This window comes from Verrucomicrobiia bacterium, from assembly GCA_019634625.1.
Taxonomy (GTDB): domain Bacteria; phylum Verrucomicrobiota; class Verrucomicrobiia; order Limisphaerales; family CAIMTB01; genus CAIMTB01.
Genome location: JAHCBA010000006.1, coordinates 1 through 115,343, shown reverse-complemented (window position 1 = coordinate 115,343; position 115,343 = coordinate 1). Strand labels below are relative to the sequence as shown.

The window sequence follows — 115,343 nt, the reverse complement described above, 5'->3', positions numbered from 1 at the left end:
CACCGCGACCGGTGCGATGGGGATGTTCGAGGGCGAGGGTGCGAAAAAGAGTGCGGCCCGGCAGGGTTGCACCCGACGCCACCGCTCCAGCCAGCGTTCGGTCGAAAGACCCACTGCGTCCGCCTGCCCCAGAACGCCGCGCCACATCCAGCGGTGGGCCAGCGCGTACACGATGCGATGCGGCCAGGGCGACCAACCCGCCGCCACTTCGTGGGCCAGCACCACCTGCCGCCGGCCGCGTCGCCGGAGCGTCTTCATTACCCGTGGCAGTCCCAGGTTCACCCCGCCGCGCCCGTACATGTGCGGCACGTATTGCCAGAGGATCGGCCCCACAGGCCTCCATCGCTCGACAGCCTCCGACACGCGCGCCGCACTCTGCCAGTCACCGATCTCCCCTCGCACCGTGTACGGCCGTCGCGCCTCCGCACCCGGCGAGGTCAGGACGGTCACCGCAAACCGGTCCTGCAGAACCGTCGCCAGCCGATCGGTGTGGTCCGCCAGGCCGCCCCGGGCGGGCGGAGCGTCCGGTGAAAGGATCAGCAGAGGTTCCACGGTCGGGCGGACATCCTGTGGCTCCGATAGGAACTCCTGGCGCACGGCAGATCCCACTCAGCGGCGTGGAGTTGAAGGCGCTCCTGGCGGAATTCCGAAGCTCTACCGCCCATCCGCAGGCCGCGCGGGGAAGGACTTGTCGGGATAGGGTGGCGCGGGAGGAACAGGGCGGGGATCCGATTCGATCCGTTCCTGGAGGTGACGGATGGCGGCGTCGAGTTGGGCGTCCTGACCGAGGAAGGTGGCGTGGGGCGGGTTGTCCACCACGATGTCGGGATCGACGCCGTGGCCCTCGATGAGCCATTCGCCCTCGGGACCATAGACACCGATCTCGGCGGCGGTGGCCATGCCGCGATCGACGAGCCAGCGCTGGGCGGACAGCCAGATCTCGCCACCCCAGGTGCGGGTGCCGATGACCTTGCCGAGGCCGAGGCGGCGGAAGCCCTCGGCGAAGGCCTCACCGTCGCTCGCCGTTCGCGCGTTGCAGAGGACGACGAGATGTCCACGGAAGGCGTATTGCATGTTCCAGAAGGGATCGCCGACACGCGGCTGCCAATAGAACCACGCCTTGCGAAGGAGTTTGCCCAGGATCCAGGAATCGATGTTTCCGCCGCGGTTGTTGCGGACATCGATGATGAGGCCCTGGCGTTGATAGACCGGATAGAAGTCACGGGCCCACTCGGCAATGTTGGAGGCCGTCATGGCGCGGAGGTGGACGTACCCAATGGCGCCCCTGCCCAGTTCCTCGACACGTTCGCGGCGGGTGAGTTCCCATTCCCGATACCGGAGATTGGCCTCCCGATCCATCGGAATGGGGTTCACGATGTACGGCCGGATCTCGCCGGATTCGGCGTCCTTGACTTCAATGAGGACCTGCTTGCCCGCCTGGTTGCGAAGCAGGGCGGAGGGATGGGGGACACTCAGGGTGGGGCGACCATTGATGGCGACGAGCACGTCGTTGGTGCGGATGGAGAGGTCCGGACGGACCAGGGGCGACCATTGATCCGGGTAGTCCGGGTCGGCGCGGTGGATGTGCTGGATTCTCCAGCCGCCGGCGGCCTCGTCGCGGCCGAGCCGGGCCCCGAGCGAGGCGGGGCGGATGTTGTCGGGCCCGTCCCGTTCGTCCCCGCCTCCGACATTGATATGAAGCGTGGAGAGTTCGCCGACCATGGCGGCGATGACATCGCTCAATTCGGCCCGGTCGCTGACCCGATCGATCAGCGGGCGGTACTTGTCGAGCATGCTCGCCCAGTCCAACCGATGCATGCCGCGGTCGTAGAAGTAGTCGCGCATCATGCGCCATGATTCCGTAAAGATCTGGCGCCATTCCTCGCGCGGCTGGACAGGGAACGTCCATCCCGCGAGGTTCAGCTTCTCGTCGAGTTTCGCCGGGGCGGCGGCATCGGTGGCGACGATGTGGAAGTCGTCGCCCTTCCGCACCAGCAGCTTCCGGCCGTCGGCCGTCACTTCGTGACTTCGAATGTCTTCGACCAGGGTCTTCGGCTTGGGATCCTTGGCGGTGACTTCGAGCTGCATGAGACTTGTCTTCGCGTCGAAGCCGGTCGGACGCGACGTCCAGAGAAGGTGCTTCGCGGTGACGGAGAGGCTGGCATAATTGCCGGGCGGAACCGGCACCTCGGAGAGCCGGCCACCCAGTCCCTCCACGTCAACCTGCACCCGGACCGTGACCTGGTTGGTGGCTGCGGTCGTGTCGTTCGGGACATCGGACCCGGGCTTTTCCGCGTCCGGGGTCCGGGTCTCCCCGGCACTCCGGGATGCGGCCGCGTGAAGTTCATCCGCGGGTGCGAACGGCGAGCGGAGTCCGTGGGTCAGGGCGACCTGATAGATCTTCGTTCCCTCCGTGAAGTGAGGATCCGGTTGCCGCGAACCCCACGGGCTGCCCACCAGGGAACGGAGATGGCGATCGCTGAGGAAGTACAACCATTTTCCGTCCGGCGACCATGCAGGACTGGAGCTGTCCGTGCGATCGCCGGTCACGGTGACATGGGCGGCGTCGGACAGGCGGTAGAGTTTGATGTGGGAGTAGGTGTTGGTTGCGACGTCGGTGTACGCGAGCCACTGACTGTCCGGGGACCAACTGAAATCGGTCAGAGTCGTCATCCGCGACTCGGCCACCAGGATGGACTCCCTGCGTTCGAGATGGCGGATCCAAAGCCGCAGATCCTTGTCGCCCCATGCGATCCACCGGCCATCCGGAGACGGCACACAGCCGAAACGGAACACCGTGCCATCGTCCGTGAGCTGGCCCGATCCGCCCGTGCCGTTGGCCCGAAACCGCCAGAACTCGAGTTCGCCGGTCGCATCCGAGAGGGCGACAACGTTGGTGCCGTCGGGAAGGAACCGGGCATTGCGATAGCGCACATTCGGAAGGCGCGGGACCTCGACAAACCGCCCCTGGCCGACGGGCGCGATGAAGACCTGGCCCCTTGCCGTGAGCACGACCCGATCGCCATCGGGGGACGGATGGGCGGAGGTGAGAAACGTGACGGGATCCTTCACCCAGCGTTCCCGTTGCTGATCGAAATCCGAGGCGAGCTGGATGGGAATCCGGGCGTCCGTGTCGCGGACGAGATCATGGAGTCGCAGATCCGCACCGTGCTGATAGGCGATGCGACCGGCGTGCAGGGACGCCTCGGCGACGTCGAAGTCGCGATGATGGGTATGCTGTCGCATGTCTGAACCGTCGGGCAACGAGGACCACAGGTTCATGATCCCGTCCCGATCGCTGATGAAGTAGAGGCGCCCCTGCCACCCCATCGGGTTCCGGCTGGTGGCCGTCTCCTCGGGATGAATGAGGACGGCCTCACGATCCACGCCGGCACCGGCCGCGTCGCCCTTCGATGGAAACCGCCAGAGATTCTGGATCCAGCCGCCCCGATAGCGCTTGGTGCTGCTGCCCTGCTTGGGGAGCCGCGTGAAGTAGAGATCCCCGCTCGCCGGATCGAACGCCGCCTCGCTCGCCTCGTAGAGAGGGAGCCATTCCGGGTCGCTTCGATCGAGTCGCAGGATGGCCAACTGTTCCGCCGGGAGCGTCGATCGAATGGCGGTCCGGATCAGGATGCGGCCATCGGGCGTCCAGCCGGCCACGCGGGTGGTGACGCCATCGAAGGTGCGTCGGACGGGAAGGCCGCCATGCACCGGCATCGTGTACACCTCGGTCGGGCCTTCGTACTGGGCGGAAAACGCGATCGTGGAACCGTCGGGCGAAATCGCGGCGAACGACTCCATCCCGGGGTGCGCGGTCAGCCTTCGGGCGAGCCCCCCCGAAGCCGCAACCCGCCACAAGTCGCCTTCGCTGGTGAATACGACGGTGTCGTCGTGGATCGCGGGGTAGCGATAGTACCCCTCGGGAGACGCTGCATGGGCGGAAAGGCAGAGGAGCAGAACGGCCGCCAGGAGCGCACGGTGCATCTGGCAGTCATCTCAAAGTGGAGCGTTCGCCGCGATGGGAAAAACCTGGCAATCGCCACGATCGGTGGCTCCACAAGTCTTCGTTGGGTGTACACGCTTCAGCGTGTCGGGATGGTTGGGAAGGCTCACGCTGAAGCGTGTACACCCAACCGTCCTTGCGGGGCGGGGACGTGGGGACACAGAGTTTGGCCGCCCTTCGTTGGGTGTGCACGCTTTCGCGTGTCGGGGTGGTTGGGAAGGCTCACGCTGAAGCGTGTACACCCGACCGTTCGTGCTTTGGCCATTGCCACGAGCGCGTCTTCCGACTTATCCAGAGGGCGATGTCGCGGTCGGCAGCCCCCTCCTTCAGCGTCCGGTCCTGCATGGGCCGGACCGGGTTGCCACGTCTCGCGGTGTGGCTCTGCCTGCTGGCGCACCTCCTCGGCAATACCGCTTTGCCAGGTTGGATACGTGCCGGTTGGGCGGTTCTTGACGGACACCACGATGTCCGATTCGCAGCCGGGGCCGCAGGGCTCCGGATCGTCCTGGCGCATCGCGACGAACCCGGGCCCGCCCCGGGCGCGGTTCACTGCCCCGCCTGCCTTGTGTGCGCGGTGCTGTTGGAGGCGACGCCCACCCTGGACGCCGCCGAACCGGATCACGTGCTTGGATTCGCCGTTGCCGACACTTCGGCCCGGCTTTGCCATCGGCTCTCCGCGTCGCTGGGTTCGGATCCGGCACCGCCAGCCCTGCCAAGTCATCCGATGCCCCCGCCGGTGAGCGTCGTCAGGAACCTCCCCGGCGGCTGCGTTTCCGGTTCCGGTCTGGCGCCGCCGACGGCGCTTCAGGTCGCCCGTTCGATCGTCCTCCTCGTCTGATTCCTCCCGCCCGCCTGCCTGGCAGATCCCGTGGTCTGCCCATCGGGCGCCTTCCCTGTCGGTGCCGCCGTGGTCCAACCATCGCGGCCAAGGAATGTCTGCATGCGTGAAGGTTCGGAGAGGAGTCATCGATGATTGTCGGAACAGATGCGGTGCGTTCAGTGAAGTCGGCGGATTCGGCAGGGTGGTCGAACCCGGTCAGGGATCGGACCCGATGGGGAGTCTGGCGCCGGGGGAAAACGGCGATCCTGTCGCTGCTGGCCATCGCGGCCAGCCTGGAAGCCACGGCCCAGCCGTTCACCCTCGAGACAGCGGTGGCCCGTGCCCTCGCCCGCAATGCCGGGATCGCCGCAATGCAATCGGGCATCGAGGAGGCCCAGGGGCGGCGGCGTCAGGCCGGACTCCTGCCCAATCCGGAGATCGAAACGGAGTTCGCCCCAAACTCCCGCGGTCGCGAGTTCCTGCTGGGGATCGGCGTCAACCAGCCCGTTCCCCTGGGACCACGCCGCCGCCTGGAACGTGCCGTCGCCGACACCACCGTCGCGGTCGCCCACGCCGAGGTGCGCGCCGCGGAACGCCACCTTGCCCTCGCCGTGCGATCCGCAGCCATCCGGTTGCTCGCCGTCGATGCCCAACGCGACCTGGTCGAGCGCCAGTTCGAAGCCGCACGCCAACGCCTGAAGGTGTCCGATGAGGCTGCCGCCCGGGGCGAAGCGTCCACCATCGAGGCCATGCAACTCCGGCTTGAACTCGGCCAACTGGACCTGTCCCTCGACCACCTTCGGTCCGAGCGATCCGCCATCGTGGGAACCCTGGCTCCAATGCTGGGTCTCTCTCCCTCGGACCCCCTGGAGATCCGCGACACCCTCGATCCGCCCGCCCCCCCCGGCGCCTTGCCGCCCACGACCGCTGCCGCGATACCGACGGCACCGGATGCGACCGTCGCCACCCGCCGGATCGATCTTGCCGAGCGCGAAGCGGATCTGGCCCGGGCCCGTCGATGGGAGCAGCCCACCTTTGGAATCTTCGGGGAGTTACAGCGGATGGAGGACGTCCCGGTCGGACTGGAGAACGACGTCTGGGTCGGCCTGCGGCTCAAGATCCCGCTGCCCCTCTGGGATCGCCAGCGGGGACGCATCGACGAGGCCGCCGCCGCCATCCGGCGCCGCGGATGGGAAGCCGAGTCCGTGCACCGCCACCTCGCCGCCGAAGCCGCCACCGCTCACCGCGAAATGATCGTGGCCGCCGAACGCCACGCCCGCCTCACCGAATCCCTCCTCCCGCAGTCCGAAGCGGTCGAAAACCAACTGGCTTCAGGACACCGCAACGGACAGTTCCCCCTTGGCGAACTGCTCCGGGCGCGCGAAGCGCGACTTGCCCTGGAAGCAGCCCGCATCGAGGCCCTGCGCGACTTCCACCTCGCCCGGGTCCGCCACGAATCCGTCACCGGCCTCACCCAACCCTGATTCTCCCACGCCCGTCTCCGCCATGTCCCTCCACCCTTTCCTTCCCCAATGCATGCCCCGGATCTCCGTGCCGCGGCTCACCCTCGTCGCCCTGGCCCTGGCCCTTTCCGCCTCGCCCGACGCCCCGCCCGACCGGGCCGCGCGCACCGTCGTCCTGGATGCAGACCGCGTCGCCCTCCTCGACCTTCGCATCGCGCCCGTCGAAGAACGGACCTTCGAGGAAACCGTCTTCGCTCTCGGACGACTCCGCGTGGCCCCGGGCCATCGCGCCGTGGTCAGCAGCCGCATTGCCGGGCGGGTCCGCGAGGTGGAGGTCCACGTGGACACCCCGATCGAATCCGGCGCCCGGGCGTTGACCGTCGAAAGCCGCCAGCCGGGTGATCCTCCCCCCGTCATTCCCCTGACCGCCCCCATGGGCGGCATAGTCTCCGCCGTCCACGTGGTCCCAGGCCAACCCGTCAGCCCGGACGATGTCCTCGTCGAAATCGTGGACCTCGCCGACATCCACGCCGTCGCCATGGTCCCCGAGCATGCCGTGGGCCGGCTGCGTGTCGGCCAATCCGCCCGGATCCGCGTGCATGCCCATCCCGACCGCGAATACCTCGCCGAACTGGCCCACCTCGGCGCGATGGCCGACGGCGACGCCGGCGCCCTCGAAGCCGCCTTTCATGTGGCCAACCCGGACCTCGCGCTCCGTCCGGGAATGCGCGCCGAATTCTCCATCGTGGTCGCCTCCCGTCCGAACGTCCTCGCCGTGCCGCGCGAAGCCCTCCTCGGCGACGCCACCGGACGCCTCGTGTTTCTGGCGGATCCCGATGCCCCCCACGCGTTCCTGCGCACACCCGTCACCCCGGGTGCCCGCAACGATCAGTGGGTTGAAATCGTCCGCGGCCTCACTCCCGGGGACCGGGTGGTGACCCGTGGCGCCTACCCGCTTCTCTTTGCCGGCCAGGGCGCCGCCAGCCTGCGCGCCGCTCTCGATGCGGCCCACGGTCATTCCCACGGTCCCGACGACGATGACCATGACCATGAGGACGACCACGACGACGGCGCGGACGACCACGGCCACAGTCACGGCCACAGCCATCGCCGCGTCAGCCAGGCGGGCCCCTTCCCCTTTCCCCTCGATGCCCGGATGACCGGAATCCTCGCCGTCGTGCTGGGTGCCACCGCACTGTCGGCCTGGGCCCTGATCGCCCGCTCCCGGCGCCGTCGCCGCGGCACGGAAGCGCCCGGCGGCGCAGATGGCTCCTCCAGCAACACCCCCCGATGAGGTCCCCATGCTGGAAGCCCTGATCCGCCTCTCGCTCCGACACCGGGCCCTGGTGCTGGCCGCCGCGCTGGCCTGCCTGGCACTGGGCTGGCAAACCGCCCGCCACCTGGCCATCGATGTCCTGCCCGATCTCAACAAACCCACGGTCACCCTCCTGACCGAGGCGCCCGGCCTGGCCCCGGAGGAGGTCGAAACCTGGATTTCGCGCCCCCTCGAGTCCGCCATCCTCGGACTCGCCGGACTCGAACGGGTCCGGTCCACCTCGGATGTCGGATTGTCCCTGGTGGTGGCGGAGTTCTCCTGGGGCACCGACATCTACCGGGCCCGCCAGTGGGTCCAGGAACGCTGGCAGTCCGTCGCGCGCGATCTGCCCCCGCAGGCCCGCACCGACATGACGCCGGTCTCGTCGCTGCTCGGCGAGATCCTGCTGGTGGGACTGAGCAGTCCCGATGGCAGCGTCTCGCCCGAAGCGCTCCGTACGCTGGCCGACTGGTCCATTCGCCGGCGCCTGCAGGGCATCCGCGGCGTGGCCGACGTCCTCAACCTCGGCGGCGGCGTCGAGGAACTCCAGGTCCAGCCGGATCCTCACCGGCTCGCCGCCCACGGACTCTCCCTCGCCGATCTCGAACGCGCCCTCTCCCAATCCACGCTCGCCGCCACCAGCGGCTATCTCCAGGCCGGCCCCCGCGAGGTGATGATCCGGCACCGGACCGCCACGCTCGATCCGGAGGCGCTGGGTGCGACGTGGATTCGCACCATCGAGGACCGGCCCGTTCTCGTCCGGGACGTGGCCACCGTTGCCTGGGGCACCCAACCCCGCCGCGGAGACGCCAGCGTCAACGGCTTCCCGGGCGTCATTCTCAGCATCGACAAGGCGCCCGGCTTCGACACCCGCAGCCTGACCGCCACCGTCGAGCGTGCCCTCGAAGACCTGCGACTCTCGCTCCCGCCGGGCGTACTGGTGGACGTGCTGTTCCGCCAGGCGGACTTCATCGACGCCGCCCTTGGCAATGTCCGCGAGGCCCTGCGCGACGGGGCCTTCATGGTGGCGGTGGTGCTCTTTCTGTTCCTGTTCCGCATCCGCACCACCGTCATCGCCCTCGTGGCCATCCCGTTGTCCTTCGCCACCACGCTGCTCGTGTTCCGCGCCTTCGACGTCGGGGTCAATGCCATGACCCTGGGCGGCCTGGCCGTGGCGGCGGGCATGGTGGTGGACGACGCCATCGTGGATGTGGAGAACGTGTTCCGAAGGCTCCGCGAAAACGCCGCCCGCCCCTCCCCACGCCCCTCGATTGAGATCATCGCCCGCGCCTCGAACGAGGTCCGCCAGGGACTCCTCTACGCCACCCTCCTCATCATCCTGGTCTTCCTGCCGTTCCTTGGCCTCGAAGGCATCGAGGGGCGGCTCTTCGCCCCGATGGCCCTCGCCACCATCGTCAGCATGGCCGCCTCCTTCGTGGTCTCCCTCACCGTGATCCCCGTGCTGTGTTCCTTCCTCCCCGAGGCGCTCCATCCCCGCCCAATCCCCGAAGCCCCGCTGATCCGCGGCCTCAAGTTCCTCTTCCTTCACGCCTGCCTCCAACCCGCGCTCCGTCGGCCCGCGTGGATTCTCGCTTTCTCGGCCCTCGCCGTTGCCGGCGCCTGGTCACTCTACCCGAGACTCGGCCGCGAATTCCTTCCCGCCTTCCACGAAGGCAGCGCCACCGTCACCCTCGCCTGCGCCCCCGGCACCTCCCTCGTCGAAGCCAGCGCCCTGGGTGAAATCGGCACCCGCCTCCTGCAAGGCATCCCCGAGATCCGCAGCATCGCCCGCCGCACCGGCCGCGCCGAACGCGATGACCATGTCATGCCGGTGTCCGTCACCGAGTTCGACATCGAGTTCCACCCCGAAGGCCGGCCCCGCGCCGCCGTCTTCGCGGCAATCCGCCGGGAACTCGGCAGGATCCCCGGCACCGTGGTCGCCCTCGGGCAACCCATCGGACATCGCCTCAGCCACATGCTCAGCGGTGTCTCCGCCCGGCTGGTCGTGAAGATCTTCGGACCCGACCTCGACACCCTCCACGCCCTCGGACGGCAGGTCGAGGAACACGCCCGCCGCCTTCCCGGCCTGACCGACGTGGCCCTCGAACCCCAGGTGCCCATTCCCGAGGTCCGCCTCGAAGTGGACCCGAACCGTGCGGCCGCCTATGGCCTGACCCCGGGAGACCTTCACCAGCGTGTCGCCAGCCTCGTCGGCGGACTGTCCCTCGGCGAACTCCGTCAGGCCGACCGTCCCGTCCCCCTCACCCTCCGCCTCCCTTCCGAACTTCGCGACTCGACCGAACGCCTCTCGGAACTGCCCGTTGAAACGTCCACGGCCGGCTGGGTGCCCCTGCACCGCCTCGCCGACGTCCGTGAAGCCCTCGGACCGAACATCGTCCAGCGCGAGAACGGCGAACGGCGCATCGTCCTCTCCGCCAACCCTCGTGGACGTGACCTGGCCCAGGCCGCGGAACGCCTCGAGGCCTTCCTCACCGACGCCATGGCCTGGCCCCCCGGCTACCACGCCCGCATCGAAGGCGAATACGCCGCACGCCAGGCGGCGGTGCTGCGGATCGTCTGGCTGTCCGCCCTCGTCGCCGGAGTCATGCTCCTCCTTCTCGCCGGCTACTTCCGGAGCGTACCCCTCGCGGTCCAGGTCCTCGCCGGACTTCCCCTTGCGGTGACCGGCGGGCTTGTCTTCACCTGGCTGGGCCCCGGCCAGCTCAGCATCGCCTCCTGGGTCGGCATGATTGCCGTGGCGGGCGTGGCAGCCCGCAACGGCATTCTCCTCCTCTCCCACTACCTCCGGCTCATGCGCCAGGAAGGCGTCCCGTTCGGTCCCGCACTCGTTGTGCGCGGCACCCTGGAACGTCTCGCTCCCGTCCTCATGACCGCCCTCAGCGCCGGCATCGCCCTCGTCCCCCTCGTCCTTGCCGCGGATCAACCCGGCAAGGAGATCCTTCACCCCGTCGCCGTCGCCCTCTGCGGCGGACTCGTCACCTCCACCCTGTTGGGCCTGGTCGCCACCCCCGCCGCCTTCCTCCTCTGGGGCCGCCGCCCCGCCGAAATCTCCGTCCAGCGCGAAGCCCCCGCCACCGACTGAACACGTCCATCGCGGCCTCGTGGAACCCGGCCCTCCGAGGCGACGCTTCGCGAAGTTCGCACCGCTCCCCGCACATCCGGGAGGCACGGGGCGGCGGGCAGGGTAAAAAAACGCCTCGCATTCAGCATGGAGAGGTCCGAAACCTTGTCTCCACACGCTGATGAGGCGATCCCACCCCAAATCCACCGACTCCATCGTCAAAAACGGGCTGGACGCCTACTTACCTGTGGATCTCCGGGACGTTCCAATCGATCAGCGGGCGATTCCCAAGCTGGCCAGGGATGCAAAGCTGCTTCGAGAGATCAGGTATGCCGTCCAGAGCATCCCGACTCGACACGACCTTCACCTCGCCGATTCCACGGCCTTCAAACTCCTTCCGCCGGAGAGCGTCCACCTCGTTCTCACTTCGCCTCCCTACTGGACTCTCAAGCGCTACAGGGATCACAAAGGTCAACTTGGACACGTCAAGGACTACGGGGCTTTCCTCGACCAACTCGACACGATATGGCGGACATGTTTTGATGCGTTGGTACCCGGCGGGCGATTGATCATTGTTGTCGGTGACGTTTGCCTATCCCGTCGGGAGAATGGCGGCAGACACACGGTTGTTCCGCTCCACGCCTCCTTGCAGGAACGTTGCCGGCTGATCGGCTTTGACAACCTCGCGCCCATCATCTGGCACAAGATTGCCAACGCTGCCTACGAGGCTGAAGGGAATGGTGGCGGCTTCCTCGGAAAGCCATTCGAGCCAAATGCGGTCATCAAGAACGACATCGAGTACATCCTGATGCAGCGCAAGCCGGGTGGGTACAGGCAGCCATCGAATGCCGAACGAATCTTGAGTGTTATTCCCGCCACCGATCACGGTGCCTGGTTCCAGCAGGTTTGGGCCGGAGTGACGGGTGCATCCACACGCCAGCATCCCGCACCCTATCCTGTGGAATTGGCGGAGCGGCTGGTTCGCATGTTCAGCTTCGTGGGAGACACGGTTTTTGACCCATTCCTCGGCACAGGCACCACTGCCCTCGCCGCCGCGCAGTGGGGAAGGAACTCCATCGGTGTGGAAGTGGATCCCGAGTATTTCCGCCTCGCCTGGAACCGGCTCTCAGACAAGGCCGGCGACATGATCTCACCAGCCAAGGTTACCATTCATGAGGCGAACAAGGATCGGGAAAGCACCCATGCGGGATCAGATCGCCACGGCCGTTCAGCACTTTTGGACCGTCCGCGATAGACAGGCTGCCAACCAGGGGCTGAAATCTGGAGAGCGGGACCGTGGCACCCGGTCGGCGGTCACCGGCGGCGCACAACTGGATGGCTTCGCAGATCTCATTGCCGCGGTCCTGAAGATCTACAACGTGCCGGAAGACTGCATCTACACGAAACGCCAGCCGCTCCAACTTCCAGGTTACTTTCGATCCGAAAAGAAGTGGGATGTACTGGTCATCCACGAAGGTCGCCTGCTCCTGTGCATCGAGTTTAAATCCCAGGTCGGCTCCTTCGGGAACAATCAGAACAACCGGGCAGAGGAGGTTGTAGGTCTGGCGCACGACCTCTGGACCGCCTATGGAAAGGGTGCGTTCGCTCCCAGCGCCCGGCCGTGGCTTGGCTTCCTCATGCTCCTCGAAGATCACCCAACGGTCCGCCGCCCCGTTGGCGTGGAAGAGCCCCACTTCAAGGTCTTCCCGGAGTTTCGCGGTGCATCCTACATAGGACGTTATCGAATTCTGCTGGAGAATTTGGTTCGTGAACGCCTGCTGGATGCGGCATGCCTCATCCTGAGCCCTCAAAGTCGGGGTGCCAAAGTAGAGTACGCCGAACCATCACCTGAACTGGCATTTGCGACCTTCGCGAGGTCGATGGCCGCGCACGCCCTCGCCCACTTTGGAGACCGGCTGAACAGGCTCCACGAATGAGAGTCGATGCCTTTCCCCTCCACATCCTCGCTCCCCATCACGACCGTCCGTTGCACGGACTCGCCGCGACCCGATCAGTCCTCCTCGATCAGGAGCGACCAGAAACCACCGGGGACGGAAGGGGACACGGGCACCAGGCGGCTCATGGATGAACCGGTTCCAACCACGGCGGAACCCACCGGCGTCCAGGATGGCGGACTCAGCGACTCGCTGTGTCGCAACAGATAGGTGTACGCGGGGTCGCCGTGCCAGGTGAGATGGATCCCATCCTCCCGGCGCTCAATCCCGATGGAGGTGTCGGGACCGGCGCCAGCAAAGTCGCTGGAGGCCACGGTGAGTCTTAGGATCAGCCCGTTGCGGCCGACGCCGTAAAAGGCCCGATCCGACTCATGGAACGCCAGGTCGGCCACGCCTCCATGCTCGAAGAACGCCGCCGGAAGAATCCCGCCGGGAGCGGTCTCCCAGCGAACCCCGTCCAGGGATGCCCACAGGCGGGCGCCCTCGTCGCGATCTCCGCCGGACGCCACGAACACACCGGCGCCATAGGCAACGGCATTCAGCAACTGGTTCGGTGGAGACGGGGACTGGAAGGGGCGCCGGTTCCAGTTGCGTCCGTCCCAGGAGATGGAAGCGGAGGCGTCCGAACCGCCGAAGGTGCTGCCCAGGTCCACAAGGAGCGGTTCGTCGCCGAGTCTCCCCAGCGCACCGATCTGGGGACGCGGGCCGACACCGTTGACATGGGCCTGGCTCCACATGCCGCCATCCTCCGAGTAGAACTCGCCCGCACCGCCCACCCAACGGGAGGCATGGCGCAGGCGGTCGGCGGAGAAGGCGGGAGGCAGATCCGGAACCGGATTCCAGGTGAGGCCGCCGTCCTCCGACCGAAGCAGACCCGCTTCCAGATCGCCGCCGGCCAGCAGGACCCCGTCATGCATGGCGACCGAGCGGACCGCGTTGAGATGGAGAAATCCCGGAAGGACATGTCGCGTGGCGAAACCGGTTCCATCGGTCGAGGTCAGAATCGCCGCGTTGTCCCCGGCCAGCAGGAACCGGCCTTCGAGGTGCACGAGCTCGTGGAAGGCCGGTGTCTCCGCCACGCCTTCCACGGAGACCGGATGTTCCGTCCACCCGTTTCCGTCGGCGGCGTTGCGAAGGATGACCGGCGTACGGACCCCGTTGATGTTCTCGTTCATCCCATAGGCGACCTGTCGCCCTCCCCCGATGGCGATCAGGGACAAATGGGTCGCCGGAGTCCTGGCTTTCTGCACCTCGGTCCAATCCACACCGTTGGGGCTGGTGACAATGAGGCCGCGCTGCCCCGCCGCGACGAACCGGTCGTGGGCATACGTGACCGCCTGCAGCCCGGCCGACTGGTCACGCCCCGCGAGATAATTCCGGCCGTCTGTCGAGTAGCCGGTTCTGCCGTTGCGACTGACGGCCACGAAGCGTCCCCCGCCATGGGCGACCGCATCGAGATACAGGAATCCGCCGCCCCGGAACTCGCCCCACGTGGCTGCATCGGCACTGGTGGATGTATGGCCGTTGGGACCCACCACGGAATACACGCCGTTCCCGAAGGCCCCGGCGGTGCGGGTCCAGAAGAAGGGCAGTGTCTCGTCCGGCGGCGTGCCCGCCCGCGTCTCCGTCCATGCCAGGCCGTCGGCGCTGGTCAGGAACCGCCCGGAATCCTCCATGGCCACCAGGACGTCGCCGGCGAACAGATCGACGAACCCCCCGATCGCCGGGCTGACCAACGGGCTCCAAACCAGCCCGTCGAGGCTGCTCAACAACGCGCCGTTGACACCGGCGGCGTACCACTGAACGAGAAACGCAACCCCGCTCAAGGACTCCGTCGCGGGGCTGGCCGCAGCAGTCCAGTTCAGACCGTCGATGGAGGTGATGAGGGTCCCGGCGTTGCCGACCGCCACGAACCGTCCTTCCGCGAAATCGATGGCGTTCAAGGTCTCCTCCGTGGGCGTGATCCCATCCGTCCAGGTCAGCCCATCCGTGGATCGGGTCGCCAGTCCGCCGTTCCCGACCGCGACGGTGATCCCGTTGCCGTGGGCAATCCCGGTGTAGTTCACGGTGTTCAGCGTGGCGGGTCCCCAGACGATCGTTCTCGATTCGGCCGGGGTGGTGGCGGTGACCGTCGGGGAACGCCGTCCGAACACCCGGCTCTCCGCCTCGATCTCGTAGTGATAGGTCTCGGAGGGATCGAGGCCGCTGTCGAGGTAGCGGACTTCGTCCGGGGGCAGGCGCGCGATCTGATTGAGGAACATCTCCTCCCCGCTGGCGCGGAAGATCAGATACCCGAGTTCGCCACGGACGTCGCTCCAGGTGAGTTCGATCTGACTGGCGTTGCGGGCCGTCGCCGCGAAGCCTCCCGGAATCTCCGGCGGCGCCGAAACCTGGAGCACGCTCGACCATTCCGAACGAATGGCGCCCGAGACGGAGCGAATCCGGTATTCGTAATCCTGCCCCAGGGTGACATCGGAGTCGGTGACCGTGCGGGGGCCGTCGTTGGCCACCGAAAAAACCAGTGTGAAGGCCTCCTCGGGAACGTTGCGGCGTTCGATCTCGAAACGCTGGGCCGCGAAGACACCGGCCCAGCTCAACTGAATGGCGTTCACCGAGTCCTCGAACGATCCGTTCAGGAACCCAGGTGGAAGCAGCGCCACGCCCGCCTGTTCCATGACCAGGGTGTCCGTCCCGATGGAGATGGTGCCGGTGCGCGCCTCCGCAGTGAGGTTCTGCTGGACGAAACCCGAGATCTGGCCGTTGCCCGTCCCGGAGCGTGGATTGCTCAAGGTGATCCATCCGGCGCCCGTCGTGGCGTTCCACGATACGGACGGGCCGGCCGTGATCGGCGCCGTGAACGCTCCGCCCATGCCTGGAAACGTCAGCCTGTCATCGACGAAGGCCGCCGGCGTGGGACCGTCCACCTCCGGTCCGTCCGAGCTGAGGATCCGGCCGTTCGTCCCCACCGCCACAAACCGAAGGAAGGTGGACCCCGCCGGCACGCCCGCGGCGGCCCCGTATAGGAAATCCCCGGTGACCGCCGGCAGCACCGTGGTCCAGTCCTGGGCGTTGTTCGAAACGAGAATCCGACCGTTGCTTCCCGTGGCGACCCAGATTTGCGGGGAGGACAGCGTGGCAATGCCGTACAACAGATCGCCCGACCCGGAATTCACCAGGACCCAGGTGATCCCATCGGTGGAGGTCATGATCTGCCCCCCGACGCCAATCACCAGGAACCGGCCCGCATTGAATGCGACATCCTCCCAATCGACATTGGGCGTCGCCGCAACCCTCCTCCACTCGCCTCCGTTCAGGGAGTAGAGAATCACCCCGGTCGTGCCCACTGCCACGCGGGTCGTCCCGCCCTGGACAACCCCCTTCAGGGTGCTCGCCACTCCCACCGCACCGCCGGTCCACGATGCGCCGTCAGGCGAGGTCGCAATGACGGCGTTGCCGCCGGTGCCACCCACGGCGATGAATCCATCGCCGGTCCAGGCCACCCCGCGGAACTCGAGGCCGATGCCGACCGGTCCGCCGGCCCAGGTCCGCCCGCCATCCGTGGAAACCGCGCTGGTGGACGACGCGGAATTGGACCCCACCGCGACGAAACGGTTGTTGCCATGGGCCACCGAATAAAAGATCCCGCCCACCGCGCTGACATGGTGGGTCCAGACGATGCCGTCCGGCGACGTGACGGAACTGCCGGACGCGGTGGTCGTGCCAACGGCGACGAAGGTGTCGCCGCCGAAGGTGACATCGTAGAGGAGATCGCCGGAGTTCGAGTTTCTCAGGGTCCAGGTGGTCTGCGCGAAACACGCGCCCGAAATCGCGAACCATGCCAGGACAGAGGTCAGGTAACGGATCATGGGGATCATGGGGACAGGCGGTTGGCATCGAGGTGCACTGCGACTCGAGTCGGGTGCTCCGGAGCGGTTCATCGAGGCGAGGGGACCGAAGAGATGGCGTCGGGCCGGCGGAAGACAGGGATGCGATGTGCCCATCGAGGGCATCCATGCCACGCGTTCCGACGGGGCCGGGCAAGTCCATTTTCGAGACAAGGCAGGGTTGACGCCCTGATCCCGATTGAAAACCCTGCGGCCCGGTCCGGTCGGTTCCAGGCCGAACCCAGGCCGAACCCAGCTCGAATCGCATCACGCCCGATCCTTCCCGCCCGCCCCGCCCTCCCTCCCCGCCCGTGCGCATCGCCCTCCTCAATGCCCAAGGCGGTTGTGTCGGAGGACTGGAGATCCACCTGGCGCGACTCCTGCCCGCCCTCCAGGCGGCGCAGCATGAGGTCCGGCTCTTTCACGAATGGCCACCCCCTCCGTCCCGCGCACCCATCGCGCCGGACCACGGCCAGTCCCTCGCCGGACGCGACGACCGCGAAGCTCTCGAATGCCTCGCCTCCTGGCGTCCGGACGTCCTCTATGTTCACAGCCCCATGCGCCCATCGCTTGCCATGGAGGCGGTGCGGCGCTGGCCGGCCGCGGCCTTTCAGCACGGTTACTTCGGCACCTGCGCCACGGGATGGAAGCGCATCCACACGCCCCGCGCCCAACCCTGTTCCCGCACGTTCGGATGGTCCTGCCTGGCCTGCCACTACCCCCTGCGCTGCGGCGGGTGGAACCCCTTCGCTCTCTGGCGTGGGTTCGTCGCGCAACGTGGATGGCAGCGTGTCATGCGCCGGTTCGATCTCATCGCCTGCCACTCCGACGCCATGGCCCGCGAACTCCACCGGCACGGGTTCCCCCCGGGGCAGGTCCGCACCCTCCCCTTTCTCGTGCCCCCTCCCAAAACGGGTGGCTCGGCATCGCAACCGCGGTCCTTGCCGCCCGACGGACCCGTCCGCCTCGTGTTCCTCGGCCGGCTCGAACCCGTGAAGGGCGCCCTGCTTCTCCTCGACTCCCTGCCCATCGTCCGGCGCGCCCTGGGACGGCCCCTCGTTCTGCATCTCGCCGGTGAAGGTCCCCATCGGCCTGCCCTCGAAGCCCGGGCCCGGGCAATCGTGGCGACCGATGACATCGAAGTGAGGTTCACCGGTTGGATCGGGGAGGACGCCCGGCATCGCCTGTTCCAATCCAGCGATCTGATCGCGGTGCCGAGCGTCTGGCCGGAACCGTTCGGTCAGGTCGGCGTCGAGGCCGGTCATTGGGGCATCCCGGCCGCGAGCTTCGATGTCGGAGGGGTTCGCTCCTGGCTCCATCCCGGGATCAACGGGCACCTCGCTCCGGGCGATCCCCCCACCATCGCCGGTCTCGCCCACGCCATCGTCGCCTGCCTCTCGGACCCCGGGCATTACCGGCACCTGAGCCGGGGCGCCCTGGACGCCACCCAGGCCTTCCTGGAGGAACCCCACCTCCGCGCCGTTGAACAACTCCTCACCGACGCCATTCGACATCGATCCCGTTCGGGCCCGTAAACGCTCCGCTCCCGACCCGCGCCGTGCTCCCGCGCCGCCGTTGAGTCCGGCAACCACGTCCCAATCGTGGCTCACCCGCCTCCCATGCCGCCCCTTGCCAGCGGACCCAGGGAGTCGAACTATCCCGGCCCGGCATGCATGCCTTGCACGGTCGCTCCGCGACGTTTGCCGCACCTCCCCGGGGCACCCCCGCCCCCGTGGTGTGGCGGCTGGGGCTTCTCCTCCTCACGGCCCTTCGGATCCCGGCGCAACCGGCGTCGGAGGACCCCCTGCCCCCGCTGCCCCCGCTGGACCCCGGCCGCCCCCCGGCAACCGGCTGGACGGCCTGGCAGTCGGTCCCCCGCCTGCTCGGCGTGTCGCAGGCGGACATCGTCAGTGGCACCTCGTTCCAGGGCGACACCACCCGGCGGCGGGCTTCGGGTCAGAACCATACCACCGTGTTCATGGAGTTCCGGCGCCTGTCGGCGCAGGAAATCGGGACCCTGCGTGGGGTGGGCTGGAGGGTAGCCTCCGCCCACGGTGCGGCTTCGCTCCATTCCTGGTCCGAGGTCTACACCTCGCTCGGCGAGGGCAGCGAGGCCTCCAACGCGGGGTCGTATTCCGGTCCCTTCAGTCTGCAGAGGGACGCCAACCTCTACATCAGCCTCGACGATGGCGGAGGCGGCTTCATGACGCTTGGCACCCCCGCCCAGCCGTGGAGCGAGCGGAGCTGGGGATCGGCCACAAGGTTCAGTTCCGACACCTTCTCCCTGGAGACACGGAACTTCGACGACCTCCTTCCCCGTCCGGCCCATGAGACGGCATTCGAGAACTCGTGGGTTCCCTTCAACGCCCCCAAGGAGGCGATGCCCTTCTCGGCACGGATGGCAGTGTCGCAGATCACGGACCAGGGGCATGGCTGGTTCCGCCGCGAGGCGTGGGTGCAGTTCTGGCCGGACTGGAGCGACGTGGAACTCCAGGTGGAACTCCACGTGGAGACGGATCGCGAGATGCCGTTCGAAACCTGGCGGCCCGAGGGGAATGACACGCACCCCGATCGGGCTGGCCCGAAGCCGTTGCGGATCGAAGCCCTGCTGCGGCCCAGGGCCGAGGCGCCGACGCCCGAACAGTGGCGGGCATTGCCGGAGGTGCGGCGCTTCCGGTTCGAGTTGAACGGGACATCCCGCGAGCCCGGGGTGTGCATGAACTGGCCCTCGCCGTCCGGCCCCCCGTTCCTGGGCGAGGATCCCCAGTTCGACCTGCGCTTCAGCGCGGCCATTCCCGAAGTCACGGTGCTGTCCCCCATGGGCCAGAAGGCGGGCGTACCCCAGCTCGCCGGTGGCGACCTCGAACCGCGTCGGGGTTGGGTCCGCCTGAACAGCTACGATTTCGGCGCCTTCGCGGAATTGCAGGTCTACGCCGAACTCGCCGACGGCCGTGAGATCGTGGGTCACCGCAGGGTCGGCGGGGAACGGCATTACAGAATCCCCATCCCGGAGCGTCCCCTGGGCAGCCGGATCGCCCAGGTCTGGCGGAACCAGAATCCATTCACGGGAACGGACGACGCCGACGACGACGATCAGCCGACGGGGGACGGACAGAAGGGGGACGGTTTCAGTGCCTACGAGGAATACCGGGGTTTCCGGGTGAACCGCCGCCATGTCTCCACGGACCCGGCGGTGAAGGACCTGTTCATCCGCAACCTGAACAAGGGCCCCGTGGGCGCCGCGTGCCGCCTTCTCGAAGTCCAAACCGCCGTGGACGCCCGCAAGGGCTTGAAGATCTGGGACGCCCTTGCCGACGAGGAATGGCAGGATTCCCGGGTGATGAATCCCAACCGCGGCGCCAACTCGCCACGGTCTTCGGAGGAGTTTCAGCACGGCATCCTGGTCGAACCCAACCTCGCCACCAATGGCGCCGTGATCATCTCCTACGCCGACGTCATCGCCACGCCGTGGCGCCCCAAAAACGTGCGACGGGTGGTGGTCCACCCTTACGACAACACCGTCGAGACCATTGCCCACGAAATCGCGCACGCGATCGGGGTCCATCACCATGGGGACGCCGATTTCCACGCCCGATGGACCGTTCGCGAGGCGGTCCAGCCCGATGGCACGGTGACGCGGTGGTTCGAGGAGCAGGCTCATCGGTCCGATTCCGCAACAGGCACGCTGGTTCCCGTCGGACCAGGGTATCGCATCCGCGTCTTCCGGGAGGGCCAGTCTCTCGAAGTCCTTCCCGAGAACGGCACCAACGTGACCATCGCCCCCATGCCGATCTATGTGGCGCGGCGCGGCGGACAACACTCCGGCGACCGGTACTGCATCATGCGCTACGACCTGGCCGGGGCGTACATTCCACGGAACGGACTGATCATCGACCGCGTCCTGACGCCCAAAAACGTGCTGGTGGTGCTCCCGGGCATGAACCCGTACGTCCTGTGCCGCAATTGCCAGGGAACCTCCTTCAACCCGGCCCGCTTCGGCCACGCAACCCGGGGCGATTGCGTGAGCCAGCTCTGTGTGCGCGACAGCGCCCCAGCCCGTCCCCCGCCCACGGGCAAATGTCCCGACACGCCCTGATCCCGTCTTCCCCATGAACCTCCGCGCCCTTTGTCTCGGACTGGGTTGCCTCCTTGCCGGCGCCCTGTCCGCTCCTTCCCAGGAACCCGACGCCGGTGTGCTGTATCTCGACCTCGCGGGCGACCCGGTGCAGGGCCCGCGCGGCTGGCCATGGCCGTTCGTCTGGTATGTGCTGAACCCGGGAACGGTGCCCGACACCCTCGTGGTTGAGGGCTCCGATGGCACCGGGATCCAGGTCTCGGCCGTCACGCCCGGACGCTGGTGGCTGTCACCCGCGCAGACCCTGGACCTTCCCACCGGCCCCGCCGTGGCCAGGTTGGGTCAGGCGGTACTGCCGTTCGATGTGGTCGATCGGCCCACGCCCCTGACGCCCCACCAGGAGGAGGCCCGTCACCTGGTGCGGATTCGACATCTGCTGGCGCTGGGACCGGCCGCCGAGGCCCAGCGGTTGGCCGGGGCGTGGCTGGCAGAGCAACCCGACTCGGTGCTGGCCCGCACGCTGCTGGCGGATGCCCTCGCCGCCCAGGGTCGGGCGCGCGATGCACTGGCGTCGTACCAGACCGTCCTCGATGTCCAGGACTGGAACCTCCGCCCGCCGCACAGCCTCCTTCTCGCCGTCAACGCGGCCTGGGAGGACGTGGTCGCCACGCTGCCCCTGGCCCCGCCCTACGAACCCGAACCGGTCACACTCGAAGAACAGGACAGGGCCTTCGGCGAAGACCCGAACGGGCAGTGGGCCGCCACGGTCACAGCCAGCAGCGAGTACCAGTCGCAGGGCGATTACTCCGCCTCGCGCGCCGCAGGGCCGCCCGACGTCACGCGTTACGGGGACAGCCGGTTCGCATGGGCCAGCCGGACCGCCGATGGCCAGGAGGAATGGCTCGATGCCACATTCGCCCGGGCCGTTCATGCCACCGCGGTACGCGTCAGGCAGGTGTTCAACGTCGGCGCCATCTCCCGCATCGAGGTGTTCGACCCCGCCGGCGTCGGCACAACGGTGTTTTCAGGATCCGACACCAACGCCTACACCCCAAGGCAGATCGCCTGGTTCATCATCCGGTTTCCAACAACTGGCCGCCCGGTGCAACGGGTCCGCATCACCCTCGATTCCCCCCGTGTCCGCGGTTGGAACGAAATCGACGCCATCCAGCTCGTCGGCACGCCCCCCACCGTGGAACGTCCGACCCTTTCCTACACCTGGCAGTCCGAATCCCGCACCCTCCACTTCGCCCCATGGCCGGAAGGCTTCGTGCTGGAACGGGCCACCCGCCTCGCGCCTCCCGACTGGCAACCCCTTCCCGAGCCGGCGCCCGTGCGCATCCCCCTCACCGGCGAACCCGCCTTCTTCCGGCTCGTCCGCGCTCAATGACCCGTGCATCCCGAAGGGGTGGGTGATAAGGCAGCGAATCGGAGGGACGAACTGGGCGGCGCGAACCTTGGCACCCTCCCCGACGCCGACGATCCCGACCAGGACGATCCGCGGCGCTTCGGACCATGGGCTTCGTTGATGGCCGGCGGTGCGGGGGTGGAATGGTATTTCGGCTGGCAGAACAACAGCCCGTTCAGCGACCTCTCCTGCGAGGACTGGCGAACCCGTGAATCCATGTACCGCCAGACGAGGATCGCGCTCGATTTCTTCCACGAACACCTCCCGTTCTGGTGGCTGGCTCCGGCCGACGAGGCGGTCGTCGGTCACGGCGCACAAGGCCTGTTCGCTCCCGGCGAACTGTACGCCATCCACCTGCCCCACGGCGGCGGAACACGCTTCGACCTCGGCGATCATCCCGGCCTCTACGAAATCCTGTGGTTCAACCCGCGCACCGGCGAGGGGCTGCGCCCGGGCAACATCCGCCAAGGGCCCGGCCCGGGCCTCACCTGGACCGGCTTCCCGCCCGGCACGGATTACGCCAGTGGCCTGAACCACAACCTCTGCATCATCATTCCCGAATGGGAGATGGTCATCGTCCGCATGGGCGTCGACGGCAACGCGCCGCCCGGCACTCTCGACGCCTTCCTCCGCCGCCTCACCCTCGCGGTATCGCCCCTGCCCGCCGACCCATGACCCTCCAACGGCCACAGTAGATACGCGACGGCCTCCTGCTCGCGCCATGCCTTCCAGATCGACCTATTTATTGAGAGCATCCTCCTAGCCCGTGGCGGAACGACCGCTAGGGTGCGCCGCATGACCTTTCCATGGTTTCGCCCTCGCGGGATCTGCCCGGACCCGGGACCGAACCGGGGCGCGAACCGGCTGGCCTGGGCGTGTCTGCTGGCCGGGCTTGGACTCCTTCTGGCCGGACGCTCGGCGGCCGAAGTGCCCGGGCATCGGGTGGATGGAAACGGCGTCCACCTCGTCGGCGTCGGCCCGGACAATCCGATCCTTTACGACAACGACTGGTGGTTCGATGTCTTCGACAACAACTACCTCTGGGCACTGGCCAGCCTCGGAAAGGCAAACCTCCGGGGCAACATCGTCTCGCGTGACATGTGGGATTGGGACAAGGGCTATCACTACTCCTTCGAGCAATCGTGGCAGGACGCCGAAAAGGCGCTGAAGCTCGCACGCGACTCCGGCCTGAAAAACATCCCCGGGCTCACGCGCGGCGCCGACCGTGTGCTCGTGCGGCCGGACAGCGGGCGCATCGAGGACACCCTGGCTCGTCCCACCGACGGCAGCCGCTTGATCGCGGTCGAGGCGAGGAAGGCGTCGCCGGAGAAGCCCCTGCTGATCATCGCCGGCGGGCCGCAGACCACCGTGGCCAACGCATTGCTGACGAACCCGGAGATCGCGGCGAACCTCGTCGTGTTCAACCTGACCGTCAGCAACTATGGCTACAACGGCAAGGACGGCTGGGCCGCCTACATCGTGGCGAAACGGACTCGATACGTGGACTGGGGCGGCGGCGCGTTCTGGGACCGCGACTCGGTCTTCCGCGCAGAGCACTTCGACAGGCTGCCGGACAACCCGTTCACAGAGGATATGAAACGCTTCATCCGGACCGATCTCGGCCGGGCCAACCAGCTCGGCGACGGAGCGCCGCTGGTCTGGCTCTTCCAGCCGATGTGCTGGACCGGTGCCGAAATCCGCCGGGCGGAATTCGAGGGCCGCGCGCTTGTCTTCCGGCCCGTACCGCCCGGTGAGGCCGGCGACGTGCTGGTCATCCCCAAGGCCGCCACCGATCTGCCGGCGAGCCGGGAGGAGTTCTTCCGCGTGATGACCCATCCGCGGCTGTTCGCACGATGACGAGTCCATCGGACAGCGCTTGAGTTTCCACCCGCCAATCCGGTACCCCATCAGCGTTCCGCCATGAACTGCCACCGCCGCCTGCGCACCGCGCTTCGAACGGCCATCGGATTGTGCGCCCTCGCCCGCGTGCTCGCCGCCGACGAGGCCGTGCTCTTCCGCGCGATCAACCTCAACGGCCCGGGTGCCACCCTCCTCGGCCAGTCGTGGGAGGGCATGGACACCCCCCACCTCGTCGTCCGTCAGGGAAACCGGTTTGAGAACCAGGCCGTTCTCCTCCGCCCGCCGACCGACCCGGTCAAGGCGCAGATGATCCGCAGCAGCATCATCGGCAGCCGGGTGGACCTCGAACTGATCGACGTCCCGCCGGGTAACTACCAGGTGTTCGTGTACCTCTGGGAGGACAACCACAGCGAACAGATCGACCTGCTGATCAACGACCGGCCCTTCCTGGAAAAGGCCCACACCGGCAAGGCCGGGCTGTGGCGGCGTCATGGACCGTGGCCGGCGGAAAGTCAGGACGGGAAGATCAGGATCTCCGGTCGCGCCCCGGGCCACGGCGCCGTCAACCTGTCCGGCCTCGAGGTCTGGTCCGGCACAGGCCCCGTGCCGGTGCCGGAGGGGCCGCAGTTCGTCCTCGATCCCTCGGCAGAACAAATCGAGTTCTTCGAGCGCCGGGTGCGGCCGGTGCTGGTGGACAATTGCTACGAATGTCACCGGGCCGGCGCGCGCCAGTTTGGCGGCAACCTCCTGCTCGATTCCCGCGCGGGCATCCTGCGCGGCGGCGACACCGGTCCGGTCATCACCCCCGGCGATCCCGAGGCGAGCCTGTTGATCCACGCCATCCGCCATACGGACCCGCAACTCACCATGCCGCCCCGCGAACGACTGTCGCCGCTGGCCGTCGCCGACATCGAGGCCTGGGTCCGCATGGGCGCTCCCGATCCGCGCACCAACGACACTGTCGCCGTGCAGCTCGCCCGCGAATCCATCGACTGGGACCTCGCCCGCCAATGGTGGTCGTTCCAGCCGGTGTCCGATCCCGCCCCGCCCGACATCCAGGATGAGGACTGGCCCGCCAACCCCCTGGACCGCTTCATCCTCGCCCGGCTGGAACAGGCGGGCATCGGGCCCGCTGCCGACGCGGACCGCCGCGCATGGATCCGCCGGACGACATTCACTCTCACCGGGCTGCCGCCCACACCGGAGGAGGTGGCGGATTTCCTCGCCGACGATTCCCCGGAGGCCTTCGCGCAGGTGGTGGACCGCCTGCTGGCTTCACCGCACTACGGCGAACGCTGGGGCCGCCACTGGCTGGACGTGGTGCGCTACGCGGACACCGCGGGGGACAACTCGGACTTCCCCATCCCGCAGATCTACCGGTACCGGGACTGGGTCATCGCCGCGTTCAACCGCGATCTGCCCTTCGACCAGTTCGTGCGCGAACAACTGGCCGGCGATCTGATGCCGGCGGAAACCCTCGATGACACCCTCGACCGCATCGTTGCCACCGGCTATCTCGCCAACGCCCGCCGCTTCGGGTCGCGCGTCGAGGATTACCCGCAGCACCTCACCATCGAGGACACCCTCGACAATCTCGGACGTGCCTTCCTCGGGCTGACGGTCAGTTGCGCCCGCTGCCACGACCACAAGTTCGATCCGATCACCGCAGCGGATTACTACGCGCTCTACGGCATCTTCCACAGCACCCGCTACCCGTGGCCCGGCATCGAGCTGGACAAGACGCAGCGCGACCTCGTGCCGCTCGTCCCCCCGGAACAACGGGCGGACGCCGAATCCCTCCCCGGGATCCGCGCCGGGGAACAGCGTCGTCTCGAACGGGAAGTCCGGCGCCTGAAGGATCGGGTGAAGGATACGCCGGAAGAAGAGAAGGCCGCGTTGGAGGAAGAGATCAAGGCGGCGGAGAAAGCCCTGAACGATCACAAGAACCAGCCGCTGCCCTTCGAGCTCGCCTACGCCGTGGCCGAAGGGGCCCGCATCGGCGACGTGGCGCTCCAGCGTCGGGGCGACCCCGCCCTTCCCGGCGAGGTGGTGCCACGGCGCTTCCTCACCGTGCTCGGCGGAACCGCCCTCCCGCCCGGCCACCCGTCCAGCGGCCGCCGCGAACTGGCCGAATGGATTGTGGACCCCGCCAACCCGCTCACCGCGCGCGTGATGGTCAACCGCATCTGGCTGCATCACTTCGGCCGCGGCCTGGTGACGACGCCCAACGACTTCGGCAAACAGGGCCAGGCGCCCACGCATCCCGCCCTGCTCGACTGGCTGGCAGCCCGCTTCGTGGAGTCCGGCTGGTCCGTCAAGGCGATGCACCGCCTTATCCTGCTCTCGCGCACCTACCGGCAATCCGCCACCCGCGACGAGTTGGCCCTGGCGAAGGACCCCACCCTCGAACTCTACAGCGGCTTCCCCCGCCGCCGGCTCGATGCCGAGTCGCTCCGCGACGCCACCCTCGCCATCAGCGGCAACCTCGACCTCACCCCGCACGGCCCGCATCCCTTCCCCCCCCAGACAGCCTGGAACTTCACGCAGCACAACCCCTTCCGGGCGGTGTACGACCATCCGCGGCGCAGCGTTTATCTGATGACCCAGCGGATCCAGCGCCATCCCTACCTCGCCATCTTCGACGGCGCCGACCCCTCCGCCAGCACCGCCGTCCGCGCCGTGAGCACGACGCCCCTGCAGGCGTTGTACCTGCTCAACGACGCCTTCGTGCATGAACAGGCCCGGCACTTCGCCGAACGCATCACCACCGGAACGGACGGGGACGAGGCGCGCCTCCGTCGGGCCTACGAACTCGCGCTGGCCCGACCGCCGGACCCGGAGGAGCTGAACCACGCCCGCGAATTCCTCGAGGCCGCCCGCACCCTCCTCGCGCGGGAATCCGCGGCAACGGCGGAGCCTGAAACCGCCGCGTGGCAGGCCTTCGCCCGCGTGCTCTACCGACTCAATGAATTCGCCTACGTGGACTGATCGGACATCACCTCGTCAGGGGCCCCCCATGGGTACCCATCAGGGGAGGGCGCGTCGTTTCAAACCCTTGTTGGTTTCTTCGCTCCCAACCATCCTGCACGCATGACAACCACGGTCCACGAGGGCAATCAGGTCAGCATTCCTCCGGAAATTGCGCGGGAGTTTGGCATCCGTCCGGGGATGCGCCTGGACTGGTCCGCGGGGGGCGAAGGGACGATTCTCTTGAAACCTCGGCCACGCCGGGCGGAACTCGCTCGCCGTCTGATGGGAGCGGGCCGACACTGGCTCCAGCCCGGCGCCGATCCCATCAGAGATCTGCTTCGCGAACGTGCCCAGGATGAGCCGCCGCAATACGGTGTCGCAAGGCCATGACGCATCTGTTCGACACCACCGCCCTCCTGGCGCATTACCTCGCGGAGAATGGCGCCGAGCGCGTGCAGGCGTTGTTGGAGGATGAGAGGGTGGTCGTCGGTGTTTCGATCCTCTCGCTCTATGAGTTTGAACTGCGCCTGCATCACCTGGGGCTTGATGAGCCGACCCGGGCCGGAGAACTGGACCGCTATCGCGAACTGCTCGACCGGGTCGTGGACGTGCATGAAGCGGTCCGCGGCGAGGCCATTCGCCTGCGCACCCGTGCCATCGCGCATATCTCGGCCATGGATGCGTTGATCGGGGCCACCGCGTCGTTGCATGGGGCGACACTGGTCCATCGTGATCCCCACTTTTCCGCCATTCCGACGGCGTTGTTGTGCCAGGAACTGCTGCCCGCCAAGAGAACCAGTCCACCCCCCGACTGTTCATGAACCACCCCCTCCTTTACCGCCGTGCCTTCATCCGTTCGCTGGTCGGCAGCTCGATGCTGCTGCCCGGCATCGTGTCCAACCTCCTCGCCGAGTCCGGTTCCGCCGCCCCCGCCGCGGCCGATCCCCTTGCGCCCAAGCCGCCGCATTTCCCGGCCAGGGCCAAACGCGTCATCTTCATCTTCTCCAACGGCGGGGTGTCCCATATGGACACCTTCGACCACAAGCCCGCGCTCTTCGCCGCCGACGGCAAGACGATGGGCGTGGGGGGCGGCCTCTCAAACCAGCTCCGCCGCCTGCTCCGGCCCGGCTGGGAGTTTCACCCGGGCGGACGCTGCGGCACGCTCGTCAGCGACCTCTTCCCCCACCTGCGCGAGCGCATGGACGACGTCTGCCTCATCCGCTCGATGAAGTCCGATGACAACGAACACTACCAGGCCACGCTCGCCATCCACACGGGCTCGTTCTTCTTCTCCCGCCCGAGCATCGGCTCCTGGATCAGCTACGGCCTCGGCACCTTCAACCGCAACCTGCCCTCGTTCATGGTGCTCTCCGCCGGGTCGCCCTACGCCGGCACGCAGATCTTCAACAACGATTTCCTGCCCGCCTACCACCAGGGCGTGCGCGTCGTGCCCGGCAGGGAACCCATCGCCAACCTCGATCCCCGCACCCCGCGCCGCGAATTGCAGGAACTGGAACTGGGCCTGGCCGGCGCGTTCAACCAGCGCCACCTCCAATCCCGCGGCCACGACAGCGAACTGGCCGCGCGCCTCCGCGCCTTCGAAACCGCCTTCCACATGCAGACCGAGGCGCGCGAAGTGTTCGACCTGTCGCAGGAAAGTGACGCCACCCATGAACTCTACGGCATGCAGCGCGGACAAACCGACGGCTTCGGCTGGCCCTGCCTCGTCGCCCGCCGGCTCGCCGAGAGCGGCGTGCGCTTCATCGAGATCGTGGACGGCACCTCCAGCCACAACTGGGACCAGCACGGCGACATGGCCGAGCACGCCAAGCATGCCAGGAACATCGACCAGCCCATCGCCGGACTCCTGACCGATCTCAAGCAACGCGGCCTTCTCGACGACACGCTCGTCGTGTGGACCACCGAGTTCGGCCGCACGCCGGGCGTGGACGGCGAAAAGGGCCGGGGTCACCACAGTTCGTGCTTCTCCTCCTGGATGGCCGGCGGCGGGGTGAAGGGCGGCATGGTGCATGGCACCACCGACGACATTGGCGCGACCGTCACCGGGGACCTGGTCCACGTCCACGACTTCCATGCCACCATCCTGCATCTGCTCGGCATCGACCATGAGCGTCTGACCTTCCGCCACGGCGGACGTGACTACCGGCTCACGGATGTCCATGGCCACGTCGTGCACGAACTGCTGATGTGAGTCGCGGTGCGAGGTTCCGCGAAGGATCGGCATCCCGAAGGGGTGGGTGAGAAGGCAGCGAATCGGAGGGACGAGCTCCGCGATTCCTCAACCCCACGCACCACTCCCTTGCGGCCTCGTGGAACTCGGCCCTCCGATCTCACCCCTTTGCTTCACTCCGGAGAGACGAGCTCCGCGAGTCCTCATCCCATCGCTCCCCTCCTCCTGGTCCCCCCGCGATGCGGCAAGTCAGCCCGGACCTTCACTTCGCCCTTCATCCCGCGGTCTCTCCTCCCCCATGCTCCCCGCGTGCCAGGAGTCCTCGCCATTGTCGGCCGGCCGAACGTCGGCAAGTCGGCCCTCTTCAACCGCATCGCCGGTCGCCGGATCGCCATCGTCCACGACCTCCCCGGGGTCACGCGCGACCGCGTGACCGCCGAGGTCGAGTGGAACGGCCGTCCTTTCACCCTGATCGACACCGGCGGCCTCGGACTGCGGCGCGGCGAAAAGGCCCAGGACGCCATCACCCAGGCGGCCATGGAACAGGCCTCCGTCGCCATCGAATCCGCCGACGCCATCATCCTGGTGGTCAACGTCCAGGAAGGACTCGTCCCGCTCGATGCCGAGGTCGCCGCCCGCCTCCGCGAAGCCGGCAAACCCGTGCTCCTCGCCGCCAACAAGTCCGACAACGAACGCGTCGCCGCGGGTGCCGTGGACTTCGCATCGCTCGGCTTCGACCGCCTCTTCCCCGTCAGCGCCATCCACGGGCGCGGCGTCGAGGCGCTCATGCGGGCCGCCCTCGATCACCTGCCCGAACCCGGACCAGACACCGCATCGATTCGCCCCGCGCCTGCGGAATCCGACCCGTCCGCGGACCCGGAGACGGCCGCGGATCGTCCCCGCGATCCGGACGCCCCGCTGAAGCTCGCCATCGTGGGCCGGCCCAACGTCGGCAAGTCCTCCCTCATCAACGCCCTCACCCAATCGAACCGGGTGGTGGTCAGCGCCGTTCCCGGCACCACCCGCGACGCCGTCGATGTCCCGTTCGAGATCGAGACCGAGGGACGCCGCGAACGCTACGTCCTGGTCGATACCGCCGGGGTGCGGAAGCGGCGCAGCATCGACAACTCCATCGAGTTCTTCAGCGTCAAGCGCACCGAGGAGGCCATCGGCCGTTGCGACATCGCCATCCTGGTGCTCGACGCCGCCGACGGAATCCGCGAGCAGGACAAGAAGATCGGCGCCCTCATCACCGAGGCCCGTCGCGCCTGCATCGTGGTGGTGAACAAATGGGACATGGTGGAAGAGAACGTCCGCGAGGCCCGTGAACGGGAAATGCAGCGCCGCGAGTCCGGCGTCCGCAAGGGCCGCAACACCGAAATGCCCATGACCACCCTCGGCGAGTTCGGCCGCTGGGTGCAGGAGAAGCTCTTCTTCCTCGACTACGCCCCGGTGATCTTCACCTCGGCCGCCTCGGGCTTCCATCTCGATCGCCTCCTCGAAGCGGTGCGCTACGTCGCCGCCCAGCTCCACCAGCACGTCCCCACCGCCGTCCTCAACCGGACCCTTCACGACGCCGTCACCCGCCGCCAGCCGATCACCCCGCGGGGCGACCGCCTCAAATTCTATTACGCCACCCAGATCGGCCAGGCGCCGCCGCGCTTCGTCCTCTTCGTCAATCGCAACGACATCCTCGACCGCCCTTACGAGAAATATCTCTCCGGCTCGCTGCGCACCGCCTTCGGCTACGAGGGTTGTCCCCTCGTCCTCATCCTTCGCGCCCGACCCAAGACCATCGAATCCGTCCGCAAGGACCGCCCCGCCCCAAAGGGACGCAAGGTCTCCAGCCGACCGCCCGCCCGCGCCCGATCCGACCGATCCGCCCGCCCCGCCAAACCCACCCGGCGCGGCAAGATCCGGGGCCGCCGGTAGTTCCGTTCCGCCCGGGTCCGGTCACGGATACGTATCCGCGATCTCGAGCTGGAACTGCTGGGACCGGAGGCTGTTGGGGTGGTTGCGGCCGAACCCGGCGTTCTCGTAGTCCCACTTGAAGTGGTAGAAGACAATCCGCCGGTCCTCGGGAATCGGCACCATGCTCTCCCAGCGGTTGGTCATCCGCGACACCCGTTCCATCGCATAGAAGTTCCCGTCGTACACCACGTAGCCCCGGATGCGGTCCTGCCGCAGTTCGCGCGTCCGTTCGGTGCTGGTCCACTCCGCCTCGAACGCGTACAGCCCGCTCTCCTCACGGGGCAGGGTGGACGGTGTGAGATTGGTGATGCGCGTCGCGCACCCCGTCACCGCCAACAGCGCGCCCAGCATCCCGGGCACCAGCCACTGCATGCGTCGCATGGGCAAAAGCGTGGATTCCCCCGCCCTGGGAAGTAAAGATGGAAGCCGCTCCAGACTTTCCCCCGTCCCCGGATCCCGGCACCCTCTCGTCCCCCATGATCGAACTGGCACGCTTCTCGTTCGGGGTCGGAGACCGGTTTGCCCAGCAGGCGAAAGCCCAATTGACCGCCTTCCGCCGCCTGGCCGAGGACGGCGTCGAGGTGGTCCCCGTCTGGAACAAATCCAACCGCGAACACTCCTTCATCGGCTCCGAACCCCGCAGCGTCCTCGATGCCGCCCAGGAAGCCGTGGAGGCCATGGGCTGGAAGGGCGACTGGCACGTGGACGCCGATCACATCCGCCTGGACACCGTGGACCGGTTCCTCGACTGCTCCGACTTCTTCACCCTCGACGTGGCGGACAGCATCGGGAAGGAAGCCCCGGCCGCCGACGTGGCCGCTTTCGTCGAACGCCACCCCGAACTCGTCGGCATCCTCGACCTGCCCGGCCGTACCGATCCCTTCACCACCTCCCGGGAGGCCATCGAAGCCATGGCCCGCAAGTACCTCCTCGCCGCCATCGAGGCCGGCCGGCTCTACCGGCACATCGCCGAACACGTGGGCGATTTTATCGCCGAGGTCTCGATGGACGAAACCGACGCACCCCAGACACCCCCGGAACTCCTCACCATCCTCGCCGCCCTCGCCGACCAGGGGGTCCGGGTCCAGACCATCGCCCCCAAGTTCACCGGCCGCTTCAACAAGGGCGTGGACTACGTCGGCGACCTCGACCAGTTCGAGCGGGAGTTCCACGACGACCTCGCCGTCCTCCAGCTCGCGATCCATCGCTACGGCCTGCCCGCCAACCTCAAACTCAGCATCCACTCCGGCAGCGACAAGTTCTCCCTCTACCCCATCGTCCGCCGCGCCCTCCAGCGCACCGGGGCCGGCGTCCACCTCAAGACCGCCGGCACCACCTGGCTCGAGGAACTCATCGGCCTCGCCGAAGCCGGCGGCGGCGGCCTCGTGCTGGTGAAGGAGATCTACGCCTCGGCCCTCGATCACGCCGCGGAACTGTGCGCGCCCTACGCCTCGGTCATCGACGTCGATCTCAAGAAGCTCCCCAAGGCCTCGACCGTCTCCGGCTGGAACGGCACCCAGTTCGCCAACGCCCTCCGCCACGTCCCCGCGCATCCCGAGTTCAATCCCAGCTTCCGCCAGTTGCTCCATGTCGCCTTCAAACTCGCCGCCCGACAGGGCCAGACCTACCTCACCCTCGTCCGCGGCAACGAGGAGGTCGTCGGCCGCAACGTCACCGCCAACCTCTACGAACGCCATCTCCGCCCCCTCTTCGTCGGTTAATCCCCCCAATCCCCACCTCGCCGTCCCGCCCTCCCCATGATCACCCGTCCCCTCGGCCGCACCGGCCTCCACCTGCCGATCCTCGGCTTCGGCGCCTCCTCCCTCGGCCAGGAGTTCCGCCGGATCACCGTCGAAGACGCCCTCCGCAGCGTCCGCGTCGCGCTCGAATGCGGCCTCACCTTCATCGACACCTCCCCCTTCTACGGTCGCGGCATGAGCGAAGTCCTCCTCGGCCTCGCCCTCCGCGATGTCTCCCGCGATCAGTACGTCCTCTGCACCAAACTCGGCCGCTACGACCTCGCCCACTTCGACTTCAGCGCCCGTCGCGTCGCCGAAAGCATCGACGTCAGCCTCCACCGCCTCGGCACCGATCACCTCGATATCGTCCTCTGCCACGACATCGAATTCGTCCCCATGCAGCAGATCGTGGACGAAACCCTCCCCGCCCTCGAACGCGCCCGCGCCCAGGGCAAGGTCCGTTTCCTCGGCATCAGCGGCTATCCGCAGAAGATCTTCCGCTTCATCGCCGACCAGGCGCCCCTCGACTGCGTCCTCAGCTACAACCAGTACACCCTCCAGAACACCCGGTTCGCCGACGAAACCCTTCCCTACCTCCGCGACAAGGGCATCGGCGCCCTCAACGCCGGACCCTTCAGCGCCCGGCTCCTCACTCACGCTCCACTGCCCCCCTGGCTCAAGGAACCCGAGGAGGTCAAGGCCGCCGCCCGCCAGGCCGCCGATCACTGCGCCCGCCGCGGTGTCGATATCGCCAGGCTCGCCCTCCAGTTCAGCCTCGCCCACCCCGACATCGCCTCCACCATCGCCGGCAGCGCCAACCCCGAAAACATCCGCCAATGGGCCCGCTGGGCCGCCGAACCCCTCGACACCGCCCTCCTCGACGAAGTCCGCGAAATCTTCCGCCCCGTCCGCAACATCGGCCACCTCGAGGGCCTCCCCGAAAACAACTGACCCCCCGACGCAACGCCCTGACCGGGCGCCCCAACCGCAACTTCCCTCCCGCCCCGTCTCCCCCCCATTCCCCCAACGCGCTCCGCACCGCGCCCGCCATGAAGGCCCTTCAACTCACCGAACCCCGTTCCTTCCACCTCATCGACCTCCCCGAACCGCCCCCGCCCGGACCCGGAGAAGCCCTGCTCCGCGTCCATCAGGTCGGCATCTGCGGGACCGATTACAGCGGCTACCTCGGGAAAATGCCGTTCTTCTCGTACCCCCGCATCCCCGGCCACGAACTCGGTGTCGAAGTCACCGCCGTCGGCGAAGACGTCACCCACCTCAAACCCGGCGACCGGGCCTCCGTCGAGCCCTACATCAGTTGTTACCGCTGCCACGCCTGCCAGCGCGGACACACCAACTGCTGCGAGCACAACCAGACCCTCGGCGTCCACTGCGATGGCGGTCTCCGCCCGTACTTCACCGTCCCCGCCCGCAAGGTCCATCCCTCCACCCGCCTGACCTTCGAACAGCTCGCCCTGGTCGAAACCCTCGCCATCGGCTGTCATGCCGTGAACCGCGCCGCCCCCCAGCCCAGCGAAACCGTCCTCGTCGTCGGCGCCGGTCCCATCGGACTCTCGGCCATCGAATTCGCCCGCCTCAGCGGCGCCCGCACCGTGGTCATGGACATGAACGAGGATCGGCTCGCCTTCGTCCGCGACCGCCTCGGCGTCTCCGACACCCTCCTCTCCCGCGGCGACGGACAGGAACTCACCGCCCTCCGCGACCTCACGGGCGGCGCCCTGGCGGACGTGACCATCGACGCCACCGGCTCCCACCACTCGATGAGCACCTCCCTCGAATACTGCGCCTTCGCCGGACGCTGGGTGTACGTCGGCATCACCCAGGAGAAGGTCTCCTTCCTTCACGCCCCGATCTTTCACCGCCGCGAAATCACCCTCCTCGCCAGCCGCAACGCCCTCCCCGACGACTTCACCCGCATCATCCGGGCCATCGAAGACGGTCACCTCCGCACCGATCCCTGGATCACCCACCGCACCACCCTCGAAGCCGTCCCGGAAATCTTCCCCACCTACCTCCTCCCCGAGACCCGCGTCATCAAAGCCCTGGTCGAAGTCACAGCCTGACCCCGCCCGCACAGAAACCCGTAAGAAACCCGGAGGGGCGGGTTCCACAAGCCCGCCCCGCGAGTAACTCCAGTCGCTTGGACACGCGCAATTCGTCCCCTCCGAAACGCCGCTCCCCAGACTCACCGCTCCGGCAGAATCACAATCCCCGGATGCACCATCAACTCCCGGCCATTCCGGTTCCCGATCACATTGTAAAACGCCTCGTCGCCCCAGAACACAAACCCCGCCAGCTCCGGAAACGCGCCCTCCAGCTTGCGCCACACATCGAGGGAATCACGCGGCGGCTCGTTCCGACCTCGAATCCCCAGTTCCGCCCACCAGATCACCTTGCCGTCGTTCCGCTTCTTCCCCACCGCCCACTCATACTCATCGAACACCAGACCCATCCCGTACGCCGACTTCCCGATCACATCCACATAAGCGTCGCCCGGATAATACGCCTGCAACGCCCCCTGCCGCTGTGTCGTGTGATACGCCCACACCACATTGTCCAACCCCTTCACCCGCGTGAAGTAATCGTGAACCACCCGGTACAGCGCAATGATATTCTCCGCACCCTGCTTCGCGTGCCACTTGTATCCATCGTCGCTCTCCACGAACGGCGTGTACACCACCGCGATCCCCTGCTCCCTCAACCCCTGAAGATTCGCCGCCATGCGGTCGAGCTGTCGGTGGAAGTGCGTCTTCACCGGGTTGTCCTCCGGCGACCGGATCGCCTCGCTGGCGCAGGGCTCGTTCCAGGCGCCCCCGCAGGGATTGGCCCAGAACGTGTACACCCCCACGATCATCCCCCGGTCGTGCATCCGCTTCACCCCGGCGTTCCACGCCTCGTCCGGAAACGGGTCGTCCTCGAAATCGTAAGTGATGCACCCGTACTTCGCCTCCCGCCCCGTATGATCCCGGAGCTTCCTCAACCAGTTGCTCCCATGGTCCGGATCCGGATTCTCGTTGTGCACCCACGTCCCCATCTGCCCGAACAGATACTTTCCATTCCCGAACCCGCGCAATGTCTCGATCAGCTCCTGCGCCGCAGTTGCCCCCGCAGTTGCCCCCGCAGTTGGCCCCGGAGTCGCCCCGAACGCCGGCCCCGCCCCCAGCAACGGCCCCATCATCAACCACCCCGCCAGCCGCCCCCACCCTCGCCACCCTCCCCTGCCCCCTCCGACATCCCTCCGCTTCTCACACCCGGCCCCTGCTCCATCCAAAACAACTTCCGTGGTCGCCTGCATCACGCCCCACCCTGCCCCCACCCCCCCACCCCACGCAATCGCTTCCCGCAGATCCAAACGAGTCAATCCTGCGCCGCAGACTTTCGGGCAGGACGAGGAGTGAGCGAGGCGCGTATCGGAACCGGGATAGGGAGCGAGCGAACGACGAAGCTCCTGCCCTACGCCAACGCTCATCATGGACTCTCGAAAACCGCACCAAGCTCATCCGGAAGCAGCGGTCGTCCCCTGGCCTCCTCCAAGGCCCTTATTGCCATGCTGTTCTTCAAACCCCGCTCCCTACCGGCCAATTCCGTTCCGAAATAATGCCGCACAAGCTGCACCATTTCAGGATTCCACGCGGCGTCCCCTGCAACTCCATCAATACGCTGTATTGCGTCGACAAGTTCAGCAATACCCCGTCTATACCTCATTAATGAAGCCTCGTGATCCCCAACAAATACCGTTGGGGTCTGCATATACGGCGAGGTGGGCTCCATCCCCAAAAACGTGCCGCCAATCTGTAACAGATCCTCTAAAGCCCGCTCATCGCCAGCCTGCAGATGCACGCCACTGTCTCCAGCGAACGCAACAACACGACCTATCTCTTGATGAATGGCCCTGCCTGCCTCGAATTCCCTGTAGTGGCCATAGGCATCCTCACCCAACCGCTCCTTGATGCGCCTGTCATACTCGACCTGGGCTATTCCCAGCTCCAGTAGAGCACCCGTGGCATTCAGGTGTGCTCTCTTGATCTTGCCCATATGTCTGATCAGAATCTCGGCGTCGCCCGCAGCCAATCCAAGCTCTGCAAAAACTGGAGAGTAAGTATCGGTGAGGACTGCCAGCTCGTGTTCGATGATATTGGTGATCGACGCTCCAACCGAAGCGGAGTAGCCAGGATGTTCTGAGCTTAGAAAGAATTCACCATTCACCAATCCTTCGTCAATTATTCTTTGAATACCGGCTTCTATCTCCTCTCCCGACGAGGTGGCTTCGCTTGGCACTCCCGTGCGGTCGGGGAATCCGCCCGACGTCCACGGCTGCGCACTGGAACCTGATGGCTTTGAAGCAGCAGGGCCTGGCTGTTCAACCCGATGGAAGCGATTCGCAGATAGCTTCGACGCTGTGACGCCGATGATGATACCTGCTACAAAGATCAGGAAGTGCGTTCTCATCCAGTCCTGGGCTTGCGGCTGGCGCTCAGCAATCCATGTGCCATGCAACTCCTGGTAGTCTGGATCTGGTATGCCATGTGTCGATCGCCTCTGGCTTCATCGAAGAACGCGCACTGTATACCGTACGTTGCCACGCACTCTGGGCACCCAACACTCCCAAGCTCGGAACTAGGACAGAGCCTGTTTCATGGCGTGCTGCTGGATCAATATTGGAACCGCTCATATTGGTTGCGGTGGTATATGTCAAACCTTTTTCCGGGAATCCGAACACCGCGGGCCGCATCTCCTTGGTGTCGGAGATTCGATCGATCGAGGGATACGACGAGGGGACTCGGGGTCGGGGTCGGTATCGGAATCGACAGGAGTCATAAAGCTTCAAGCATCCCAGGACACTGGTCCCAGTGCATCCCGGAGTTGTCGGTAGAGGTGCGAACTCCGCCAAGCGGCGCTTCGGAGGGCCGAGTTCCACGAGGCCGCAACGGTGTGGAGCATTGGGTTGAGGACTCGCGGAGCTCGTCCCTCCGGTTCGCTGGCTCGGTACCGACAACTTGGGGATGCACCGCACTGTTCCGGTTCGCTACCGATAGCAACCTCGACCCAGGCAGTCCCCTCCTCGCATCCCGCGACCGATGGCATCTCCGACAACATGGAGATGCGACCTGCCAACGCCCCCAGGTCAATCCACCGTTGACAATTCCACCCTCGCTCTACCAGCCTTCGCACAAGATAGCCAACCCTAGGCACAGATCCGATCATGGAATACCCGCCCGATAAGCCTATTCTCCTCAAGCAGCTCGCTGATGATCTTGGATTCCACCCGTCATCTGTCCGGAAGGCAATTGTCAGACGCGGCCTAGTTCCATTTAGACTCTCAGACGAACCAAACAAGCCGCTTTATCTCAAGGGTTCGGATGCTGAGGCCTTCAAGAAGCAAATAGAATCAGAGAGAGACAATACATTTCACCCGCACCCTGGCAGATTGGCTGGCAGAGTGTCGGGAGTCTATTTTATAGAGGTGCCTTCTTACGACGGGGCAGTTCGCATCAAGATCGGCTGGAGCGAAAACTTCACGGAGCGCTATGCTACGTACAGAACAATAGTCCCTGACTTGCGCATAAAGGGCTTTTGGCCCACTAGCGATGCTTGGTCTGAGAGAGCAGCACTCAAATGCGCTGAGCACATTGGCAGGAGACTTCACCATGAATTGTTTGAATTCGCGGATAGTCAGAAGGCGCTAGAATCCATAAGCGAGTTGTTTGCCAAATTGGGCATGCAAAACAAGGTGTTTGACATCGTCATTCGCAACGATACAGAGCAGACTGCGGAGACCTGAATGTCATGACATGGTCACTTCCTGATTATGGCTACTTTTGCCAGGTCTTCCGCCGCCGATACAGCAGGGGCGGACCCCGGGGCCCGGATCACTCCAAAGACCGCGACCAGGGCCATCGGAAGAGTAACGAATCCGTCCTGCCACAGGACTCCAGAACGCCGTTCCATAATCGCCCCCTCATAGGTGTCATTGCCAGGACTTGAGCTCTTGCAGGATCAGGTTCTGCGGGAATAACCTCCACCCGCCATCCACACGTCAGATGACTCCACGAAGATTTCCAGATCGAAAGATTTCCGAGACGCTGCTCGACTTCGCAGAGCCCATCGTCGCCTTGCTTGGACCACAGCCGTCCCAGGGCAGGCTGACGGAAGCCCTGCAGGTCGCCATCACCATCTGGAACGCCATCGTTCTGGATGCTGTCGAGCAGGGTTCAGAGCACATGGACAGGGTTCGGAAGGCTTTGGGCAGTCATTGGGAGGTGAATCCGGCCATCCGGATTCCGGTTGAGAGAAGGCACCAGTTCTTCGCTGACGATATGCGTGTGATCTCCACGATGGCTTCGCCCCGTTGGGGCTGCTGAGGGATGGGCGGGGTGTCGTACTCACGGCGCCGCCCCTCGCCGACTCGGGGCCTGTCCCGGGCAGGTATGGGACGCCCCATTGAGGCTGAGAGAACCGACGTTCCACCGAACGGCAGGATCGGTGCATCCCCAAGTTGTCGGTACCGAGCCAGCGAATCGGAGGGACGAGCTCCGCGAGTCCTCAACCCAACGCTCCACACCGTTGCGGCCTCGTGGAACTCGGCCCTCCGAAGCGCCATTTGGCGGAGTTCGCACCTCGACCCACCACTCCGGGATGCACTGCGGCAGGATGAACGCAGGCTTTCAATCTTGAGTCAGGGGCCCGCCCCGGTGACCCTTGCGTTCGGTATCGCCGCGCACTCCGTCGGTCAACGGGTGCCGGAATGTGACAAACCATGGAGACCGTAAGCATAGGCGCCATCGTCGGTTGTGGCCTGGGCGTTCTTGGAGGGGTTGTCGGCACTCTTTACAGCATCCGAAACACCAACAGCCCCCGTGAGCGGAGCTTCGTGATTCACGCTGCCATTCTTGCATGGTTCACGTTGGGACTGACGGCGCTCGCGGTCTTCTATCTGCCGACATGGCGGGCGTGGGCATGGCTTCCGCTCTGCATCCTGGTCGTCGTGGGCGGGCCTCTCTGGAACCGGCGACAATGATATCAACCCAAGTCCAGGACATGTCCCGTGCACCTTCAGTCGCCTTCGATCGCGAACATGCGGCCGCCTACGATCAGCGCTTTGCCAGGCTGGCGGCCATGCGCGATGCGTTGCACCTGCTGATCAGCGCCGTGTTCGCCGACCTGCCCGGCGATGCACGTGTTCTGCTGGTCGGCGTGGGAACCGGGCATGAATTGATGTACCTCGCGCGGAAGTTCCCTCAGTGGCGCTTCGTGGCGGTGGAACCTTCCGCACCAATGCTGGACCTCTGCCGCCAGAAGGCCGTCGAGGACGGGATTGCTCCCCGCTGCGAGTTTCACCAGGGCTACCTGGACTCGCTTCCTGCCTCCCCGGCATTTCATGCGGCGACCTCTCTGCTGGTATCTCAGTTCATTCTCGCACCATCGGACCGGGTTGGATTCTTCCGGGCGATTGCCAGCCGGTTGCGGCCGGGGGGACTCCTGGTCAGCGCCGACCTGGCGTCGGATACGACATCCGGGACCTATCAGAGGCTTCTGGAGGTCTGGCTCCGCCTGATGCGGGAGACCGGAAGTCCGCCCGAGCAGATCGAAAAGCTTCGAGTCACCTATGGACGCGACGTGGCGGTTCTACCAACGCAGGAAGTAGGGTCCATCATCGCCGCAGGCGGCTTCGAAGAGCCGGTCATCTTTCTCCAGACCGTCCTCATCCATGCGTGGCAGGCACGGACTCCGGGGCCCGCCAGTTCCTCGGTGACGACATGCGTGTGATCTCGGACTTTCAGGTCGTTCTGAAGAATGGTGGACTGGTGGTGCGGGCAGAGGCCCGTGATCCCTACTCATCGAGCGGAGACCGTGAAGACTGAGGCATTTCAGGCCAGTCCCTTGCTGCACGCCAATCCCCCTGTACCGCCATGTGCCTGCCCGCCTGCCAAGACTATCTCGCCCGCTGGGTCACCCGTCACAGCCTCTGTCCCGGAAGCCTCGGTGTGGTCCCCACATCCCATGGAGGCGGTTCCCCGGCAGCCGGGGCGGCCCTGTCCGTTCCGATCATATCGGCCCGGCGGGTCGCAGACTTGACGCACACCCTTGACCCGGATTTCCCGACTTTCGGGGGCGACGCCCAGGTGACGGTCCGCACGGTGTCCACGCTGGCGGCCGACGGATGGAACATGCGCGAGTGGCAGTTCAACGAGCACACGGGGACGCACCTGGATGCGCCGCTGCACCGCACCGCGGGCGGGATGTCCGTCGATGCAGTGCCGGTCGAGGCGCTGATCGGGCCACTGGCGGTGATCGATCTGCGGGCCAGGGCGGAACGGGACCCGGACACCCCCTTGACCCCGGACGATGTGCGGGGGTGGGAGGCGCGGCACGGACGGCTTCCTGACGGGGCGATCGTGGCGTTGTGCAGCGGTTGGGGGGCGCATGCGCGTTCGGCGAGGTTCCGGGGCGCCGATGCGGCGGGCCGGTTGCACTTTCCCGGGTTCCATGAATTTCGGGCAGGACACGGAGTGATCGAGGCGCGTATCGGAACCGAGATGGGTAACGAGCAAATGGCGAAGCTCTTGCCCGAAAAGATCGGCTCAGAGTTCCGGAAAGAGCGGGTTGTGCCAGCGGACCTCCGGGAACCGGGCAAAATCGCTGTCCGCAGTATGAACGACCGCCCGATGGCGAAGGGCCAATGAAGCCAACTGCGCATCGGTCGTGAGATTTCCTCCCGCCCCGGCGCCGCGAAGCATGCCAAGTGCGCTGCGGATGTCTTCAATCTCGACGTCGAGAAGCTGGGTCACAGGCTGATCGAGCCATTTTTCGACATGCGCGGCGGCTTCCTGGACGGTCATCGGATCCACAAAAGCCCGCCCGCTGGTCCCAATCCGAACGAAGGCGAAGAGGACCGCCGGACACAGGCCGACCGGTTCGCTGCCGGAAAGACAGTCAGACCACCATGCCGCCGCCGCCGGGTGAAACGGGCTGGCGGCGTCGTAGGCATACAGAAGAAGGTTCGCATCGGGGACGATCATGGTGACTTCCGGGCGTTCAAGCGACCCGAGGTCCGGAGAAACGCCTCGATCTCAAGTTCGTCGGCCACCTCGCCGAGGCGGGCGGGATCGATCCCCGCCCGAAGCCGGAGGGGCCGGGCCTCGACGACAAACCTCGTCTTTGTCCGGGAGCCTCGCTTGTCCTGAAGCCCTTCGCGCACCGCGTTGTTGAGCACCTGTTTGAAGCTGGATCGGGTAGCGCGGACCCGATCCCGGAGCATCCGCTCGACGTCGGGGTCCAACGTGACCGTCGTTCGCATGCAGGCATCGTGACAGCATGCATTTATGCTGTCAATGTGACATGCCGGGGTCACATCTCTGAATTTGACATTTGGCCACCCCTTTCGGGCGCTGCCACTCCATTTGTCAAATTCACAGATCTGACCCCGGGGCCGGTGTCACCAGCTCCGTTCGATGTCCTCGAGGGTGCGTCCGCGGGTTTCGGGCAGGCGGCGCCAGACGAACAGCAGGGCGGCCAGGCTGCATCCGGCGTAGATCCAGAACGTCCGGGCCGGTCCGACAGCGGGATGGTCGTTGAGCATGGGGAAGGTCTGGGCCACGGCGAAACAGGCGGTCCAGATGGTGAAGGTGGCCACCGCCATGGCCCGTCCGCGGATGCGGGTGGGAAACACTTCCGAGCAGACAATCCAGGGGATGGGCCCGAGGGCCATGGCGAACGCGGCGATGAACGCCAGGATGGCGGGCAGCAAGAGGACCGTCCCGGACCCGGAGGCGAACAGCACTCCGACCGTGGTCAGGGCGATGACCTGCACGGCGAGGCCGATGAGCAGCAGCGGACGCCGCCCGGCCCGGTCCACCAGGGCGATGGCCACGAAGGTGAACAGGAGATTGATGGTGCCGACCAGGACCGAGGCCTGAAAGGCGTCCCGGACGCCGATGCCCGCGGCGGTGAAGATCCGCGTCGAGTAGTACATGATGGCGTTGATGCCGCTGAACTGGGAGAAGGCCATCAGCGCCACCGCGAGGATCAGGGGGACGCGGAAGCGTGGGCTGAACAATTCGCCGAAGCGCCCCTCCCCGGTGGCCAGCACCTCCCGCACGGCGACGATCTCGCGTTCGGCGTGTTCCCGTCCGCCCACCGCCTGGAGGACCCCTCGGGCCTCCTCGTCGCGTCCGGCCTGCAGAAGCCATCTCGGACTTTCCGGCGCCCGCAGGATCAGTCCGAGCAGCAGCAACGCCGGGAACAGTTCCGCCCCGAACATCCACCGCCACCCCGCGGTGCGGTTCCATGAGTCGTCTCCCCAGCCCTGGATCCAGGCATTGATGAACAGGGTGAGGAAGATCCCGGTGACGATCCCCAACTGGAAGAGGGCACCCAGCGCGCCCCGCTTCCGGGCCGGGGCGAGTTCCGAGACATAGACCGGGCACACCATCGAGCACGCGCCCAGACCCAGGCCGCCGAGAAACCGGGCGGCGAGGAACTCGGCGAAGGTCCGGGGCACCGCCGAAAGCAGCGCCGAGAGGGCGAAGAGGATGGCGCACAGGAACACCACCTTGCGCCGTCCGAAACGGTCGCTCAGGAACCCCGCCGCCATCGCCCCTGGAATGCAGCCGATGATCGCGCTGGCCCCCGCGAATCCCTCCTGGGCCGGGGACAGATCGAAATGCGCCCGCAGGTACTGGTTGGCCCCGTTGATGACGGCGGTGTCGTAGCCGAAGAGAAACCCGCCGGTGGCCGCCACCAGCGTGACCCACACCAGCACCCCTGTGCCCCCGGTCGTTCGGCCGGCTTCAGTCATGGGCGCTCTCCCGTCCGGACCCCGTCCCCGCCGAGGCGGACAGCCGATCGCTTCCGGGTGGGCGTTCGGCTCGCAGGGTCACCAGCCCCCAGGCGGGAACGGTGACCGGTCCCGTGACCTCGCGCCCGGCCGTCTCGCCGGTGTCGCTCCACCCCACCCGCACGGGCGCCGGGTCCCGCCAGTCGAGCCGCACGGCGGTGTCCCGTCCGCCCGCGCCCCAGAGGCGGACGATCCAGGCGCGGCCGTCGTCGGAGGGCTTGAGGCCGGTGACGAGGACCTCCTCGCTGGACAGGCGTAGGAGGGGGCTGGCATCGGGCGCGGGTCCGCGGGCGCGGACGGGCAGGATGGGTTGGGACTGGGCGATGGCGAGGCGGGAGGCTGCGGCGGGATCGTAGCCGCCGTGGGGGCGCAGGACGTACCGGAAGGTCACGGGCCCCTCCTGATAGGCGCGGTAGTTGGTGCCCCAATGATTGTTCATCGCCCACGAATAGAGCCGCTGGGTCGGCCCGACCTCGCGCTGCCACACCTTGGGATCGGTCTGCGAGTTCAGCAGCGTGGCGGTCAGTCCTCCGACCTGCACCAGCGGCGCGTCCAGGGTGATCCAGGTGACCCCGAACCGGTCATTCGAGACATCGGCCCAGCGGCCCGCCGTAAACCAGTTCTTGCAGGCGCTCGGGATCTGGTCGAGATCGGGTCGGACCACGCCGAACGGGACTTCGATCCGGACCTGGCCGTTGGGAACGGCGAAGGGGAAGGCAAAGTTGACGCTCTCCTTGCCTTCGCGGGCGTGGTAGCTCGCCGCCACCAGGCGCTGCTTGTCCACCAGGTTCACCAGCGTCGCGTGATCCTGTCCGGCAACCAGCCGGATCTCACGTTCGAGCCGGTGCGTGCCGGGTGCCTCTGAGGTGACCCGCAACGACGCGATCAGCGGACCGCGTTCGTGCATCCGGATCCGAACCGGACCATTGCGCCGGGCGGCGGCCGGATCGTCGCCGGTGAAGTAGAGATAATCGTTCAGGGCGTGTCCGGACGAGGCATCGACCAGGTTGCCGTCGTGACCCCGCCGACGGAGTTCGGCGATGGCGCCGGTGACCGGATCGAGGGCGACACGCAGCGACTCGTTCTGCAGCCAGGTCTCGCCCCAGGACAATCCTTCCGCCGGGTGCGGCGCGCCGCGTTCGACCCGGTAACGACGTGCGGCCAGCGGCGGGAGGTCACGGGCGAGGAGGGCCAGTTCGCCGTTGGCCAGGCGTTGCGAGGGCACCGGGCGACCGCGTTCGTCCAGGACCCGGTCCCGGCCTTCGCAGAAGTCGCGGGGCAGAATGACCAGCTCGGTGCGCGGCCAGGAGGTGGTGTTGAACAGATCGACGGCCTGGATCTCCCCGCCGCCGGGCCCGAGGGCCAGGGCGCGCTGGAGCAGGTCACGGGACTGCGCATCGGCGGCGGCGGCGTAGCCGTGCTTGATGGACCACTGTTCGAGGGTCTCGCGACGGTTCGGTTCGCTGATGCTGCACCAGGCGCCCCAGGTGTGTTCCGAGTAGAGCAGGACCTGTCTCCAGGCGTCCTCGAACGCCTCCGCCGGATACCGTTGCGGCGCCAGCATCGACCACAGGGCCTCCGCCTGGATCACCCGGTCGGAACTGGCCCGGTTCATCGCGGTCTCCAGCGACGACGATCCCGCCCCGTCCTCCCAGTATGGCGTCCAGTCGCCCGCCACCTCCGGCAGCCGGTCGCCATACCGTTCCTCGAAGGCGACGAAGGCGTCCCGGGCCGAGGAAATGATGAATCGCGGCCAGGCGTAGCGTTCGGACCAGTCGCGGACGAAGTCGCAGATGGCGGGGTCGGGCACGGCATTGTCGCCATGACCCGCCCAGCGGACGTAGGCGATCTCGTAGGGATAGTCGCGGCGTGCCAGGCCCTCCTGGAAATCCTCGACCAGGGGCAGCGACATGCTCCCGTAGCGATGGGACATGGCGTAGCCCCAGAACGGAATCCAGACCAGCACCCGCGAATGGCCGTCGGGCCCGCGCCACCAGAAGGGCCGGTTCTCCCACTCGACGAGGATGTTGCCGATGCGATCGAAGTAGTTCGGCGCGGTGGACAGGTACCTGAGCCCGGCGCCGGCCATGGCGGTGACGGTGCCCCAGGTGAGCCCGGGAACGTCGCTGATCATCACCGTGTCCAGAGGAACCCCGGTCTGCTCCCGAAGCCGGGTGGCCTGACGAAACAGCCGGACCAGTTCCTCGGGGCGGCAGAGGCCGGTGAGTTCGTTGAGATACATGCCGCACAGGGCCACCTCGCCGCGCCGCACCGCCTCGAAGAAGGCCTCGCGTTGAGGCGCGTCCAGACGGCGGAGATAGAGATCCGCGGCCCACAGCACCTCGACGTTCCACACGAAGCGTGCGCCTTCCGGGTAGTCCGCCGTCCGCCGCGCCGCCGCCATCGCCGCCACCAGGTTGTTCACCTGCTTCTCCTCGATGTCCGTCTGGATCTCCGTGTACCCGATGTCCGTGTGGGAATGCGGCAGGATGTACACGGTCAGACGCGGCAGGGGCGGCACGACGATCTCCTTCGCCACCAGCACCCGGCCGCCGGCCCCGGTCACCGTGATCGGGATGACGCGTTCGCGCTCGCCGGCCGGGATGGGAAGATCCAGCGACTGAAGCCCGGCCTTGAGGGACCACGGCCTCGCGTCGAGTTCCCCCACGCGGAGGGTGACGTCGATGGGTTCGACATAGGGCGATTCGAGACGCACGCGCAACGGCTGGCGCAGCCCGTCGGGGGTCTTCTCGGCCCGGGGCAGGGCGCGGGCCTCGAGGGCCAGGGCGTCGGGCCACGGCACCGTGTCGCCCGCCGCGAAGAAGGCCACCTCCGCGCCCCCGACCGTGCCGTACCGGTGCGGTCCCAGTTCCCGCACCTGCCATCGCACCCGGCGCGCTTCGACGGGCCGTTCCAGGGCATGGAAGGTGACGCCACCGCGCTGGTTGACATGGGTGACGGACGCCCGGCCCACGGATCTCCCGGCGGCATCGAGAAACACCAGTTCGGAGGCCGCCACCGTCGCCGGATCGTTACGGTCCTGGTGCCGGAATCCGGCCAGCCGCACCGTCACGCCGAAGTCGAACACGACGAAGGTGTTGGTGCCCGAGGAGCTGGACGAGTATTCGGTGCGGGGATCGCCATCGAGCAGGTGGGCGACCCGGTGGTTGCCGCCGGGATAGTCCTCGGCCGCCTCGATAATGGCCGGGGGCGGCAGCGGCACCCATCGCGTGTACGGCGCTCCGAAGGCCATGACGGGTCCGAGGGACAACAGAGCGGCGAGGCAGCGGATGCGGTTCATGAGCGTTCTCGGTTGGGCGAACGCTGCCCAAGGGAACCCCCACCGGCACCGTTTTTGGGGCGACCTGCTGCGGACCGGCCAGGGACACGGCGGGACGCCCGACAACCCGCCAGGCGACCTCTTGACAGCGCGTGTGCCTGTGGGACTGTGCGCCGCTTCTTATCCATTTTATGTCGTCCGCTTATTCGGTGTGCTGGATTGCAGGTTCGATCGTCCTTCATCTTCCGCTTTCCCTGGCCCAGGAGCCGTTTGCAGACCCCGGCAACGGAGCCTGGGACTCCCGATTCTCCCGCGGCCTCGGGGAGGTCCATGTCCTGCGCGAACTGCCGGATGGAAGTGTCCTTGCCGGCGGTCGCCTGCTGGTCGCGCCGGGTCCCGACCGGGCCCAGCACACGATCCTCCGATGGCGACCCGAAACGGGTTGGGCACCAGTGGCCCATGGACTGTCGTTCCCGTCCCTGCCGGCGACCGTCTTTCGAGACGTCCTGGAGTACCGCGAGTCGGTGTATTTGGCAGGGACCATGACCTGGCAGGGGGATGGGATTCCCGTCCGCAACCTCCTCCGCTGGAGCAACGGGGTGTGGTCCGGTCTTGGGGACGGCATCGAGGGCACGCCGGCCTGCCTCATCGAGCACAAGGGGCGGCTGTACGTGGGCGGGACGTTGCAGCGGGCAGGGGGTCACGCCGTGCGGAATATCGCCTCCTGGGATGGCGAAGCGTGGTCCCCGGTCGGCACGGGTGTCCCCTTTCCGATCCTGGCGCTGGCGACCTATGGCGGCGACCTCATTGCCGCGGGCGACGCCTCGGACCCGGCGGGCCCCGGAGGCCTCCTGCGATGGGATGGGCACGACTGGCAACCGTTCGAGGGCGGGGGCCTGGGCCCTGCCGAACCCGCGCACTTTGTCAGCGTCCTCCGCGCCCTTGGGACCGAACTGTTCGTTGCGGGACGCTTCACGCTCGCCGGGGACACTCCGGTGCAGAACATCGCGCGGTGGGACGGCGTGCGATGGCACGCTCTGGGCGACGGGATCGGACCGGGCGTGGCGACCGCAACGGCGCTCCATGCCTTCGAGGGCGAACTTGTGGCTGCGGGCACCTTCCGGGTCGCGGGTGACCTTGCCGCCTCCGGTCTGGCTTCATGGAACGGCACCCGCTGGCGGCCCTGGACCGGACACTCCTACGCCCAGTTCACGTCGATGGTCCGGGCCGGGGATGATCTAATGGGGCTCGGTTTCAGCACCAACGCCTTTTGCGGCGGACGTCGCACCGTGGCGCTGGTGCGCGAAACCGGGAGCGTGTTCCAAGGGCTGGGCTACAGCGGTCCGGAGGCCCCCGGCATTCCCGCCGTGGTGGCGACCCCGGAGTCGCTTCTCGTGGGCGGACGGTTCTACCCGGATGGTGCTTCCCTGTGGAACTGCGTCGCCGCCTGGAACGGCACCACCTGGGGCGAACTCGGGTCGGGTCTCGGCATCCCTCGCTCCGGGGTCACGGCGGAGATCCTGGCCGTCGCCAACGCCGGTCCTCACCACGCCATCGGCGGCCGTTTCAGCCGGATCCGGGACCTGACCGCCAATCATGTCGCGCATTGGGACGGGGCATCCTGGCAACCCCTCGGCGAAGGATTGCCCGGGCCGGTGTCCGCTCTTGCCTGGCAGGGCGATCGCCTGATCGCCGCCGGCGCTCCGTTTGGGGTCGCCGTGTGGAATGGCCGGAGCTGGAGTTCGCCCGGCCTCGCCCCCGACCTGACCGTCCAATCCCTGGCCGTCGATGGACACCAACTCTTTGCGGCGGGCTTCCGTCCCGACACCCCGCCAACCAACCGCCTTGGCGCCGTCTTCCGCTGGAACGGTTTCGAGTGGACCGTCCTCGCCGACGGCATCCGATCCGGCGTCCTGACACTGCACCACGACGGGGAGCGACTGTTCCTCGGAGGCCGGTTCACCCGGATCGGCGATATCGAGGCTTCGGGAGTGGCCATGTGGAACGGTCACGCCTGGTCCGCCGTCGGTTCACGCCTGATCGAGATGCCATTCAGCGTGGTCAACGCCATTGCGACGGACGGTCGCGGACGGGTGTTCCTGGCGGGTGATTTCATCGCCCAACCTTCCGAGGCCACCCGTGTCGCGTATCTGGAAGCCGGCCAATGGCAACGCATGGGGTCCGGGGTCTGGCCGACCATTCCCACCGCCCTGGCATGGTGGCGCGGCGCCGCGTACATCGGAGGCAGCTTCATCCAGGCTGGCGACTCCTCTTCCTTCGGGATCGCGCGTTGGGCCGATCCGCACGGGGACTTCGAGCTGGCCCCGATGGTCCCGCAGTCCGTCGCGCCCGGCGCCGAGTTCGAAGTCGAACTGCTGGCACATCGCGTCGCCGGCCTCGGCCCCGCCGCTGCCGAGATTCTGCTTCCTCTGCCCGACGGGGTTTCATTCGTCGCGGCGGATGGCGGCGGATCGATTCAGGATCGAACGGTGCGTTGGACGCTTGCACTGCCCGCCGCCGAGTCCCTTCGGGTCTCCTGTCGCCTGACCGCGCCGACCGAACCCACGCTGCTCGCATTCCGCGGGGTCCGCATCGTTGCCGGCAATGCGACGCCGTTCGTGTCCCGGGTTGAAACGACCCGGGTGGCTCCGGACGTTGCACCTCCCGAAGTCCGCATCGTCGCGCCTGAAGGCGGCACGCAATGGATCGGTGATCCCCTGGTCATCCAGGCGGTCTGCAACCCCGGCGCCAGCGGGATCGTCAGCGTCTCGTTCCACCTCGGCGACCGGACGCTGGCCACGCGGGCGTCGGAACCCTGGAGCATCGAGTGGACCCCAACGGAAACGGGCACGGCCCTGCTGCGTGCCGCCTGCACCGACGCCTCCGGGACGACCCTCCATTCCCTCCCGGTGCGGGTCGCCATCCGCGCACGACCGGCCAACGACACATTCGCCTCCCGCCTTCCCATAACGGGCTACCAGGGGTCCTTCGAGGTCGATCCCCGCGATGCCTCCGCCGAGGAGGGCGAACCCGATCATGGACTCGGCATGCCCCACCGCTCCGTTTGGTGGGCCTTCCACCCGACCCTGGCGGGCCGCCTGTTTATCGAGCGCGGACACCCCGACACCCCGGTCGGCATCTATCGGGGCGGGTCGGTGGACACCCTGGTCCGGGTTGCACCGTCGCCCCATGGCGACCACCACGACCTGGAATCCGACACCGGGTATTCGATCGCCTTCGATGCACCCGACCACGTTCAGTCGTTCGTTTGGAGTTTCCGCTGGATTCCGGCGGGCGGCCGGCTGGTCAGCGCATCCCTGGACACCGAAGGTCACATGGCGATGCGGTTCGAGGGATTTCGCGATACCCCGTATCGACTGGAAGCCTCGCCCGACCTCGTGCGCTGGGATGTCGTGGACACATTCGTGGGAGAGGACCTTCCAAACCTTCTCACGGTGCCCCTGGACTGCTCGGCCCCCGCACGATTCTTCCGCGTGCAGTGACGCGCCGCGCCACCGGTCGGGATGGGTCTGAAGGAAGGCAGGGCACCGCGCCATGGGATGCCCTTCATCGTGACCCTCCACGGGTCTAAAGCCCCGTTCGCACGCTCGCTAGGAGTGTGGCGAGGTCCCGGGACGGGTTGGGTGCAAAGGGACGAATCCGGTACGGTCCGACCGCGGCGGGGACGATGAAGGTTTCGGCGAACCGGACGAGAAACGGCTCGAATGCGTGGTCCTGACTCTCCACCCAGGCGGCCTCGCCCTGGACCAGATTGAGCACGTGGACTCCGCCGCGGGTGTGGTGCGGCACCGGCACGGTGAACCAGTGACGCCGGGTCTCGATGAACTCCCGCTCGTGCAGGCCGGTGCGCTCCTCGCGCCAGCCCGGCCCGGCGCGTACTGGGGTGACCGCGTTCACCAGATGCCGCCCCACCCACCCGGCGGTCCGCGTCCAGTCGATGTTGGCGAGAGCGTGGTCGAGGTGGATCGGCCGCGGCCGTCCGTCGAGCCCGAGCCGCTCCCAGTCCCACATCTTGAAGGTGAAGAGATAGGGCGTGGCGCTGATTTCGAGGACGACCGCGTGGGCCCCGCTGGCATGCACCGTGCCCGCCGGAATGAGGAAATGATCGTGGCGCCGCGCCGGCCAGAACTGGACATGTCGATGAGCCGGGAACGGTGCCCGACCTTCCCGCGCCACCCTCAGATCCCTCACCATCGCCGCAGCGTCCACATCCTCCCGCAACCCGAGATACACCCCCGCCTCCGGCCCGGCCTCGAGCAGGTAGTAGCTCTCGTCCTGCGTGTAGTGCATCCCGAAATGACGCTGGATGTACTCGGTCAGCGGATGGACCTGAAGCGACAGAGGTCCACCCCCCAGGGTGTCGAGGAAATCGAAGCGGATGGGAAACTCATCCCCGAAACGCGCATGCACCGCCTCCCCCAGCAACGCACGCGGCTGGTGGAAAACCAGGTCCAGTGCCGGGATCTCGATGCGCGTTCCGCCAAGGTCCAGGTACAGGCTGTTCTCCTCCGGCACCCCGTCGAAACCCCAGCCGTAGTTCGGCGCCGCCGGATCGAGACCGAACCGTTCCCGCATCCATTGCCCCCCCCAGGGCGCCGCATCGAAGTAGGGCACCACCCGGAACGGTCGTGTCACCGCCCAACGCAGCCCCGCCCGGACCGCCTCCCCGTCCGCCAGCTTCGGCACCGCGGGATCATGGGTGTCCAGGACGTAGTCCCAGCCCGCCAGCAGCGGCCGCTTCCAACGGTCGGCGACGCGCCAGTCCACGAAGAAGGCCCGCTTGTACTGGAGCGAGGCCGGCGCCGTGCGGTTCTCCACCCCGAGATTGCTGGCGGCGTCCCGACGGAACCGCCGCTGCGCCTCCCACCGCGACAGATCCGCGTACACCAGCAGATCCCCCGCCCCGCCCGCGAGCCACGACGCCCCGACCCCGATCGCAAGGATGATACCGCTCCCAGCCCGGCGCATCGCGTCCCGGCTGAGGGCGAGCCGTTCCGGATCGAAGAAGTCCGGCAGTTGGAGGCCGTTCATGAACCCGAACACCGGATCGTCACCGCCCAGGAACGGCGCCACCAGGGCATCGATCCGGTCCGGAGGCCACATTGCCTCCGCCGCCCGCAGCACCCGCGCCGGACGCAACCGCCCGACCAGCGCCCGCTCGACGGCCTCGACCTCGATCCCGGGGTAGGTTTCGACCACCAGCACCCGCGGCCCTCCCGCAGCGCGTCTCCTCCCGGCCAACGCCACGGCCAGCCGGTCCGCAATGGCATCCCAGCCCGTCACGCACGATCCTTCCGAGCCCGGCACCGCCAGGCTTGGTTGAAGGTCATACGCGAATGGGTTCACGGGACGCCTTGACGAATCCGTTCCCGCACGAGTGGCTCCGCAGCCAGGAGGGCTGCCCGGTCTCCAAGCTGCCCCTGCATCACCTGGACCTGACCCCAGGGCGTGTGGGCATGGCGCCGCACGAAGTCCGACACCGCCGGTAGCACAACGTCCGCGGACGCCATGATGCCCCCTCCCAGGATCAGCCGTTCGGGGTCGTAGGCATGGATGAGACTGACTGCCATGGCACCCCAGACCCAAAGGCTGTGGTCGCGCAGGGCGACAGCGCACGGGTCCCCGGCCGCGGCGAGCTTGAACACGATCGCATAGTTCAAGGTCGCCGCCTTCCGCAGCGGACTGAAGTCAAACGACGGCAAACGCGCGGCCAGACCCGACAAGGCGACGGTCGAAGCCTCGGCTTCGGCGCATCCCAGGTTGCCGCACACGCACCGCTCCCCGTAATGCCGCACCGTCATGTGCCCGCCAAGAATGCCCCCCTGTCCATGGCACCCTTGAATCAGGCGCCCTTCCAACACGGCGGCGGTTCCAATGCCCGTCCCCAGGGTGACCATCACCACGTTGTCGCAGCCGCGACCGGCACCGTGACGCCACTCGCCGAGCAGCGCCATCCGGGCGTCGTTCTCGATCGCCAGCGGCAGCCCAAAGGCATCCTTCGCCCATCCCGCCAGATCGAGACCCGGGGCATCGCGGTACTTGCCGTAGGCATCGAGGATCCTGCCGGTGCCGCGCTCGACAACACTGGGAAAGGCCAGTGCCATCCCGGCGCAATCCCCGATCCCGACCCCGGCCTGGGTCAGAAGGTCCAGCCAGGCCGATCGGAGAACCGGCAACTGGCGCGCCAACCCCTTCCTGGCCCGTGCCGGGCAACTGCCCTGGGCGAGCAGCACGCCGTCCCGGACGACACCCAGCTTGATGCGGGTGCCGCCCAGATCCGCAGCCAGCACGGTCATGGGTTGGGACGGGTTCACAGGGTCCAGGCATCGACTCAAGCCGATGCGTCAACCGCCCGCAAGGCTGCCTCGGAATCCGCCGAACAACAGCATTTCCGGGGTGAACTGCTCCCCCGCCCCGAATCCTGGGCGGGCCCGCCGAACCGGGGGTTGGCGGGGGATTTCCATCCGGTCAGACACGCTCTCATCCAGGGATCAGGGCCTCCCGGTGCATCCCCAAGTTGTCGGTGAGGAGGCAGCAAATCGGAGGGACGAGCTCTGCGAGTCCTCAATCCATGGCACCACTCCGCTGCGGCCCCGTGGAACCCGGCCCTCCGAAACGGCGCTTCGCGAAAGTCGCACCTCTCCCCACAGCTTCGGGATGCGCGGAGGGCCTGCTTCCGCACGGATTGACCGTCCCCTTCGATTTGCGACAGTCATCGGGTGATGATTGTGGGCCGACGCCGGATCAGCGAGGAGCTTGCGCCAGTGACACCGCAGGAGGCGTTCCGCCGTGCGCTGATTCTGCAGGCGCAGGCCGAACTGCTGAATCCTTATCCGCGTCCCCGCGGCTTTGTTTTCAAGGCCAGGAGCCGCGAGGAATACGAACGGTGGCGCCTGGCACAGAGCAACCCACGACTCTGGTAGGGTGCATGGCCCCTGCCACGTTTGCGTGTCGCCGTCATCGCTCTCTCCGATAGGCAGTCCGCCCCGCTTTCTCCATGCCCGGCCTCCTTGGTTCGCCAACAACGGAACTCGCCCATCCCGGGTCTCCTCACCCGTCTCCCATGAACTGAGATGCGCCCGCTCGCCAGCATGGATGCATGGATGGGCTTTTCGGATGGGCTTTTCGTTTGACAGCTGGACCGAGGTTCAATACAGAGGCAGCGATCTTCGACTCCAGTTCGAAAGTTGCCGGCATCCTGCCAGCCTGGTGGACACAGCTCTGGTGGCACGCGGAACGCGGCACCTTTCCAGCGCCGTATGTTCTCGCCGACACAGAACTTGATGCGAGTTCGTCCCTGCATCCCCTTCTCCGCAGCTTCACGTGCAGCCGAAGGCGGAGAACGCGGTAGCCTCCCCCGCCGACATGATCGCCTTCACCGAAATCGTGGCGTGGCGCATGACGTCGTCGGACAACAGCAGTTGGGTCATCGATTACCCGCGTCCGGTGAGGGACCGGCAGTTCGATCTCCAGAACTCGGGAAACAGCCGGTTTGGCGACGCCATGTACGCGCATCGCACCGGGCTCAACCAGGTCTTTGGCGACGGCCACGTGGAATTTCGCAAGCGACAGGATTTCGAGAGCGACTCGGATCGAAATCGGCGCCGCTGGCTGGCTGACAATCAGCCCCACCGCGAACTCAGGACCCGAAAGCCCGGCCTGCCGCCATGAGGATCCGGGCGTTTGACCCGTTCAAGCGGCGCTGAACCCGACGCGAAGAAGAATTTCCGTGCATCCCGGACTTGTGGGGAAGGTGCGAACTCCGCGAAGCGGCGCTTCGGAGGGCCGGGTTCCACGAGGCCCCAAGGGTGTGGAGCGCTGGGTTGTGGAGTCGCGGAGCTCGTCCCTCCGATTCGCTGCCTCCTCACCCACAACTCCGGGATGCACCGGAAGCATTTGGGGTCACATCGTTGACTTTGACAATTGCCATGACGCCTCCTCCTGCAAAGGGCCCATTTGCCAGATTCAAAGATGTGACCCGCGGTGCAGGCGTTTGGTCTGGCTTTACACTGGTCGAGTTGCTTGTCGTGATGGCCATTGTCGCCATTCTGGTCAGTCTGCTCCTGCCGGTCATATCCAAGGTCAAGTTCCAGGCGAACCTGATGACCTGCCGGAACAACCTGCGCCAGATCGGACTGGCCGCCCAGGTCTATGTCACCACCCACGAGGCCTATCCTCCAATGACCAGCCTGGGGACGGGAGATCAACCGGTGCTGCCGTGGTCCCGGCTTCTCGATCTCGCCGAACCCTACGGCGGCCATCCTCCCGGCCAGCGCAACAGCGTATTCCGGTGCCCGTTCTATCGAGGGGTGCAGGCCCAGGACCCGACGGCGCGGGTGTATCTCGCGCAGTATGCCTACAACGTGTGGGGCGTGGGGATGTGGTATCACCGCCTTGGCCTTGGCGGTTACATGACCAACGTCGCGGTTGCCGGATTCCCGATGGCTCCGCTCATCACGGTCGAACCGACCCGTGAGTCGGCCGTTCTTGCGCCGAGCGACATGATAGGCTTCGGCGATGCCTTCAACCGGTCGCCGGACCCGAGATCCGACGGCGCCGCCAGCATCGGCGAAACCTTTGGACCCAAGGTCATGAACCACGGTGCTTTGATCTCCACAGTCCCCTACAAGGAGCAGGTCTCCTTTCGAAATCACCGCGGCCGATTCAACCGGTGGTTCAGCGACGGCCACCTGGAGACCGAGGACCTCAACCGCCCATTCCGTGGCACCGATGACCAGCTGAGGCGCTGGAACGTGGATCACCAACCGCACGGCGATCTCTGGAGAAGCTTCGTCTGGTGAACGCGGCGCGGGCCGGCATGAGTCTCACATCCAGTGGGACTGATCAACAGCCGGGCATTTCTCGTTGCGGCGGATCCGGCTTCTCCCGGGCCGGCATGTCCGGGGATGGGCTTCGAGATGCACGGTCTCAATCGGTTCTCAATGGGATGCGGACCCACCGGAACCCGGTCGTGCGGCACGGGATCGCATCCAGAGGATGGCGAGAAAGCCGAGTCCGAGGACGCCGCTCACCGCCCAGGCGGCGGCCGTGGGGCTTCCCGGTCGAAGCCACTGCGCCATGGCGCCCACCAGCGGGCCCCCGAGGATCCCGGCGCCGATCGCCGCCTCATGGATGCCGCCGTGGTCGCCTTTGGTGTCCCCCACATCCATCGAATAGAAGAGCGACGAGTAGTAGATGAGACCCAGCGCGACGCCGAACACCGTCTGGGCGATCCCCACCACGAGGAGCGCCTGGCCGCGGGTCAGTCCCGTCCAGCCCGCCCCCAGAAAGATGAAGAGGAAGCCGCCGATCAAGCCCACGAAGGCGAGAAAGAGCCAGCGGAACCGGTAGTGCCACCCGTTCCACATCCACAGCCCCACAAAGGTCAGCGTGCGGCTGAACAGCCAGATCGAGCAGAAGAACCCGGCCGTCCGCGGTGTCAGTTCCAGACTCCCGGCCAGGGTGGGAATCAATGGAATGGCCGTGGCGATGGCGATGTAGGCGCACGGGTTGGCCAGCCACGACATCAGCAGGAACGCCTTCGGCGGCACCGCACTGCGCCGACGTTCCTCGGGGGAGGCCACCGACCCGTGGATGGCCGGACCGTGCCCTCCCTTCGCCCCTGGTTGCGATGCCAGCCAGGTCGCCAGACCCCACTGCGCCGCGATCATCAGCGCCGGCACCAGGAAGATCTGGTTGCGGCCCCCCAGAAGTTCCATCAGCGCCCCGCCGGTGAAATAGGCGAGCGCGCCCGCCCCGGACCACACCAGGTTGTAGATCCCGATCAGGCGTTGGAGGCGATGACCCGGTTCGCCCTCGCTCACGATGGCCTCGAGATTGGGCCAGGTGAAACAGATGGCCACCGTGGCCCCCAGCATCAGCGCCGCCTGAAGGACGATCTCCAGGGTCCGTCCGGGCTCTGCCAGGTTCACCAGCCAGCCGGTGAAAAAGCACAGGGACATCCCGGCGAACCCGAGCTGCATCGCCTTCAGGTAGCCCCGGCGTTGTCCGAACCGCCCGCCCTGCCACGACGCCACCACGTACACCGCTCCGTGCGCGATCGCCCAGGTCAGGTTCTCCCGGCTTCCGAACCCGAAGTGCTCCTTCAGGAAGAAGAAGACATAAAAAAAATAGTAGGTGGTCGAGATCGAGTTCAGCCCCTCGAGAACGAATGCACCGGTCTTGACGCGGGAGGAATACATGGGGACGCGACGCGATAAAAAAGGGCGAAGGGGAGCGGGTGCGCCATGGCACCGACGGGCGGCGACTGTGCGGATGCCGGGTGCCGGGGTCAAATCCCGCGTGGCCGCCGGGATTTCGGAATCCTGGGCGGCGCATCCTCCGGTGGTGGAGGTGCCAGGTGGAGCATTCAGATCCGGAAGCGGGCGGGGTCAGGCGCCCGAACGGGTCCCCAACTCGGTCCGCAGCCAAAGGCGCGCATAGGTCCACAACCGTTCGGCGGACCGCAGCGGCAACGCCAGGGAATCGGCCGCCTCCTGCATGGTCATGCCCACGAAGTATCGGAGCTTCACCAGTTCGGCGGCCTGGGAATCCTCCTCCTGGAGACGGTCGAGGGCCTCGTGAACGGCGAGAAGTTCATCGGGCGCGACGTTCAGTGCGAACCGGGATTCCTCGAACTCGACCTTCTCGGCACCAGCACCCCGCTTCCGCGCCAGTTTCCGCCGTGCATGGTCCACGAGGATCCGGCGCATGGCTTCGGCGGCCGCGGTGAAGAAGTGAGCCCGATTGGACCAACCCTCAGCCGGCCCTCCGGCCAGGCGCAGCCAGGCCTCATGCACGAGCGCCGTGGCCTGCAAGGTGTGACCGGGCAGTTCCCCGGCCATCCGATGCGCCGCCAGCCGGCGGAGTTCCTCGTACACCAGCGGGAGCAACCGGCCTTCCGCCCCTTCCTCCCCGTGACGGATCGCCTCCAGCATGCGGGTGACATCGTTCATGGTTCGGGCACGCGACGGATTGGGGGCCGGCGGGACCCGGACGCCGTCCGCCTTTCCGCACCCACTGGGTACGCGGCCTCCGCCCTCGCCGCCAGCCCGGAGTCGTCGATGCTGCCGAAAATGGATTGTGGACCCGCGGAGCTCGTCCCTCCGAAAGGTGAAGCGGGGGTGTGAACTCGGAGGGCCGAGTTCCACGACGCCGCAAGGGAGGGGTGCCATGGACTGCGGACTCGCAGAGCTCGTCCCTCCGATTCACGGCCTCCTCAACCAGAACTCGGAGATGCACCGGACACGACAGCTCCCTCGAAGCGGCACTTGCGGGGCGCGCGGGTCCTGATAGGGTCCGCGGCCCGGTGGAGGCCGAGGTCATTCCTTCCTGGAGCGCCAGGGATGGCCATTGCCGTCCCGATCTCCGAAGGAGCCACGTTTCCCCGGGGACAGCCGGTACGCCCGGCCGCACATCCCGTTTCCGCATGCAACACATCCGCAACATCGCGATCATCGCCCACGTCGATCACGGCAAGACCACCCTGGTGGACTGTCTCCTGAAGCAGTCCGGCACCTTCCGGGCCAACGAGGCCAAGGCGACCGAGGAACGCATCATGGATTCGATGGACCTCGAACGGGAGAAGGGCATCACCATCCGGGCCAAGAACGCGGCCTTCAAATACAAGAATTTCCACATCAACATCGTGGACACCCCGGGCCACGCCGACTTCGGCGGCGAGGTCGAGCGCATCATGAACATGATCGATGGCGTCCTGCTGGTCGTGGACGCCGCCGAGGGACCCCAGGCCCAGACCCGCTTCGTCCTTCGCAAGGCCCTCGAGGCCGGCGCCAAACCCATCGTGGTCATCAACAAGATCGACCGCGACAACGCCAACCCGAAGAAGGTGCTCGACCAGGTCTTCGAGCTGTTCATCTCCCTCAACGCCACCGACGAGCAGCTCGATTTCCCCTTCGTGTACTGCTCCGCCAAGAACGGCTACGCCAAGGCCGAACTCGACCATGTGAGCGGCACCATGGAACCGCTGTTCGAGTCCATCACCCGCCACATCCCCCCGCCCCGGGCCCGGGCCGGCGACGGTTTCCAGATCCTCGTCGCCAATCTCGACTACTCCGATTATCTCGGCCGTATCGCCTTCGGAAAGATTGTCGAAGGCAAGGTGCACGTCGGCATGCCGGCAAGCTGCCTCCACGGCGACGGCCGCGTGACCCCGGGCAAGGTCACCATGATCTACCATTTCGAGGGCCTGAAACGCATCGAGATCCAGGAGGCCCACGCCGGCGACATCGTCGGCATCGCCGGGTTCGAGGACGTCTTCATCGGTGAAACCCTCGCCGACAAACCGGAACGCGGCGCCCTTCCCTACATCCCCATCGATCCCCCCACCATCCAGATGGAGTTCGCCGTCAATGACGGCCCCCTCGCCGGCACCGACGGCAAACTCGTCACCGCCCGCCACATCTGGGAGCGCCTGGTCAAGGAGACCCGCACCAACGTCGCCCTGCGCATCGCCCAGACCGATGATCCCAAGATCTTCGCCGTCTCCGGCCGCGGCGAGATGCAGATCGCCATCCTCGTCGAGCAGATGCGCCGCGAAGGCTACGAAGTGCTGGTGTCGCGTCCCGAGGTCCTCTGGCAGAAGGGCCCGAGCGGGGAACCGCTCGAACCCATCGAGAAACTCTTCGTCGAGGTCCCCAACGAAAGCCTGGGCGCCATCATGGAGAACCTCTCCTTCCGCAAGGCCCAGATCACCAACATGACCCACGTGTCGAATCACGTGTCCATCGAGGCCCTCATCCCCATGCGCGGCCTGATCGGCTTCGAGACGGACCTGGTCAATCTGACCCGCGGCCACGGCGTGATGAGTCATCTCTTCCACGAATACGGCTCCGACCGCGGCGAGATTGCCGCCCGCAAGAACGGATCCCTGGTCTCGATGGATTCCGGCGAGGCCACCGCCTACGCCCTCAACATGATCCAGGAACGCGGACGCCTGATGGTCGAGCCCGGCGAGGCCGTGTACGTCGGGATGATCGTGGGCGAAAACGCCCGCGAGAACGACATCCCGGTCAATCCGGTGAAGGAGAAGAAGCTCACCAACATGCGCTCCCAGGGCGACGGCAAGGGCATCCAGCTCAACGCCCCCTTCAAGCTCAGCCTCGAACGCGCCCTCGAATACATCGACGTGGATGAATACGTCGAGGCCACCCCCCACCACCTCCGCCTTCGCAAGAAGGTCCTCGACGAGAACCAGCGCAGGAAGGCCGAGAAGGAACGCCTGGTGAAGTTCGTACAAGCATGACCCATCCCCTCAGTCCTGCACTGATCCGGCGCGCCACCCTGCTCGCCATCAATCTCCTGTTCCTCATGGTCTGGGGCTTCGCCGGCATCGGCAAGCTCCTGGGCGGCATGCCTGCATGGTTCCCGGAGAAATTCGGCGGCACCTTTCTTGCCTCGTTCCCAGGCCTGCCCGCCCTGTTCTGGCTCCTCGTCGCCGGCGAACTCCTTGCCCTCGGACTCGCCCTGGCCGCCCTCGTCACCGGCGAGTTCCTCGCCAGCCGCACACCCCGCTTCCTATCCGCAGCCCTCGCCTGGAGCCTCTTCGTCTTCGTCCAGCTCGGCTTCGGACAATGGCTGACCGGCGAATTCAACGGGGCTTTTCAGCAGTTCGTCTATTTCGCCGGCACCCTCGTCGCTCTCCAGACCGTCCTCCGCAGCCCCGATTCCCTCCGGGCGTGACCGTGGTTCAAGCCCGGCCCGGGCGACGCGGGACCGGGCCGGGGCAGGCACCCGGCACCCTCCATTCGTGGGGTGGCATGGCCCCGTGCACGACGAACCGTTGCCTCGCGCCATCCCGTCACGGTGGCAATCCAGCGGCAGGATTTCGCAACGCACCGGCAGCGCTTTCCCAGGTCGTCCGCCAAGCCTTTCCGCCATGATGCGTCGTTCGTTGGCCCGCCTCGCAACGGTGGAAGGCCATTTGCCGGCCTCCCGCCACCCCGGCCGCCCCAGTCTCCCCGGGCCCGCCCTCCCGCTTTCGCTGGCCCTTGCCTCCGCCTGCGCCGTCGCCGCCTTCAGCCCGGCCACCCCCGACACCCATGCCGCTGAAACCTTCTCCAAGGCCCGGGCCATCGTGGCCCTGAAACCCGACAAGGACCCCGACGCCATGATCGAGGAACGGCGCGCAACCGCCACCTTCCTCGCCACGGCCCTGGGAAAGCCCGTGGACGTCGTCGTCCCCCTCTCCGGCGCCGTCATCAATGAAGGCCTGGCCAACGGAACCATCGACGTGGCCTTCGTCAGCGCCACCGACCTGGTCAACGCCCGCCGCAGCCGGTCGGGCAACCTCCTCCTCGCGGTCGAGATCGCGGGCAGGACGACCTACGAAAGTTACTGGGTCTCCCTCCGGGAAAAGCCCTACCAGTCGGTCGAAGATCTCCGGGGACGACCGGTCGCCTTCGCCTCCCGCACCAGCACCTCCGGGTTCGTCGTGCCCCTGTACGATCTGTACCAGCGCGGCCTCGTTTCCGCCCGCGGCCGACCGGAGGAGTTCTTCGGCGCCGGCAACGTCTCCTTCGGCACCGGTTACGTCTCGGCCATCGAACGTGTCCTCCGCGGCGAGGCCGAAGCCGCCGCCGTGAGCTACTACGTCCTCGATGAAGACAAACACCTCACCGCCGACCAGCGGCAGCGCCTGAAAAAGGTCTGCTCCCAGGGCCCCGTCCCCACCCATGTCCTCGCCGTGAGCCACCGCGTCTCCGAACCGGACCGGCAGGCCCTCAAGCGGGCCTTTCTGCGCTTCAACGAGCCCGCCGGCACCGCCCTCCGCGACCGCCTCTTCGTCGCCCGCCTGGTCGAGGTGGACGAGGAGGCCCACGTCGCCAGCCTCGATGCGGCCTTGAGATTGGCCCGCGGCGAATAGAATCTGTCCCGCTCATGACCGCGTCCGTCGTCCCCCACATCCTGGTCGAGGAACTCGGCTGCGGCCGGGGCGGACGGCGCCTGTTCGACGGTCTCAGCCTGAACGTTCCCCGCGGGCGGTTCATTGCAGTCCTCGGTCCCTCGGGGATTGGCAAATCGAGCCTCCTCGCCTGCCTTCTCGGCCTGCTCACACCCTGCCGCGGGCGGATCACCCTGCGCTGCCGGTTCAACTGCGAACATTCCCCCCGCACCTACCGGCATCGCACCGGGATGGTGTTCCAGGACTGGCGCCTCACGCCCACCGCCACGGTCGAGCGCAACGTCCTCTGCGGAGCCCTCGGCCGCCTCCCCTGGTGGCGCACCCTCGCCGGTTTCCCCGCCCGGGAATACGCCCGCGTCGGCCCCCTCCTCGATCGTCTTGGCCTGAACCACCTGCGCCACGCCTGTGCCGGCGAAATCTCCGGCGGGGAGCAACAGCGCGTCGCCCTCGCCCGGGCCCTCCTGCAGGAGCCCGAACTGATCCTGGCGGACGAACCGGTCTCCAATCTCGATGGCCGCCTGGCGGATGATGTCCTCGGACTCCTCCGCCAGGAGGTCGCGGTCGCCCAGCGAACCGTGGTGTGTGTGCTGCACGACCGCGCCCGGGCCGAACGCGCCGCGGACGGGTTGCTCACCCTGGACCCCGCGCGTCCCGACGGCTGGCGCTGGGAGGCCCGATGACGGCCCCCACCCAACCGCCCGGCGACCGGTCGTCCGCCGCCTCTCCACCCCGACTCACCGCCTGGCGTGTCACCCTCACGCTCTTCGCCCTCGCCGTCATTTTCTCCTGGCCGGCCATGCAGGGTTCGGGACGCGATCTCGATCACCTCGCCAACCTCCGGCGCTTCCTCTCCCAGTTCCTGCCGCCCGACTTCTCCGTCAGCGGCGTCGCCCTCGCCGCCCTGCTCGAAACCGCCCGCATCGCGGTCATGGCCACCTTCTGGGCCACCCTCATCGCCGTCCCCCTCGGTGCCGCCGCCGCCCGCAACGTCGCCCCCCGCTGGCTGGTCCGCCTGACCCGGCTCCTGCTCAACGGAGTCCGGTCCCTCCCCAGCCTGGTCTGGGCCCTCCTTGCCGTCGCCGTCGTCGGCGCCAATTCCCTCGCCGGCGTCATCGCCCTCACCGCCTACAGCCTGGGCTACCTCGGCAAGTTCTTCAGCGACGCCTTCGAGTCCGTGGACCGCGGCGTCCCCGAAGCCCTCCGCTGTGCCGGCGCCCATCCCATTCAGGCCTTCCAGTACGGACTCTGGCCCGAGGCCCGGCCCCTCATCCTCAGCCACATCCTCTGGATGATCGAATACAACATCCGCTCCGCCGCCATCATCGGGTACGTCGGCGCCGGCGGCATCGGACTCCACCTCCACGCCTACCAGGAATTCCAGCAATGGGACAAATTCGCGGCCGTCCTCTGCTGGATCCTTCTCATCGTCATCCTCCTCGACTTCGCCGGCGAACGGCTCCGCCACGAACTCACCCGCCGCTTCGCCTCCTCCCCCGGCAACAATCCCTCCGCCGCCCCCGCCCCCGCCCCCGCCGCCGCCTGATCCCCCGTGGCCATGGGGTCAGATCCGTACAAGCAACCCTTCCCGGTGAGATTGTAAAAGTAGTGATTTGACCCCATTGCTTCGCATCGCCTCGCGTGACACCCTCGGCCCGGCCCTGTCCAATTCCTGATGTCCGCCCTTGCGAGCGTGAGCCCGCCCTCCCCCCCACCGGCCCCGCCCGTGGAACCGGCCACCCCCGGCTCCGACGCTTTCGCCGCGTTGTACCGGGCTCACTCCCAAGCCATCCACTACCTGGCCCTCCGCTACCTCGGCGACCCCGCCCGCGCCCAGGACGTCACCCATGACGTCTTTCTCAAGGCGTGGCGTCACCTCGGCCAGTTTCGCCACGAAGCCGCCTGGCGCACCTGGCTCTATCGCATCGCCATCAATCATTGTCGCAATCTCGCCGCCAGTTGGGCCGCCCGGAACCTGGTTCCCTCCTCGGATGAAACCCTCTGGAACGACGCCCCCGACCCGGGGGATTCCCCGCTCCGAATCCTCGAAGTCAAGGAACTCGGCGAACGGATTTCCCGGGCCATGGCCCGTCTCCCCGAGGAGTACCGGCTCCTGCTCCTCCTCATTGCGGACGAACGCCTCGCCTACGATCAGATCGCGGCCTTGACCCACCAATCCACGGACGCGGTCCGTGGAAAGCTGCATCGGGCCCGAAAAGCCTTCGCCATCGCCTTCGCCGCCACCGCCTAGCCCCGCCCGCCGGCCTTATGAAGCACGAATCCCGCCTCAATCCCTCTCACGAGGAAGACCTCGCCGCGTCGGCCCAAACCCACTCCGACGACCGCATCTTCCCCACGGCGGAGGACGCTCTCCGCGCCGATCGCAGCGTCACACCGCCCCCTCCGGAACTCGCCCGACGCCTGGCCGCTTCGCTCACCGCAGAACCTCCGCCCAAGCCGGCCTCGTGGTGGCGGCGCCTCCTCGGCCACGCGCCCTGATTCACCGCCCTCCATGGCCCGCCCGGAGAGTCGCAAGACACCTGCCCCTCGCCACGTAACCCATCCCCCCCTCCCGTGAAGGCATTCTGGCAATCCCTCCCGCCGGGCACCCGACTCCTCGCCAGCCTCCACGCCCTGGGGTTCGTCGCCCTGGCCCTGCTGCGCGCCCTCACCGGCCTGGACCTCGGCACCGCCCTGGCGCTCGATGCTTCCGCGCTGTCCGGCTTCCAGGTGTGGCGTCTCGTCACCTATTGCCTCGTGTCCGGCGACCCGCTCAACGCCTTCTTCGGCTCGCTGTTCATCCTCTTCCTCGGACCCGGCGTCGAGCGCGCCTGGTCCCCCGCCCGCATGATCATTCATTATCTGGCCTGCGGTGTGGCGTCCGGGGTGATCCTGGCCTGGATCCTTCGCCACGGCCCCGGCGGCATCCTCACGAATGCGGGCGCCCTGCTCGGACTTCTGGTCCCGTGGTTCCTCCTCAACCGGTTCCAGCGTTTCCACCTCTTCTTCGGCAGTGCCGAGGTTTCCGCGGCCACCGGAGCCCTGATCGCCGCCGCCTGCATCGTCGCGCCCTTCGCCTTGAGTTGCGGATGGCAGCTCACACCCGGAATTGCCGCCGCCGCCCCCGCGAGCTGGCTGATCCTCCTTGTCCAGACCACCCTCCACGACCGCCGCACCCGGACTGCCGCTCAACGTCCTCGCATGGGCCGGCTCGAACTCTAACCGTGTTTGCCGCCCATCCTTCCCCACGCTCCCTCCGGGCAGCCCGCGATGCCCAACCCGGGTCGCAAGAGCATCCCGACGCCACGGGAGACCGGGTGATGAACGCGCGTTCCGCACCGCCGCTCCCTCGCCATCGCGCCTCCCGGGCCGCGCTCGCCCGCCAGCGGGTTCCCCTCGCCTTCTCACTCCTCTCCGCCTGCTCCCTCTGTCTCCACCGATGCGGTGCCCCGCGCCTCGACGGACCCGGCGGCCGTTGTCATGCCGGTCCCGACGCCCGGTTCTTTGCCGCCCAAACCGACGTTTCCGACGAACTGGAACTTCTCCCCTCCTTCGCGGTCTCCCTCAGCGGATGCAATCTCCGCTGCGATTTCTGCATCACCGGCGGTCCCAGTTGGAACCCCCGGGCCGGATCGCCCCTCCCACTGCCCCGTCTCACCCGCCTCGCCCGCCAGGCCCTGGCCCGCGGGGCCCGCACGCTCATGATCCTTGGCGGCGAACCCACAATCCATCTTCCCGCCCTCCTTGAACTCATCGCCGCCCTCCCTGAGGACGCCCCGCTCGTCCTGAAAACCAATGCGGGCTTCACCGACCCGGTCCGTCCCCTGCTTGCGGGCCTCGTCGATGTCTGGCTTCCCGACTTCAAATTCGGCAACCCCGATTGCGCCCAACGCCTCGCCGCCATTCCCATCGCGGCCGACGCCTGGTCCGTCGTCACCTCGAATCTCCTCTGGATGGCGTCCGACGCAGCGGCCCGGGACTTGATCGTGCGCCATCTCCTGATGCCCGGTCATCTCACCTGCTGCTGGCAGCCCATCGCCCGGTGGCTCGCCTCGCATCTCCCCCACACCAAGGTCAGTCTTCGCTCCGGTTTCTGGCCCGCCTGGCAGGCCCATCGGCACGCCGAGCTCAGACAACCAGTGCCTCCGGACGAATGGAACGAGGCCCTCGCCATCGCCCATCAACACCAGCTCCGTCTTGTCCCATGAACGAAAGCGCCCCGGCTCCACCCGTTCCGCCAGGGGACCCAACAACGCCCCGTCGCCCGCACCCGGATTCCGTCCGCCCGGAAGGTTCCTCCACCGTTTTCTTGATCCTTCCCGACGGCACCGTCTATGCCCGCAATCTGACCCCGGAACTCGCCTGCATCCTTGCCGGACTCAACCCTGGCGACCCCGCCATGGCACTGCGGGCGCGCTCCGCCCTTTCCACCCGACCCGATGTCCCATGAGCTTCGCCACCGACCTCGAAATTCTCATCCGCGCCCGCTACCCCGTCCTCTATCTCGTCACCAGCGAGGAGGCACGCGTTCTGGAACTCGTCCATGACATCGCCAGGAAGCGCCAGAAGAAGGTTCTCGAATGGAGCTACAGCACCGGCGTCGTCACGGCCGGCACCTCGATTCAATCCCAGAAATCCCGCAACGCCCCGACCAAGGATCCCCTCAACGCGCTGGATCAGGTCATTGATCTCGTCGAACCCGCCATCTTCGTCTTCAAGGATTTCCACCCGTTCCTCACCCGGAACAACTTCGCCATCATCCGGCGCCTCAAGGAAATCGCCCTCCACCTGAAGAACTCCTACAAGACCATCCTCCTGGTCTCGCCGGTCCTCGAGATCCCCGCGGAACTGGACAAGGAAATCACCGTCCTCAACTTCCCCCTCCCCGCGCGGGAAGATCTCGGCGAACAACTCGACCGCATCGTCGCCGATGTCCGGGAGCACAAGCAGCTTCAGATCGACCTTCAAACCGAGGGCCGCGACCGCCTCCTCCAGGCCGCCCTGGGTCTCACCATGAGCGAAGCGGAAAACGTCTTCGCCAAGATCCTGATCAAGGATGGAGGCCTCTCCGGGGAAAGCGTCGATGAAGTCTTCGCCGAGAAGCAGCAGATCATCCGCAAGAGCGGTCTCCTGGAGTACTACCAGTCCCAGGAATCCTTCGCGAACGTCGGTGGCATGCCCATCCTGAAGGACTGGCTCACCAAGCGCGCCGTCGCCTTCACCGCCGAGGCCCACACCTTCGGCCTGCCCGCCCCCAAGGGGATTCTCATGCTCGGCGTCCAGGGCTGCGGCAAGAGCCTCTGCGCCAAGGCCGTTGCCCGCCAGTGGCGCCTTCCGCTCCTCCGCTTCGATATGGGCCGCATGTTCGGATCGCTGGTGGGTTCCTCCGAAGAGAATGTCCGCCGCGCCATCGCCGTCGCCGAATCCGTCGCCCCCACCATCCTCTGGGTCGATGAAATCGATAAGGCCTTCGCCGGTTCCCGCGGCTCCGGTTCCACCGACGGAGGCACCACGGCCCGCGTCTTCGGCACCTTCCTGACCTGGCTCTCCGAGAAATCCGCCCCCGTCTTTGTCGTCGCCACCGCCAACGACATCTCCGAACTGCCCCCCGAACTCCTTCGCAAGGGGCGCCTCGACGAGATCTTTTTCGTGGACCTCCCGTCCGAGTCCGAGCGCGCGGATATCTTCCGCATCCACCTGGCGAAACGGGGTCGCGACGATGCAGGCTTCGATCTCGACGCCCTGGTAAAAGCCAGCAAGGACTTCAGCGGCGCCGAAATCGAACAGGCGGTCATCAGCGCGCTCTTCGAAGCGTTCTACCGAAAGGTCGAACTCTCCACGGACCACCTCCTCAACGAACTCCGGCAGACGGTGCCCCTGTCCAAGACCATGTCCGAGCAACTCCTCCGTCTCCGCACCTGGGCCGAAGGCCGCGCCCGCAATGCCAGTGTCCCCCGCGGCGAGGACCCCGCCAGCCCCAGCCGCAAAATGGAGTTCTAACCCGGGGCGTGAGTCTCCCCCGTGTGTCCTGTCCAATTCAACGTGCTGCTTCCCGTCGCCATGCCCGGTCCCTTCGCCCTCCGCCCATCCCGGCATGGCCGGCCCGTGAACCCCGCCTCATCCCACGCCTTCCACAACCCCCTCCCTCCCACGCCATGAGCGCCGTCTGCATCCTCGCCCCCGTCGTCATCGCCGCCTGGCCCGCCTTCAGCGCCGCCGTCACCGCCGCCGGTGTCTCCCTCGGCTACCAGGTCACGGCGGAGGCGCGTGCCCTCGTCTCGCAAGGCGTCGAAGCCACCCGGCGTGTCGAACTCGAAATCGCCCAAAGCGAGATCGTCACCGGTTCCCTCGGCCGTGACCAGCGCCTCCGCCTCACCCGCGACGACGTCACGGTCGTCTTCTCGCGCGATTCCCGCGGCCGCGCCTCGGTCTGCGTCACCGGCGAGGGCCACACCGACGCCGAACTCCGCGCCCTGGGCGAGGAACTGTCCCAGCGCGTCGTCCAGCAGTACGTTTACCAGCGTTTGATGGATGAAATGCGCTCCCGCGGCTACAACGTCGTCGAGGAACAGGTCGATGAGAACCAGGCCATCCGCCTCAAGGTCCGTCACTGGGAAGGCAATTGAGCCGTCGCGTGTCCCGGGTTCCTCCCATCCCCACCTCCCCACCTCCCCATGCCCCAGCGCGAATACGACATCACCATCGGCCCGGACGGTTCCGTCGAGATCCATGTCCAGGGGCACAAAGGCAGGAGCTGCCTCGACGCCATCAAGGTCTTCCAGGAGATTGTCGGCGAATTGAAGGAGCAGCGTCTCACCAGCGAATTCTACGAACCCGGAGGACAGGTCCGCTACAACCTCGACCAGCACCACTGACCCCGCCGATTCCACCCGCGCCATGCCGCGAATGACCCCACCCGACGCACCGTACTACCCGCCGCGCGCGGGAAAGGTCTGGGTGGGACGGCGCGCCAGGGTCGCAGTGCGTGCGGAACGCACCGCCCTGGCGGCCCTGGCAGGGCTGCGCGGACTCCTCGTGGTCCTCGTCCCGGGCCTGCCCTTCTGGGTCCGCGGCCAGCGCCTTCCGGGACTCGCCTGCCTCGCCATCTGGATGCTTGCCCTGCACCGGTTCCTGATCCTTCGAGACCAGGGCGGTGGCGAGGCGACGGTGCTTCGCATTCGCATTCCCTTTTCAGGGTTCGATGCCGTGCAGTTCGATTCCTCCTATCTCTGGTTCGGCCTCGCGGCCGGCCTGCACATCCTCAGTGCCTCCGAATTCCTGCGCCCCGTGGCGCAACGCAAGCTCCGGGATGCCCAACCCCGAACCCGCCTGATCGCCACGGCGGGCGTCGGACTGGGCGTCGGCCTGGTCCTCTACCTCGTCCTCTACGCGCCGTGGATCCTTTGATCGAGGGACCCCTTCACCCACGTCATCCGGCGCATGCGCGACTCCCATTCCCGCTTCTACCCGCCCCGCGCACCCTGGTACGCGCCCGCCCGGGAAGCCGGACACGCCGTCCTCAGCGCCACGCGCGTCCGCCGCATTCCCACCCCCGGACAGATGGGCGCGGGCCGGTTGCTCCTCGGTCTCGGGGTGCCCGGGTACGCCTTTGTCGTCCACGGCCGCCCCGCGATCGGCTGGACCCTCACCGCCGCATTCCCGGCCCTGTTGCTATTGGGTCTGGCCTTCCTCGGCGGGACCGCAGGAAATGTCATTCTCGGACTCGCCATCTCGCTTCATCCCATCAGCGTGGTGCATCTCCTGAGTCCCTGGCTCCGTGAACTCCCCATTCACTACCGGATTCTCGGGGCCCTGGCGGTGGTCCTCGGGCTCCTCGTGTTCATCTGGCTGCCCGTCCAGGAACTGACGCATCGCACCCTCTTCGCCCCCATTGTCACCGATCAGGGATTCGTCGTCGTGCGCCCGACCCGCAATCCGGGCGCCGTCCTGCGGGGCACCTGGATCGTCCACCAGACCACCACCCACGCCGGCGGGGGGGTGATCGTGCGTGCCGGCACCAGCATCGCTCCCGCGCTCGCCCTCCCTGGAGATACCATCACCTTCTCGGCGTCCGCGGTCCGGGTCGGCACCGTCGCCCACCCCCGCCAGGACGGCATGCCCACCGAAGGCTCATGGACGGTTCCCCCGGATCACTGGTTCGTCTGGCCGCGTCTTCAAGTGACCGTGAACACCGCCGGCATCGACGACACGACGATTCGGGAGATCGCACTCCGTCACGCGTTGATTCCGCATGAGAACCTCCGCGGCGTGGCCTTCCACCGCTGGTTTCACCGGCCGCAGATCCTCACGACACCATGAGCCGCTTCCGCAACCTCGAGTTTGAAGGCCAGGACGACGACGCTTCCCTCACGCCTCAGGAGACCGTCAAGGACGAGGCGTACTATCTGGAGGAAGCCCGGCGCGCCTTCGAGACGGCCGATTTCGAGCTGGGCCTCCGCCTCTACGCCCGTGCTCTCGAGGAAAACCCCAGGAGCCCCGCCGCCTGGACCGGGCAGGTCCGTATGCTCATCGAACTGGGGGAATTCCGGGAGGCGAAGGCCTGGGCCGACAAAGCCCTCGAGGTCCACCCCAACCACGCTGAACTCCTCGCCGCCAAGGCCGTGGCCCTCGGCCGCCTCGGGGACCTCGATGAGGCGCTCGCCCTCTCCGATGCCGCCTTCGAGGAACGCGGTCATTCCCCGTTCGTCTGGCTCGCCCGGGCCGACGTGCTCCTCGCCCGCAGGGAACATCGGGCGGAATACTGTCTGGACCAGGCCATCGGCCTGGCTCCGCGTGACTGGTTCGTCACCTGGCTCGCGGCCCGGGTCCGCATCTTCCACGCCCAGTTCGCCCAGGCCCTCCAGCTCCTGCGGCAGTCCCTCGAATGGGATTCCACCCGGTTCATCCTCTGGCTCCAACGGGGCGAATGCGAACTGGCCCTCGGCTACGCCGACAGCGCACGCCGCTCCTTCGAGCAGGCTCTCCAGATCAATCCGCTGTGCAGCCAGGCTCACAACGGCCGACACAAGGCACAATCCACCGGCCTCGGCCGACGCTTCGCCGGCTGGTGGCGCCGGCTCTTTTCCCGATGACCCATCCCAAGCTCGATCGACTCCTCCAGGGCGCCGCCGACTGCGAAGCCTCGGATCTCCACCTCGTCGTCGGAGTTCCCCCCGCCTACCGCGTCAATGGCGAGATCATCCTGGCCGACGCCGACGCTCTCACCGGCGGGGACCTGACCGAGATGACGGACAGTCTCCTCAACGAGCACCAACGCAGGAAATTCGATCACGACTGGGAACTTTGCGTCTCCATCCGCCACGAGATCGCAGGCCGCATCCGGGCCACGTTCTACCGCCACAACGGCCTGCCCGAAATGAGCCTGCGCTTCTGCGGGGAACACATCCCTTCCCGCGAGTTCCTCGGATTACCGGCCAAACTCGACGAACTCGCCCTCAAACCCAACGGCCTCATCCTCATCACCGGCGCCACCGGTGCCGGCAAGACCACAACGCTCAATTACCTCGTCGATCTCATCAACACCGAGCGCCGCTGCAAAATCGTCACCATCGAGGACCCCGTCGAATTCGTTCACCCCAACAAGAAAGCCATCGTCGTCCAGCAGGAGGTCCTCACCGATGTCCGATCATTCAATCGCGCCTTCCTCCACGTCCTGCGCCAGGACCCTGACGTCATCGTCGTCGGTGAGATCCGCGACCACGAAGCTGTCGCGACCGCCCTCACCGCGGCCGAGACCGGACACCTCGTCCTTGCCACCCTCCACTCCCCCAGCGTCGCCCACGCCCTCGAACGCATCATCGGCGTCTTCGAGGGCTCCATGCAGAAACAGATCATCCTCCAGCTTGCCAACTCCCTCCAGGGGATCATCGCCCAGGATCTGCTTCCCGCCGTTGACCGCAACCGCCGCGTCCTGGCCTACGAACTCCTCCTCGCCAACGGCGCCGTCCGCAATCTCATCCGCGAAAGCCACCTTCACCAGCTCGACAATGTCATCCAGATGAGCCGCAAGGACGGCATGGTGCTGATGGACAACTGCCTTCACGATCTCTACCTGAAGTGCCTCATCACCTACGACGTCGCCTCCACCCGGGCCCGGCATCCCGAAAGCCTTTCCCGCCATCGCGGCTCCTGACCCGCCGCGAAGACCGGTATGCGGAACCCGTGGTCACGCTCGATGCCGATCTCGCGGTCGCAGGCGCCCCCGGGCGTCGAGGCGGCCATGCGGGCCGCGGGGTTCGAGGTGGAAGCGCATCCCCATTCGATCAACGCCCGCCTTCAGGAAGCCGCCTGCGGATTCCGGTCACGGTGAGCGACCCCTACAGTGCCGTCCCGTCGCGGGCGGGCGAGGCTGAGGTCTCAAGGGGTTCGCAGTGCGATTTTACAATTCCCTGACAATTGGCGGGGCGGCGGGCGATACAGAGGGTGCGTGAAGACGCCATCCCTTGTTCCCCTGCTGGTCCTGGTCGGGTCCCTGAGTGCGCCGTGGTGGACCGTCCGCGCCGCCGAGTCCATCGAACGGGCCTTCGAAGCCGCGCTGCTGGCGGAGGAGGGGCGGCGCGATCTGACCGGGGCGATTCGCGGGTACGAATCGGTGGTGGCGCAGGTCGATACGCAGCGGGCGCTGGCGGCGACGGCGGTGTTCCGGTTGGGGGAATGCTACCGGAAGCTGGGCCGAACCAACGACGCGGTGATCCAGTATCAGCGCCTGCTGCGCGATTACGCGGGCGAGACGGTGCTGGTCCAGTTGAGTACCGAAAACCTGGCGGCCCTGGGGCAACCTGTGGCCAGGGACCCGGTCACCGGCATCCCCGACGCCAGTGTCGATGCCCGTGCCATCCGCCTGCTCGAACGTCGTCTGGCGCGGCTGGACACGCTGCCTTCCAATAGTCCCGAGCTCCTGATCCTGATCCGCGACTGGTTTCCCGACAGCCTGCTGGAACAACTGGAATCCGAACGGTCCGCCCTGGCGCGCCGGCTTGCCGACCTCGAAGTGCAGTTGGCTCCCCAGCATCCCGATCGCGTCCGTGCCGACGCCACCTGGCGCCGCATCGAGGCGCAGATGGCCGAACGGGTGGAGGGTTTGATCCGGGCCCAGCGGGCGCATCTGGAGATCCTGCAGGCGGCGGCGGGGGATGGGGGAACCGTCGGGGTCGCCACGGCGGGTACTGGGCCATCCCAAGAGGAGCGGGCCGAGATTGCGCGGTTGCGGGCGTTGTTTGATCGCAGTCCGGATCGCCTGAACACGCCCGATGCCAACGGGCGCCTGCCATTGGTCGCCGCCGCGGCGGCAGGGCAGCTCGCCGTGGTCCGGGCCCTGCTGGAGTGGGGCGCCCGGGTGAATGCGGCCGGGCCGATTCCAGGCGTTGTCCTTCTGGGAGAACCGCGAGAGACAGAAACGGCACTGCATGCGGCGGCCCGAGAGGGTCACAAGGCCATTGTGGAGGTCCTGCTGGATGCGGGGGCGGATCCCAATGCCCGCGGTAGCGGTGGCCTGACCCCGCTGGCGCTGGCGATCCGGAAGCAATACCACGCGGTGGCCGAAACCCTGCTGGCCCGGGGCGCCGATCCGGGACGTGAACCGGACAGGATCTCCCTGCGCGTGGCCGTGCAGAACGGAGCGACGAACTGGATCGAACGTCTGCTGCGACCGGAATCCGGGGCGGATGAAATGCCGCCGGACGCTTCCGCAGCAGCCGGCCTTGTTCGGGTTGCACTGGAAGCGAACAGCAAGGAGTCGGTGCGGACCCTGGTGCGGATGGGGGTGACGCCAAGCGGCGAAGACCTTGCTTTCGCGTTGTTTCCGTCGGAGGTGGCAAGGGGCATGTCTCGGCCAGCAGTCGCCGTGGATCCGGCCTGGTTCGAGGAACTCCTGAATGCCACGCCCCGAGAGGTTCTGACTCCGGAGCTTCTGGAACCGATGCTCGGGAGGGTTGTGTCAGAGAACAATTTCAAATCGGTGCCGGAACTTATCCCGATTCTGGTTCGAGCCGGGGCGTCCCCGACTGCGAACGTCCGGAAGAACACGGCCGAATGGGAGCTCCGTCCCGTCCTTCACCTTGCGGTGAGCCATGCCATGCACGCTGGCAGAATCGACCCTGTCCGCATGCTGCTTGATGCTGGGGCGGATCCGAATGGGTTCGACATGAGTCGGCAGACCGCCCTGGGTCTGATCTTGGAAGCGCGTCAACCAAGTCAGCGAACCGATCCGTCAGCGACTCATCTGGTTGCCCTCGAAGATCTCCTTCGGGCCGCGGGGGCGCGGGAGGACGTGTGGCGCCGGCAGTTCATCGCCGTGGGCCGGGGTGAACGGTTGGAGCGTCGTTTCTTCCGCACGCGCGAGGACCAGCAGGCCCCGACCCTGGGCGACCTGCTGGCCATGGCTTATCGCATCGTGGAAGGCCGATTTCCGCTCGATCTGCTTGGCTGGCCCGCACTCGACCGAATCCGCATCCACCGCCTGAACGCGGATGGGTCCGGTCTGACCGTCGTTCCCGTGGCACCCGACTGGTTCGAGCAGGAGGCTTGCTCATGGAATCTGGCGCTCGAATGGGGCGACGGGATCGAGATACCCGAAATGCTGACCCGACCGGCGGACGCCCGTTGGGGAGGATTGCCGTTGACGTGTGAGGACGCGCTTCAGCGTTGCACCCAACGCCGGGTAACGCTTCAGACCGGGAGCGGCTCCCACGAGGTCTTGCTCGGTATGGCTCCTGTCTATGCGGGCGGTGCTCGATTCGATCCAGACGGAACTGTGATCTCCACCCGACATGGTGGCGTTCCTCGACCTGTCGTTCGCAAGTTTCCCGCACGTGGAGAGTTGTGGTCCAATCACCTCTACGCAGCCGTTCGACACTCCGGACATCTCCTGGCTTCCTCGGATCTCACCCGGGTCCGGGTGGAACGTCCCTCCACCGGGGAGGCATGGACCCTTGATCTCGAGGACGACCCGGCCGAGGGCGAGTTCTGGCTCGTTGACGGCGACCGGATCGAAGTGCCGACGAAGATCCCTTGAATCCGATCCCCTTCCGGAGTGACGAACTCGGCGAGTCCGCAATCCCATGCACCCCTCTTCCGCGCACCGCCTCACGTCGGCGCCTACAGGGGGGTCTTTGGAAAATGTCGTGATTTGACCCCCTTGCCATGATCCCTGACCCGGCAGCCCAACCTCCCCGTCATTACGCGGTTCTGGCAGCGGCGTTGATGCTGCCGGCCCTGGCGCTGGCGGCGATGACCGCGTGGACGACAGCGCTGGATCGGAAGGCGTCGATGGCGGAGACGACGATGTTCGCCCGCAACTTTTCCGAGGCGGCCGTGGGCGCGGTGATGCAGGGGCTGGGCGAGGACGCGGAAGAGGGAGGAGGGCCGTTGCGGTTGGCGATGAAGCTCGATGGAACCCTGCTCTGGCCGGCCCGGGGACCCTGGCCGCCGCAACCGGACCCGGCGGAGGCGACGATGTCCGGGGCCTGGAGGGAAGATTGGGATCGGGCGCGGAGGGCGTTGGAGGGCGGCGACGCGCTGACGGCGGTGGCGCTGCTCGATGCGTTGATCGAGGAACGGTCGGAGGTGGAGGAGTTACAGGCAGACCTCGGGGCGCAGGCCCGGTTGGCGGTGTTGCGGGGGCAGGCGTTGGGTGCGGCCGGCGAGGCGGCCCGGGCAGTCGAGGCGTGGCGGACCGCGTTCCAGTGGGCGACTCCCGGGATGACCACGTCCGCCGGGGTGGCCATCCGGGATCTGGCGTTGCACGGCATTCTGGATGGGGTGGCAGGGCAGGCGGACCGGTGGCCGGCCGCGTGGCGCGAGATCGGGGAGACGGGCTGGATCGAGGCCCTGGCAGGGCAGCCTTCCACGCCGTTGACGGAGGCCGCGCTGGACCGGGTGCGTGCGTTGCTGCCGGGATTGGCGGCGGGTGGAACCAGCCGGACCGCGGCGGCGCGACTCGAGGTTTCCCTGCGACGCCGGGATCTGGCCCGCCAGGCCCACGCGGCATGGCGGGCGGCGGTCGGGGAGATGGGGACTTCGGGGCGAGGGTCGGGTCGCGAGTGGCCGGAGGTGCTGCGGTTTGAACTCGACGACGTGCCGTGGCTGGCCGTGGCACGTTCCACGGACCGGGACGGGAACGACAGGGAGGTCCGTGAGTACGGATTGCATCGATGGGAGGGGTTGGTGGAGGGCGCGCGGGGGATGATCCGGCTGCTGGATCCGGCGGGCCATTTCAAGTGGGCACTGCGGGTGGGGACGGAGACAGGGCTGCGATGGACGCATGAGGAACCGGCGGGCTGGTTCACGGACGAGGCGGCGCGATTCGCGGAAGCGGCGGCGCGCGGTGGGCTGATGGAGGCGGTCCTTTCGGCGGCCGAAGCCGGGGGCGGACGCGGTCTGGCGGAGCGACGACTGCAGGGGGGCGCGACGGTGACCGTGGCCATGGCGTTGGTGGACCCGGCGTCGTACCACGCCGGGATGCGGCGCCGGGGACGGTTGCTGACGGCGGTGGTCATTGCGGCGTGCGGTCTGACCGCGGCGGCGGCGTGGACGTTGTGGCGTTCGCTGGTGCGGCAGCACCGGTTGGGCGTGCGGAAGTCGAACTTCGTCGCCGCCGTGTCCCACGAACTGCGCGCGCCGCTGGCCAGCGTGCGGCTCCTGGTGGACAACCTCGAACACGACCGGATTCCCGAACCGGACCGGCGTCGGGAATGCCTCCGGTTGATCGGGCGCGAGTGCCGGCGGTTGGGCGTCCTGGTGGACAACGTGCTCGATCTGTCGCGGATCGACCGGGGCCGGCGGCGGTTGGAACCGGAGCCGACGGATGTGGCGGCACTGGTCGAGGACAGTGCGGAGTTCGCATCGATGGCGGGTGAGGAGCGCGGCGTGCGGGTGCAGGTGCTCCGGGCGCCCGGGGTGGAGTCCTTGACGGCGACGGTGGACGGGCGGGCCGTGCGTCAGGCACTGGCCAACGTGCTGGACAATGCCTTGAAGCACGCGCCCGCCGGCGGGGAGATCCGGATCCGGCTCGAACGGACACCGGGCGGGGACCGGTTCCGACTCGGGGTCGAGGACGATGGGCCCGGGATTCCGCCGGCGGACCGCGCCCGGGTGTTCGAACCGTTCCAACGGCTCGGGGGGGAACTGCGCCGCGAGACGCCGGGAATCGGCATCGGACTGACGATCGTCCGGCACCTGGTCGAGGCGCACGGGGGTCGTGTGTGGATCGAGGAGGCGCCTTCGACCGGCCGCGGAACGTGCTGTGTGATGGAATTGCCACTGGAACCGGACGGGCCATCGCGCCCCACGCCTCCCGCGACGTCATGAGCCGCATCCTGGTGATCGAGGACGAGTACCCCATGCGCCGCGCGCTGGAGGATCTGCTGTCGGCGGAGGGGCACCGGGTGCTGACGGCGGCGGACGGCGTGTCCGGCCTCAATGGGGCACGGTCCGAGCAGCCCGACCTGATCGTGCTGGATGTCATGCTGCCCGGGATCGACGGATTCGCGCTGGTGAAGGAACTGCGTCGGGTGGGACAGAGGATTCCGGTGTTGCTGCTGACGGCGAAGGGCGGGGTGCGGGACCGGGTCACCGGACTGGACGCCGGGGCGGACGATTACCTGGCGAAGCCGTTCAGCACGGAGGAACTGCTGGCGCGGGTGCGGGCGCTGTTGCGGCGGGCGGGACGGTCCGAGGTGCCGGTGGACCACTTGCGGCTGGGGGAACTCGAAGTGGATTTCCGGCGTCGCACGGCGCGGCGGGGAAGGAAGGCGGCGCACTTCACGACGAAGGAGTTCGAGATGCTGCGGCTGCTGGCCGAGGCCCGGGGCGGGGTGGTCTCGCGGGAACAATTCCTGGATCTGATCTGGGGCTACGGTTCGTTCCCGACCACGCGCACGGTGGACACGCACGTCGCGGCAATCCGCGCGAAGATCGAGCCCAACCCCGCGCGGCCGCGTCACCTGCTGACCGTGCACGGCGCGGGATACCGGTTGGTGGAGAGCGGTCCGGTGACGGGGTGACGGCTCGTTCCGGTTCGATTCCGAAAGCGATACCGACCCCGACCCCGATCGGAGAATCAAGCCGACGGAGTGCGCGCCCAAGGGGACGCACGCTGCTCCCGAGAATGGCCAGACACAAAGGCCCTCCCGGCGTTTGGGCGCCGGGAGGGCCGGTCGATGGGCGGGGTGACTGCCAGCCACCCTTGGGAACGGGTTCAACCCCGCTTGAGATCGAAGCGGTCGAGGTTCATGACCTTGGTCCAGGCCGCGACGAAATCGGCCACGAACTTTGCCCGGCCGTCGTCGCTGGCATAGACCTCGGCGATGGCGCGGAGCTGGGAATTGGATCCGAACACCAGATCCACCGAGGTGGCGGTCCACTTCAACTCGCCGGTCCTGCGATCCCGTCCCTCGTAGAAATGCTCGCACTGCGGCGAGACCTTCCACTCGGTGTCCATGCTGAGGAGGTGCACGAAGAAGTCGTTGCTGAGGGCGCCGCGATTCCGGGTGAGCACACCGAGATCGGGATGGGCGACGGTGGTTCCGAGGACGCGCATGCCGCCGATCAGGACGGTCATTTCGGGTGCGGTGAGGGTGAGCAACTGGGCGCGGTCCACGAGCGTTTCGGGACCGGGCCGGTCGAGTTCCCGGCCGAGGTAATTGCGGAAGCCGTCCTGTTTCGGCTCGAGCACGGCGAACGATTCGGCATCGGTCATGTCCTGGGTGGCATCGGTGCGGCCGGGGGTGAAGGGGACCTGGATGTCGTGACCGGCCTTTTTGGCGGCGGCTTCCACGGCGGCGCAGCCTCCGAGGACGATGAGGTCGGCGAGGGAGACCTTCCTGCGGGACTGGGCGTTGTTGAACTCCTTCTGGATGGACTCCAGGGCGGCCAGCACGGTGGCGAGCTGATCGGGCTGGTTCACCTCCCAATCCTTCTGCGGGGCCAGCCGGATGCGGGCACCGTTGGCGCCGCCGCGCTTGTCGCTGCCACGGAAGGTGGAGGCGGAGGCCCAGGCGGTGGACACGAGCTGCGGAATCGACAGGCCGGAGTTGAGGATGCGCGTCTTGAGCCGGGCGATGTCCTGCTGGCTGATCCGTTCATGATCCACCGGGGGAACCGGATCCTGCCAGAGCTGCGATTCCCGGGGCACCTCGGGCCCCAGATACCGGGCAATGGGACCCATGTCGCGGTGGGTGAGCTTGAACCAGGCCCTGGCGAAGGCGATTTCGAATTCCCGCGGGTTCTCGAGGAACCGCCGGGCGATCTTTTCGTAGGCGGGATCCATCCTCAGGGCGAGGTCCGTCGTAAACATGATCGGCGCGTGGCTCTTCGATTTGTCATGGGCATCCGGCACGGTTCCCTGACCGGCGCCATCGGCGGGAATCCACTGGTGGGCGCCGGCGGGGCTGCGGGTGAGTTCCCAGGTGTAGGCGAAGAGATTGGCGAGGAACATGTGCGACCACCGGTTGGGGGCGCTGGTCCAGGCGCCTTCGAGGCCGCTGGTGATGGTGTCCTGGGCGTTGCCCCGGCCATGCCGGTTCCTCCAGCCGAATCCCTGTTCCTCGATCGGGGCGGCCTCGGGTTCGGGTCCGATGTTGTCGGCGCTGGCAGCCCCGTGGGCCTTGCCGAAGGTGTGACCGCCGGCGATGAGGGCGACCGTCTCCTCGTCGTTCATGGCCATGCGGGCGAAGGTCTCGCGGATGTCCCGGGCGGCGGCCAGCGGGTCGGGATTGCCGTTCGGACCCTCGGGATTGACGTAAATCAGGCCCATCTGGACGGCGGCGAGGGGCTTCTCCAACTGACGGTCGCCCTTGTAGCGCATGTCGCCGAGCCACTCGCTTTCCGGTCCCCAGTAGATGTCCTCCTGGGGTTCCCAGACGTCCTCGCGTCCGCCGGCGAACCCGAGGGTTTTGAAGCCCATGGACTCGAGGGCGACGTTGCCGGTAAGCACCATCAGGTCGGCCCAGGAGATCCGGCTTCCGTACTTCTGCTTGATGGGCCAAAGCAGGCGGCGCGCCCGGTCGAGGTTGGCGTTGTCGGGCCAGCTGTTGAGCGGGGCGAACCGCTGCGTGCCGTAGCCCGCGCCGCCGCGGCCGTCACTGACGCGATAGGTTCCCGCGCTGTGCCAGGCCATGCGGATGAAGAGCGGACCGTAGTGACCGTAATCAGCCGGCCACCAGTCCTGGGAGGATGTCATCAGCTCCCTGAGGTCCTTCTTCAAGGCGTCGTAATCGAGCTTGCTGAACTCCTCGGCGTAGTTGAAGCCGCCGCCCATCGGATTGCCCTTGAGGGAGTTCTGATGGAGGGGTTTGAGGTTCAACTGGTTCGGCCACCAGTCGCTGTTGGAGCTGGCCCCGGCCACGGTGTGCCGGGTCGGGGGTGCCTGCTGGCCCATCACGGGACAGGTGGCCGGTTCCTGGCGGTCCGCGGCGGGAGCGGACATCAGGGGCAGCAGCAGTGCGGCGATCAGCGCCGGTCGCGGGGTTGGAATCATGGGAGGATGTCGTTCGATGGAGGGAGGTCGTGTCATGAGGTTTCGGGGCCTGAACTACGGTTATCGCAGAAAACCGGACGATGCATCCAATGCATTCGAGGTATGCTTGCGATACACGGACCGCATAGCCAGGCTGAGGTCGTGAGGAACGACCTGAGTCTTCATCTGCTCGAGCAGTTCGTGGCCCTGGCGCGGACGAGGAACTTCACGCGTGCGGCGGAGGAGCTGCATCTCTCCCAGCCGGCGTTGAGCCGTGCCATTCAGAAGATGGAGGAGCAACTGGGTCAGCCGTTGTTTGAGCGGAAGCCGAGGGAAGTGGTGCTCACGGAACTGGGGGAAAGGCTGCTGGATCGCGCGAGGGAGATCCTGCAGTTCATGGAGGACACCTTCGCCGAGCTGTCGGAGGCGGGCCACCGGGCCCGGATCCGGCTTGGGGCGATTCCGACCATCGCTCCCTATTTCCTGCCGCGGCTGTTGAGGAGCTTTGCCGGGAAGCACCCGGACGTCCTGACGGTGGTCCAGGAGGACACGACGGACAACCTGGTCAAGCGGTGCGTTCGTGGCGAAATCGACATGGCCATCCTGGCGTTGCCTGTGGCGGCCGGGGGATTGGAGGTCGAGCCGGTGTTTGAGGAAGAACTGCTCCTGGTCCTGCCGGCCGGGCATCCGTTGTCCGCGACGAAGACCGTGGCGATTGGTGCGTTGGAGGGCCTCCCCTTCGTGACCCTCAACGAGGTGCATTGCCTGTCGGAGAACATCGCGTCCTTTTGCCGGAGGGAGTCCGTGCAGCCCGTGACCGTGGAGCGCACGAGCCAGCTGGCCACGATCCAGGAACTGGTCGCCCTGGGCCACGGAGTCTCGATCGTCCCGGAAATGGCGCGGGGCCTCGATGCGAGTGACCAGCGCGTGTATCGATCGTTCCGGGGTGAGAAGCCGAACCGGACGGTGGCGATGGTCTGGAATGGGCAGCGATTCCAGAGCCAGGCGGTGAAGGCGCTGATGGAGCATCTGCGGGAGCGGCCGTCCCGTTCCGCCGCACGGGCGACCGTCCCCGGGCGGGGTTGAATCCGATGGGCGGGACGGTCCGCCGTGCATCCCGGAGTTGTGGGTAAAGGCGCGAATTCCGCCAAGCGGCGCTTCGGAGGGCCGGGTTCCACGAGGCCGCAACGGTGTGGAGCGTTGGGTTGAGGACTCGCGGAGCTCGTCCCTCCAATTCGCTGGCCCGTTACCGACCCCATCGGGGCTGGAAATTCCGGACTTGGAGGATGTTTCCCGGTGAATCAGCCTAGCGGCTCGCCGACGTGCCGCCCTGAAGGGATGGGAGGCGGGTTGGCGCCGACCCAAAAACGACTCATGAAACCCGAAGTCATCCTCTGGATCTACCTGGTCGTCCTTGTTGCCGGGGGCGTGTACGGATATGTGAAGGCCAGGAGCATGGTGTCGCTGGTCACCTCGCTGGTGTCAGGGGCACTGCTGGCCGCGGCGGCGTTGGGCTTGCTGGGCTGGGCGCACGCGGGCGATCTGATTCTGGCGATCCTGGTGGTGGTTTTCGCGATCCGTTACCAGAAGACCCGCAAGTTCATGCCGGCGGGGATGCTGACCCTGCTGACCATCGCCGCGCTGGTCCTGAGGGTCATGATGTTCATGGGTTAGGGCGCCCGGACCGCCGCGGATCGAGGAGGAGGCAGAGGAAGGCGGAGATCTGGGCGAGGACGGCGAGGCAGGGGAAGGCGAGGGAATAGCCGCCGATGTCCAGCAACCGCCCGAACTGGGCGCCGGCCATGACTGCGGCAAGATACCCCGCGCCATCCACGAGCCCGGCCACGGTGGCAACGTAGCCACGGCCGCGGATTTCCAGGGCGAGAACTCCGGCGAGCAGGCTGTAGGGTCCGTAGGTCAGGAAACCGACCAGGCCGACGGCCACGGTGGCGGCGACAAGCCCCTCGCGGGCCAGGGCGGGAAGGGCCCAGAGCAGGACGGCCAGCAGGGTGAGGATGACGAACAGCAGGGCCTTCCGCTGCCCCCAGGTGGTGCGCCCGAAGACCCAGCCGAGGAGGAGGATGCCGACCGCCCCGCAGGCATCGAACGGGGTCGAGAGAAAGGCCGCGATCCGATTCGAGACTTCGGGCCCCCCTTCGGTCCGGAAGAAGTCCACGGTCCAGGTGTTGAACGTCTCGCGCAGCAGGGTGAGCGTGAAGCTGAGGGCGCAGACCACCCAGAAGCGCCGGATGCGGAAGAGTTCGGTCACCTGACTCCATTGGAAGCCGGGTCCGTCCTCGCGGGTGGGGGTGGCGGGATCGGTCCTGGCACGGGGACGGGGGAGGGCGAGCCAGCAGGCGACGAGGATGGCGAAGAGGACGATCGAGGGCCCGCCCATCACCCAGCGCCAGTCGTTGCCGGAGACGCCGGCGATCCAGCCGGCGAGCAGGGTGGCGCAGACGCCCCCGAAGACGAAGCCGAGGGACAGCACGGCCATGGCGAAGGCGTGCCAGCGGGGCGGGAACCAGTCGGGAACCAGCTTCACCATGGCCCCCCAGCCCGCCGAACCGGCCAGCCGGTTGAGGCTGTAGAAAAGGGTCAGCATGCCGAGCGACGGGGCGAGGCCGCCGGCCGCACCAAAGAGGGCGACGAAGAGCAGGCTGGCGAGAAAACAGACCCGGCCGCCCCAGCGGTCGATGACCACGCCGAAGCCGAATTTACCGATGACATAGGCGATGGTGCTGAGGCTGGCGATCTGACCGATCTGCTCCTTGGAAGCGTTGAAGGCCTCCCCGAGCATGGGGATGGCCACGGAGAAGTTCTTCCGGCACAGGTACACCCCGATGTACCCGATGACCAGTACGGCGAGATAGACGGCGCTGCGGCGGGAGGCCGGGACGATTCCCGGGCCGGGGGGAGGCTGGGCGGTTGGGTTGGACATGGGGCGGATCGGCGACCCCTGGGGGTGTGGCGCCCGGCCACCCGGTTTCCGCACGGGCCGCGGGATCGTTGGCCAGTCACGTCTCGAGAGCAAGGCGGCAAGGTGTCGGATGCGTGAAGATCCCAGGACGGAAGGCTGGGGTGGGGCTGGTCAAGGGGGGCGGGGCGGAGGTTGAATGGGGTCATGGAATGGCGGATTGCACCGGAATTGCCGGGGCGGACGGATTGGAGGATCGGGATGGTGGGGGCGGGTTTCATCGCCTCGGAATGCCATCTTGTGGCGTACGGGAAGGCGGGACTGCGTCCGGTGGCGCTGGCCGCCCGCGACGCCACGAGAGCCGCGGAGGTGGCCCAAAGGCACGGGATACCGCGGATCTGTTCGTCGGTGGCGGAACTGCTGGAGGATGGAGGGATCGAAGTGCTCGACCTGGCGGTGCCCCCCGCGGCGCAGGTGCCGTTGATCCTGGAGGCGTGCCGTCGCCGGACGGTACGAGGGATCCTGGCGCAGAAACCGCTCGGGGTGGATTACGCGCAGGCGGTGGAAGCGGTCCGGGCCTGCGAGGAGGCGGGCATCGTTCTGGGGGTGAATCAGAACATGCGCTACGACCCGAGCGTCCGGGCGGCGGCGACGTTGATCCGAAACGGGCATCTCGGTGAGCCAATCCTGGCCAGCATCGACATGCGGGCGATTCCCCACTGGATGCCGTGGCAGAAGGATCTGGGCTGGGTGACGCTGCGGATCATGTCGATCCATCACCTCGACTGTTTCCGGTACTGGTTCGGGGATCCGGAACGGATCTACTGCAGTGTGCGGACGGATCCCCGGACGTCGTTTCCGCACACGGACGGCATCGCGACCTACATCCTCGAGTATGCGTCCGGGCTTCGCTGCATCGGCATTGACGACACCTGGACCGGGCCGGCCCGGGAGGGGTGCCCGGCGGACCTGCGGATCGAATGGCGGGTGGAAGGGACGGAAGGGCTGGCGATCGGGGACATCGGGTGGTGCCGGGATCCGTACACGACGCCAAGCCGGATGCGCTGGGCGGTCCGCGGGGATGCTGCCTTCAACGAGCCGAAGTGGAAGACATCGTGGTTCCCGGACGCCTTTCTTGGCACCATGGCTCAACTGCTGGTGGCGTTGGAGCGCGGGGAGGAACCGGAGATTGGAGGCCGCGACAATCTTCGGACGATGGCGTTGGTGGAGGCGGCGTACCGGAGTGCCCGGGAGCACCGGGCGATCTCCTTGTCGGAGATCGGGTCCGTTCCGGGCGGGGATTGATCGGGAGCGATCCCCGGGCTACGGGGTCGGCGGAGGTTCGCCCTGCGGAGACGGGACCGGGAGTCCGGGGATCGGGGGAAGAGGAATTCCCAGGGAATCGGCGACCTGTCGCTGGCGGATCAGCACATCGTATTGCTGCTCGACGGGGATGGCGGGACCGGCGGGGGCATTGACGACCGGGGCATTCGGATCGGTGCGCACCGGCCGGGCGGGGAGGTTGGCGGTGCCGCCGCTGAAGTTTGCACCGCCGGCCTGCGTGTTGTAGTCGGTGCCGGCGGTCATGGCATCGGGTCCGCTGGCCCGATTGGGGTTGCGGGAGAAGATGAGGGGCTCGGACGAGACGCCGGAGCTGGCGGCGGTGCCGGGGGGATTTGCGGGGCGGGCTGAGGTCACGGCTTGCCGGGCGGCCTGGGCGGCGGGTCGGGCGGCCGGGGTGGGGGCGGAAGTGACACCGTTCTCCTTGAGATTGAGGGTGGTTTCGATGCCGCCATTGAGGACTCGAACGGTCTGCTGCTTCAGGTCGATTTCCCGGACTTCGAGGCCGCTGCGATGGCGGACGCTGCGCCCGCGCAACGGATCGTCACTCAGGGCGGGATACTCGAACTGGCCGGGGCGGTCGGTATCCGGAACGACCAGGTAGGCGTAGCGGACGCCCCCGATCTCGGCGAGTCCGGCGATCTTCACGTCGATCTTGGGGACTTCGGGGACGGGTGGCGGAGGCTCGGGGGGTGGGGGTGGCGGGACCGGTTCCCTGAGTCGGAACGCGTTGCGGGCGACGATGGCGCGATAAGGGTTGTTGTCGGTGCCGGGAGTGGGGCTGTCCGGGAAATCCTGCGCCGGGGCGGGCTGGGGGATCAAGGCGAGGCAGACCAGGCCGGCGAGAGTGGTCGCTATTGTGGGCGTTCGCACGGGAGTATGAACAAGGCTGAGGCGGTCAAGTTGCGCTCGCGTCGGCTGGGAGGTCAGCGACCGAGTCCGAGTTTCTGGACCTGCGCGGCCACGGCTTTGCCATGGCTGGAGGGCTGCACGGACTGATCGATGTGGGCGATCCGCCCATCTTTGCCGATGTAGAAGGTCCAGCGGGAGGCGAGGCCGCTGGCGGCGTTGAGCACCCCGTAGGCGGTGGCGGCGGTCTTGGTGGGATCGCTCAGGATCGGGTAGTCGAGGTCGAGCGACTCGGCAAACTTGCGGTTGGTGGCGACGTCGTCGGTGGACGCGGCGAACAGGGCGACGGAACCGCGGGTGATCTCAGCGCTGACCTCCCGGAGGGAACGGCATTCGGCGGTGCATCCGCCGGTGAAGGCCTTGGGGAACCAGGCAATGACGACCCCTTGCTTGCCTCGGAAGTCGCTGAGGCGATAGGACTTGCCATCGCTGGCCTGCAGCGTGAAGTCCGGGGCCGGATCGCCCACTTTGGGCGCGGCGCCGGCGGTCAGGGAGAGGAGGAGGAAGCCCAGGGCGAGGGTGGATAGGCGCAGAGTCATGGCAATAGGCGGTTTGGTCCGCACGGACCCGTGGACAACGAGGAGAGTTATGAGCCGAACAGGTGGCAGGTTCAAGGTCCCCGGTAGATGCAGCGGGCGGTGCAGGTTTCAGCAACGGCGACTTCGACGAGGGCCGGGAGGTGCGGCTTCAATTCCCGCCAGATCCAGATGGCGATGTTCTCGCTGGTGGGGTTTTCGAGGCCGGGGATCTCGTTGAGGTAGCGGTGATCGAGGCGTTCCCAGAGGGGACGGAAGGCGGCCTTGATGTCGGCGTAGTCCATCACCCAGCCGAGGTGGGGATGACAGGGGCCGCTGACGGCGACTTCGCAGACAAAGCTGTGCCCGTGGAGGCGGCGGCATTTGTGATCGGCAGGCAGGTGGGGGAGGAGGTGGGCTGCCTCGAACTGGAAGGACTTGCGGAGTTCAATGGTCATGCGAGCGGAGCGGTACGGGACGGGATGCCGGGACGCCAGGGAGTGTCCGGGGCGGGGCGGGTTCAGGGGTCGAGGGGCCGTTCATGGGTGGTCCAGGTGACGAGATCGCCCAGGACCGGGCGACCATCGTGACGCCAGGTCAGGGGCGGGTCCTGCATGGTCCCAAGCGGACAGATCCGGGTGATGCCCCAGTCGGCGAAGCTCCGGGCAAGTTCCTCGATGCGGACGCCGTTGGCGGCAAGACCGACGGTGGACCACTGACCGCGGATCATTTCGGCCTGGTGCAGGCATTCTTCAAGGGTGTCGACGGCCTTGACGAGGATGAACCTGTGCAGGCAGGAGGGTTGAAACCGGGCATCGGCTTCGTAGATCACCGTCCAGGCCGTGGAATCCTTGCTGCTCCAGCAGCGGGTGTGGTCTCCGGAGGCGGCGCGGATGCGGTAATAGTCGCGTCGCTGGGCAATGGCGGCGGAAGTGGCCGGATCGAGGGGGCCGCGGGGCAAACGCTGTTCCAGGCGGTCCAGCGCTCCGGCCAGTTCGGCGGCGAAATCCTCGGGAGGGATCAGGCCGCCGGTTTCGACATAGAGCACCTGGGGGGACAGGCAGCCGAGCTGGTCCCAGGCCGCCACATCGCGGGCCGCGGATTCGAGGGTGGCGGGGAGTTCGGCAGGGTTCAGGGATTCCCGGGCGATGTAGCCGGCGCTGACGCGGTGCCCGTGGGCAAGGAAACGGACCCGGGACGGGAGGGCGTGCCGGATGGCCTCGATCGTCTCGTCCGAGCCCGAGGCGACGGCGCAATCAATTTCCTGGAGGAGTTCGGATTCCGCGGGAAGTCCGCGTCCCCCCGGCCATTCGGCGATCTCGAGGCAGGCGGCGAGCTTGGGTTCCAGTTCGCGGAGGGAATGGGCGAAGAGGCGTGGGAGCAGGGAGGAGCGGGAGGCGCACTTCACGAACTGGGCGGAGCGCACGAGAAGTCCATGAAGGATGGCGGTGAAGACGGGGGTGGGCAGGATGCCCGCGGTGATGTGCAGGAGGAGTTCGGGTCCGCGGACGCGGGCGGAAATGGCGGCGATGTGCTCGGCGTCGTTGGCGACCAGCCGATCGAGGCGCTGGGGATGAGCGAACTCCTGCAGTACGAGGTTCTGGAGAGCGCGGGGGGTCCAGCGGCGGAAGTACCGCTGGAGTCCATCCGCCAGGAGTTCGCGGGAAAACCCGGTGGCGGCCGGGCCCTGCTCCAGGGCCAGGGCCATCCATGGCGAATGCGGGGCCGTCCACAGACGGCCGACTTCGACCAGGGCCTGGATGATGGCGTCGGTGCTCCGGGGCAGGAGAAAGCGTTCCCGATTGCGCTTGAGCGTCTGGCAGGCCTCGGTGACGAGGCCGGTGGCAAGCGGATGCTCGGGTGGCAGATCGGCCAGGAAATAATTGGGCAACTGCACGGGCCCATCCTGTCGGACAGGGTTCGGCCGGGCAACCGGCGTGCTCCCGTGGCCGTCGTGCATCCCGAAGTTGTGGGGAGAGGTGCGAATTTCGCGAAGCGTCGTCTCGGAGGGCCGAGTTCCACGAGGCCGCAGCGGAGTGGTGCCATGGATGGAGGACTCGCGGAGCTCGTCCCTCCGATCCGCTGCCTCCCCACCCACAACTCCGGCATGCACCGCCGCAGCCGAGCCGAGGCGACGGGCGGAGGCCGAATCGGGCATGCTCCGTCTGCGCTACCGATTCCCGCGGGGGGGCGGAACGGGAGCGGGTTGGACCATGAGGGAGCAGCCTCGAGGGGGTGCCGCCGGGGCGCGGCCCGCCAGGCGGAAGCCGTCCGCGGTTCGGACGGCAAGGTCGTCGGTCTGGATGGCCATGACCGACCAGACGTTGGCGAGGTCCCAGATGCGCAGGCGGCCGATTTCGCCGGGCGCGACTTCCCGGCCGTGCTCGGGGGAGATGACGCGAATCCGGACCCAGGGAGGAAAGCGCAGCGACCGTTGGTTGGGGGGAGGACCGGGATCGGGTTGGCCTGGTTCCGGAACCGCGTGGTCGTAGGCCTGGGAGCTGAGTTCGCTCATGCCGTACTCGCTGACGATGTGGCTGGGTGGGATCCCGGTAAGTTCTGAAATGGCCTGGTGAAGAGCTGCCTTGTCCAGAACCCGCGAGCGGCCCTTGTACCCGCCCGTCTCCATGACGCGCGAGCCGGGCGGCAACGAGGGCGGGACGCCGCGGGGCGGACCGGCTTCAAGCCAATGGACGAAGTGGAATGCGGTTCCCAGGACCAGGACCGGGTTGGCAGAGGCGTCGTACTCCCGGAGGGCGTCGTGACAGCGGGAGGGGTCCAGTTCCCACGACCCATCGGAGGCCAGCGTCCCGAGAAAACGGGTGGGACCAGCGCGATGCTCAGGCGCCACGCGGGCGATCATGTGCACGAGCGACGAATGGGGCGCCTGATCCGGAGACGGCGTGAGGGAAAGGAAATGGAAGCGCTGACGGGAGGGGAGAGGTGCCGCCAGCCCGCCCATCAGATGGGGTGTGAACCAGGCTGTTGCGGCGGCTTCGTAGAGGGAGAGCGAGTCCGCGTGATGATAATGGCGGCTGGATTCCTGGCGGGTGGTGCCGCTGGAGAGGAACCAGTGTGTGCGGTCGGCTTCCGGAAGAGACGTCATGGCCATCTCCTTGAAGGCCACCGTGGGGACGGCGGGGATGGCGTCCCAGGACGGGACATGATCGGGCTGGACACCGTCGGCGAGGCAAAGGCGGCGGTAGGCGGGGTTGCGATCGAACTGAAGCCGGAACAGGCCGAGGGCCATGGCCTCGAAGTCGAGGCTTGCCGGGACCGATTGAAGGTGAGGAAGGAGAGCCTGGGCGAAGGCTTTGATCGACCCGGGCATGGGTGTGACGGGCGGGGATTTCCGCGCCGGGCCCGGGGACCGCGGCCGGGTGAGGGGTGGGGTGGATCAGACGGTGCCGGCCTCGGCCGGGAGGGCGCCGCTGGCCGAGGCGCCCTGGCGGAACACCAGTTTGTCGCCCTCGACACTGACCTCGATGGGTTCGTTGTCGTGGAGGGTGCCCTTGAGGACCTCTTCGGCGAGGGGATCTTCGAGGTAACGTTCGACGGCGCGGCGCATCGGGCGGGCGCCATAGGCGGGGTCGTAGCCTTTGGTGACCAGGAAGTCCCGGGCGCCGGCGTCGAGGACCAGGTTGAGATTCCGGCGCTGCACGCGTTCGATCACCTTGGCGACTTCCAGGTCGAGGATCTTGACCAGGTCCTCCTTGGAGAGGGGATGGAAGACGATGACGTCATCGAGGCGGTTGAGGAACTCGGGGCGGAAGACGCGTTTGGACTCCTCCTGGAGGCGTTCGCGCATCTTGTCGTACCTGGCGTCGGCGTTGTCGGAAACCGAGCCGAAGCCGAGGACGTTGTTCTTGCGGATGGTATCGGCGCCGACGTTGGAGGTCAGGAGGATGATGGTGTTGCGGAAATCCACCTGGCGTCCCTGGGAATCGGTGAGTTTCCCCTCCTCGAGGATCTGGAGGAGCATGTTGGAGACGTCGGGGTGGGCCTTTTCGAGTTCGTCGAAGAGGACCACGCAGTAGGGTTTGCGGCGGACGGCCTCGGTGAGCTGGCCACCCTCTTCGTAGCCCACGTAGCCCGGGGGGGAACCGACCAGGCGGGAGACGCTGAACTTCTCCATGTACTCGGACATGTCGAGCTGCACGAGGGCCTTGGGATCGCCGAACATGTGTTCGGCGAGGGCCTTGGCGAGGAGCGTCTTTCCGACCCCGGTGGGGCCGAGGAGCATGAAGGTGCCGATGGGGCGGCGCGGGTCCTTGAGATCGGCCCGGGAACGGCGCAGAGCCCGGCTGAGGGCGGAGACGGCCTCCTGCTGACCGATGACCATGCGGCCGACCACCTGTTCCATGTCGAGGAGCTTCTGCGCTTCGCTCTGTTCCATGCGGCGAAGGGGGATGCCGGTCCACTTGGCGACCACCTGGACGACTTCCTCCTCATCGACCTTGACGCGCTTTTCCTCGCGGTTGGTCTTCCAGGCGTTGAGGACGCCCTCGAGGCGTTCCTTGGCCTGCTTTTCCTTGTCGCGCATGGCGGCCGCGCCCTCGAAGTCCTGTTCCTTGATGGCCTTTTCCTTGCGCGTCTTGATCGACTCGATGTCGGCTTCGAGGTCTTTGACCTCGGGCGGGCGGGTCATGGCACCGATGCGGGCGCGGGCGCCGGCTTCGTCCATGACATCGATGGCCTTGTCGGGGAGGAACCGCCCGGTGATGTAGCGGTCGGAGAGCTTGACGGCGGCCTCGACGGCGGCGTCGGTGATTTCGGCCTTGTGATGGTCCTCGTACTTGGGGCGGAGGCCTTTGAGGATCTGGACGGCTTCGTCGGGGGTGGGAGCCTCGACCTTGACCGTCTGGAAGCGGCGTTCGAGGGCGGCGTCCTTCTCGATGTACTTGCGGTACTCGTTGAGGGTGGTGGCGCCGATGCACTGCATCTCGCCGCGGCTGAGGGCGGGCTTGATGATGTTCGAGGCGTCCATGGTGCCCTCGGCCGATCCGGCCCCGACAATGGTGTGCAACTCGTCGATGAAGAGGAGGATGTTCTTGGCGCGGCGGATTTCGTCCATCACGGCCTTGATGCGCTCCTCGAACTGGCCGCGGTATTTGGTGCCGGCGACCATGAGGGCCATGTCGAGGGTGATGACGCGTTTTTCGCGGAGGATTTCGGGGACGTTACCGCGGGCGATCTCCTGGGCGAGACCTTCGACAATGGCGGTCTTGCCGACCCCGGCCTCGCCGAGGAGGACGGGATTGTTCTTGGTGCGGCGGCAGAGGATCTGGATGACCCGTTCGATTTCGGAGGTACGGCCGATGACGGGATCCATTTCGCCTTTGCGGGCGATTTCGGTGAGGTCACGTCCGAAGGCCTTGAGGGCGGGGGTCTTGACCTCGCCCTTCTTGTCGGGCTTTTCCGGGCCACCCTCGGCGGCGGGGGCGCCCTCCTCCTGATTGGCGAAGTTGGGGTCGAGTTCCTTGAGGATTTCCTGCCGTGTCTGTTCGATATCGACGTCGAGGCTCTTGAGGACACGGGCGGCGACGCCATCGCCCTCGCGCAGGAGGCCGAGGAGGATGTGTTCGGTGCCGACGTAGGTATGGTTGAGGGCCTTGGCTTCCTTGGCGGCGAGGGAGAGGACCTTCTTGACGCGGGGCGTGTAGGGGATGTTGCCGACGACCTTCTGGTCGGGGCCGGTACCGACCTGCTTTTCGACTTCGAGGCGGACGGTGTCGAGGTCGAGCCCCATTTTCTGAAGCACGTTCACGGCGACGCCCTGACCCAGCTTGATGAGACCGAGCAGGAGATGCTCGGTGCCCACGAAGTTGTGGTTGAAGCGGTCGGCCTCCTTGCGCGCCAGCGCCAGCACCTGCTGGGCACGGGGCGTGAAATTGTTCATGGCCTCGTCACTCATAAAGCATCGTTTGCCGGGGGGGGTTCCGGAGGGGGTGTAATGTCACCGGCTTCCGGCGGCGTCAACTGGGCGGTCACCGGGCGTGGCGTCTCGGCCAGCCGGTCGCGGAGGAGATCGGCCCGCCGGATATCGCGTTCGTCGGCGGCGAGCTTGCCGGCCTGGGCCCGCTGGAGGTGGGCCGGCTGGGTGACCAGGAGGAGTTCGTCGAAGAGGGCCCTGGGGACCGTGGGGAACATCTTGAAGTCGTGGGCCAGGCGCACCAGGGACAGGAGGTTCATGGCCTCCTTGGACGAGATGCTATGGGCATTGGCAAGGATGCCGAAGGCGCGGCCGACATGGTTGAAGAGGACCTTGGGTTTCTCCTCGAGGAGCTTCTGCCGGGCATTGAGCTCGTGCTCGATCATCTGGTGGACGACCTTGCTGAGGCGTTCGACGATCTCGAGTTCGGATTCGCCGAGGGTCATCTGGTTGGAGACCTGGAAGATGTTGCCGAGGGCCTCGGTGCCTTCGCCGTAGAGGCCGCGGACCGCGAGCCCCAGCTTGTTGACGGACTGGACGATGGAATTGATGAGTTCGGTCAGGACCAATCCGGGCAGGTGCAGCATGGCACTGACGCGGATGCCTGTGCCGACGTTGGTGGGGCAGGCGGTGAGGAAGCCAAGATCGGGGGAGAAGGCGTAGGGGAGGCGGGCCTCGAGGGCACTGTCCATTTCATCGACCGCCTGCCAGGCCTCGCGGAGCTGGAGGCCGGGGCGGAGCGACTGCATCCGCAGGTGGTCCTCCTCATTGATCATGACGCTGAGGGACTCGAGGCGGTCGAGGACGAGACCGCTGCCACCGCTCTTGGCGGCGTGTTCGCGGCTGATGAGGTGGCGTTCGACGAGGATCTGCTTGTCCATGGAGGACAGGCTGTCCATGGAATCGGCGAAGCCGCTGGTCATCACCGGCACCTGCTCGACGGCGCTGCGGATAATGTCGAGGGAGCGGACGCGTTCGGATTTCTTGGCCCAACCGGGGAAGGCGAAGCCCTGGATATTGCGGGCGAGCCGGACCCGGGACGAGAGGACAATCTGGTCCATCGGCCCGGTCTTGCGGACGGTATCGGCCGGGAGGCTGAGGAAGGAATGGAGGTCGTTGGACATGGATCACGGCGCCTGGGCGGCGGGCTGCTTGAGGGCGCGGATCTGATCGCGCAACTGGGCGGCCTCCTCGAAATTTTCCATTTGGATCGCTTTTTCGAGGCGCCGGTTGAGTTGCCGGAGGAGGTCGGCGGGATCGCGCTTGGGCCGGTGGGTTTGGGGAACTTTGCCGATGTGGCGGAGGCCCTTGTGCATCGTCTTGAGCATGCCGGGCAGTCCTTCGGCGAACGTGGTGTAGCACTGCGGGCAGCCGAAGCGGCCGGACTTCTTGAAATCCGCCTGGGAAAGGCCGCACCCGGGACAGGAGAGTTCGCCGGCCTTGGGGGTGGGGCGGTTTTCGCCGCCGTCCTGGGCCGCCCCGAGGCCGAGCAGGAGATCGGCGAGGGAAAAACCGGCTGGATCGGTGACGCCCTTGGCCTTGGAGCAGGCCTCGCACAGATCCACCTTCTGCATCTTGTCATCGACAATCTGTGTCAGATGCACCTTCGCTTCGTTCTTCTGGCAGATGCTGCAGAGCATGGATGGGTGGGCGGGAAGGACACGATCGAGGGTCCCCGCCCGCCGGGAGGAGATTCCCGCCCGGATCGCGAATCGGCAACATCCATTCCGCGAGACCGGCAGGGACGGCGCGCGCGGAAGGAAGGCCCGTCGGGTCGGACATGTCCTCTAGCCGTATATCGGTTCCCCGGTGGAGTTCGTCAAGGAGTGGTAGGCACGGACGAGGTCCCGGGTGACCGGGCCGGGCCGGCCTTCGCCGATGGAACGTCCGTCCACCTTGATCACCGGCACCACCTCGGCGCCGGTGCCGGTGAGGAAGCATTCGTCGGCATTGTACACGTCGTACCGGGTCAGGTTGGGTTCGGAGACCGTGAGTCCGGCGGCCTGGGCGAGGTCCATGACGGTGGCGCGGGTGATGCCGTAGAGGGCGCCGGCGGACAGGGGCGGGGTCATGAGGTGGCGACCCTTGACGAGGAACAGGTTGTCCCCGGTGCATTCGGCCACGTAGCCCTCGGCATTGAGCATGATGGCCTCCTCGCAGCCGGCCTGGTTGGCCTCGATCTTGGCGAGGATGTTATTGAGGTAATTGAGCGACTTGATGGCCGGGTTGAGGGCGCTGTGAAGGTTGCGGACGGTGGGGACGGTGACGATTTCGAGGCCGCGCTCGTAGTATTCGGCGGGGTAGAGCTGGATCTTGCCCGCGATGATGATCACGGAAGGGGCGGAGCACGTGTTGGGATTGAGGCCCAGGGTGCCGCGGCCACGGGTCACCAGCAGGCGGATGTAACCATTGCGGAGTCGGTTGCGGCGGCAGGTCTCGACGGTGGCCCGGCACAGGTCGGCATGGGAGAGGGGCAGGTTGAGAAGGATGGCCTTGGCCGAGTAGGCGAGCCGTTCGATGTGCTCCTTCAGCTTGAAGACCCGGCCGCTGTACACGCGAATCCCTTCGAACACGCCATCCCCGTAGAGCAGCCCGTGATCGAAGACCGAGATCTTCGCGCTCTTTTCATCGTAGTACCGGCCGTCGATGTAGATCTTCATCCGTGCCCCGTCACGCTAGGGCACCGTTTGGAGCCAAGGCAAGGACGGGGAGGTGGACGGAGGAAGGGGAGGTCAGGGGGGAGGGGCGAGGGTGCCGTCGGTGAGTTCGAGGACACGGGGGGCGCGGGCGGCGACGCCGGGATCGTGGGTGACCAGGACCAGGGTCATTCCGTACTCGGACTGGAGGGATTCCAGGAGGTGCAGGATTTCCGATCCGCTACGGGAGTCGAGATTGCCGGTGGGTTCGTCGGCGAGGACCAGTTGGGGGCGGTTGATGAGGGCGCGGGCGATGGCGACGCGTTGCTGTTCGCCGCCGGACAGTTCGGCGGGTCGATGGTCGAGACGATGTTCGAGACCGACACGCGAAAGCATCTTGCGGGCGCGGTGCAGGGTTTCCGCGGCAGGCTGACGGGCCATGCGGGCCGGGAGGCTGACGTTCTCGAGGGCATCGAGTTCGGGCAGGAGATGGTAGGCTTGAAAGACGAAGCCGACCTGGGCATTGCGGAAGGCGGCGAGACGGGCGGGTGGCCATCGATCGACCGCCTCGTTCCGGAACAGGATCGTGCCGGCGTCGGGGCGGTCGAGTCCACCGAGGAGATGGAGCAGGGTGCTCTTGCCGGAACCGGACGCCCCGCGGAGGGCCAGGAACTCGCCGGACTGCACTTCGAGGGAGACGCCGCGGAGGACATCGACGTGGCGACGGCCCATGCGGTAGGACTTTCGGATGTCCCGGGCGGCAAGCAGGGGGGCGCAGGGCGGGCTACTCATGGCGAAGGGCTTCGACCGGTTGGAGACGGCCGGCATTCCAGGCGGGGAGCACGCCGGCGAGCACACAGATGACGAGGGCGCTGCCGCAGATCAGCAGGAGATCGGAGGACACGAGACGGGCGGGCAGGGCGCCGAAGCCGTAGATGCTGGCCGGGAACAGTTCGAGGCCGGTCGAGCGGCGCATCAACTCGAGGAATTCGTTGCGGTACCGGACCGCGAGGAGGCCGAGGGTGCAGCCGGAGGCGACGCCGATGACGCCGACGAACAGGCTCTGGCTCAGGAAGAGCCAGGAGACCTGGGCGCGGGTGCAGCCGAGGGCCTTGAGGACGCCGATCTCGCGGGTTTTCTGGACGACGAAGGTGATGAGGGTGCTGGTGATGCCGAAGGCGGCGACGATCATCACGAAGAAGAGGACGATGAACATCACCTTCTTCTCGACGGCAACCGCCTCGAGGATTTCGCCCTTCTCCTCCATCCAGGTGGTCACGTGGTAGGCCTGCCCCAGGGTGGCGGCGAGGTCGCGGCGGACAACATCGGCAGTCAGGGGGTCCCGCAACATGGCCGTAACCCCGTGGACGGAGTCCTCGAGGTTGTAGAGGTCCTGGGCATCCCAGAGGGAAGCAATGACGTACGCGATGTTGTACTCGTAGTAGCCGGCGTCGAAGACGCCCCGGACCACGAATTCGAGAGGTGCGAAGATCTCGTCACTCTGGCCGTCCGGGCTGCGGCGGGCCTGGGACCACATGCGTTGGGCGACGCTGGGGGGGAGGATGTTGACGCGGTCGCCCGGGAAGGCGTCGAGCTGGCGGGCGAGTTCGTAGCCGAGGAGAATGCCATTGCCCCTGAGGTCGTTGGTGCCGAACCGGATGTTGTCGAGGAGCGGGTTGGCGTCGCGACCCAGCCTGGGATCGACGCCGCGGACGATCGGGGTGAGGACAATCGAGCCGCCTTCGGCCGGCCGCTCGAGCAGGACGGGGCCTTCGACCCAGGGTGCCGCACGGACCACGGCGGGATGGGCGGCGACGACATCGAGGACGGCCTCGTAGTTGTTGAGGTTGGCACCGGCGCGGCGGACGGTCAGGTGGGGGTTGAAGCCGAGCAGACGCTCGCGCAGTTGCTCGCCGAATCCGGTCATGACGGCGATGACCACGATCAGCACGGTGACACCGAGCGTGACGCCGATGATGGCGATGAGGGTGATGACCGAAACGAAGGTGCGCTTGGGGCGGAGGTACCGCAGCGCCAGCATCAGTTCGAACGGGAGGCGCAGCACGCGAGGAGATGGGGTGAAGTTTTGGAGCGGAGTGGGAATCAGGGGCGGGCGGCGAATCCGCGTTCCGCGAGCCAGGCGGCGAGCGCGACGGTCCAGGGGTGGCCTCCGGCCAGGCCGATGCCGTGGCGTCCCTTTTCGAAGAGGTGCAGTTCGAAGGGCACGCCAGCGGCGCGCAGCGCCTGGGCGAACACAAGGCTGTTCTCCAGAGGCACCGGTTGGTCCTCGACGGTATGCCAGAGGAAGGTGGGCGGGGTGTGGGGTGTCACCTGACGTTCATTCGAGAGGGCGTCGATGAGGTCAGGACCGGGATTCTCACCGAGCAGATTGCGGCGCGAACCGGCATGCGTGAACTGGCCCATGGTAATGACCGGGTAGCAGAGGATGCCCAGGTCCGGCCGGGAACTTTGGCGCTCGACCGGGTCCGGATCGTCGGGTCGGCCGTTGTCGAAGCGGGTCAGAAGCGTGGAGGCGAGGTGCCCGCCGGCGGAGGAACCCATGATGCCGACCCGCGCCGGATCCAGCCCCAAGGTGGCGGCATGAGCCCGCACCCAGCGGACTGCGCGGCCGGCATCCTGGAGCATCACCGGGTGGCGATACCCGTGGGAGCCGAGGCGGTACTTCAGCACAAAGGCCGCGATGCCCCGTTCGTTGAGCCACAGGGCGTAGTCATGACCTTCGTGGGAGGCCAGCCCGCCGTAGCCGCCACCGGGACAGACCACGACAGCGGCGCCGGTGGCGGCCGGGGGCCGGGCGGGGTAGTGGGTGAGGGTGGGACGGTCGGTCTCGTTCGTTCCCAGGGCCCCGGGGGCGGCGCCGGGCCAGAGGACAACGGCCTTGGCAGGGGCGGCCAGGGCGGCGTCCGTTCCGAGGCCCAGGAGGCAGGCGGCCAACCACGGCAGAAGCTTCATGCGCATGAGGAGGGAAACCCTACGGGCGGCGTCGGGGCCAACAAGCGCCAAAACGATGGGGAGCGATGGGTTGTGGACTCGCAGAGCTCGTCCCTCCGAATTTAGGCTGAGGGGTGAATTCGGAGGGCCGGGTTCCACGAGGCCGCAACGGTGTGGAGCATGGGGTTGAGGACTCGCAGAGCTCGTCCCTCCGATTTGCTGCCTCCTCACCTGCAACTCCGGGAGGCACCGCCCTCGATGCGGGACACCACAACGGGCGCTTGCCTCCGGGGTGCCGGCGGGGAGAGATTGGGCTGGAGGGAACGGGAAACGTCCCTCGGGCAGGCATGATTCTACCGATTGTTCAGTACGGGCACCCGGCGTTGCGGCAGAAGGGCGAGTCGATCGAGCGGATCACTCCGGAGGTGCGCCAACTGGTCACCGACATGCTCGACACGATGTATGACGCCCATGGAATCGGGTTGGCGGCGCATCAGGTGGGGCACGCGGTGCGCCTGACGGTTCTCGACGTGCGCGGGCTGAAGGACCGGCCATCGACGCTGGAGATCGACGGGAGGGCGGCAGACATTGAGGAGCGGATGCCGATGGTGCTGATCAACCCGGAGTTGACGCTGGTGGGCGACACGGTGAATGGGCCGGAGGGCTGCCTGAGCTTCCCGGAAATCTACGCGGACATTCCGCGCGCCGCGAGGATTGATGTGCACGCCCTGGGGGCCGACGGGCGACCGGTTGCATTCCGGTGCGGCGGACTGCTGGCCCGGGCGATCCAGCATGAGGTGGATCATCTCAACGGCGTGCTTTTCATCGATCGGATGAGCCGGGAGACCAAGGCCGAGTTGAAGGAAACCCTGGCCGGGTTGATGGAGGAGACCAAGGCGTCCTTGAAGGCAGACCCCACCCCGGCGCCCGCCGCAAAGGGCCGGAGAGCCGCCTCGGAAAAGAACTCCGGCAAGCCGGCATCGAAGAGTCTCCGCTGATCCGGCGAGGGGCCCAGGCCAAGACCCCTCGTCGCAGGGCCCCTTCCAGTTCTCAGACAGGCTCTAAGGTCGGGCACGCCGGTCATCCGCCGGGTTACACGTGGGGGGTCTCTGCGGCCACAGGGGTGCGAATACCGGCACCGCGAACCAGCACCGGCAGCAGGCACAGGGAGGCGGCAAGCATGCTGGAGATGAGGCAGGCCGCGAACAGCTTGCCGTCTTCGCCAGCCGCCACCGCCTGCCAACTGGCGAGGGTGCGCCACGCAAACACCAGGGTGAGCAGCCCCGTGGTCACCAGGGCGCCCATCCACGCCCAGCGCCGCTCCTGCGTGGCGAACCATCCCCAGAGGATCGACAGGGTGCCGGCCGTGCCGCCGGACATGAGGGCGGTTTTCGCCTTCTCGGGATTGGAGAGGTAGCCGGCCAGGCCGGCCAGAATGAGGAACCCGCCGTAGGCGAGGATCCATTTTGCGGAAGCGGATCGTTTCATGACGGCGGCGACCCTACGAGGGATCTGGCGCGGATCAATCGCACGACGCATCCATGGGCCGTACATCCCGGAGTCGTGGGTCGAGGCACGAACTTCGCGAAGCATCGCCTCGGAGGGCCGAGTTCCACGAGGCCGCAACGGTGTGCAGCGTTGGGATGAGGACTCGCGGAGCTCGTCCCTCCGATTTGCTGCCTCCTCACCGACAATTTGGGGATGCACCAGTCCATGGGAGCCTCGGAGCCCGACCACAGTCCCACGGATCAACCGACGGGTCAGTACCAGCGTCGCAGCAGTTCGGCGACCAGGATGCCCAGGGGGGTGCCGATGACATAGCCCCAGATGCCGACCAGCAGCCCGGGCAAAACCAGGCGGGACCAGCCGCGGGAAATGGCCATGGCGGCGGCGGACGGCGGCCCGCCGAGGGTGGCATTCACGGAAAGGAGCAGTTCCTCGAGGTTCATGCGGAAGCAGCGGCCCAGGACGAGGGTCACCACCAGGTTGGTCAGGGCCATGACCAGGCAGAAGGCGAAGAGCAGGGGGACGTTGCGGAGGACTTCGAGGAGGTCGGCACGGACGCCGAGGACGAAGAAGAACAGGTAGAGGAGGAACATGCCGAGTTCTTCGCCGCCGCGGATGGAAGCCGTCCAGGCCGGTGCCAGCCCATTGAGGGCCACCGTGAGAAAGGTGATCAGGACGTAGGGATTGGCGATCACCGCCACCACGGTGCCGGAACCGAGGATGGCCTTGAGGAAGCCGGACAGGGTGAAGCCGGCGGCGGTCACGACCACCGCGAAGCCCACGGCCTGGGCGATGTCGAGCAGGGAGATGTCCTTGCGGCGCCAGTGCTGCGCGGTGAGTTCGCGGCTGTCCACCCGGTCGGCGTCGCCGGAATGCGGGTGGGGATAACGCCGGAGGAACCAGCGGGCGCCGGAGATCACGACGAGCACAGCGAACATCAGCGCCATGATGAAGTTGTCGGCCACGATCAGCGGGTTGCCGAGTTCCGGTTCGACCTGGTAGGTCGTGCGGAGGGCCATGAAATTGAGGCCTCCGCCGATGTAGCTCCCGGTCATGATGCCGGCCACTTCCGGCATCCGGGGAATGGCTGCGTGGAAGAGCGCGGCGGCCAGGACGGCGCCCACCAGCGACCCGAACGCGGCGACGTGGTAGGCCGCAAAGGTGGATCCCGCCTCGCGCCAGATCCGGCGGAGATGCGTGCCCAGCAACAGCAGCGGGATTGCAATCGGGACGAAGTAGTCGTCCACCACCCCGTAGGCCGGAGCCTCCCAGGGCAGCAGGCGCAGATTGGACAGGATCATCGCCAATCCGAGGGCGAGGACGGGACCGCCCAGGCGGGCTGCCCAGCGGAAGCGTTGTTCGAGCCAGATGCTGGCGGCCCCACCGGCCACCACGGCGGCGAGCAGCGGCCAGGTGGCGTCGGGGCCCAGCAGCGAGGTCATGGCTTGACGAACGGACGGGCTACCGACGGCGGCGGGCGAGGGGCATGTTGGCGAGGACGGCGGTATGGGCGCGGCCCGTGCGATCGAGTTGGAAGACGATCTGTTCCGACTCGTACATTCCGGGCGGCATGTGGAAGACGGTGCGGTTCAGCGGGGTCAGGCGGTAATCGTACTCGTTCTCGGTCATGGCGTAGAGATTGCCGTTGCGGATCGAAACGATCAGCGGGATGAACGCGGGCCCGTAGGAGCCGACCAGCGCCCGCCAGGCCAGGGGCGGTTCGGGAAGGGCTTTGGGATCGATCCGGCGAAACGTCTGGCCAAGGGCGTGAAGACGTTCGGCAGGACCCTCGGGAGCCCGTTCGAACCGCACCTCCAGATCGTCTCCGAGCCGGCCATGCGCGCGGAAGGTGTCGGGACCCGAACGGACCAGATCGAAGCGTTGCCGCGAGAAGGTCGCCCGCCAGCCGGCGCCGGCATGGTACTCGATCCTGGCCCAGTAACTTCGCGATTCATACTCGCCGGACAGGGCTGCGATGTCGGCCGGGGACGGCGGGTCCATGGGCGTGGCGTCGGGTTCCGCGGGAGGCGGTGGGCCGAACTTGGTCGCCAGCAGAAGATCGAGGCTGTGCCGGGTCAGACGCCGGACAGGTCCGATGGCCAGGTCATCGTTGGCGAGGACCACCACTCCCAGGCGTTCGCCGGGAAGGCCGACCAGTTGCGAAGTGAAGCCGTACACCGCGCCCATGTGCCCGAACGTGTTGCGTCCCTGGTGCTGGCCCATGGCGAAGCCGAGTCCGAAGCCGCGGGTGGCTCCTGGCGCCTGGACCCGCCACATCTCCCGAAGCGTTTCGGGCCGGATGAGGTCGCCTTCGGGCCCGCGACCCTCGGCGAACAGGCAGGCGAGAAAGCGACCGAGGTCCTCGACCGTGGAGTAGAGATTGCCCGCCGGGAGGATCCCGAATTCAAAATGCGGGGCCCGGCGTTCCTGAAAGCCACCTTCAACCAGGGCCACCGGGAGATAACCTGTTGCCAGTCGGCCCTTGAGATCCCGGTTCAGGAGGAATCCCGAGCTGTCCATGCGCAGCGGACCCAGGATCCGTTCGGCCTGGTAGCGGTCGAAGGGGAGCTGCGTGAGGGTTTCAACCGCGCGGCCAACCACCGTGATGCCGCTGTTCGAGTACTTGGTCACGGTGCCCGGCGGATGCACGAGGACGCTGTCGGCGAGGCTGGCCACGGTGGCCTCGGCGGTGGGCTCGGTGGGATCGAAGTAGCCTCCCACGGGCGATTCTCGAACCAGTCCGGCGCGGTGCGTCATGAGCTGGCGAAGGGTCGGGGCAGCGGCGTCGGGGAACGGATCGACGATCCGGAACTCCGGCACGTAGTCCCGGGCTGGCGCGTCGATGTCGAGTTCCCCGGCCTGGGCCAGTTGCATGGCGGCGACGGCCGTGAAGAGCTTCGAGATGGAGCCGACGCGATACACCGTGGCGGGGGAGGCGGGGATCCGACGGGTCTTGTCCGCCCAACCGAAGGCCGCGGTCATGACCACCCGTTGGTCGTCGATCCAGGCCACCGAGACGCCGCTCAGGCGGCCGGAATCGATCTCGGCCTGCGCCTTCGTCTCGAAGCGCCGGATCGCTTCCGCTTCGGAAAGGGGTGCCGCCCCAGGGCGGGATGCGACCGCCAGGAGGAACAAGGCACCGCACAAGATCTTCCGCCGCATGGAATTGCGGCAGCCGCGGGAGCGGACTTCGGCCATGTGCACGCGCACACGGTAGCGATCGGCCCGCATCGAGTCTCGCGCCAAGTGCGCGAAGGCGCCCGTGGCGATCCGTCATCTCGGACGAAGCCACGGACCGGATGTCGGGTGCGGTCCCGGCCCTCCCGGTCCGAGTTCCTGGCAAGCATCAGGGAGATGCTTGCCAGGTGGAGTTCTCCATCGATCCAAGCGTCAATTGCATTGTGTCGGGCTCCATATATGAAGCCAGTCAAAGGTATTAAGTCTGGCTCATTGCTTTCGTCAATGTTAATGAGTCTGGCTCATTGTTTTCAGCCTGACCTTTCGCTCAAGAGACAAAGATCGCCCCGAAAGTCTTCCGTGTTCCGAGGGGTGTCTGGCAGGCTCCCTGCCAGATGGATCGGTTCGCTCAGGTCATGTCCGCAATCGCTGCCCTGGCGTGGGTCGGTGCCGGTTGTGACGTGAAGCACCCTCCGCCTCCGGACGCCTTCGTGGTGGGAGCCATCGAGGTGCGAGAGGCCGCCGAGCAGGGCGGGCATCGCGGCGCCGCGTACCTTGCCACGGTCAAGGGGCGGAACCAGTTGACCCTCAGCTTCAAGGTGCCGGGCATTGTGGATCTCATCGGGCCGGGCGAGGACGCCGGCGACTGGCAGGAGGGATCCGTGGTGGACCGCGGTCAACTGCTGGCCCGGCTGAAGCCGACGGATTTCCTGGCGGCATCCAATTCGGCGGCTGCCCAGGCCGAGATGGACGGAACCCAGTACGAGCGGGTGGTGCGACTGCTGCGGGACGGGGCGGCCTCCCAGCAGGAATACGAGCGCGCCCTGGCGGCACGGCGGGCCTCCGAGGCGAACTTCGAGCTGCGACGCCAGGATCTGCTGGATTCGCGGATCGTCGCCCCCTTCCGGGGAACCTTGCTTCAGCGCGAAGTGCGGGCCGGGGAAACCGTTGGGGCCGGCCAGCCGGTCCTGACCCTGGCCGACCTGTCGGAAGTCGAGATCGAAGTGGGCGTGCCCGACCGGCTCCTCGACGGACTCCGTCCCGGAACCGAGGTGCGGGTGAGCGTCCCCGCCCTGCGGGAGCAGGATTTCGCCGGCGTGGTGCAGGAAGTGGGGGTGGCCGCGCGGGAGGGAAGCCGCCTTTTCCGGGCTGTCGTGCGCGTCGCCAATCCCGACGGACGCCTGAGACCCGGCATGGCGGCCTCGGTCTATCTCGATGACGCCCTGCGAGTGACCCCGGGCGTGTTGGTGCCGCTTTCAGCCCTCGTCGCCCGGGGCGAACGCGATCTGGCGGTGTTCGTGGCCGACGAGGGGCATGCCCGCCAGCGACGGGTTCGGACTGGCGACATCCTCGAGAGTTCCATCGTGGTGACCCAGGGATTGGCCGCAGGCGAATGGGTGGTCGCCACGGGAGCGAGCCTGCTCCATGACGGCGCGCCCATTCGGATCGCTTCGGACGGCGTCGCGTCGAATCGCAGCCTGGAGCGGCGCTGATGGCGGATCCGCCTCCACGCAGGGAAGGCGGTCTGGCGCGGTACTTCGTCGGGCACCGGGAAGTTGGCTGGCTGGCGCTGGTGGCCATCCTGGGATGGGGTGCCCTTTCCCTGACCCGGCTCGCCCAGCAGGAGGATCCGAAGATCCCGGACCGGGTCGCCCGGGTGGTGACCTTGTTTCCCGGGGCCACCGCCGTGCAGGTGGAACAGCTCGTCACCGAACGGATCGAAAAGAAGATCTCGGAACTCGACACGGTCGAGGAGTTGAGCAGCCAAAGCCGGCTCGGCGTGTCGGTGATCACTGTTCACCTCCGCCCGGCGCCCCGGGCGCGCATCGATCAGGACTGGGACCGGCTGCGGGCGAAGGTGTCCGAGGTCACCCTCCCGGAAGGGGCGCAGGCGCCGCATCTGGACATGGACTTCGGGAGCACCGTGACATTGCTGTACGGTGTGGCGAGCCCGCCCGCCTCCGAGGCGGAGTGCGTGGCCCGGGCGAATCTGATCCGCGACCACCTGGCAGGCTGGCGGGCGGATGCCAACGCGGACGGCCGGGCGGCGGTGTTCGCGTTCTATCCGGCCGCTGTGTCGAAGGCGTACCGGGCCCGCACCAGCGAGATGTTCGTCCGTCGTCTCGAAGCCGGACGCCATGGCTGGGATGTCAACCGGTTTGCGGGGGAATCCTTCATCCTCGCCGAATTCGCCACCGGCTCGACCCGGGACGGCCTCGAGGCGTTCCTCGCCGACTTCATCCGGGAACTGGCCGGGTCCGACTCGGAACTGCACCCGGATTTCGGTCCGGTGGCGATCCTGATGGGCGCCGAGGACCCGTTGCCGGTGATCCGCGCCCGGGCGTTGCCGCGATACAGCCATCGCGATCTGGAACTCGCCGCACGGGTGTTCGAGGACGAACTCAAGCAGATCGGCTCCGTCGGTCGTGTCCGCGCGGTGGGGGTTGTTCCCGAGGCCCTCTATCTCATGTACTCCCTGCGCGGCGTCGAGGGGCGGGGCCTCGATTCCCAGCGGGTGATGGACTTCATCGCCGCGCGCAACGCCCTCATTCCCGGGGGCATCCTGGCGACCGAAGGCCAGAACTTCCCGGTCCAGCTCACCGGCGAATTCCGCACCGACGCCGACCTTCTCGGGGCGGTGATCGGACGGACCCCGGGCGGCGATCCGATCTATCTGCGGGACACTTTCGAGGTGCGCCGCGGTTATCGGAATCCCGTCGAGTTCGAGGTCGGAATCCTTCCAGGAGCGGGCGCGCAGGATGTCGCCGCCCCGGGCAACGGCGTGCTCCGCTCGGCCATGGTGGCGGTCGAGATGAAGGAAGGTCGCATCATCCGGGAATTCGCCCGGGAAGTCGCCTCCGTGGCGTCCGTGGTCGAGGCGCGGCTTCCCGAAGGCATGCGCCTGTGGGTGCTCAGCGATCAACCCGCGGCGGTTGGGCAGCGCGTCCACCGGTTCCTCGCCTGTTTTCTGGACGCCGTGATCATCGTGATCCTGGTGGCCCTGCTGCTCATGGAATGGCGCTCGGCCCTGGTGGTGGCACTGGCCATTCCCGTCACCGTCGCGCTGACCTTCATCGGCATGCACGCCCTCGGCATCCCCCTGCACCAGATCTCCATCGCCGCGCTGATCATCGCGCTGGGTATGCTGGTGGACGATCCGGTGGTGGCGTCCGACGCCATCAACCGCGAACTGGCCGGAGGCCGGCCCCGCGAAGTGGCGGCCTGGCTGGGGCCATGGCGCCTGCGGCGGGCCATTGTGTTCGCCACCACCATCAACATCCTCGCCTTCCTCCCGCTCGCCCTGCTGCCCGGCGACAAGGGCGCCTTCATCCTCGCCCTCCCGCTCGTGGTCACCCTCGCGCTGGTGGCGTCGCGCCTGGTGTCGGTGACCTTCGTCCCGCTGCTCGGATTCCACCTCTTGCGGGGTCAACGCAGCCTCGACGAAGGGGGCGAGATGCGCCGCTTCCCCGTATTCCGGGCGGTGGATGCCGCGCTCGGCTGGGTCGCTCCCCGTTACGGCAGCCTGCTGGAAAGGTCCTTCCGCCGCCCGGGGCTTCCCATCGGACTGGCCTACGGCACGCTCGCCCTGAGCTTCCTCGCCGTGCCCTTCCTCGGAAGCCAGTTCTTCCCGCCGGCGGAACGCAACCAGTTCCTCATCGATGTGGAACTCCCGCCCTCGGCCTCCATCTTCCGAACCCGCGAGGTCATGGACGACATCGTCCAGCGCCTGCGGGAACATCCCGAGGTGACGCTTGCCGGCCTGTTCCTGGGCGGCTCCGCACCGCGCTTCTACTACAACGTCACGCCCCGCGAACCCGCGCCCAACCTCGCCCAGATCCTCGTCAACACCCGCCTCGCCTCCGAGGTCCCTCCCCTGGTCGCCGCCCTGCGTGACCGGTTCGACCGCGAAATCGCTGGCGCCCGCGTCCTGGTGCGGGAACTCGAACAGGGTGTCCCCGTCGATTACCCCATCCAGATCCGCTTCGCCGGCGGAGATCTCGACATCCTCCGTTCGCTCGCGGACCAGGCGGCATCCGTCCTGCGCGAGGCCGGGGGCTACAAGGTCAACGATGACCTCGGCTGGCGGATCCCAACCCTGCGCGTCGCCATCGATCAGGCCCGCGCCAACAGCCTCGGCGTCGTCAACACCCTCATCGGTCGCGTCATGCAATCCGCCTTCGGCGGCCTTCAGATCACCGAACTCCGGGAGGGCGACCGGCTGGTTCCCGTGGTGATTCGACTGGCCGTCGAGGAACGCAACGAGGCTGCCCGTATCCGCTCCCTCTACGTCGAATCCCTCACCACCCGCCCGGTTCCCCTCAGCAGTTTCGCCGAGGTCGGCATCCAGCCCGAATTCGCCACCGTGCCCCGCCACAACCTCCTGCGCAGCGTCACCGTCCGCGCCTTCTCCCGGACCGGCGAACTGCCTTCCCAGGTCCTCGCCCGCGCCCGACCGGCGCTGGATCGCATCCACCTGCCCCCCGGTTATCGCATGGAATTCGATGGCGAAGCCCGCGAACTGGCCCAGAGCCGGTCGGAAATGGCCACGGTCATGGCCGTGTCCATCGCCCTCATCGCCCTCGCCCTCGTCCTTCAGTTCAATTCGGTGGTCAAGGCGTCGATCGTCCTCGCCGTCGTGCCCGTCGGCCTGATCGGCGCCTTCCTCGGCATGACCGTCGTCGGCACCTCGCTCGGCTTCATGGCACTCCTCGGCATCGTCAGCCTCGCCGGCGTCATCGTCAGCCACATCATCGTCATCTCCGACCTCATCGAGGAGGCCCGCGCCGCCGGCATGGAAACCGCACCCGCCCTGATCCATGCCGGTCTCGTCCGGATGCGGGCGGTCCTCGTGACCAGCCTGGCCACCGTGGGCGGCCTGATCCCGCTCGCCCTCACCGGCGGCGAATTGTGGCGTCCCCTCACGGCCGTCCACATCTTCGGCCTCCTGGGCGCCATCGGCCTGTCCCTGGTGCTCCTGCCCGTCCTCTATCACCAGGCCGCCACCCGCTGGCGCTGGATCCGCTGAACGAACGCTCGTGATGCCCCGTTGACCGTGGTACTTGCCCGCTCCATCGGCGCAGCTCGTTTCCCAGCGAAGCACGGCTTGCTTTGGACTTCCCACCCCACGCAGCCTCCGCCTAGCGTGGCGCCGCTTCAGCCGCCCGGACGCTGGCCCCGCCGCCCGGTCGGTTGTTGTCCGTACCCTGCACGCCCGCACCTATGGCTGAATTCACGCCTCTGAAAAACTACATCGGCGGCCAGTGGTCCGACGCCGAGTGCTCCGGAACCCTCCCCATCGAGAATCCCTCAACCGGCGCCCTCCTCGGAGTGGTCCCCCTTTCCACCCCCGCCGAGGTGGCCCGTGCCGTCGCGGCCGCTGACACCGCCTTCCCCACCTGGAGCCGCACCCCGGGTTCCCGCCGCGCCGAGTACCTCTTCCGGCTGCTCGAACGCCTCCGCGCCGACGAGGAATCCCTCGCCCGCTCGATCACCGGGGAGAACGGCAAGTCCCTCCCCGACGCCCGCGCCGAAATGAAGCGCCTGATCGAGAACTGCGAGGTCGCCTGCGGCCTCCCCGTCCTTCAACAGGGCGACAAGCTCATCGGGGCCGCCGAAGGCATCGACGGCGAAGTCCTCCGCCTGCCCATCGGCGTCTTTGCCATGGCCGGCCCCTTCAACTTCCCAGGCATGGTGCCGTTCTGGTTCCTCCCCTACGCCATCGCCGCCGGCAATACCTTCGTGGTCAAACCCTCCGAACAGACCCCCCTCACCCTCCAGCGCATCGCCGGTCACTTCCACGCCGTGGGCCTTCCGGCCGGCGTCGTCAATGTCATCCACGGCGACCGGACCGTGGTCGAGACGCTCATCGATCATCCCCGTGTCCGCGGGCTTTCCCTCGTCGGCTCCAGCCGCACCGCCCGGGCCGTCGCCACCCGCTGCGCCGCCGCCGGCAAGCGGTTCCAGGCCATGGGCGGCGCCAAGAACCACCTCGTCGTCATGCCCGATGCCCGCGTGGACGAGGCGGTCCGCAACATGATCTCCTCCTGCTTCGGCTGTGCCGGCCAGCGCTGCATGGCCGCCTCCGCCATCGTTGCCGTCGGCCGCGAAGTCCATGATCAGGTCTGCCGCCAGCTCGTCCAGGCCTGCACCCACGTCACCGTCGCCAATCCCCTCGACCCCGCCGTCGCCAATGACCCCATGGTGATCGGCCCCGTCATTTCCGCCAAAGCCCGCCAGTTCGTCCTCGAAATGATCGAGACCGGTGTCCGGGAAGGCGCCGAACTGCTCGCCGATGGCCGCCATGTCCGCGTGCCCGGCGCCGAACAGGGCCACTTCATCGGCCCCACTGTCTTCCGCGGCGTCCGGCCCGGCATGGCCATTCATCGCACCGAAATCTTCGGCCCCGTCGTGGTCGTCCTCGAAGCCGCCTCCTTCGAGGAGGCCGTCGCCATCATCAACCAGCACGAGTACGGCAACGGCGCCTCGATCTACACCCGGAGCGGTTACTGGGCCCGCCGCTTCAAACTCGAAGTCGAATGCGGCATGATCGGTGTCAACGTCGGCATCCCCGCCCCCGTCGCCCACCTCCCCTTCGGCGGCATGCGCGGCTCCCAATTCTCCGATATCAAGGCCCAGGGCCGCGCCGTCATCGACTTCTATACCGAACCCAGGATCGTCACCGAACGCTTCTGGCCCGAGACGGAATGAACGCCACGCCGGATTCCCTCCTCGTCCGTCCTCAACCGGACCCGGCCGACCCCGGACGTGTCCTCCGCGTCACCCCGGCCACCGCCGGTTGGGACCTGATCTCCTTCGAGATCCGCCGCCTTGCGCCGGGTGCCGAATGGGCCTTCGACACCGCCGAAAACGAGCTGGCCCTGGTCAATCTCACCGGCCGCTTTGCCGTTGCCTCCGACCGCGGTCACTGGACCGGCATCGGCGGTCGCGCCACCGTGTTCGAGGACGCCGCCCACGCCCTCTACCTCCCCCGCCGCACCCGCTTCCAGGTTGTCGCCGAATCCGAAGCCACCTTCGCCGTCACCTGGGTCCCCACCGACCAGGATCATGCCCCCTGGCTGATCCGCCCCGACCAGGTCGCCCGCTCCATCCGCGGCGGCGACAACGTCAGCCGCCAGATCAACGACCTCCTTCCCCCCGGCTCGCCCGTCCATCGACTGGTCCTCGTCGAGGTTTATACCCCCGGCGGCAACTGGAGCAGTTACCCGCCCCACAAACACGACCGCCACGTCGTCGATGACCAGGGCCGCCTCCTCGAAGCCGACCTCGAGGAAATCTACTACTACCAGATCGACCGCCCCGAAGGATACGCCTGCCAGCGCATCTACACCGATGCCGACTCCCCCGGCCACGCCGCCGGTCGTCCCATCGACGCCCTCGTCCGCGCCAGCCACGGCGATGTCGTCCTTGTCCCCGAAGGTTACCATCCCGTGGTCAGCGCCCCCGGCTACACCACCTACTACCTCAACGTTCTCGCCGGCAGCGCCCAAAGCCTCGCCAACCGCGAAGACCCCCGCTACGCCTGGGTCAAGGACACCTACCGCACCCGCGATCCCCGCCTGCCCCTCTACTGATCCGGAATGCCAGCCCGCATTCCGCCCAACCGCCTCCCCAAAATCCCCCCGCCTCTGCCCATGGACCAACCGGAGATCCTCTTCGACACCTTCCACATGGGCCGGTCCTCGATCGACCTCTACAGCAACGACGTCGGCCGGCCCTTCCCCGAAATCCGCAGCTTCGCCGCCTACGTCGGAGGTTCGCCCACCAACATCAGCGTCGGCGGTCGCCGCCTCGGCCTCCGCACCGCCCTCCTCACCGCCGTCGGTACCGACCCGGTTGGCGATTTCATCCTCCAGTTCCTCGACCAGGAAGGAGTCGTCACCCGCTACATCCCCCGCAAACCCGACCGCCGCAGCAGCGCCGTCGTCCTCGGCATCGAACCCCCCGACCGCTTCCCGCTGGTCTTCTACCGCGAAAACTGCGCCGACATCGGGCTGACCATCGAGGATGTCCTCGCCGCCCCCATCGCCCAGGCACGCATCTTCCAGTTCGCCGGCACCAATCTCAGCAGGGAACCCAGCCGCAGCGCCACCCTCTTCGCCGCCGAACTCGCCCGCCAGACCGGCCGCGAAGTCGTCCTCGACATCGATTTCCGTCCCGATCAGTGGCACGACCCCCGCGCCTTCGGCGTCGCCATCCGCTCCGCCCTGCGCCTTACCGATGTCGTCCTTGGCACCGAGGACGAAATCAACGCCGCCATGCTCACCGACCCCGCCCACGTCGAGGCGACCCGTTCCGTCTCCGACACCCGCGTCCACGGCAACGTGGACCAGGCGGTCCGCACCCTCCTCACCATGGGCCCCCGCGCCGTCGTCCAGAAACGCGGCGAACAAGGCGCCCGCGTCCATGTCCGTGCCGCCGCCTCCGAACCCGAATCCATCGAGGCCCCAGGTTACCCCGTCGAGATCGCCAATATCCTCGGAGCCGGCGATGCCTTCGCCGCCGGGTTCCTCTACGGCCACCTCCAGGGCTGGGGCTGGCGCAAGGCCGCCCGCCTCGGCAACGCCTGCGGCGCCATCGTCGTCACCCGCCACGGCTGCGCCAACTTCATGCCCACCCTCGACGAAGTCCTCGCCTTCGTCGCCCCCCGCGGCGGACTGGACTGAACCCCTCCACGCCCCTCCACGCCTCTCCATGCCTATGAACCTCCCCACCGAACGCCTCACCCTGGCCCAGGCCCTGGTCAAATTCCTCGTTCACCAGCACGTCGAACGCGACGGCGTCAGCCACCGCTTCTTCCCCGGCTGCTTCGGCATCTTCGGCCACGGCAACATCGCCGGCATCGGACAGGCCCTCCAGCAGTACCCCGCCCTCCGCTACTACCAAAGCCGCAACGAGCAGGCCATGGTCCATACCGCCGTCGCCTTCGCCAAAATGCAGAACCGCCTCCAGTCCCTCGTCTGCACCTCCTCCATCGGACCCGGCGCCACCAACATGATCACCGGCGCCGCCGTCGCCACCATCAACCGCCTCCCCGTCCTCCTCCTCCCCGGCGACATCTTCGCCCGCCGCAACGTCGCCCCCGTCCTCCAGCAACTCGAGTCCAGCCACACCCAGGACATCTCGGTCAACGACTGCTTCAAACCCGTCAGCCGCTACTGGGACCGCCTCTACCGGCCCGACCAGCTCCTCACCGCCCTGCCCGAGGCCATGCGCGTCCTCACCAGCCCCGTCGAAACCGGCGCCGTCACCCTCGCCCTCCCCCAGGACGCCCAGACCGAGGCCTTCGATTATCCCTCCGAATTCTTCGCCCCCCGCACCTGGTCCGTCCCCCGCAACCGCCCCGACACCGCCGCCATCCTCCGCGCCGCCGACTGGATCCGCGCCGCCCGGCGTCCCCTCATCGTCGCCGGCGGAGGCGTCCTCTACAGCGGTGCCACCGAATCCCTCCGCCGCTTCGTCGAGGCCACCGGCATCCCCGTCGGCGAAACCATGGCCGGCAAAGGCTCCCTCCGGTACGACCATCCCCTCAACCTCGGCGCCATCGGCGTCACCGGCACCCGCGCCGCCAACCTCGCCGCCCGCAACGCCGACCTCGTCCTCGGCATCGGCACCCGTTACAGCGACTTCACCACCGCCAGCAAAACCGCCTTCCAGGCCCCGGGCGTCCGCTTCATCAATCTCAACGTCGCCGAATTCGACGCCGCCAAACACCACGCCCTCCCCCTCGTCGGCGATGCCCGCGTCACCCTCGACGAACTCCTCCCCATGCTCGCCGGTCATTCCGTCCCCCCCGGATACCGCGCCGAATCCGAACAGGCCCACCACGACTGGGAAGCCGAGGTGGACCGCATCTACGCCATCCGCCACCAACCCCTCCCCAGCCAGGGCGAACTCATCGGCGCCGTCAACGAACTCAGCCCCCCCGACGCCGTCATGATCAATGCCGCCGGCAGCATGCCCGGCGACCTCCACAAACTCTGGCGCTGCCGCAACACGAAGAATTTCCACCTCGAATACGGCTTCAGCACCATGGGCTACGAAATCGCCGGCGGCCTCGGCATCAAACTCGCCGACCCCCGCCGCGAAGTCTATGTCCTCGTCGGCGATGGCAGCTACCTCATGCTCGGCAACGAAATCATCACGTCCATCCAGGAGGACCTCAAACTCACCATCGTCCTCATGGACAACTCCGGCTTCAACAGCATCGGCGGCCTCAGCCGTTCCCTCGGACAACAGGGCTTCGGCACCCGCTATGCCTTCCCCCGCGATGGCCAGCTCCCCGGCGACGAGGCCGGCCCCGACCTCGAACCCCTCCCCGTCAACCTCGCCCTCAACGCCCGCAGCCTCGGCGCCCATGTCATCGAGTGCGCCACCTACGACGACTTCACCGCCGCCCTCCTCGAAGCCCGCCGCCAGCCCCGCACCACCGTCATCGCCATCCGCAACGACCGCTACGCCGGCGTCGGCGGCTACGAATCCTGGTGGGATGTCCCCCCGGCCGAAGTCAGCGAATCCGAATCCGTCCGCCAGGCCCGCGCCGTCTGGGAATCCCAACGCCCCAAGGAACGCCTCTTCCTCCCCTCATGAACCCCCTCCCCGTCCCTGTCCCCGTCCCCATCCGCGTCGGCAATGCCCCCTGCTCCTGGGGCTCCCTCGAATTCGAAGGCCTCGAAGCCAGACCCCTCGGCTACGCCCAGGTCCTCGACGAAATGGCCGCCACCGGCTACGCCGGCACCGAACTCGGTGACTGGGGCTTCATGCCCACCTCGCCCCACGATCTCCACCGCGAACTCGCCGCCCGTCACCTCCAGCTCCTCGGCGCCTTCGTCCCCGTCGCCCTGCGCCACCCCGACGCCCACGCCGACGGCGAAGCCCGCGCCCTCCGCGTCGCCGAACTCCTCGCCGCCGTCCACCAGCAATCCTCCGCCGGTTCCCCGCCCTTCCTCGTCCTCGCCGACGACAACGGCTCCGACCCCGTCCGCACCCTCCACGCCGGCCGCGTCACCACGGCCATGGCCCTCTCCGACGCCGGCTGGTCCGCCTTCATCGACGGCACCCACCGCGTGGCCCGGGCCGTCCATCGCGCCACCGGCCTCCGCACCGTCTTTCACCATCACTGCGCCGGCTTCCTCGAAACCCCCGACGAAATCGAAATCCTCCTCGCCCGCACCGACCCCGAACTCGTCGGACTGGTCTTCGATACCGGCCACCTCACCTACGGCGCCGGAGCCGACGACACCACCGCCGTCCTCCAGGCCCTCGACCGCTTCGCCGATCGCATCCCCTACTTCCACCTCAAGGATTGCGAACCCGCCGTCGCCCGCCGCGCCCGCGCCGAAGGCTGGGACTACTTCGCCGCCGTCCGCCATGGCGTCTTCTGCGAACTCGGCCGCGGCTGCGTCGATTTCCGGGCCGTCCTCGACTGGCTCCGCCGCCGCGAATACCGCGGCTGGGTCCTGGTCGAGCAGGATGTCCTCCCCGGCATGGGCACCCCGAAGGAAAGCGCCCGCCGCAACCGCGAATTCCTCCGTACCCTCGGCCTCTGATCCATGACCCCGTCCCCCATCCCCGTCGGCCTCGTCGGCGCGGGTCGCATCGGCCGTCTCCACGCCGAACACCTCCGCTGCCGCCTCCCCGAAGCCGACCTCCGCATGGTCACCGACGTCGATCCCGGCGCCGCCCGTTCCTGCGCCGAACGCTTCGGCATCCCGCAGTCCGGCTCCGACTACCGTGAACTCCTCGCCCGCCCCGACCTCGCGGCCGTGATCGTCTGTTCCCCCACCGACACCCACGTCGGGATCATCGAAGCCGCCGCCGCCGCCGGCAAACACGTCTTCTGCGAAAAACCCATCGATGCCGGACTCGCCCCCATCGACCGGGCCCTCGCCGCCGTCGATCGCGCCGGCGTCCTCCTCCAGATCGGCTTCAATCGACGCTTCGACCCCAACTTCCGCCGCGTCCGCGAAGCCGTCGTCCGCGGCGAAATCGGCACCCCCCACCAGGTCCTCATCGTCAGCCGCGATCCCGCCCCGCCCCCGCTCGAGTACGTCCGCCGCTCCGGCGGCATCTTCCTCGACATGACCATCCACGACTTCGACATGGCCCGCTTCCTGGTCGGCTCCGAGATCGTCGAGGTCTATGCCACCGGCAGCGTCCGCGTGGACCCCGCCATCGGCGAGGCCGGCGACCTCGACACCGCCACCGTCCTGCTCACCTTCCGCAACGGCGTCGTCGCCACCATCCAGAACTGCCGCCAGGCCGTGTACGGCTACGACCAGCGCGTCGAAGTCTTCGGCTCCGCCGGCTCCATCCGCATCGACAACAACCACCCCAACACCGCCCTCCTCAGCGGCCCCGAACGCGTCCAGCGCGACCTCCCCCTCCGCTTCTTCATGGATCGCTACCTCGACAGTTACCTCGAGGAAATGCGCGCCTTCCTCGCCGCCATCCGCTCCGGTTCCCCCTCCCCCGTCCCCGGCCCCGACGGCCGCATCCCCGTCCTCATCGCCCACGCCGCCCGCCAGTCCCACACCCTCAACCGCCCCGTCCGCCTCGACGAAATCGACCGCCCGACCATTCCCCATCCCCCCACCCCCTGATCCCCATGCCACTCCCCCTCGGCAAACGGCGCCGCCTCCAGCAAACCGCCGGTCCCGACGGCGCCTTCACCGTTCTCGCCATCGACCACCGCGGCCCCCTCCGCCGTCAGCTCGCGTCCGCCTCCCCCGACCGCCCCCTCGACGAACTCCTCGCCGACATCAAACGCGACATCGTTCGCGCCCTCGGCCCCCTCGCCTCCGCCGTCCTCCTCGATCCCGAACTCGGCCTCGACGCCTGCGTCACCCACGGCGACCTGCCCGGCTCCACCGGCCTCCTCGTCGCCCTCGACACCGGATCCACCGGCGATCCCGCCAACCTCCAGACCGGCCTCGCCGAAGGCTGGAACGTCGCCCGCATCGCCCGCTCCGGCGCTTCCGGCGTGAAACTCCTCGTGTACTACCACCCCGACGCCCCCCAGGCGCCCCAGGTCGAACACCTCGTCCGTACCATCGCCGCCGACTGTGCCCGCGAGGAAATCCCCCTCTTCCTCGAACCCCTCTCCTACTCCCCCGACGACCCCTCCCGACGCCTGCCACCTCCCGAACGCCGC

The 115,343-nt window shown here is 67.3% G+C and carries 90 protein-coding genes (1 of these 90 running past the window's edge); 59 read left to right on the top strand and 31 right to left on the bottom strand.

The genetic code is table 11. The features are described 5' to 3' along the window. Both KF833_05505 and KF833_05500 read right to left on the bottom strand, forming a co-directional pair. A protein-coding gene (locus tag KF833_05505; GenBank protein ID MBX3744746.1) for a glycosyltransferase family 4 protein crosses the window boundary here: on the bottom strand, positions 1-552 show its beginning. 594 nt of this gene lie to the left of the window's left edge; 552 of the gene's 1,146 nt are visible here — the first part of the coding sequence; its start codon is at positions 550-552; its stop codon lies beyond the left edge, outside the window. A gap of 102 nt (positions 553-654) precedes the next feature. Then, entirely contained in the window at positions 655-3,984 is a 3,330-nt protein-coding gene (locus KF833_05500; GenBank protein ID MBX3744745.1) for a PD40 domain-containing protein, read from the bottom strand. 320 nt (positions 3,985-4,304) lie between these two features. Between KF833_05500 and KF833_05495 the strand changes: the two genes are divergently transcribed. From KF833_05495 to KF833_05470, 6 genes are all read left to right on the top strand, one after another. Then, positions 4,305-4,841, top strand: a complete 537-nt coding sequence (locus KF833_05495) for a hypothetical protein (protein MBX3744744.1) — start codon at positions 4,305-4,307, stop codon at positions 4,839-4,841. 131 nt (positions 4,842-4,972) lie between these two features. Continuing rightward, on the top strand, positions 4,973-6,307 hold the full coding sequence (locus tag KF833_05490) for a TolC family protein (GenBank protein ID MBX3744743.1): 1,335 nt from the start codon (positions 4,973-4,975) through the stop codon (positions 6,305-6,307). A gap of 52 nt (positions 6,308-6,359) precedes the next feature. Beyond that, complete coding sequence (locus KF833_05485; protein ID MBX3744742.1) at positions 6,360-7,580, top strand: efflux RND transporter periplasmic adaptor subunit; 1,221 nt, start codon at positions 6,360-6,362, stop codon at positions 7,578-7,580. Between the two features lie 7 nt (positions 7,581-7,587). After that, on the top strand, positions 7,588-10,704 hold the full coding sequence (locus KF833_05480) for an efflux RND transporter permease subunit (GenBank protein MBX3744741.1): 3,117 nt from the start codon (positions 7,588-7,590) through the stop codon (positions 10,702-10,704). A 160-nt stretch (positions 10,705-10,864) separates the two neighbouring features. After that, positions 10,865-11,938: a site-specific DNA-methyltransferase gene (locus KF833_05475; GenBank protein MBX3744740.1), complete on the top strand. Its 1,074-nt coding sequence runs from the start codon at positions 10,865-10,867 to the stop codon at positions 11,936-11,938. Further along, positions 11,886-12,620 (top strand): restriction endonuclease, encoded by a 735-nt coding sequence (locus tag KF833_05470; protein ID MBX3744739.1) that lies wholly within the window; start codon positions 11,886-11,888, stop codon positions 12,618-12,620. Before KF833_05475 ends, KF833_05470 begins: the two co-directional genes overlap by 53 nt. A 74-nt stretch (positions 12,621-12,694) precedes the next feature. Here the strand turns inward: KF833_05470 and KF833_05465 are convergent, their stop codons facing one another. Next, the gene (locus tag KF833_05465; protein MBX3744738.1) at positions 12,695-16,513 is read right to left on the bottom strand and encodes a hypothetical protein; all 3,819 of its coding nucleotides are present in this window, start codon (positions 16,511-16,513) and stop codon (positions 12,695-12,697) included. Between the two features lie 320 nt (positions 16,514-16,833). Here KF833_05465 and KF833_05460 point away from each other — a divergent pair, with 320 nt between their 5' ends. The 9 genes from KF833_05460 to der all read left to right on the top strand — a co-directional run bounded on the left by KF833_05460 (position 16,834) and on the right by der (position 30,958). Next, positions 16,834-18,057, top strand: a complete 1,224-nt coding sequence (locus KF833_05460) for a glycosyltransferase family 4 protein (protein ID MBX3744737.1) — start codon at positions 16,834-16,836, stop codon at positions 18,055-18,057. Positions 18,058-18,191: 134 nt separating this feature from the next. Beyond that, positions 18,192-20,618: a hypothetical protein gene (locus KF833_05455; GenBank protein MBX3744736.1), complete on the top strand. Its 2,427-nt coding sequence runs from the start codon at positions 18,192-18,194 to the stop codon at positions 20,616-20,618. Between the two features lie 13 nt (positions 20,619-20,631). Beyond that, positions 20,632-21,987, top strand: coding sequence for a hypothetical protein (locus KF833_05450; GenBank protein ID MBX3744735.1), 1,356 nt, complete (start codon positions 20,632-20,634; stop codon positions 21,985-21,987). 18 nt (positions 21,988-22,005) lie between these two features. Beyond that, positions 22,006-22,680: a hypothetical protein gene (locus KF833_05445; protein ID MBX3744734.1), complete on the top strand. Its 675-nt coding sequence runs from the start codon at positions 22,006-22,008 to the stop codon at positions 22,678-22,680. Positions 22,681-22,800: 120 nt separating this feature from the next. Further along, a complete protein-coding gene (locus KF833_05440) occupies positions 22,801-23,862 on the top strand; it encodes a hypothetical protein (GenBank protein MBX3744733.1) in 1,062 nt (353 codons plus the stop codon). A gap of 63 nt (positions 23,863-23,925) precedes the next feature. Next, a complete protein-coding gene (locus KF833_05435; GenBank protein MBX3744732.1) occupies positions 23,926-26,853 on the top strand; it encodes a PSD1 domain-containing protein in 2,928 nt (975 codons plus the stop codon). Positions 26,854-27,221: 368 nt separating this feature from the next. Further along, complete coding sequence (locus KF833_05430) at positions 27,222-27,656, top strand: PIN domain-containing protein (GenBank protein ID MBX3744731.1); 435 nt, start codon at positions 27,222-27,224, stop codon at positions 27,654-27,656. Next, a complete protein-coding gene (locus KF833_05425; GenBank protein MBX3744730.1) occupies positions 27,653-29,047 on the top strand; it encodes a DUF1501 domain-containing protein in 1,395 nt (464 codons plus the stop codon). The genes KF833_05430 and KF833_05425 overlap by 4 nt, the downstream gene beginning before the upstream one ends. Before the next feature lie 288 nt (positions 29,048-29,335). Then, on the top strand, positions 29,336-30,958 hold the full coding sequence (gene der, locus KF833_05420; protein MBX3744729.1) for a ribosome biogenesis GTPase Der: 1,623 nt from the start codon (positions 29,336-29,338) through the stop codon (positions 30,956-30,958). Between the two features lie 21 nt (positions 30,959-30,979). Here the strand turns inward: der and KF833_05415 are convergent, their stop codons facing one another. Next, a complete protein-coding gene (locus KF833_05415) occupies positions 30,980-31,378 on the bottom strand; it encodes a hypothetical protein (GenBank protein ID MBX3744728.1) in 399 nt (132 codons plus the stop codon). 95 nt (positions 31,379-31,473) lie between these two features. Between KF833_05415 and KF833_05410 the strand changes: the two genes are divergently transcribed. The 3 genes from KF833_05410 (at position 31,474) to KF833_05400 (ending at position 34,817) form a co-directional block, all read left to right on the top strand. Next, positions 31,474-32,718, top strand: coding sequence for a hypothetical protein (locus KF833_05410; GenBank protein MBX3744727.1), 1,245 nt, complete (start codon positions 31,474-31,476; stop codon positions 32,716-32,718). Between the two features lie 36 nt (positions 32,719-32,754). Then, positions 32,755-33,687: an aldo/keto reductase gene (locus KF833_05405; protein ID MBX3744726.1), complete on the top strand. Its 933-nt coding sequence runs from the start codon at positions 32,755-32,757 to the stop codon at positions 33,685-33,687. 98 nt (positions 33,688-33,785) lie between these two features. After that, positions 33,786-34,817 carry a zinc-binding alcohol dehydrogenase family protein gene (locus tag KF833_05400; protein MBX3744725.1) on the top strand — a complete coding sequence of 344 codons (1,032 nt, stop codon included), beginning with the start codon at positions 33,786-33,788 and terminating at the stop codon, positions 34,815-34,817. A gap of 122 nt (positions 34,818-34,939) precedes the next feature. On the opposite strand, the gene KF833_05395 is transcribed toward KF833_05400, so the two are convergent. Together KF833_05395 and KF833_05390 are read right to left on the bottom strand one after the other, a co-directional pair. Further along, positions 34,940-35,932, bottom strand: coding sequence for a hypothetical protein (locus KF833_05395; protein MBX3744724.1), 993 nt, complete (start codon positions 35,930-35,932; stop codon positions 34,940-34,942). A gap of 290 nt (positions 35,933-36,222) precedes the next feature. Continuing rightward, complete coding sequence (locus KF833_05390; protein MBX3744723.1) at positions 36,223-37,203, bottom strand: hypothetical protein; 981 nt, start codon at positions 37,201-37,203, stop codon at positions 36,223-36,225. A gap of 754 nt (positions 37,204-37,957) precedes the next feature. Between KF833_05390 and KF833_05385 the strand changes: the two genes are divergently transcribed. The 5 genes from KF833_05385 (at position 37,958) to KF833_05365 (ending at position 41,438) form a co-directional block, all read left to right on the top strand. Continuing rightward, complete coding sequence (locus tag KF833_05385; protein ID MBX3744722.1) at positions 37,958-38,536, top strand: GIY-YIG nuclease family protein; 579 nt, start codon at positions 37,958-37,960, stop codon at positions 38,534-38,536. Between the two features lie 259 nt (positions 38,537-38,795). After that, positions 38,796-39,116, top strand: coding sequence for a hypothetical protein (locus KF833_05380; protein MBX3744721.1), 321 nt, complete (start codon positions 38,796-38,798; stop codon positions 39,114-39,116). 395 nt (positions 39,117-39,511) lie between these two features. After that, positions 39,512-39,772: a hypothetical protein gene (locus KF833_05375; GenBank protein ID MBX3744720.1), complete on the top strand. Its 261-nt coding sequence runs from the start codon at positions 39,512-39,514 to the stop codon at positions 39,770-39,772. Between the two features lie 20 nt (positions 39,773-39,792). Then, the gene (locus KF833_05370; GenBank protein ID MBX3744719.1) at positions 39,793-40,521 is read left to right on the top strand and encodes a methyltransferase domain-containing protein; all 729 of its coding nucleotides are present in this window, start codon (positions 39,793-39,795) and stop codon (positions 40,519-40,521) included. Positions 40,522-40,826: 305 nt separating this feature from the next. After that, on the top strand, positions 40,827-41,438 hold the full coding sequence (locus KF833_05365; protein MBX3744718.1) for a cyclase family protein: 612 nt from the start codon (positions 40,827-40,829) through the stop codon (positions 41,436-41,438). Here KF833_05365 and KF833_05360 read toward each other — a convergent pair. The 4 genes from KF833_05360 to KF833_05345 form a co-directional block, all read right to left on the bottom strand. After that, positions 41,337-41,774 carry a PIN domain-containing protein gene (locus KF833_05360; GenBank protein MBX3744717.1) on the bottom strand — a complete coding sequence of 146 codons (438 nt, stop codon included), beginning with the start codon at positions 41,772-41,774 and terminating at the stop codon, positions 41,337-41,339. The genes KF833_05365 and KF833_05360 overlap by 102 nt on opposite strands. Further along, entirely contained in the window at positions 41,771-42,052 is a 282-nt protein-coding gene (locus KF833_05355) for an antitoxin (GenBank protein MBX3744716.1), read from the bottom strand. The genes KF833_05360 and KF833_05355 overlap by 4 nt, the downstream gene beginning before the upstream one ends. Before the next feature lie 138 nt (positions 42,053-42,190). Next, positions 42,191-43,552, bottom strand: a complete 1,362-nt coding sequence (locus tag KF833_05350; protein MBX3744715.1) for a sugar porter family MFS transporter — start codon at positions 43,550-43,552, stop codon at positions 42,191-42,193. Next, entirely contained in the window at positions 43,545-46,892 is a 3,348-nt protein-coding gene (locus KF833_05345) for a hypothetical protein (GenBank protein ID MBX3744714.1), read from the bottom strand. Before KF833_05345 ends, KF833_05350 begins: the two co-directional genes overlap by 8 nt. A 170-nt stretch (positions 46,893-47,062) precedes the next feature. Here KF833_05345 and KF833_05340 point away from each other — a divergent pair, with 170 nt between their 5' ends. Further along, positions 47,063-50,374 carry a hypothetical protein gene (locus tag KF833_05340; protein ID MBX3744713.1) on the top strand — a complete coding sequence of 1,104 codons (3,312 nt, stop codon included), beginning with the start codon at positions 47,063-47,065 and terminating at the stop codon, positions 50,372-50,374. 85 nt (positions 50,375-50,459) lie between these two features. Here KF833_05340 and KF833_05335 read toward each other — a convergent pair whose 3' ends face one another. Continuing rightward, complete coding sequence (locus tag KF833_05335) at positions 50,460-52,238, bottom strand: class I mannose-6-phosphate isomerase (protein ID MBX3744712.1); 1,779 nt, start codon at positions 52,236-52,238, stop codon at positions 50,460-50,462. After that, the gene (locus KF833_05330) at positions 52,235-53,188 is read right to left on the bottom strand and encodes an ROK family protein (protein MBX3744711.1); all 954 of its coding nucleotides are present in this window, start codon (positions 53,186-53,188) and stop codon (positions 52,235-52,237) included. Before KF833_05330 ends, KF833_05335 begins: the two co-directional genes overlap by 4 nt. A 1,069-nt stretch (positions 53,189-54,257) precedes the next feature. Between KF833_05330 and KF833_05325 the strand changes: the two genes are divergently transcribed. Together KF833_05325 and KF833_05320 are read left to right on the top strand one after the other, a co-directional pair. Further along, positions 54,258-54,563: a hypothetical protein gene (locus KF833_05325; GenBank protein ID MBX3744710.1), complete on the top strand. Its 306-nt coding sequence runs from the start codon at positions 54,258-54,260 to the stop codon at positions 54,561-54,563. 356 nt (positions 54,564-54,919) lie between these two features. Further along, entirely contained in the window at positions 54,920-55,693 is a 774-nt protein-coding gene (locus KF833_05320) for a DUF1559 domain-containing protein (protein MBX3744709.1), read from the top strand. 138 nt (positions 55,694-55,831) lie between these two features. On the opposite strand, the gene KF833_05315 is transcribed toward KF833_05320, so the two are convergent. Both KF833_05315 and KF833_05310 read right to left on the bottom strand, forming a co-directional pair. Continuing rightward, entirely contained in the window at positions 55,832-57,094 is a 1,263-nt protein-coding gene (locus tag KF833_05315; GenBank protein MBX3744708.1) for an MFS transporter, read from the bottom strand. Positions 57,095-57,283: 189 nt separating this feature from the next. Next, positions 57,284-57,847: a sigma-70 family RNA polymerase sigma factor gene (locus tag KF833_05310; protein ID MBX3744707.1), complete on the bottom strand. Its 564-nt coding sequence runs from the start codon at positions 57,845-57,847 to the stop codon at positions 57,284-57,286. Positions 57,848-58,320: 473 nt separating this feature from the next. On the opposite strand from KF833_05310, the gene typA reads away from it, so the two are divergent. From typA to KF833_05210, 20 genes are all read left to right on the top strand, one after another. Beyond that, entirely contained in the window at positions 58,321-60,156 is a 1,836-nt protein-coding gene (gene typA, locus KF833_05305; protein ID MBX3744706.1) for a translational GTPase TypA, read from the top strand. Beyond that, positions 60,153-60,593: a hypothetical protein gene (locus tag KF833_05300; protein ID MBX3744705.1), complete on the top strand. Its 441-nt coding sequence runs from the start codon at positions 60,153-60,155 to the stop codon at positions 60,591-60,593. Before typA ends, KF833_05300 begins: the two co-directional genes overlap by 4 nt. Positions 60,594-60,789: 196 nt before the next feature. Next, complete coding sequence (locus KF833_05295) at positions 60,790-61,776, top strand: phosphate/phosphite/phosphonate ABC transporter substrate-binding protein (protein MBX3744704.1); 987 nt, start codon at positions 60,790-60,792, stop codon at positions 61,774-61,776. Positions 61,777-61,790: 14 nt separating this feature from the next. Continuing rightward, positions 61,791-62,495 carry an ATP-binding cassette domain-containing protein gene (locus tag KF833_05290; GenBank protein ID MBX3744703.1) on the top strand — a complete coding sequence of 235 codons (705 nt, stop codon included), beginning with the start codon at positions 61,791-61,793 and terminating at the stop codon, positions 62,493-62,495. Continuing rightward, a complete protein-coding gene (gene phnE, locus KF833_05285) occupies positions 62,492-63,358 on the top strand; it encodes a phosphonate ABC transporter, permease protein PhnE (GenBank protein MBX3744702.1) in 867 nt (288 codons plus the stop codon). Before KF833_05290 ends, phnE begins: the two co-directional genes overlap by 4 nt. A 180-nt stretch (positions 63,359-63,538) precedes the next feature. Continuing rightward, positions 63,539-64,063, top strand: a complete 525-nt coding sequence (locus KF833_05280; protein MBX3744701.1) for a sigma-70 family RNA polymerase sigma factor — start codon at positions 63,539-63,541, stop codon at positions 64,061-64,063. A gap of 17 nt (positions 64,064-64,080) precedes the next feature. Beyond that, positions 64,081-64,311 carry a hypothetical protein gene (locus KF833_05275; protein ID MBX3744700.1) on the top strand — a complete coding sequence of 77 codons (231 nt, stop codon included), beginning with the start codon at positions 64,081-64,083 and terminating at the stop codon, positions 64,309-64,311. Between the two features lie 75 nt (positions 64,312-64,386). Beyond that, the gene (locus KF833_05270) at positions 64,387-65,034 is read left to right on the top strand and encodes a rhomboid family intramembrane serine protease (GenBank protein ID MBX3744699.1); all 648 of its coding nucleotides are present in this window, start codon (positions 64,387-64,389) and stop codon (positions 65,032-65,034) included. Positions 65,035-65,132: 98 nt separating this feature from the next. Beyond that, the gene (locus tag KF833_05265) at positions 65,133-66,020 is read left to right on the top strand and encodes a radical SAM protein (GenBank protein MBX3744698.1); all 888 of its coding nucleotides are present in this window, start codon (positions 65,133-65,135) and stop codon (positions 66,018-66,020) included. Between the two features lie 101 nt (positions 66,021-66,121). After that, positions 66,122-66,262: a hypothetical protein gene (locus KF833_05260; protein ID MBX3744697.1), complete on the top strand. Its 141-nt coding sequence runs from the start codon at positions 66,122-66,124 to the stop codon at positions 66,260-66,262. Further along, positions 66,259-67,812, top strand: coding sequence for an AAA family ATPase (locus KF833_05255; protein MBX3744696.1), 1,554 nt, complete (start codon positions 66,259-66,261; stop codon positions 67,810-67,812). The genes KF833_05260 and KF833_05255 overlap by 4 nt, the downstream gene beginning before the upstream one ends. A gap of 155 nt (positions 67,813-67,967) precedes the next feature. Then, positions 67,968-68,438 carry a DUF1257 domain-containing protein gene (locus KF833_05250; GenBank protein ID MBX3744695.1) on the top strand — a complete coding sequence of 157 codons (471 nt, stop codon included), beginning with the start codon at positions 67,968-67,970 and terminating at the stop codon, positions 68,436-68,438. A 48-nt stretch (positions 68,439-68,486) separates the two neighbouring features. Continuing rightward, positions 68,487-68,687, top strand: coding sequence for a DUF2997 domain-containing protein (locus KF833_05245; protein MBX3744694.1), 201 nt, complete (start codon positions 68,487-68,489; stop codon positions 68,685-68,687). 31 nt (positions 68,688-68,718) lie between these two features. Continuing rightward, positions 68,719-69,219 carry a hypothetical protein gene (locus KF833_05240; GenBank protein ID MBX3744693.1) on the top strand — a complete coding sequence of 167 codons (501 nt, stop codon included), beginning with the start codon at positions 68,719-68,721 and terminating at the stop codon, positions 69,217-69,219. A gap of 33 nt (positions 69,220-69,252) precedes the next feature. Next, positions 69,253-70,131, top strand: a complete 879-nt coding sequence (locus tag KF833_05235; GenBank protein MBX3744692.1) for a hypothetical protein — start codon at positions 69,253-69,255, stop codon at positions 70,129-70,131. Further along, complete coding sequence (locus KF833_05230) at positions 70,128-70,904, top strand: tetratricopeptide repeat protein (protein MBX3744691.1); 777 nt, start codon at positions 70,128-70,130, stop codon at positions 70,902-70,904. The genes KF833_05235 and KF833_05230 overlap by 4 nt, the downstream gene beginning before the upstream one ends. Then, positions 70,901-71,965 (top strand): PilT/PilU family type 4a pilus ATPase, encoded by a 1,065-nt coding sequence (locus KF833_05225; protein ID MBX3744690.1) that lies wholly within the window; start codon positions 70,901-70,903, stop codon positions 71,963-71,965. The genes KF833_05230 and KF833_05225 overlap by 4 nt, the downstream gene beginning before the upstream one ends. 294 nt (positions 71,966-72,259) lie before the next feature. Continuing rightward, entirely contained in the window at positions 72,260-74,845 is a 2,586-nt protein-coding gene (locus KF833_05220) for an ankyrin repeat domain-containing protein (protein ID MBX3744689.1), read from the top strand. Between the two features lie 128 nt (positions 74,846-74,973). After that, a complete protein-coding gene (locus tag KF833_05215; protein MBX3744688.1) occupies positions 74,974-77,139 on the top strand; it encodes a HAMP domain-containing histidine kinase in 2,166 nt (721 codons plus the stop codon). Beyond that, positions 77,136-77,834: a response regulator transcription factor gene (locus tag KF833_05210; GenBank protein MBX3744687.1), complete on the top strand. Its 699-nt coding sequence runs from the start codon at positions 77,136-77,138 to the stop codon at positions 77,832-77,834. Before KF833_05215 ends, KF833_05210 begins: the two co-directional genes overlap by 4 nt. Before the next feature lie 194 nt (positions 77,835-78,028). On the opposite strand, the gene katG is transcribed toward KF833_05210, so the two are convergent. Further along, a complete protein-coding gene (gene katG / locus KF833_05205) occupies positions 78,029-80,209 on the bottom strand; it encodes a catalase/peroxidase HPI (protein ID MBX3744686.1) in 2,181 nt (726 codons plus the stop codon). Between the two features lie 201 nt (positions 80,210-80,410). Here katG and KF833_05200 point away from each other — a divergent pair, with 201 nt between their 5' ends. Beyond that, complete coding sequence (locus KF833_05200) at positions 80,411-81,373, top strand: LysR family transcriptional regulator (GenBank protein ID MBX3744685.1); 963 nt, start codon at positions 80,411-80,413, stop codon at positions 81,371-81,373. Between the two features lie 288 nt (positions 81,374-81,661). After that, entirely contained in the window at positions 81,662-81,961 is a 300-nt protein-coding gene (locus tag KF833_05195; protein MBX3744684.1) for a TMEM14 family protein, read from the top strand. Here KF833_05195 and KF833_05190 read toward each other — a convergent pair. Then, positions 81,951-83,228, bottom strand: a complete 1,278-nt coding sequence (locus KF833_05190) for an MFS transporter (GenBank protein MBX3744683.1) — start codon at positions 83,226-83,228, stop codon at positions 81,951-81,953. The genes KF833_05195 and KF833_05190 overlap by 11 nt on opposite strands. Positions 83,229-83,411: 183 nt before the next feature. On the opposite strand from KF833_05190, the gene KF833_05185 reads away from it, so the two are divergent. Then, complete coding sequence (locus tag KF833_05185) at positions 83,412-84,509, top strand: Gfo/Idh/MocA family oxidoreductase (GenBank protein ID MBX3744682.1); 1,098 nt, start codon at positions 83,412-83,414, stop codon at positions 84,507-84,509. A gap of 18 nt (positions 84,510-84,527) precedes the next feature. Here KF833_05185 and KF833_05180 read toward each other — a convergent pair whose 3' ends face one another. The 12 genes from KF833_05180 to KF833_05125 form a co-directional block, all read right to left on the bottom strand. Then, on the bottom strand, positions 84,528-85,418 hold the full coding sequence (locus tag KF833_05180; protein MBX3744681.1) for a hypothetical protein: 891 nt from the start codon (positions 85,416-85,418) through the stop codon (positions 84,528-84,530). 53 nt (positions 85,419-85,471) lie between these two features. Next, positions 85,472-85,993 carry a peroxiredoxin gene (locus KF833_05175; protein ID MBX3744680.1) on the bottom strand — a complete coding sequence of 174 codons (522 nt, stop codon included), beginning with the start codon at positions 85,991-85,993 and terminating at the stop codon, positions 85,472-85,474. Positions 85,994-86,064: 71 nt separating this feature from the next. Then, complete coding sequence (gene queD, locus KF833_05170) at positions 86,065-86,427, bottom strand: 6-carboxytetrahydropterin synthase QueD (GenBank protein ID MBX3744679.1); 363 nt, start codon at positions 86,425-86,427, stop codon at positions 86,065-86,067. 62 nt (positions 86,428-86,489) lie between these two features. After that, a complete protein-coding gene (locus KF833_05165; GenBank protein MBX3744678.1) occupies positions 86,490-87,866 on the bottom strand; it encodes a hypothetical protein in 1,377 nt (458 codons plus the stop codon). 273 nt (positions 87,867-88,139) lie between these two features. Continuing rightward, positions 88,140-89,300, bottom strand: coding sequence for a hypothetical protein (locus KF833_05160; protein MBX3744677.1), 1,161 nt, complete (start codon positions 89,298-89,300; stop codon positions 88,140-88,142). 66 nt (positions 89,301-89,366) lie between these two features. After that, on the bottom strand, positions 89,367-91,868 hold the full coding sequence (locus KF833_05155) for an ATP-dependent Clp protease ATP-binding subunit (protein ID MBX3744676.1): 2,502 nt from the start codon (positions 91,866-91,868) through the stop codon (positions 89,367-89,369). A gap of 11 nt (positions 91,869-91,879) precedes the next feature. Next, positions 91,880-93,025 carry a protein arginine kinase gene (locus KF833_05150; protein ID MBX3744675.1) on the bottom strand — a complete coding sequence of 382 codons (1,146 nt, stop codon included), beginning with the start codon at positions 93,023-93,025 and terminating at the stop codon, positions 91,880-91,882. A gap of 3 nt (positions 93,026-93,028) precedes the next feature. Continuing rightward, a complete protein-coding gene (locus KF833_05145; GenBank protein MBX3744674.1) occupies positions 93,029-93,541 on the bottom strand; it encodes a UvrB/UvrC motif-containing protein in 513 nt (170 codons plus the stop codon). A 147-nt stretch (positions 93,542-93,688) separates the two neighbouring features. Continuing rightward, positions 93,689-94,561 (bottom strand): branched-chain-amino-acid transaminase, encoded by an 873-nt coding sequence (ilvE, locus tag KF833_05140; GenBank protein MBX3744673.1) that lies wholly within the window; start codon positions 94,559-94,561, stop codon positions 93,689-93,691. Between the two features lie 72 nt (positions 94,562-94,633). After that, the gene (locus tag KF833_05135; GenBank protein MBX3744672.1) at positions 94,634-95,329 is read right to left on the bottom strand and encodes an ABC transporter ATP-binding protein; all 696 of its coding nucleotides are present in this window, start codon (positions 95,327-95,329) and stop codon (positions 94,634-94,636) included. Continuing rightward, complete coding sequence (locus tag KF833_05130; protein ID MBX3744671.1) at positions 95,322-96,602, bottom strand: FtsX-like permease family protein; 1,281 nt, start codon at positions 96,600-96,602, stop codon at positions 95,322-95,324. Before KF833_05130 ends, KF833_05135 begins: the two co-directional genes overlap by 8 nt. Before the next feature lie 38 nt (positions 96,603-96,640). After that, complete coding sequence (locus tag KF833_05125) at positions 96,641-97,510, bottom strand: alpha/beta hydrolase (protein ID MBX3744670.1); 870 nt, start codon at positions 97,508-97,510, stop codon at positions 96,641-96,643. Between the two features lie 326 nt (positions 97,511-97,836). Here KF833_05125 and def point away from each other — a divergent pair, with 326 nt between their 5' ends. Further along, complete coding sequence (gene def / locus KF833_05120; protein MBX3744669.1) at positions 97,837-98,487, top strand: peptide deformylase; 651 nt, start codon at positions 97,837-97,839, stop codon at positions 98,485-98,487. A 94-nt stretch (positions 98,488-98,581) separates the two neighbouring features. Here def and KF833_05115 read toward each other — a convergent pair whose 3' ends face one another. The 3 genes from KF833_05115 to KF833_05105 form a co-directional block, all read right to left on the bottom strand. Continuing rightward, entirely contained in the window at positions 98,582-98,977 is a 396-nt protein-coding gene (locus KF833_05115) for a TMEM14 family protein (protein MBX3744668.1), read from the bottom strand. Between the two features lie 272 nt (positions 98,978-99,249). Beyond that, entirely contained in the window at positions 99,250-100,437 is a 1,188-nt protein-coding gene (locus tag KF833_05110) for a DUF819 family protein (protein MBX3744667.1), read from the bottom strand. A gap of 19 nt (positions 100,438-100,456) precedes the next feature. After that, positions 100,457-102,199: a beta-lactamase family protein gene (locus KF833_05105; GenBank protein ID MBX3744666.1), complete on the bottom strand. Its 1,743-nt coding sequence runs from the start codon at positions 102,197-102,199 to the stop codon at positions 100,457-100,459. 389 nt (positions 102,200-102,588) lie between these two features. Here KF833_05105 and KF833_05100 point away from each other — a divergent pair, with 389 nt between their 5' ends. From KF833_05100 to KF833_05060, 9 genes are all read left to right on the top strand, one after another. Further along, positions 102,589-103,665, top strand: coding sequence for an efflux RND transporter periplasmic adaptor subunit (locus tag KF833_05100; GenBank protein ID MBX3744665.1), 1,077 nt, complete (start codon positions 102,589-102,591; stop codon positions 103,663-103,665). Then, a complete protein-coding gene (locus tag KF833_05095; GenBank protein MBX3744664.1) occupies positions 103,665-107,198 on the top strand; it encodes an efflux RND transporter permease subunit in 3,534 nt (1,177 codons plus the stop codon). Before KF833_05100 ends, KF833_05095 begins: the two co-directional genes overlap by 1 nt. A 194-nt stretch (positions 107,199-107,392) precedes the next feature. Further along, positions 107,393-108,880 (top strand): CoA-acylating methylmalonate-semialdehyde dehydrogenase, encoded by a 1,488-nt coding sequence (gene mmsA / locus KF833_05090; protein ID MBX3744663.1) that lies wholly within the window; start codon positions 107,393-107,395, stop codon positions 108,878-108,880. After that, the gene (gene iolB / locus KF833_05085) at positions 108,877-109,764 is read left to right on the top strand and encodes a 5-deoxy-glucuronate isomerase (GenBank protein MBX3744662.1); all 888 of its coding nucleotides are present in this window, start codon (positions 108,877-108,879) and stop codon (positions 109,762-109,764) included. The genes mmsA and iolB overlap by 4 nt, the downstream gene beginning before the upstream one ends. A 96-nt stretch (positions 109,765-109,860) precedes the next feature. After that, positions 109,861-110,856: a 5-dehydro-2-deoxygluconokinase gene (gene iolC, locus KF833_05080; protein MBX3744661.1), complete on the top strand. Its 996-nt coding sequence runs from the start codon at positions 109,861-109,863 to the stop codon at positions 110,854-110,856. Between the two features lie 34 nt (positions 110,857-110,890). Next, a complete protein-coding gene (iolD, locus tag KF833_05075; protein MBX3744660.1) occupies positions 110,891-112,780 on the top strand; it encodes a 3D-(3,5/4)-trihydroxycyclohexane-1,2-dione acylhydrolase (decyclizing) in 1,890 nt (629 codons plus the stop codon). Continuing rightward, positions 112,777-113,739 (top strand): TIM barrel protein, encoded by a 963-nt coding sequence (locus KF833_05070; GenBank protein MBX3744659.1) that lies wholly within the window; start codon positions 112,777-112,779, stop codon positions 113,737-113,739. The genes iolD and KF833_05070 overlap by 4 nt, the downstream gene beginning before the upstream one ends. A 3-nt stretch (positions 113,740-113,742) precedes the next feature. After that, positions 113,743-114,792, top strand: coding sequence for an inositol 2-dehydrogenase (iolG, locus tag KF833_05065; protein ID MBX3744658.1), 1,050 nt, complete (start codon positions 113,743-113,745; stop codon positions 114,790-114,792). 5 nt (positions 114,793-114,797) lie between these two features. Next, positions 114,798-115,343 (top strand): hypothetical protein (locus tag KF833_05060; GenBank protein ID MBX3744657.1); only part of this gene is annotated, 546 nt, incomplete at its 3' end.

Bases quoted from the DNA above. Each gene is read 5' to 3' on its own strand.
- KF833_05500 (MBX3744745.1), bottom strand. From the start codon at position 3,984: ATGCACCGTGCGCTCCTGGCGGCCGTTCTGCTCCTCTGCCTTTCCGCC.
- KF833_05495 (MBX3744744.1), top strand. From the start codon at position 4,305: ATGTCGCGGTCGGCAGCCCCCTCCTTCAGCGTCCGGTCCTGCATGGGC.
- KF833_05490 (MBX3744743.1), top strand. From the start codon at position 4,973: ATGATTGTCGGAACAGATGCGGTGCGTTCAGTGAAGTCGGCGGATTCG.
- KF833_05485 (MBX3744742.1), top strand. From the start codon at position 6,360: ATGCCCCGGATCTCCGTGCCGCGGCTCACCCTCGTCGCCCTGGCCCTG.
- KF833_05480 (MBX3744741.1), top strand. From the start codon at position 7,588: ATGCTGGAAGCCCTGATCCGCCTCTCGCTCCGACACCGGGCCCTGGTG.
- KF833_05475 (MBX3744740.1), top strand. From the start codon at position 10,865: ATGAGGCGATCCCACCCCAAATCCACCGACTCCATCGTCAAAAACGGG.
- KF833_05470 (MBX3744739.1), top strand. From the start codon at position 11,886: ATGCGGGATCAGATCGCCACGGCCGTTCAGCACTTTTGGACCGTCCGC.
- KF833_05465 (MBX3744738.1), bottom strand. From the start codon at position 16,513: ATGATCCCCATGATCCGTTACCTGACCTCTGTCCTGGCATGGTTCGCG.
- KF833_05455 (MBX3744736.1), top strand. From the start codon at position 18,192: ATGCATGCCTTGCACGGTCGCTCCGCGACGTTTGCCGCACCTCCCCGG.
- KF833_05450 (MBX3744735.1), top strand. From the start codon at position 20,632: ATGAACCTCCGCGCCCTTTGTCTCGGACTGGGTTGCCTCCTTGCCGGC.
- KF833_05440 (MBX3744733.1), top strand. From the start codon at position 22,801: ATGACCTTTCCATGGTTTCGCCCTCGCGGGATCTGCCCGGACCCGGGA.
- KF833_05435 (MBX3744732.1), top strand. From the start codon at position 23,926: ATGAACTGCCACCGCCGCCTGCGCACCGCGCTTCGAACGGCCATCGGA.
- KF833_05430 (MBX3744731.1), top strand. From the start codon at position 27,222: ATGACGCATCTGTTCGACACCACCGCCCTCCTGGCGCATTACCTCGCG.
- KF833_05425 (MBX3744730.1), top strand. From the start codon at position 27,653: ATGAACCACCCCCTCCTTTACCGCCGTGCCTTCATCCGTTCGCTGGTC.
- KF833_05415 (MBX3744728.1), bottom strand. From the start codon at position 31,378: ATGCGACGCATGCAGTGGCTGGTGCCCGGGATGCTGGGCGCGCTGTTG.
- KF833_05410 (MBX3744727.1), top strand. From the start codon at position 31,474: ATGATCGAACTGGCACGCTTCTCGTTCGGGGTCGGAGACCGGTTTGCC.
- KF833_05405 (MBX3744726.1), top strand. From the start codon at position 32,755: ATGATCACCCGTCCCCTCGGCCGCACCGGCCTCCACCTGCCGATCCTC.
- KF833_05400 (MBX3744725.1), top strand. From the start codon at position 33,786: ATGAAGGCCCTTCAACTCACCGAACCCCGTTCCTTCCACCTCATCGAC.
- KF833_05395 (MBX3744724.1), bottom strand. From the start codon at position 35,932: ATGATGGGGCCGTTGCTGGGGGCGGGGCCGGCGTTCGGGGCGACTCCG.
- KF833_05390 (MBX3744723.1), bottom strand. From the start codon at position 37,203: ATGAGAACGCACTTCCTGATCTTTGTAGCAGGTATCATCATCGGCGTC.
- KF833_05385 (MBX3744722.1), top strand. From the start codon at position 37,958: ATGGAATACCCGCCCGATAAGCCTATTCTCCTCAAGCAGCTCGCTGAT.
- KF833_05380 (MBX3744721.1), top strand. From the start codon at position 38,796: ATGACTCCACGAAGATTTCCAGATCGAAAGATTTCCGAGACGCTGCTC.
- KF833_05375 (MBX3744720.1), top strand. From the start codon at position 39,512: ATGGAGACCGTAAGCATAGGCGCCATCGTCGGTTGTGGCCTGGGCGTT.
- KF833_05370 (MBX3744719.1), top strand. From the start codon at position 39,793: ATGTCCCGTGCACCTTCAGTCGCCTTCGATCGCGAACATGCGGCCGCC.
- KF833_05360 (MBX3744717.1), bottom strand. From the start codon at position 41,774: ATGATCGTCCCCGATGCGAACCTTCTTCTGTATGCCTACGACGCCGCC.
- KF833_05355 (MBX3744716.1), bottom strand. From the start codon at position 42,052: ATGCGAACGACGGTCACGTTGGACCCCGACGTCGAGCGGATGCTCCGG.
- KF833_05350 (MBX3744715.1), bottom strand. From the start codon at position 43,552: ATGACTGAAGCCGGCCGAACGACCGGGGGCACAGGGGTGCTGGTGTGG.
- KF833_05345 (MBX3744714.1), bottom strand. From the start codon at position 46,892: ATGAACCGCATCCGCTGCCTCGCCGCTCTGTTGTCCCTCGGACCCGTC.
- KF833_05340 (MBX3744713.1), top strand. From the start codon at position 47,063: ATGTCGTCCGCTTATTCGGTGTGCTGGATTGCAGGTTCGATCGTCCTT.
- KF833_05330 (MBX3744711.1), bottom strand. From the start codon at position 53,188: ATGACCGTGCTGGCTGCGGATCTGGGCGGCACCCGCATCAAGCTGGGT.
- KF833_05325 (MBX3744710.1), top strand. From the start codon at position 54,258: ATGATCGCCTTCACCGAAATCGTGGCGTGGCGCATGACGTCGTCGGAC.
- KF833_05315 (MBX3744708.1), bottom strand. From the start codon at position 57,094: ATGTATTCCTCCCGCGTCAAGACCGGTGCATTCGTTCTCGAGGGGCTG.
- KF833_05310 (MBX3744707.1), bottom strand. From the start codon at position 57,847: ATGAACGATGTCACCCGCATGCTGGAGGCGATCCGTCACGGGGAGGAA.
- typA (MBX3744706.1), top strand. From the start codon at position 58,321: ATGCAACACATCCGCAACATCGCGATCATCGCCCACGTCGATCACGGC.
- KF833_05300 (MBX3744705.1), top strand. From the start codon at position 60,153: ATGACCCATCCCCTCAGTCCTGCACTGATCCGGCGCGCCACCCTGCTC.
- KF833_05295 (MBX3744704.1), top strand. From the start codon at position 60,790: ATGATGCGTCGTTCGTTGGCCCGCCTCGCAACGGTGGAAGGCCATTTG.
- KF833_05290 (MBX3744703.1), top strand. From the start codon at position 61,791: ATGACCGCGTCCGTCGTCCCCCACATCCTGGTCGAGGAACTCGGCTGC.
- phnE (MBX3744702.1), top strand. From the start codon at position 62,492: ATGACGGCCCCCACCCAACCGCCCGGCGACCGGTCGTCCGCCGCCTCT.
- KF833_05275 (MBX3744700.1), top strand. From the start codon at position 64,081: ATGAAGCACGAATCCCGCCTCAATCCCTCTCACGAGGAAGACCTCGCC.
- KF833_05265 (MBX3744698.1), top strand. From the start codon at position 65,133: ATGAACGCGCGTTCCGCACCGCCGCTCCCTCGCCATCGCGCCTCCCGG.
- KF833_05255 (MBX3744696.1), top strand. From the start codon at position 66,259: ATGAGCTTCGCCACCGACCTCGAAATTCTCATCCGCGCCCGCTACCCC.
- KF833_05250 (MBX3744695.1), top strand. From the start codon at position 67,968: ATGAGCGCCGTCTGCATCCTCGCCCCCGTCGTCATCGCCGCCTGGCCC.
- KF833_05245 (MBX3744694.1), top strand. From the start codon at position 68,487: ATGCCCCAGCGCGAATACGACATCACCATCGGCCCGGACGGTTCCGTC.
- KF833_05240 (MBX3744693.1), top strand. From the start codon at position 68,719: ATGACCCCACCCGACGCACCGTACTACCCGCCGCGCGCGGGAAAGGTC.
- KF833_05235 (MBX3744692.1), top strand. From the start codon at position 69,253: ATGCGCGACTCCCATTCCCGCTTCTACCCGCCCCGCGCACCCTGGTAC.
- KF833_05230 (MBX3744691.1), top strand. From the start codon at position 70,128: ATGAGCCGCTTCCGCAACCTCGAGTTTGAAGGCCAGGACGACGACGCT.
- KF833_05225 (MBX3744690.1), top strand. From the start codon at position 70,901: ATGACCCATCCCAAGCTCGATCGACTCCTCCAGGGCGCCGCCGACTGC.
- KF833_05215 (MBX3744688.1), top strand. From the start codon at position 74,974: ATGATCCCTGACCCGGCAGCCCAACCTCCCCGTCATTACGCGGTTCTG.
- KF833_05210 (MBX3744687.1), top strand. From the start codon at position 77,136: ATGAGCCGCATCCTGGTGATCGAGGACGAGTACCCCATGCGCCGCGCG.
- katG (MBX3744686.1), bottom strand. From the start codon at position 80,209: ATGGGCCAGCAGGCACCCCCGACCCGGCACACCGTGGCCGGGGCCAGC.
- KF833_05200 (MBX3744685.1), top strand. From the start codon at position 80,411: ATGCTTGCGATACACGGACCGCATAGCCAGGCTGAGGTCGTGAGGAAC.
- KF833_05195 (MBX3744684.1), top strand. From the start codon at position 81,662: ATGAAACCCGAAGTCATCCTCTGGATCTACCTGGTCGTCCTTGTTGCC.
- KF833_05190 (MBX3744683.1), bottom strand. From the start codon at position 83,228: ATGTCCAACCCAACCGCCCAGCCTCCCCCCGGCCCGGGAATCGTCCCG.
- KF833_05185 (MBX3744682.1), top strand. From the start codon at position 83,412: ATGGAATGGCGGATTGCACCGGAATTGCCGGGGCGGACGGATTGGAGG.
- KF833_05175 (MBX3744680.1), bottom strand. From the start codon at position 85,993: ATGACTCTGCGCCTATCCACCCTCGCCCTGGGCTTCCTCCTCCTCTCC.
- queD (MBX3744679.1), bottom strand. From the start codon at position 86,427: ATGACCATTGAACTCCGCAAGTCCTTCCAGTTCGAGGCAGCCCACCTC.
- KF833_05160 (MBX3744677.1), bottom strand. From the start codon at position 89,300: ATGCCCGGGTCGATCAAAGCCTTCGCCCAGGCTCTCCTTCCTCACCTT.
- KF833_05155 (MBX3744676.1), bottom strand. From the start codon at position 91,868: ATGAACAATTTCACGCCCCGTGCCCAGCAGGTGCTGGCGCTGGCGCGC.
- KF833_05150 (MBX3744675.1), bottom strand. From the start codon at position 93,025: ATGTCCAACGACCTCCATTCCTTCCTCAGCCTCCCGGCCGATACCGTC.
- KF833_05145 (MBX3744674.1), bottom strand. From the start codon at position 93,541: ATGCTCTGCAGCATCTGCCAGAAGAACGAAGCGAAGGTGCATCTGACA.
- ilvE (MBX3744673.1), bottom strand. From the start codon at position 94,561: ATGAAGATCTACATCGACGGCCGGTACTACGATGAAAAGAGCGCGAAG.
- KF833_05135 (MBX3744672.1), bottom strand. From the start codon at position 95,329: ATGAGTAGCCCGCCCTGCGCCCCCCTGCTTGCCGCCCGGGACATCCGA.
- KF833_05125 (MBX3744670.1), bottom strand. From the start codon at position 97,510: ATGAAGCTTCTGCCGTGGTTGGCCGCCTGCCTCCTGGGCCTCGGAACG.
- def (MBX3744669.1), top strand. From the start codon at position 97,837: ATGATTCTACCGATTGTTCAGTACGGGCACCCGGCGTTGCGGCAGAAG.
- KF833_05115 (MBX3744668.1), bottom strand. From the start codon at position 98,977: ATGAAACGATCCGCTTCCGCAAAATGGATCCTCGCCTACGGCGGGTTC.
- KF833_05110 (MBX3744667.1), bottom strand. From the start codon at position 100,437: ATGACCTCGCTGCTGGGCCCCGACGCCACCTGGCCGCTGCTCGCCGCC.
- KF833_05100 (MBX3744665.1), top strand. From the start codon at position 102,589: ATGTCCGCAATCGCTGCCCTGGCGTGGGTCGGTGCCGGTTGTGACGTG.
- KF833_05095 (MBX3744664.1), top strand. From the start codon at position 103,665: ATGGCGGATCCGCCTCCACGCAGGGAAGGCGGTCTGGCGCGGTACTTC.
- mmsA (MBX3744663.1), top strand. From the start codon at position 107,393: ATGGCTGAATTCACGCCTCTGAAAAACTACATCGGCGGCCAGTGGTCC.
- iolB (MBX3744662.1), top strand. From the start codon at position 108,877: ATGAACGCCACGCCGGATTCCCTCCTCGTCCGTCCTCAACCGGACCCG.
- iolC (MBX3744661.1), top strand. From the start codon at position 109,861: ATGGGCCGGTCCTCGATCGACCTCTACAGCAACGACGTCGGCCGGCCC.
- iolD (MBX3744660.1), top strand. From the start codon at position 110,891: ATGAACCTCCCCACCGAACGCCTCACCCTGGCCCAGGCCCTGGTCAAA.
- KF833_05070 (MBX3744659.1), top strand. From the start codon at position 112,777: ATGAACCCCCTCCCCGTCCCTGTCCCCGTCCCCATCCGCGTCGGCAAT.
- iolG (MBX3744658.1), top strand. From the start codon at position 113,743: ATGACCCCGTCCCCCATCCCCGTCGGCCTCGTCGGCGCGGGTCGCATC.